A 115,343-nucleotide genomic window follows, 5' to 3' on the forward strand; every position below is an offset into this window, starting at 1 on the left:
CGAGAACCGGTACGCCTAAGGTATGATCCTCTGTAATTTGTCTTTGCAACATAGCGTGACCCGATCACCAGATCAGCTTCATCATTCAATATGGGTTTTATAAGTTCATCTATAAATCTGGCGTCGTGCTGTCCATCAGCATCGATCTGTATCGCTATATCATATCCATTTTTGTAGGCGTACTTATACCCTGTCTGCATACATCCGCCGATCCCTAAATTAAAAGGGAGATCAATGACTATGACACCATTATTTTTTGCAATCAAGGACGTCTTATCACTTGAGCCATCATTGACAACTAGTATGTCCACATCCTTATTCTTCTTTATATTGTAAATAACGCTGTCAATCGTCTTTTCTTCATTGTACGCAGGTACAATGACAATTATTTTTGGCAACTTTTTCAACTCCCATAATATATATTCACATATATTATATCATACATTTATTCATAATCTAATTTTTGTAAAATTTTTACTATAATGTAACAAAAAGCGCTGCTCAATAAACAAGCGCTACTTAAGCCCTTTTAAAGACCCAAAGCTTACTACCTAAGAAATTTACCATCATTGAAAACAATGTAGCAATTATTTTAGCAGAAAATACACCTAACTGTGGCTTTAATGGATAAAGGACAGTAAGGGATACCCCCAGTGACACTACATTTACTGCGATAAACTTCAATATCTCATCTCCATGCGGCGTCGACTTTGCACCAAACGTCCAATATTTATTCATGATAAAACTGTTTACAACACCGCAGCTATATGATATAACTTGAGATAACATATAGTGCATCCCAAAAAATGTAAGGACTGTAAAGACTGCAAAGTCAACTAAAGTATTTACAATGCCGACTAAATTAAACTTTACAAACTCCAATAAACCGTTTTTCCTATTGTCTCTTTTATCTTGTTTTTCCATCTTCATCATCAAACCCTACTTTCTTCGTAATAATGTATAACGGTCTATCCCTTACTTCGTCATATATTCTGCCGATGTACTCTCCAAATGCGCCTAAGACTACAAAGTTTATGGCACTTAATAGGATATTTACTGCTATGACTGTATTAACGATGGATATTTTTATTCCAACAATTCTAAGTATAAGCTCAACTATAAAATAGATCACGCTTGCTGCTGTCAAAAAAATCCCAATATATAGTGGAAGCTTAAGTGGTGCATAGGAAAATGATGTAATACCATCCATAGCAAGCTTAAGCATTTTCTTCAATGTATACTTAGTCTCACCAGCAAACCTTGGGTCTCTTACATATTCAACACCGATTTGCTTAAAACCTACCCAGCTTACAAGTCCTCTTATATACCTGTTTTTCTCTTTTATGGATGTCATGGAGTCCATTACATCGCATACTTTTCTATCTATCAAGCGAAAATCACCTGTATCAACAGGTATATCTACATTTGTAAGGCTTTTTAGCAATCTTGTATATGATGTAAGATGACGCAACATCAGCTAAAATCGATGGAAACTTCAAAAACACATTGTAGTAATGTGATAGATTTCCGATTGAGGCTATCTTGCCTATTAAGTAAAGAGCGTAGATGTAAAGTGGCGGATAATCACAGCTTGGAGTATTTTTATAAAAGTTTAAGATGTCCTGTGATGCAGACTGTGCCCAGCTTCTAAAAAGCCCTATATCACCTGAATAACCTTCAATGGTTGCAGCTATGTAAAGCCGCATGAAAAACCCTATCAAAAATAGTGCCACTATGATAAATTTATCGTTTTGAAAGTCCAACTTCAATTTTTTATTCTTCAAAGCGTAGTAGCTTAAAATGAATAGCAAAAAGACGATCGCCGAGTATGCCATTATATACACGCCGTACTTTGATGATGTCCCCCTAAATCCCCCAAAATCTCCTCTACTACGAGGCATCTGCCATTGGGACTGCCCACTTTGTCCATTACCTTGAGGCGGATTGCTCCTCTGCCAAACACCTTGATTTGTGTTTCCACTGCCCCAACTTCCGTTTGTGCTGCCTTGTGTGAAACTGTGTTGGAAATTTCTTCTAAACCCTTCCGTGCTTCCACTGTAGTGGTACAGTGAGTATACACTTAGAATCACTGACAAAACCAAGACAAACGCCAAGCTGTACTTTACCACGTTTTTGCCCATAGCCTTTTCTCCTTTTCTTTTAATGTGTCTATAAAAATTATAAGACTTAAATGTTGCAAAAAAATTAAAAAAATGTGTGATTTCTGTGTGAAAAAAAAAGCAATCAGCATATGCTGATTGCTTTTTTTCACACAAAAACCACACCTTACATTTAATTCTGAAAGATATCCTTCAATTGAATTTCCAATGATTTAAAAATCCTGACCTTTATATTATCTTCTTCTGAATATACTTCAGGTCTTTTGTATTTGCCATCTTCACCTAAATAGTAAGACAGTACAGTTTTTTCATCAGCAAATACGATCCAATACTCTTTTACCCCTGCTTTTTCATACAAATAGAATTTTTCCTTTAAGTCTCTCTTTAATGTTGAAGGAGAAACTACCTCTATAATCATATCTGGGCTTCCTTTACAGCCTTTATCATCCAGCTTACTTGGATCACACACTATCACTATGTCAGGCTGAACTACATTTGTCACATCATCATCACTAACGTTTTCAGCAAACAATCTTACATCAAATGGAGCGCTGTAAACTTCACAAGTTTTTCCTTTTAGATAATTATGGATAGAGGCAAACAATTCTCCTACAACTTTCTGATGTTTCCGCGTCGGTGATGGACTCATATTATACGGAACTCCATCTATAAGCTCCCATCTCTCATCATTAGCCCAGCTCAAATAATCTTTATATGTGTATTTTATATGTTCATCTTTATCTGCAACTGCCATTTTTTTCACCTCTTTTAATAACAAAACTATCCGAATACTTTATAATAATTATACCACTTATCGTAAATTATATAATAAAAAAGCATGATGATTTCTTACCTATTACACATCATGCTTTGTGAACCTACTCCATCCTATAGAGGATGAAGCTTCCTACTTCATAGACCGTTGCCTACTGTTATTCACAGCAGGTCTTACACAATCTCCATAGGCGTAATTTCGGGAGGAACCTTCCCTACAAAAATATTATTCTTAGGCTGTTATGCCTAATTGTCTTTACTTTTTACTCCTGATAATATTATAGCATATAATGTTATGGAAAACAATAGAAATTCATCTCCCACCTATAGAGGATGGGAGACTTCTTTCAAGCCTTCGTTAAAAGCATAGTAAAATATTTCTAATTCATCAATTTTTTTATCTCATCTTCTGATAATTCTGTGATCTCTGCTATCTTGTCGATAGGCATACCATTTTTTAATAATTTTTTAGCTATTGCAATTTTCTCTTCCTTTGCACCCTTTTTAATACCTTCTTCTATACCTCTTTCAATGCCTTCTTTGATACCTTTCTCTATGCCTTTTTCTATGCCTTTCTCAATTATCATTTTGTATGTTTCTGATTCTTCAATCCTAAACATCTTTACCACCTCCGAAAAAACTCTCTCAATAACTTCTTTTTTAAATATTATCCCTGACAATATCTCTGCTTTAAACGCTATGTCTTTCTTCTTGTTTATATCTATAGGAATGTCTTTAATTGCTTCAACACACTTTTCAAGATATTTTCTCCTTCTTCCTTCCTTCTATTTTGGTCCATCAATGGTAGAAGTGAATATAAATCATAATAATCTGTCTTTAAAACATCAGTAAATTTAATGTCACCAACGTTTATTATCTTGTATTTATAGTCTAATGTGTTTTGCTCTCCAAAGTTGTAGCTTAAGCCATTTTCCATTTTCATATTGTCTTTTCCTATATATATGACTACTTGATATGGTAAGAGATTATGCTTTTCCATTATCTCCAGGGAATATCTAAGCATTCTGTAAGGCATTTTTCCGTCATTTTCTGATTGAAATTCTATGTGCACAGCCACATTTCCTTTGTCAGTAGTGCATTTGAATATCATGTCGCTGTCTCTTCTCTCGACTCTTGCAAATTCTATATTTAGTTCATCAATCTTTGTGTATTGTAGCCCCAGAAAATAACTCATTATGTCATCTGCCATATCCGAAAAAATATTTTTCATCGTAATATCGTATTTTTGGCTCATATTCTTCCTTCCATTTCTTTAGTTTCTCATAATCATTATATCATATAAAACTAAAGAAGAATAGATTTGCATCAAACTCCATTTTTTATTTTAGAGGATATTTTATTATGAAGCTTACACCTTTTTCTCTATTTACTGCTGTAATCTCACCTTTATAAAAATCAACTATCTTTTTCGATATGGCAAGTCCTAACCCAAAATTTCCCGTCTTGTCCTTGTACATTCTGTCAAATATACGGCCTACATGCTTTTCATCTATATTAGGTCCATCGTTGTATATGTCCAGCACCGCATACTTATTATCTTTCTTTAAAGTTATTCGTATCAACTCATTTGCATACCTTATAGCGTTGTCAAGTATGTTTTCGATGCATACCTCAATCTTATCCCCGTCACCTTTTATTATTATATCATCTACGTCCAAATCCCACTCTATACTGCTTTTTATGACTTCAAACCTGCTTATTATTTGCGTCAAAAGATCCCTCATATTTATATAATCATTTCTGCTGTTATTTTCCAGTACATAATCAAGTGTATTCAGGTAAAGCATCTGATTTATTTTCTTCTGAAGCCGTATCGCCTCATCTTTTATTATCTCAGCCGTCTTCTCCAAAGACTCTATATACACACCATCTATTATGGCATCCGCATGGCTCATTATAACCATTACTGGCGTCTTTAGATCATGTGATATGCTTTGCAAAAACATCTTTTCTTCTTCGTCTGCCCTTTTTAGCTCTTTCTGCATCATATTCATGGAGTTGGCCAACATACCTATCTCGTCTTCCCTATCTAAGTTTATAGGCTCCTTCCAATCTTTGTGAGCTATCCTCATTGTGTACTCTTCAAGCTTCTTAAGGGGTTTTGCAATGTATCCAGCCACAATTATGGATGTAAAAAATCCTATTATAATGAATATTATTCCTACAGCAATTACAAGATAAAGAATAGTGTTATCAACGATATTTGGCACATACGATACAAGATAAGCTTTATTAGACGAGTCGTAATTTACTGTGCTTATTATAAAGAAGTACTCCATATTGTCGTAGACTTCTCTATAAAGCTTCTCATTCATGTTTCCGCCTTTTATAAAGCTGGACATCCAAAGCTTAACCCCAAGTGAATTAAACGATGGCGAATGAATATCTGGTGGTGGTTCTCTGTGATTTATGTCTATGATCAACGGTCTATTAGCTGTATCAAAATCCACAATGAAGTTGTCTCCACCCTTTAAATTTTTAAGCCTGCTGAAATTATTGAAAGGATTATCGAAATTCTCATTTTTCATAAGCATCTCATGTGAAACCTTTAAATCCTGTATCTTATTGTTTTCCTCTACCCTCCTGTAAGCAAAGATGTACAGCATCGACAAGCTGCACACTATGATAAGTATGACAGCAGTAAATGTCATCCATATTCTCATTGCCAGCGAACGAAATCTAAATATCTTTTTCATGATTTACACACCAGTTTATAACCGTAACCATATACGGTCTCTATATTTAACTTATCTACTTTCTTCCGAAGCCTTCTTATGGTGTCGTCAACAACCCTGTCAGAGCCAAAGTAGTCTTCACCCCAGACATTGTTCAAAATCTGGTCTCTCGACACGACGATATTTTTATTCTTCACAAGGTAGCAGAAAAGCTCATATTCCTTATTTGTAAGCTGTATCTCGTCTTCACCTAAATAAACAGTCCTTTGCTTCTCACTCAATGTATAATCGCCTACTTGTATAATGTCATCGCTGCCATCCTCTTCTATTCCGTGTATCCTCTCCATAAGCTTGTTTGTCCTAATGACAAGCTCACGAGGCAAAAAAGGCTTAGAAAGGTAATCGTCGCTTCCAAGCTCTAAGCCTACTACCCTGTCAAGCTCTTCATTTCTGGCAGACATGAATATGACAGGCGTCGATTTGTTATGGTCCTTTATAGCTTTTATAAGCTCATATCCATCTACATCAGGAAGCATTATATCAAGTATCCATAGATCTGGCAAATCTTTTATCCTATCCATAGCAGTACTTCCATCAAAAAATGTAGTAACACTGTAACCTTCCCTCTCAAGGTACTTCTGCAAGAGAAGGTTTAGGCTCTTCTCATCCTCTACAAGATATATATTTCTTGACAATTTTACCACCTCATGACTATAAGCCATATCTGTAAAGACACATTACATCTTATTTTAATTACTATTTTATCATAAAATTATTGAGAATTTTTAAAGAGATTATGTGAAAGATATGTGAAACATTAAAACTCTCAAAATTTAACGTTAGCTTATCACCCTTTTTAAAATATGACTTATGAAATTTAGCGCCTCTTTTAAAACATCAAACTTTGATGTATCTTTAAAATATCTAAAAGCTAAAAATGTCACCATCATTAGAAATAATAGCCCTAATAAATTATCTACAATTCTCAATTTCATTTGCTAATCCCTTTCTCAATATATAAAATTTCGATGATTATCTTATTTAATTAATCTATAAACATCATGTTGCTTACCATTATATACTAACGTAAACTTTCTGTCATTTCTTAGGTACTTATCATAAATTGAGCCTTTAGCAACTATTGCGTAATCAATTTTATTTTTATCAATGTATTCTTTAAACGATGATTCATTTTTAACATTACCTAGATAGAAAAGGTTATTTGAAAGCCCTTCACCATATAATGGATAAATATATGCGTGAAGAAAATATGCAATATTTTTGTTTCTCACGCCTTTTAAAAATGACATATCATTCCCATAAAATGGGTTTGCCATATAAGTGCTTCTATCAAGAATAGGTGTTTTTCTCAATTCATAAAATGTCTCTCTTGATGATATATTTACTGGCAAATAACCTTTTATAGAAACTACAAAGCTAAACGTAACTAGCGCAATGATTATCGGCACAACAATTCTCGTAAATTTAACATTTTGTACAATGTAAGATATAGCAACATATCCTAGTGCAACAATAAATATAACATATCTAGACCACCAGTTTTCTGATGAAACTAAAAATAGTATTCCGGTAGAAATGGCGAAAAAAATATTAACCCATTTTCTATCTATTATTGATTTTAAAATAAATATCAAAATGGCAGGCATCGCTATAATGTACCATATCGCCCCAAACCCTCCTATACGAGTATCGTAAGAATATCCCTTTAAAAAATTGAAATTTTCATACCAAGAAAAATAAATTTGTTTAAAGTACCCCATATTTTTCATCTGAGGCAAAAGATTTGGGTCAAATATGATTTGCTTAGCTGTGCCAAGACCTTTAAATATCGTTATCCCGTGAAAACTTAGTGTAAATGGATAAATAGGATTTTCGTAAAAATACCATGTCCTGTAGTACCAAAATGCACCAAGCGTTATTGAAAACAATATGTATATAGATAGACCGTATGCTAAGTCCTTAAAGCTAACATCATATCTATGTTTGATTAAGACCACAAATAATAAAGTCAATAGAATAACTGCGTAAATAGGTCCAGAACCTTTCATGCCGCTCATAAATGCAACAGTCAGTGAAAACAAGTATACATACTTTAGGCTAAATTCCTTATACAAATGTATAAGAAAATTTAATGACAAAATCACCATAACCGAAAATGCAACATCAATATAATCCGTTTTTGATTGTATAAATACAATCGGTGTCAAGAAAAATAATAACCCTGCACATAATGAGTAATATTTATTAAGTCCAATTTTTCTTCCTATCCCATAAATTCCTATAATACCAATCAGTGCAAATATTAGTTGCGTTCCATCAACAATAACATCGCTTTTAAAGAATATCATATTCCATAAGAATAATATCTCCGTATTTTTTGGATACCAATTTATCCACTGAGATATGTAATCTTGATGAATATTGAATATCATGCCGTGTTTCATCCATTCAACAGGACCTACAAGATGATACATAAGCTCATCTGTGCCATATGGCGGATAAATCAATGTAATATAAACCACCCATATCACACCGATTATTGTCATAAATGATAATATTATTAGAAGAGGTCCAAATTTGACATCCCTAAAAAAATTTATTATGGATTTTAGCTTTATATTAAAAGACCAATCCTTCAAATAGAAGCATGTAGCTATAAATAAAACTGCAACAAAAATAAATAAGTATATGGGATAAAGCATTTTAAGCAATATTCCTAGAACTATATTTATTAAAAGAATTTCTGTTATTGAAAAAAGAAAAGACGTAAGTATTTCATCAGAAGTATTACTTAATTTAATCCATTTCGTCCATTTAACGGATGTCATTATTACCAGCAACGTCGAAACAATGTATAATATAAGACCTAATGTAAAGCTCATGATATCCTCCTTTTTAGATATACAATATCAAAATAACAGTAATGCAATATAAAATCCCATTTATAAGAAAAGGTTTGTCCTCAAAAAATGCCAATTCTGGACTGCCTCCAAATGTTTTACTGTCAACAAGATACTGATATCTGAATATACCATATATCACAAAAAGTATCGTTATCATCATGTAATAACCCTTTTCAGCATAAAAAGTATAAAGGGAATACGCTATTATGGTTGATGACGTCACTATAGATAACATATTGTCAAGAAGTTTCACACTGTATTCATCAAGAACATTTCTATGGCTTTTTGCATTATTATCAAGGACGATAACCTCATTTTTCCTCTTGGTAATTGCAAGAAATAATGACAATAGAAGTGTACATAGCAGCAACCACGGTGAACTTGCAACGCCTATTGCCTCTGCACCAGCAATTACTCTCAGTACAAATCCTACAGCAATAACCATTACATCGATTATGATAATATTTTTTAGGTAAAAAGTGTATGCAAGATTTATTATGAAATAGCTTAAAACAATTATGCCAAAATTTGCATTAATCAGAAATGATAAAATCAATGATGCCAAAGCAAGTATAAAAAACAATATTGCTGCATGTCTCTTTTTAACAAGCCCTGACGGCAATGGCCTAAATCTCTTTTTAGGATGTTTTCTGTCTTTTTCAAGATCGGCTATGTCATTTATTATATAAACGCTGGATGATATTCCGCAAAACAGTATAAATGCAAATAAAGCCTCCTTAAGTGATAAAACGTCAAACATTTTTTTGCTGAAAATCAGAGCCGCTAAAACAAACACGTTTTTAATCCACTGCTTTGGCCTCATAAGCTTTATTAAACCCTTATATTTGTCTATTGTAGAATACTTTACAGTATGTTCCAATCTCATTTCACCCTTCTTTTAACTTAATAATTAATAATGCACATATTACTATATATGCAGTGAACATAAGGTTACGGCATTTAATATATAGGCAAAAAATATTTCGGTATTTTCATTATGCTATGAATTGAATCTAATTATTAGTCTTAGATCTAAATAATTTATTATAATACTTCTTGCCCTTTGTAAAAAAGTGTACATAAATGCCACTTCTTTTAAAATGCAATTTTGCATCTTTCAGACTATTTATGAATTCCTTTGAGTCTTTGAAGTCCTCCAATTCTACATAGGTATGGCCTATCTCAAATAAAGTATGTGCATCTGTCCCACATATCTTTAGTTTACCGTATTTGTCTGCAAAATCAAGTGCAAGTTTATCATCTTGTGGATATATATTCCGAGCATTAGAAACCTCAACAATGTCTATCTCATCAATTATTCTGTACAATGCATCTAAGTGTATCTTTGACTTTCTCATCCTGTCAAATGGATGCGGGACACATACAAGTCCTCCCTGATCTTTTATGCATCTTATCGTTTTATCCATAGGAAGAAGCGGTGGTATCTCTTCACTTAAAAAAAGCCCTATAATTTCACCTTCTTGCGTCTTTATTTCCTCGCATTTGATTACTCTGACATCATCGCCAAATAATTTTTCCGCTTCTACTGCACCCTTTAATGTATTATGATCACTTATTGCAACTATATTAATACCCTTCTTCATAAGGCTTTTTTTTAAATCTGGAACCTTTGAAAAACCATCATTTGAATAATTTGTGTGAACATGAAATTCCAGCTTCATAATGGACATTCAATCCTTTCATAAATTGCTGATTCATCCGCATGAATAGTATAGCACTAAGCACATCTTACCTGCCTCTTGCAATAAGTACAATTCCAAAGCTTATCAGCAATGTACCTATAATCTTTAATAGATTTACATTTTCGCCAAATAAAAGTATACTAAAAAGCATCACTAAGACAAATCCGAGGCTCGTAAATGAATAAGCATAACCTACATCCACTTTTGTAAGTACATATAGCCATATAATCATACTCCCAATATAGCTCATTATTCCCAATAATACATATACATTGATATATTGTACCAATATATGAAAAACGCTACCTGTTATGCTTATATTTTTTACGCCATATTTTAAAAGGATCTGTGCCGATGCGCTTAATATAACGCTTATTATGATCAAAATAGTTACCATGATGCCCTCCATCATATCAATGTTCAACATATATTAATATTATATCATATAATAATAAAAAAAGACTTACATGCATCAATATTGTAAAACAATGCATGTAAGTCAAAAAATTTATGTCGTACCATTTGTCACTAAAACTACAGACATAGGGATACTCACCTTCTGTCCATTTTTCGTCACTTCTATATCGTATATATTTGAAATAGGCGTCAAATTATTTATCTTTTGTGATGTACCTTTATTAGTAATTTTAATCGATATATATCCATTCACATTATCAATATTTAACAAATCTTTTAAGATTGTGATCTTCAAATCGTCTGTATTAATAACCAAATTTCTTTGAGCCATCTTTAATTCATTTATGACTGACACAGGTATGATAATCTCTTTTAGACGTGTATTCTCATTGCTATTAAAATTAATCACAACATCACTTTCCGCATTTTTTATTACATCTAATGATTTCGCCTCATCTACTCTATATAGTGCAATATTCCCATATGCACTAGCAGTGCCGCTTAGATAAATATAATTGTTTTTACTATCATTAGATTTTGTCGTGACACTTATCATATTGCTTGTATCCAATATTCCACCAGATGTATCAAATGCTTCTATTTTGTAAGTATAAGATTCTCCAGGTGCGCATGTCATATCTTTATAGCTCGTATTGTTGACCCTTGCTATCTCTTCGCCATTTCTTTCGACAATATAACCTGCTATATTCGGATTTACAGTACTACCGCTCCAATCTAGCAATACGCCATTGCCATCAAGATTTACTGCTCTTAACCTGCCATTTAACGATATGGTTGATTGATTTAGTGAACTTGTATCAATAACAAAATCAAATTTTGTATTTGTCCCAGGTTTAATATTAAGATTATCTTTTATTTTAACACTTATATTCGCTTTACCATTTCCATTAATTCTTAAGGCACCACTTGAAACTCCTACTACAGCAGTATTATCTGATGATATATCGTATTGAGACGGGTCAAGATAAACACTGTCAAGTTTATTATCGCTATATGAAGCTTTCACTTTTATAGGAACAATATTGCTCTTACTTAAATCTACTGTTGGTATTTCCACTTTTATATCATCTATTACATGATTCAACTTAAATTCCTCATCTGCTGCAAAGCTGCTGAGAATATTTTTGCATCTCTCTAAATCATTTATCAATTTAGATGCAACATTCGCATTAAGACTTTTGTCACTATTTGTCTTATTTATGGCATTATCAATACTGTTTATAACATTTTTTGCATTCCCAAGTGTCATAGAAGATTTTGCAATATCAACTATGCCACTAATCAAGTTTTTATACGAATATGCTTGATTTTGCGTCATTCCACCGAATTTGACATATATTCCATCAATATCTGCTAAAATATCATTAAGTATAGTTATAGTTGAAACAGCCGGATCTTTATCAGGAACCACTGCTGGTGTACTAAAAACACCAGATTTAAGTGCAGTGTCATACCCATTTTTAAACAATGATTCAAATTCAAAAAGTCCGACGCCACTTGCATTGTTATCCCTTATTGCCTCTATCTGTTTTAAAAGTGTTACATTATCAGTACCAATAAATGTACCAATAGCTGGAATAACATTGGAATGACCACTAGCAAAATCCAATGTATTTTTTAAGTCGTTAGCAACAAGAGAAACCGACATATTGTATGACATTGGATTCAATGTATCAATATAGTTCTTTAGCGTCCAATCCTTTGAATCCTGAAAAATGTCTGATGGAGCGGTGTCATAATTTGGCCATACGTCTGCAGCTATTTTAATCTCTGGCTTTATCATTCTTAACTCTGATACAACACTATACACAAATGTATTGACAATATTCATCCTAAAATAATTCCACAGCTGCCACATGTCACTATTGACATTAAGATATTTGGGATCTACTCCTGCATATTGTTTAAAAAGATTTCTTGTATAATCATCATATCCGAAATCGTTAGAATAATCATTTGAGTTTGGAAATCTTATATAGTCAAACTGTATTCCATCTATATCGTATTTCGACGCTATTTCTTTGTATAGTTCAGACAGAAAATCCCTCGCTTCTGGAATCGCAGGATTAAGATAGTAATATTTTATCCCATATTTATCCAATGTATAGTTATAGCCTTTGCGACTTACCATTAGCCATTCAGGCTTTTCTTTTTTTATAGGTCCACCATCAGAAACATCAGATGTCCCTATTAAGAAATTTTCTGTCCAAGCATATACAACCATACCTCTTTTATGGGCTTCTTTTATATATGCGTCAAGTACATCAAAACCGCCATATATAGGATTCTGACTTGTATATTTACTGTTTGTAGGATATATGGTATATCCAGACCAAAATGTATCAAGATATATAGTATTTATGTTTATACTCTTCAACATATCGAGATTTCTCACAACTTCATCAAGATTTTTCTCTTTTGGCCTTATCCAGACAGCTCGACTCTCTACTTTCTCTGATGCAAACGACATATACATTGCTTTATTGATGTCATCATCAAGTGATTTCAATACATCTTCTGCTTCTTTATATGATCCATTGTTTAAGTAAGTCCTGGCATTATTTAACTTTATTTTCGCATTATCTATTATTGTTTGTACATCATCATACGGAATATTTTTAAATTCCTTTTTATCATCGATTAGGTTGTTTTCAACCATATTAAGCTTATACTCGGCTTCGTCCACATATGACATAGGCATATGCTTTATTATTACCTCTTTGTTTGTTTTATCTATCGTGACAGTAGAGCCAAGTAATGCATATTTCATAAGCCATTCTGCACTTGTGCCATGACCTGATATAACAAAGCCACCATCTGGTATATCAGAATTATTTCCTCCCACAGATACAATTTCCCCATTTTTATTTACTGTAACTTCATAACCATAGTCATTAGTTCCTGTTTTTTCACCATATAAGCTATCATACACAATGAGCTGATTAGTTCCTCTCATACCAGGAGTACCATATCCAGAAGGATTATCATTATATGTCCTAGGATCTATTGCGTCATATTTTATCTTCCATACCACAGTAGTATTAAAATTATCTAAAACAACCTCAACTTTGTCTCCTTCTTTTACTGTATCAAGAAGTTTATTGAACTCAGGATTAGAAATATGTATTGATACAACTAATCCATTGTCAGGTATGCTTGAATTGTTTGGAGTAACATAATCAGGTTTTGTGACTTTTTTAACAACGTTATTTACTACTGTTATCTCCATACCCCACTGATTAGTATTTGTCGATTTTCCATACGATGGTGTATAGACTATAACTTCCCCTTCCTGTCTATCCTTATTTACACCATCTATCGGCACTACTATATCATCAACCTTAAAATATTTTTCAGGTAGATTATATACATCATTCGCTACAGTATTTGTATTTACTCCTGATGGTGTATTTGAACCAGTCATATCCGTCATAGCTCCAGCAGCAGCAAATATGTGACTAATATTAAAACTTAGAAAAAATGCTACAGAAAATATTAGTGATAAAGTTTTTCTTTGCATAGTTAAATAGTTACTATACCCCCTTTTATTAGTTTAAAATACAGTTCGCACTGCAAATTTAAATACAATTTAATCCATATAAGTAATTATATCATAAAATCATACATTTGCATTTATTTTGTCGAAAAATAAAAAAAGAAAAAACAAGATTATGAAAATTGATCATTTCCATAATCTTATGTAACATGATAAATCAATATCTTATTTTATAATTGTTACAGCCGCTTTATCATAAAGTGCATTCACATTAGTAACTGCCACTCGTTCTCCTGCTGATAGGCCCTCCAATATAGTTACATATTTTTCATTTTGCAATCCCAAAGTAACAACTCTCTTCCTCGCAATGCCTTTATTATCTATTGTAAAAACATATGTCTTACCGCTTTCATATCTTAAAGCAGAAACGGGCACCACGATACCTTCATATCCAGTAAGGCTAAGCATAGCTTTAGCAGTCATACCAGGCTTTAACTCCCCTGGATTCGTTACTGCAATCTCAATCGGAAAGATCTGGCCTGTGGTTGTCGCTACAGGACCTATCTGAGAAATCACGCCCTGAAATTGCTTATCAGGAAATGCATCTATTACAACTGGAACTTTTTGTCCTACACGCAGAAGTGGAACTATGTCTTCATTTATCGTTCCTTCAATTTTAAGAGTAGAAGTCTCAGCAATTGTCAAAAGTGGAGTTCCAGCTGTTGCTAACTCTCCTGGCTGTATATTACGATTCGTCACGATTCCATCCAATGGAGCATATATATCACTATTTGTCATTTGTACTTGAACAACATTTTTTGCTGCTTCCGCCTGTTGCAATGCAGGTCCTGTATATATTTCATACTGTTTCTGAGCATTATTCACTTGCGTCTTAGCTGATTCATACTGGTTTAAAGCCGCATTATATTGATTTTGAGCTTGCTTAAGTTGAGTATCTGCCGCATCCAATTGACTCTGCGACGCCGCACCAGCATCGTACAAAGATTTTACTCTGTCATAATTTTTCTGTGCATCGTCCAAACTCACTTTCGCAGAATTAACTTTTATCTCTGCAGCTTCCACATTCTGTTGAGCTGCTTGAATGCTTACTTTTGCAGCTTCTGCCTGCTTATTTGCCATTGCTATAGATGCATCAGCTTGTTGTAACTGAGCCTTAAGCTCCTTAGTATCAATCTGAACCAAAAGCTGTCCTGCCTTTACTTTATCACCTACATCTGCATTTACAGCAATAACTTGGCCTGCTAATTTACTGGAAACATCAGCATATTTATTAGGCGTTAATGAACCATTTACAACAATAGTGCTGTTAAGCTTCCCACTGGAAGCAGCCATGACTTTTACAGGTATCTTATCACTAGAGCTTTGCGTTTTTATGCTGCATCCTGACAAGTCAAATGCTAAGCCTGCCATCAAGACAACAGCCAAAAACCTTTTTATATAACCTTTCATTTTTTCCCCTCCTCACAAATACAGAAAATTAAACATCTACCTGACATGAAGCTTTACAGTTGCATTCATTCCAGGCATTAGTTTCACATTTTGTCCATCAGTAAGCACTATTTTTACTGGAATTACTTGTGTCACCTTTATATAATTTTCACCTGAATTTTGACTTGGCAAAAGCGAAAAAACTGAATTCGTCGCATACCCAATGCTTGCCACAGTTCCATCAAATGTCTTTCCTGGATATGCGTCAATATTTACATCGACTTTCTCACCTATTTTTACTTTGCGTATTTCAGTCTCTTTTATATTGGCTTTTATATAAGCATCATCCGTATCCGCAATTACCGCGAGAGATGAACTAGGACTTACAAGCTGACCTACAACAGCATTTGACTCTATAACCTCTCCCTTAATTGGGGATTTTATTTCAAGTTTTGATGCCATTACACCAGCAGTAGAACTTAGTGACTGTGGATTTGTTGATGAAGATGTCAACGTACTGTCTAAACTTTGCCTACCAATGACTTGACCAGAATCAACAGTATCTCCTTCTTCTACATTCCATTCTACCAAACGACCCGTTATTTCTGGTGTGATTGTGACCATATCTGCTGTCACCTGTGCATTATCAGTAGCAACATAGTTCAGCGATTCATAATAATAATAGTAAGCAATCAATCCGCCACCTAAAAGAGCTAATATTAATACTATTATAACAACGATTGAACGCTTATTCTTTAAAAAGCTCATTTTAAACCCTCCTCATCAATTTTACTCGACACTCATATGAGCCGATTTTTTATTTCCCTTCTTTAAAAACAGTGAAAGGAAAATTGCAGGTATTGTCATGATGCACATTATAATAAACATATCATCAATTGCTTTCACGTAAGAATTTTGACTGACTAAGCCTTGCAATGCTTCATATGCAAGAGTAGATGAACCGCCTAATTTATTTAGCAAATTTGACAATGCCATATTGTTTGAATTTATGTGCTCTGCTAATCTTTCTGCATACATTGTTTGTCTATTGTTAATAATAGATGTCAACACAGCAATGCCAAAAGAGCCTGAAACACGTGAGATAATATTGTTAATAGCAGATGCTTCACCAGCCATCTCAGGCGGAATATCTGCCAAGGCGGCAGTCTGGGCAGGCATCATGCCAAATGACATTCCAACACTTCTAAATATGAGCCAAAGTCTAATGAGATTAAACGGAGTATCTAAACTCAACTGATGAAACAAATACTGTGCATACAAAAATGCAGATAATCCTGCAAAAGCAATGAACTTTGGTCCTATGCGATCATACAACGCACCAATTACAGGCATCAATAGCCCCGATGCGAGAGCTGCAGCCATCTGCAGCATCCCTGCCTGCATTGCACCTAAACCTCTTATATTCTGAAGGAAAAGAGATACATAAAAAACACCAGCATTAAGGCTTATTGTAACTGCAATCAGTATAATATTTGCCATTGTAAAATTTCGGTATTTAAAAACTCGCAAATTCAAAAGTGGATGCTCACATGTAAGCTCAAGATATACAAAAAGTCCTAAAGCTACAACACTTGTGTACAAAAGCAATACTGTCTTCTCATCTCCCCATCCCCAATCACTGCTTTTACTTAAAGCTAAAAGCAAACAAAAAAGACCAATACTGGATGTAATACCACCGGCTACATCTACTTTTCCAGCATCATCATTTCCTTTGAATTCTGGTAAAATAAAAAATGCCAGCAACACTCCCAACAAACCTATAGGTATATTTACTGTAAATATCCATCTCCAATCAACATATTCTACTAGATAGCCTCCTAAGGTTGGCCCTATAGCAGGTGCCATCATAAGGGAGATGCCAAATATCCCCATGGCGCTACCAAATTTCTCTCTAGGAACAGCTTCTGATATCATGGCCATAGTAGTAGGCATTATCATACCACCGCCTAAAGCTTGGATTACTCGTGCTGCAATCAGAGAATTGATATTCCAACTTAAACTACATAATGCTGATCCTAACGTAAATATAGCTAACGAAAATATGTAGATTTTCTTAAGGCCAAAGCGATTTCCCATCCATCCGCTCCAAGGCACAACCACACCTAAAGTTAACATGTAAATGGTAACTATCCATTGAACAGTAGTTGTATTAGTACTGAATACATGCATAATAGTAGTTATCGCCACATCAACAATGGTTGAATCTAAAATAGACATAAACGCGCCTATTAGCGAAACTAGAGCGATAAGTACCCACGAGCTAGAACCATTATTATTAGCTTCAATGCCCATTTTTACACCTCCTCATCATTTAAATATTCATTTAATGCATTTAATACATTAAAAATTTGATGATACGTATCCTCCGATAATTCTTTAAATATTTCTTCCATTTTCATTTCAATTTTTCTTTCGATTTTATCAAGTAATTCAAGCCCTGAAGATGTGCTAATCACCAACATACTGCGTCGGCTTTTAGGATTTGGTATCCTCTCTATAAGCCCTTTCGATTCAAGGCGATCTAATACTTCCGTAAAGGTGCTAAAAGGCACTCCTAAATAATCTGCCATTTTAGTAATAGCACATTTATCCTTTTTAGATACAAGAAGCATCACAACCATTTCTGTCGGCGTCAGATTCTCCTCTTTAAAAAAAGGCACAATTCGCCTTCCCAATTTCCAATTTACACGCTTAAAAAGTGCTAAGAGAGCCACCCATTTCATTTGCACCACTCATTTCTAAATAGTATATTTCTATATAGCAAATTTCTAAACCGAAATATTTAATTACATTGTAGAAAAATATAGCATTTTTGTCAAGATAGTTTACTAATGGGTTAATCTCATTAATATAATTTGACTAGTTATACTTCAAAAAATTTAATAAATATTTTATTGACACTCAACTTTTTAGCAATTATACTAAATTTATGTAAAATTCTAAAATAATCTATATTTTTTATTTATAAGGGGGTTTTTGATGAAAAAAACATATCTGTCTATCTAAAACGTTATAGTAAAGGCAATTATGTTATTGAATATAATTACAAAGAGGTGTGTTTAATGTGGTTTAACAAGCTAAACACAAAAAAGATAATTTTGTTCACTTTTGTTTTTACATTATCAACGTCAATTCTTAGCGGATGTGGAAACAGTAAAAAAACAACTTCTAAGGCTCCACAAGCAGTATTAGTCAAGGCAACGAAGGCAGAGCTTAATAAAATCGAAAATTATTCTACATATACAGGTGTGATCACATCAGAAGAAGATATTAAAGTTTCCAGCAAAATTTCTGGCAAAGTAAAAGAAGTGAATTTCCAAGTTGGCAGTTATGTTAAAGAAGGCGATCCACTCATAGTCCTTGACACTAATGAATTAAATATTCAACTTGCACAAGCTAAAGCTTCTTTAGATGCTGCTGAAGCAAATTTAGCTGCAAATGAATATGGAAATCTCCCTCAAGAACTTGCACAAGCAAAAACTGCATATAGCCAGGCAGAATCCAACTATTTAAATGCCAAATCAAACTATGACAGAGTAAAATCTTTGTACGATGCTGGCGCAACATCAAAGCAATCTTTAGACAGTGCACAATTGCAGTATCAAACTGCAGAAAGCCAATATGAAAATGCAAAGGAACAATTGGATATCATACAAAAAAAACAGCCAGAAAACTTAAAGGCATTGCAATCACAAGTGGAGCAAGCACAAGCACAGGTAGAATTAGCTGAAACAAATGTCCAAAACGGAATTATTACAGCACCAATCTCTGGTATTATTACATCAAAACAAATAGATGCCGGTGAGATGTGCCAAGCTGGAACAACCCTTCTTACTATAGCAAATATGAATAACGTAAATGTAGTTATAAATGTACCTGAGGATGATATAAATAATTTAAAAGTTGGTCAAGACGCTTTAGTAAGCGTTGATGCCATAAATAACGGAAACAATTTAAAGGGAAAAATAAGTGAGATTTCTCCATCATCACAGCAAAGCGGAATTTTCCAAGTTAAAATATCATTAGACAACAAAGATAACTTGCTAAAATCAGGCATGTTTGCTAAAGTCAGCATAGTTACAGAAATCAAACAAAACGTGATTACGATTCCTAAAGATGCAATAATGATTAAAAAGTATGGCAATACCGTCTATGTTGTAAACAATGGAAAAGCAGAAGAACGCCTTATAAAACTAGGAATTTCTAATAGCGATAAAGTGGAGGTAGTAAGCGGGATTAAAGCTGGTGAAACAGTTATTGTAAGTGGTCAAAATATGATTACAGAAGGAACTCAAGTCAAGACACAGTAAGCTGAAAGGGGTGAAAACATGGGTATTATTGATGCAGCAATAAAAAGACCAGTTACCGCATTCATGGCAGTAGTTTTAGTTTTTATTTTGGGCTTTGTCTCACTTACCAAAATGAATGTTGATTTGCTTCCTGATATTAAGTATCCAGCAGTAGCTGTAGTAACAACATATACTGGAGCAAGCTCTGAAGAAATAGAATCCCTCATAACAGATCCAATTGAGAATCAACTAGCAGGCTTGCAAAATGTTCAAAATATATCGTCTTCCAGCCAAACGAATGTATCTATCGTGACAATAAACTTCAACTGGGGGACTAATCTTGATTCCGCTGTCACAGATGTAAGAGACAAAATAAACATAGTAAAAAACTCGCTACCTGATGGTGCCAGCGATCCAACCATAGTCAAATTCGACATGTCTTCAATGCCTGTCATTACATACGGTATAACAGGCAGCGAGAACCAGCTTTTGATGAAACAAGTAGCAGAAGATGTAATTCAAAAAAAATTAGAAACAGTAGCTGGAGTTGCAAGTGTAAATATATCTGGCGGTGTTGATAGACAAGTAAGAGTGCTTGTTTCACCGGAGAAAATGAACGGGTATGGCATAAGCTTTACCCAAGTTACGCAAGCACTTCAATCAAATAACGTAAATTTGCCTGCTGGAACTGTCGACTATGGCAGTAGAGAATTAATGGTGCGAACAATGGGTGAATTCCAAAGTGTAGATGACATAAAGAATATTCCTATTGCCAATAAGCAGGGTAGCATAATAAGACTACGTGACATCGCCGACGTAGAAGACGCGACAGCAGATGTTACAAGTTACTCGCGAATTAATAAAAGCCCAGGTTTGGTAATACAAGTCCAAAAAGCAAGTGATGCAAATACCGTTACTGTGGCAAACAATGTCAAAAAAGAATTGGAATCATTGCAGAAACAATTGCCAAAAGGCATGACATTATATAAGATATCAGATGAATCAGAATACATAAATGATTCAATTAATACTTTAATATCACACGGCATAATCGGAGCCTTATTAGCTGTAATAATTATCTATTTATTTCTACACAGCTTCAGTTCGACTCTTGTTGTAGCGACATCTATACCTATTTCACTAATATCCACATTTATCTTAATGTACTTTAGCGGAATGACATTAAATATTATGTCGCTAGGTGGCCTTGCCATGGCTATAGGCAGGCTAGAAGATGATGCTATCGTTGTACTTGAAAACATCCACTATCATCGACAGCAAGGAATGAATGCATTTGAGGCAGCAACAATCGGCGCAAAGGAAATGTTTCTTTCAATCACCGCATCTACTTTAACTACCGTCGTAGTTTTTTTGCCTGTAATATTTGTAAATGGGATCTCAGGAGTATTATTTAAAGAGCTAAGCCTTACAATTACATTTGCATTATTATCATCTCTTGTATGCGCTATGACAATCGTACCTCTTTTAAGCTCACGTCTTGTAAAAGTATCTACTGTGAATATTGAAAAAAGAAGCCTTTTAGGAAAAATATTCTACCCAATGGATAAAGCATATAGTACTGTAGAAAAAAAATATGGTGCTTTACTCAAGTGGAGTTTAAATCACAAGAAAACCGTAATACTTTCGATTATCGGACTTCTCATAATAAGCATCGCCGCAATACCATTGGTGGGAACAGAATTTTTCCCTACAACAGACGAAGGGCAAATTTCAATAAGCATACAATATCCTATTGGGACAAAATTAGAAAAAACTGATCAGTTAGTAAAAACAATTGAAAATAAGATAGCATCGATAAAAGAAGTTAGTATGTATTCATCACAAGTTGGAACAAGTTCATCAGGTGGCCTTTCCGGTTCCAGCTCATCATCCAGCGAAAGTGCCAGCATATCTGTAAGATTAGTGCCTCTAAGCGATAGAAAAAGATCAACTGATGAAATAGCTGAAGAACTTAGACAAAAAATCGGCCAGGTTCCAGGGGCAAAAATTGTAGTAAATAGCGTATCACAGACAGGAAGTGCGGGAGGAAGCAGTCATCCAATCCAAATTGCACTAAAAGGAGATGATTTCGATACACTTCAAAATCTAGCTGACAGAGTCAAAACGACAGTAGAAAAAGTACAGGGAACAAGAAACGTTGAAACTTCATTTGAGGAAGGTAGACCTGAACTAGAAATAATCATCGATAAGGATAAAGCCTCCAGCTATGGATTAGACGCTAATCAAATTGGGCAGCTAATAAGAACATCGATAGCTGGTGCAACTGCAACCAAATATAAAGTCGCAGGAACAGAAATCGACGTAAATGTCCAACTTGATGAACTTTCAACAAAAACTTTTGAAGACTTAGAAAATTTCTCACTGCTGACTGCATCTGGTGTAAATGTGCCTATTAAAGATATCGCAAAATTTAATATAACGGAAGGACAAAACGTGATTCAGCACGAGGATAGAACTCGTATTGCTTACGTTACCGCAGATATATTTGGAAGAAGCTTAGGAAGCGTAATGAATGATATTGAGGCATCAGTTTCCTCTATGAATCTGCCGGAAGGTTATACCGTAAGCTTTGAAGGCCAAAACAAAGACATGCAAGATTCATTTGCACAATTAGGTCAGGCTCTATTGCTATCAATCGTATTAGTTTTCGTTGTAATGGCTGCAGAGTTTGAGTCCCTCATTCATCCATTTACCATCATGTTTTCAATTCCACTATGTATAATAGGAATTGTTTTCGGTCTCTTGATAAGCGGTTGGGCACTTAGCATACCAGCTTTCTTAGGCATCATAATGGTAGTCGGTATCGCTGTCAGCAACGGCATATTACTTGTAGACTATATAAATAAATTGAGAGAAAGAGGTAAAAACGTCACAGATGCCATACTTGAAGCCGGGCCTAGAAGATTGCGTCCTATTATCATGACTGCTACAGCAACTATACTTGGTATGTTGCCAATAGCACTTGGCGTAGGCTCAGGAAGCGAAATAGAAGCTCCTCTTGCTGTCAGTGCCATAGGTGGCTTGACTACATCAACACTTCTGACACTAATACTTGTGCCAGTACTTTATTCACTGTTTGACAATATGCGCAATAAAACTAAAGATAGATTTTCCACTTTAAAGGCTAGGTTTTCCAAAAAAGCCGTTTAACCCCACCTATATAATGCCTTACACAATATCCTGTGTAAGGCATATTCTTATTTATTTAATTGGCAAGAATGCTTCTCAATGTCAAGCTCAATATGTGCTCTAATCGCTTTTCTAAGTTTTCTGGCCGTGTAGGATTATCTTTCCAAAGTATTGCTAATATATCCTTTTGAGTAAATGAAGAAATACACAGAACATGAATACTTGTCAATATCTGCCGTGAATCTAAGTCATCTCTAAAAACCCCTTTTGATTTGCCTTCATCGATGATTGCTCGCAATTGTGGAAATGCCGCATCCCAAATAGGTGGTAAAACTTTCTTTGCGTAAATGCCTCCCTCTAAGGCTTCCCAAGTCATGAGCCGTGGAAAATTGGGATTTTCTTTCAAAAAGTAAAAATAGCTCTTTATAGCTTCTACCAATTGTACTTGAGGATTGTTCCTATCCCTTGTGGCTTGACTAGTAACATCCCACATCCTCTCAAAATTGATCTTAAGAACTTCTGCATAAAGGTCATTCTTACTATGAAAATAATGATAAAGCATCCTTTTATTTATCTGAGCCTTTTCTGCAATCTCATCCACACGTGCACCGTGTAATCCCTTAGTTGCAAAAATTTCTTCTGCCGCAGCTAATATCCTTTGCTTACTATCATGTGCTAATCCATCCATCAAATGCCTCCTTATCACAATCTGTTATTTTTAAATTTTATGACTGTGCATCTGCTGTTGCCTCTCTTTTGTCGAAATACTTTTTCTTAATGACAAATACAGCAAGACTAAATAATACAATTGCAGCACCAGTCAGCACCATCAGATCAGGTAAAATAGTCTTGAATTCCACATCCATTAAAAAGATTTTTCGCACATTATCTGAGTAATAAGTTAGAGGCAAAAGCCTGGCAACAATTTTAGCTACCAAAGGCATTGCCATAAGCGGCCACGTATAACCTGAAAATAGAAAAGATGGCACTGCAACAAGCATCGATATTTGTGTCGCTTCCAATTCTGTACGGCATATACTAGAAAGCAGAATCCCTAAACTAAGAATACAAATTAGAAAAGCTGCTGTCAATAGCAATATATACATGTAATTGCCATAAAGCGGTATTTTAAAAACAAATATGGCTTCTAGTAAAAGTATATTTAGTGTCAAAAAATTTACTATAAAGTATGGTAGCATCTTACCTGCCGCTATCACAAAAGGGCTTTTACAGTTTTCCTTTAGCTCCCCTAACGTATCCTGCTCTTTTTCTCTTATAATAGATACTGCTATATATAAAAGAGCAACTTGCTGAATCACTGTCGTCATAAGGCCCAACAGTAGAAAATTATTATAGTTAAATGTAGGATTATACCAAAGACGAAGTCTATAGCTTATTGGCTGTATCAAAGCTGATGCAGCACTTTCTGAAAGGCCTGTTGCTTCCATTTTTTTAATAAGCATACCTGCTGATAACGTCTGGACTATTTCACTGGCAGATAATGTAACTGCATTTCCGATTATCATATTTGCTCCATTGGCTACAACCATCACTTGACTGCCAATACCCCTCTTTATATCTTTCTCAAAATCTGGAGGTATAACTATGGCAGCAAAAATTTTACCTTCTCTCATGGCATTTTCCATATCTTTTTGACTAGTAAGCTCAGTTGTATAATCAAACCTGTCTGAATCAGAAAATGCCTGTATCACTGTACGGCTTAAAGCCGTTTTGTCCATGTCAAGCACACCTAAACTTATATGATTTACTATATGCTCACTATAAAGTGTACCAAATAGTGTAATATACAGTATAGGTATACCTATTAAGATAAGCAACAATCGCTTATTCTTAAGCATGTACCTCCATTCTCTCTGGAAGACATATAAAAACTGTGATGCCATCTATTTTTCCTCCTTCGATCCGCTGAAATCCACCGTTACAGACATCCCAGCTTTCAACTTTTCATTGTTTAACCTTACTTTTACATTGTACGCAACAATATCTTTATCGTCCCTCTCATTTGTAGAGCGCTGTGCAGCATAATCGGGTTTTTCATTTATCGATTCTACCACACCTGTAAATACTTCCTTTGGAAAATCTGCACTTGTGACTTTTACTTTTTGACCTACCTTTATTTTTCCAACCTGTGTCTCTTTAACTTTTACATTTACCCAATTATCTTTAGGCTGTTGAATAGTGAAAATAGGCGTACCGGCACTGACTATTTCTCCTTCTTCAACATTTTTAACAGTAATAATTCCATCACAAGGTGCTTTTATTGTAGCATCTTCAATATTTGCTTTTACCTCATCTAAAGCTGCCTTTGCAGCGTTTAGGTTAGCCTCCGCCATTTTCACTGCATCACCTGCAATCGCCGTTTGAAGCTTACCTGCTTCAGCTTTCATGATAGCTGCCTTAGCTTGCTCTACAGCCGCTGCAGCAGCTTTTATGTCCTCTGGCTGTGCCCCTTCTTGTATGAGGCTTAATGCTTCTTCTGCATAATGAACGTCGTCGCTTGCTGCCTGATACTTAGCCTTTACTTCATCCAATGTTTGCTGAGAAGCCGCACCAGCTTCAAAAAGTTGGCTTGTACGCTGATATGATTTTTCCGCAACATCAAGTGCTGCTTTTGCCTCATCTAGTTTAGCTTTTGCCTGCTCTATTTCTTGAGATCTGGCACCATTTTTAACTTTATTATATTGTGCAGTTGCTTGGTCTAAAGCTGCCTGCGCCGCTTGTATATCTGCGTCATTGACCTTTTGCTGCAATTGATATGTATCTTTTGCATTATTATACTGCGCTTGAGCCGCTTCAACTGCTGCTTCTGCCTGTTTTTCCTTATCTTGTAATTCTTTTATTTCCATATAAGCTAATACCTGTCCTGCTTTTACTGTATCCCCTTCTTTAACTTTGACTGTCTCTATCCGCCCTGGAAGTTTTGAAGCTACATCCACTTCCTGATTTTCTACAACACCGTCTATCAAATAGGAATTAGAAGAACTTGTCTTTGCACCATTGCTGCATCCTGATAATACCAATGAATAAATCAAAACTAATATGAGAAAATAAATAGACGTTTTATTTTTTGCTAATGAAAAGTTAGACTTAATCATAAATTATGACCTCTCCTTTTTTAATAAAAATTTTTTGTATTTAAGACCTTCTTTATTTAATGATAAGATTTCATATTGCCTAAGTAACTAACTATTTAGTTACTTAGGCTTAAAAAAATTTGAAATATATTTAATTGCTACTTGAGCTTGTAGAACTGCTGCTTGAACTAGTGCTTGACACAGCCCACGGCTTCTCAAATGCAAGCTTTAAGTATGCATGCTGACGGACAAGCTCATCTAAAGCTTCATTCGCCTGAGCTAATGCTACCTCAGCAGCAACGACATCGGCTTTTACACCCGTACCAGCACTATAATTAGCATTAGCTACCCGCAGTTTTTCCTCAGCCATTTTTTGCGCTTCTAATGCTGCATTATATCCTTCTTCTAATTGCTTAACTTGGTAATATATATCACGAGTTGCCTGCGCCATTACTTTCTTTACAGTCTCATAATCAATTTTTGCCTCTTCTAATTCTTTCTCTCTTGCATCATAAGGCGTATAAGTCCCAGATGAGTACATCATATTGAATGCCCACTGCTTTAGATCTATAGCCTGCTGCGCTTGCCAGACATTCGGTGCTTCCTCCAGCACTTGAGATACAGCAGTGTCTAAACTTGCTACTTGCAATGGTTCAAAAGACACTTCATCTGTAAGCTGTGGTCTCGCGCTCGGATCTAAACCTACAACTTGATTAAAAGCAGTGTACGCATCATCCAACGCATGTTGTGCTAAATTATAATTATTTAAAGCTTGATTGTACTGTGCTTCTGCCAAAGTCAATGTTGACTGAGCCACAGCACCAGACGCAACCCCTGCTCTCGCATTTTGAAGATTGACAAGTGCCTGCTGTTTTAATTTATCCTGAACGTCTAATTTTTCTTGTGCAACCTGTACATCCCAGTACTTCTTGCACACATCTAACTCAACTGTATCTATCTTTGCATCGTAATTTTTTAGACTTGAGCGATACGCTAAATCTGCCCGCAAAAGACCTGTCCATGTGACCTCAATCTGTGGTCCGTAGACATTGCCAGGTGCTGGTGTAAACTGAACTGCATCTTGGGCATTATCCCTTAATGACTTTGTCCTGTCGATTTCTGCGGAAGCTTTTTTGATCGTCTCATCATGAGCTAATGCCATTTTAGTAGCATCGCTTAAAGTAAGTGATGCAACAGTATTAGTTGCATTGTCATCCGCATAAGAAATGATAGGAGTAAGAAGCATAGTAAGCCCTATAACGCAGCTTACAATAATTTTATGCACTTTTCTCATGCACAACACCTCCTAACATAGATTAAATTCCCAGGCCACTACGACCTGGGAATTTTACTTTACTATGGCCTATTATTGAGCCTTTAATGTCATTGTAACTGTCTGGTTTGTAGCATCCCATTGTACTTGAGCACCGAATGCTTGTGCTATCCAACGGAATGGTACCATTACACGGCCATTTACTATTTCTGCAGGAGCATCCATTGTTACAGGTGCACCGTTGATAGTCAATGTTGTGCTACCAGGTGTCACTTGAACAACTCTGTTACCTAAGATGAATGTTGCCTTTGTTCCATCCCAGAGTACATTATCAGATGAAACGCCAAGTGCATATGCAACATATCTTGTTGGCAAGTACGTGCGACCATTCTTAACGTATGGTGCTGAATCTAATGTATTTTGAACGCCATTTACTGTGTATGTTGTTGAGTTGATTGTGAATACTGCTGTCTGATTTGTAGCGTTTGGAGCAGGTGTAACAACTGTAGCATTAGCTACTTTTGCTACATAATTATCACCTGAGAACCAAACATCTGCATATTTCCATGTATCATAATTACTATCACTTTGATAATTATCTAGATCATTAGGCACTGTTATAAGCGCTTTGCCAGCAACTTTAACTTGAATATCACCTTCGCCTACTGTTCTGTCAACATCATATTTGATGCCACTAACCTTAATTGTGCTAGCTGTATTACTATCATCTTTGAAGTATATCTCTAATGTATTGTCGTCATTTGTCAAAGATACATGATCAACTTCGATATCACCTGATGTAACAGTTACTGTTGGTTTTGCTGCAAATTTCACACCATCAGGTAAATCTAACACAACTGGGCTTGAACCATCATTTGTATCAATAGCACCATCTTTGTATTCACTTATTGTTATATCACCTGCAGCCTGAGCTGATACACCTAACTTAACATTAGTTTTATCAGCAGTTACAGTTACAGGATTAACAACTTTTGCAAGTGTTATATCTCCTGATAATCCAGCACTGCCTGATACAGTAGCTACAAGATCACCAGTTATACCACTATCAAGAGCAACACTTATATTTTCAATCTTTAGATCAGCAGGTTTATCTTTCCCAGTAGAACCTCCTTTTATCTGGAATTTAGCTGTTCTATTATCTGTTCCCTGCAAACCAACAAAATCCAACTCAACACCATTATCATCATCTACTTTGTTATTTTTTTCTTTATCAACTACTGTATCATCGATTTTAAACCATCTTGCATTTGATGGTAATGTGATGAGTATTGTACGACCTTCTATCAAACTACCTTGAATAGCTTCTTTAATCTCTATATCGCTAACACCTTGGTCATTTTGTCCTGCATAAGCCACTGTTGATGAATCTACAGCTTTTACAGTTGCACTGTAATCACCATAAGTACCAACTGTGATCTCACTTGGTGTTGCAGTATAATCACCTTTTACCTTAGCGATTATATCGCCATATTTAGCTTTATCTGTATCTGTTACATTAATGCTTGCTACAAAATCGATAGAAACTTTATCTGTCGATTTATATTTATCATCTGCTAAATTTATCTTGAGAGTATCTCCATCTACTGTAAATACAACATTGCTTATATCTCCACTACGACCTAAAGTACCATATACTATTTTTTTATCAGTTACAGTACCCCACTTAAATCCGTCTGGCAGTTCAAGCTTTAATTGATCCTTCGCATTCAATTTGCCAGATGTGCTTTCAGCGATACGTAACTCCACTGGCCCACCTGCATCTGAGAATGTATTTGTATCAATTGCTGATACTGTAATATCACCACTGCCAATTGTTGCAACCACTACACTACCACTTGTTAATTGTCCTGAAATATTTGTTATAGTAGCTTTTATATCACCACTTGCACCTGAAGGTACATTTACACTCTTAAAAGAAACAGGTATCTTTAATTCCTTATTTGTACCACTTGAAGTTAATGATAACTTAAAGCCATTGCTACTAGTTTTAACAAGCGAAAAACTAATTGGGTTACGATCATTATCATTTAAAGTACCATTATAAACGGCATCAGAAACATTATTAGGTATCTTATCAAAATTAGTATATTCTCTACCGTTAGTACCATTACTATCTGTAGGATTTCCTATTACTAAATCATAAATTTTATAGTCTGTATTTGGCAATTCAATTAATGCCTCTGATTGTGTTGCATACGGGTCTATATCTATCATAAATGTGCCCAGTTTTGTTGTAGAATCATCCGAGATGCTCGGAACTGTCAATGAAGTGTATGATGTACCTGCTGCAAATGCATTTGTCATACCCATTGGCACAAACATACTAACAAGCATCGCAAATACAAGTACAAAGCTTAACCATTTACTTTTTACCATTGTATTCCCTCCTGTAAATTTGTTATTTTTTTAAAAAATTTGTTTCTGCTGCAACTTGCAGCACGATATCATATTATGACTTTCCCGCATCCACTAACTACTTGCCACGCCAAAAAGCGGTAACGATTTTAAATATATTAAGATTGCCATGCGGGTCTGCATCCCCCCTCTTAAAGGTTTAGACTACAGAATCAAGCTTAGTATTAAGCTTATTTATAACAACACTAGAACCTCAGTCTAGTTGTTATTATAGCAAATCAAATATTTAAGGTCAATAAGTATTACCAATTTGTAATAAAACTGTAATATTCGCTTAACATTAGTGTCATTACTACAATTCGCCATAGATCATTTTACCATATTTTTATTGAACTTTCAAAAATAAAGCTCTATACATTATTACAGCAAGATTTTCCCTTGTTATGACATCATCAGCTTTGTAAGGCATATCTTTCGTAAGACCAAGCTCATCCGCTTTTTGCATGACGCCATTAGGCCACTTCAGATCTTTATAGTTAAGTGCATTTAAGATAAACCCCAATGCTTGTATGTATGTGACATTCCCCTCTGGGTTGAATAGATTATTCCCAACACCATGTGTAAATCCAAGCTTTGCAGCTAAATTTATGTCCCCCAATGCCCAATAATTTTTGGGCACATCTTTGAAAGTCGATGAGGTTGTCTTTAATTTCTCTGCTGAGCTGCTGTATCCCGTAAGTCTATTTATGAATACAGTCATCATTGCACGTGTAACAGGCTTGCCAACACCAAAAAGTCCTCCGCCTATGCCTTGTGTTATATTGAGATCTGATAGATAATTTACAGCCTCTGCATAAGGTGCATCTTGCTTGACGTCTGAAAAAGACGCAGCATATAAGGTACCTGCAAAGCAAATATTTATTACCATAGAGGCGATAATTATTGATAAAAGAAATTTTTTAAAAAACTTCACATCTTTCATCCTCCTTAGCTACCTAGTTCAACATGAGGCATGACTTCTATCTCAAACATCCTGTCCCACGGATACGTGACACTGGCTTCAATCTTTTTTATTTTCTTTCCCAATACCACTCTGCCTTCATATGTTTTTGATAGCATTTCTAATACTGGCTCCATTTTATTTGACAATTCATTATTTGATGATTCTGCCTTTATATAGTCTTTATTTATGCCATTTGCTTCAGCCCACTTATACATCTTATTTCTAACTACTGCCTGATACCCATAGTCATCAGCCATGCGTATGAAGGAAAAAGACACAAAGCTTTTTACAGCTTCATCTTTTTTGTCATGAGATATTAGCTTTTTATCAAGTATCTCTTTAATAGGCATCTCAGATATAACTGTACCTATGGCATTGCTGGGGGTATTCCATCCCGCGTACATTATATCAATCGGATCATCTTTAAGCACAGCATCAACAACATTTGCATCCGCCATATTTGTATACGCCACATCAGCTATCCCGAAAATTTGTCCTATATTTTTATATTTTTCTACGTCGCTTTTTATTCCTAAATTTTTATTTGTATGTATGTATAGTATAGATTCGCCATTACTATCCGTTTTTCCTCCTATAAAATTAATTTTTTCTTCAACGATTTTTTTAAGATCCGCTCCTTCATACGGCAGTATGACATTTTCAGGATTTGAGACGTCATAAATTACGCGAAATCTAGGTTTTTGCTTATAATACTCATTTGCAAGCCTTGCTGTTATCTCCATGCCAATCTCATCTGCTCCATGAAGCATATATACTTTATCAGATATGCCATGACTTTCTACGTATTGGCTTAGCTTCCTTGATACCATGTTTGTCATGCTGTATTGTGATGTATCGTCATTACCTATCACCAATGTCTTTATATATCCATCTTTTGTCCAATCAATAAGTTTTTGGTTTATTACATCATTTATCTCAAAAAGATTATTGTAGTTCTTTATCAAATCTGTCGGTATACCACTCTCTATCTTCTCAAGCTTTTTTACATCGCTTTCTCTATGATAAAGGTCAACGATATCTTTTAACTCCGAAAACTCCACAATTTGCTGATTGTATTTTATATATTGGTAGTCACTGAATTGTGTTGGTTTAAGCCTAGGTATTACAGAAAAGATAATTATATTTTTATCTTTATTCTTTTTTATAAAATTGTAAAGAGTCAAAAGCCTTTTTTTATAATCATTGTAGTTTTTAATATCGCGTGATGCTATAAGTCCGCCATTTATGTACTGCTGCACCGATATAACTATGGCATAAACATTATTTTGAGATACCTCTTCATTAAGCCATTTTTGAAGCCCCTCATAATCACCGGGCTTCGTATAATCATCAAGGACATTTTTGGGCGGCAAAATCAAGTTTTTGCCCCACATCTTTGTAAGTATTGAAACATTTTGTGTATTTACAGGTCTACTGTCCAATGGAACAAATATTATATCATCCAAAGCAAAACTCTTTCTAATATAGCTACAACCAGATGACAAAAGCAAAGTGCTCAGGATGAGTAAAATTGCAATTATCTTTTTTAACACGCAAATCCCTACCTATTTTTCCCTTTATTATAATATCATGAAAGAGAAATTTCAACAACTTTTATTTAACATCCAATATCATAGCATCATTTGCCTATGACAACAGTCGCAAATTTGTGCTTTTTAAGAAACTTCGCAAAGAAATACGATATTGCATAGATCATAATAAATATAAACAATATATAAATATCGTATAGATATTGATTGCCTGTATTTAAAAAGTGGTTTAGCACATCTAAAAAGAGCGGATGGGACAGATATATACCAAACGAAAGCTTACCTGTGCTTGCCAATAAACCGCTTAAAGCATGGTAATTCAATATTTTCGTCGATAGAGCGAAAAAAAACAATGATGCTAGAAGTGTAAAAGCATAATAATAAATATTGTACAGATTAGAATCTATCTGTTTATTTGCAAATGCCTTAAGTGATATATCAACAAAAAGATAGCCAAATACAATTACGGCAAAAAACAAATTAAGCAATTTTTTATCGTAATATTTTCCCCACTCACGCATATTTTCACCAATATACATACCTGCAATTATGAATGATATATATGTTATAAAAAGAAGGCTAGAATTTTGGTAATATCTACTTATGACATATTTAAACAAAAATATATCTGCTATCTGAAATATTACAATAGACATTAAAATTGTGTATCTGTTTTTGTTTATAAGCTTGTATATATAAAGCAGTACAGGAAACAAAACGTACAGTTGTACTATTATGACTATAAAATACAGATGGTAGAACATACCTCCAAAGAAGAGATTTTCTACTGTCAATATAGATTTCAAAGGCTCATTATATATTACATACAAGTAAATGCCATATATCATTGTCCAAACAATATATGGCAATAATACGTTTTTAAACCGTTTCTTGTAAAATAATTTCCAATTATCCCCATCGCTATAATTGTACATAAGAAGCATAGATGACGCAAATATAAATGCTGGGACAGCAAACTGTGAAAACCTATTTAGCACAGCAAATACGATATAAGATAAAGATGATTTGTCGAGATCAGATACAGCAATGCCTGTCGTATGTATGATAAGTACCGCTATAATGGATATACCTTTCAATACATCAATCTCGTCTATCCGTGATTTTGTCATTAATCTCTCTCCTTGATTTTTATCTCATTCAGTCCTTTCAAATAATCGTCGTAAAAAAATTTCATTGTTATTCCATAATCGCCGTAAAACTTAAAAACATTTTCTTTAAAATCAGCTAATTTTAAATAATCTCTGCAATACAATAGATCGCCTGTATAGATTACTTTATGTTTAAACTCAAGAGATGCTTTGTTCAGGTTTATTAAATCTATATCATCTGTGCCTAATATTTCTGAAAATTTTACTTCTAATGAAAGCTCATCATTAAGGCTTGGCATACGTTCATATAAAACAGCAAAATCAATGTCACTATTGTCATTTTGATATTCCGTCCCATACGATCCAAAGATATACAAAGCTAATATATTAGGATTTTCTTTTATATAATCTACAAGTAAATCAAGCTGTTTTTTGATATTTGTCAAATTTCTCATAATTATCACCATTTATTAATTTTCATTGTCATTATATCACAAAAAAGGTGCAAATCAAAAAAGGACCCGAAAGCGGATCCTTTTATTTCATCGATAATGCTGCAGTTATAAAGTCGCGGAAAAGTGGATGTGGTCTTAGTGGCCTTGATTTAAACTCTGGGTGAAATTGTGATGCAACAAAGAATGGATGATCTTTTACCTCTATTATCTCTACAAGGCGGTCATCTGGCGATAAGCCTGACAGCACAAGTCCTTTTGATGTTAGAAGCTCACGGTATTCGTTGTTAAACTCATACCTGTGCCTGTGGCGTTCATATATAAGCTCGTCTTTGTAGGCTTCGTAAGCCTTTGTGCCTTCCTTTAACTTGCAAGGGTATACGCCAAGCCTCATTGTACCACCTTTTTCATCTATATCCTTCTGCTCAGGCATAAGGTCAATAACAGGGTAAGGTGTGGCGCCGTTGAATTCTGTAGAATGGGCATCTTTTAATCCTGCTACATTTCTTGCAAATTCTATAACTGCACACTGCATGCCTAAACAAAGGCCTAAGTACGGTATCTTGTTTTCCCTGGCGTACTGGGCAGCCCTTATTTTTCCTTCTACACCTCTATCGCCAAATCCGCCGGGCACAAGGATGCCTTTTGCACCTCTTAAAAGCTCATCAACCGTATCGTCATTTACATTTTCAGAGTTTACCCACCTTATCTTGACATTGGCGTCGTTGTATATACCGGCATGTCTCAATGATTCTACAACGCTTATATACGCGTCGTGCAGCTCAACGTATTTACCGACTAAAGCTATCTCTACTTCTCTTTTTAGATTTTTCTCTTTTTCAACAAATGCTCTCCATTCTTTAAGATCAGGCTCACCTGCTGGCAGATTAAGCCTATTTATGACGTACTCATCTACTTTCTGCCTGTCAAGCTCCAATGGGACTTCATAGATGGAGTCTACATCGATATTTTCGATGACGGCATCTGGTTTTACATTGCAAAACATGCCTATTTTTTCTTTTATATCTTCTGTCAGAGGAAATTCTGTCCTGCAGACGATCATGTCAGGCTGTATGCCAATAGATCTCAATTCTTTTACGCTGTGCTGCGTCGGCTTTGTCTTAAGCTCACCGGTCTTGCCGAGATGTGGCACAAGAGTTACGTGTATAAACATGACATTGTCTTTTCCTTCTTCAACGCTTATTTGTCTTATTGCTTCCAAAAACGGCAGGCTTTCTATGTCTCCTACAGTGCCTCCAATCTCCACAATGACGCAATCCACATTCTGTTCTTTTCCTACTCGCCTTATCCTGTCTTTTATCTCATTCGTAATGTGTGGTATTACCTGAACTGTAGCTCCCAAATAATCGCCTTTTCTCTCCTTTGATATTACTGACCAGTACACCTTTCCTGTCGTTATATTGCTGCTTTTTGTAAGGTTTATGTCGATAAATCTTTCATAATGCCCCAAATCTAAATCTGTCTCTGCGCCGTCTTCTGTGACGAATACTTCGCCGTGCTGGTATGGACTCATTGTCCCCGGATCTATGTTTATATACGGATCGCATTTTATCACCGCCACACTAATTCCGCGGCTTTTTAACAGTCTTCCTAATGACGCTGCTGTTATTCCTTTCCCTAAGGATGACACAACACCGCCCGTTACAAATATATACTTCGACATCGTCTCACCTCATCTTTTATTTTAACTTATATCGAACACAAAATGCGTTTAATTAAGTGAAAGGCATTAAAAAAATCTCTATTTCTTAAAAATAGAGACTCTTATCCCTTTAATTTTTTGATGGCTTTTTAAATTTTCTTCGATAATGACTCATTCAAAACACCCCAAAAAAATAAATACTTTTTTATTATATATGAGATTTTTTTGAATGTAAAGGGGGTTGAAAAATAAAATAATGTGGTATAATATAGATAGACAAATTTAAAACCTGTAGACACTTTGCCACCTCCTTTCTTGGAGGCTATCATTATTATATCATACGTTTTTACCTGTTATTGCAATGTTTTTACTGAAAAATGTTTGAAAAATAAAATAATGTGGTATAATATAGATAGACAAATTTAAAGCCTGTGGTCACAATGCATAGAAAAAGGTGAGGACGCTACCCTCACCTTTTTCTCGACTATGTACATATCACTTTGTGTACCACTTAATTATTATCTCTAATAATTTAAGCAGTATTTCCGTGATTCTATACCAGTCTATTTGGCGGCCTCTTTTCCGCCTTTTGCTGCCTGCGGTCACAACGCTCACCTCCCTTCTTGGAGGTTACCATTATTATATCATACGTTTTCGCCTGTTATTGCAATGTTTTTACTGAAAAATGTTTGAAAAATAAAATAATGTGGTATAATATAGATAGGCAAATTTAAAACCAGTGGTCATTGTTTATAGAAAAAGGTGAGGCTGCTACCCTCACCTTTTTCTCGACTATGTACATATCACTTTGTGTACCACTTAATTATTATCTCTAATAACTTAAGCAGTATATCTGTGACCTTGTACCAGTCTATTTGGCGGTTTCTTTTCCGCCTTTTGCCGCCAGTGGTCATTGTTTCACCTCCCTTCTTGGAGGCTATCATTATTATATCATACGTTTTCGCCTGTTATTGCAATGTTTTTACTGAAAAATGTTTGAAAAATAAAATAATGTGGTATAATATAGATAGGCAAATTTAAAACCAGTGGTCATTGTTTATAGAAAAAGGTGAGGCTGCTACCCTCACCTTTTTCTCGACTATGTACATATCACTTTGTGTACCACTTAATTATTATCTCTAACAATTTAAGCAGTATATCTGTGACCTTGTACCAGTCTATTTGGCGGTTTCTTTTCCGCCTTTTGCCGCCAGTGGTCATTGTTTCACCTCCCTTCTTGGAGGCTATCATTATTATATCATACGTTTTCGTCTATTATTGCAATGTTTTTGTTTTGATATTATAATTAGTTTATCAATGTAAAGGGGGAAAATATATGCCATCAGATTATCACGTACACATAGAAAGAGGACCTTACGCAATTGATTGGCTTAAAAAGTTCGTAGATACGGCATTAGACAAAGGCCTTACAGAGATAGGCATATCAGAGCATGGATACAGATTTGATAAAGGATATGCCGCATTTGGAAGCGACGGCTTTAGAGGAGAATGGATCAAAAAATACACTGGACAGGATATTGACGAATACATATCTCTAATAGTCGAAGCAAAGTCTATGGGGCTTCCTGTAAAATTAGGCATAGAAGCAGACTATATACCAGGCAAGGAAAAAGAGCTTATGGATTTCTTAAAGCCATATCCTTGGGATTATGTGATCGGCTCCATCCACTGGATAGGTGACTGGGGCATAGATCTTGATGAGTGCCTTGATATTTGGGAGTCATGTGATGTGGACTCTGTATATTTAGAGTATTTTAATATGATTGAAAAGATGGCTGAAACAGGTATTTTTGACTTCATAGGCCATATCGATTTAGTAAAAATATTTAAGTACAGACCAACAGCCGCGGTCTATGATAAAATAGAGAAAAACATCGAGAATATAGCAAAAATAGGCGTGGCTGTAGAAGTCTCCACTGCGGGATTTAGAAAACCTGTAGGTGAAATATATCCGTCAAAAGAGATAATGTCAATGATTAAAAAGTACAATATCCCTATTCTTGTAAACTCTGATGCACATACACCGGAAGATGTGGCAAGGGATTTTGACAAGGCATATGAATACGTGAAATCTTTTGGGATTGACACACTTAATTATTTTGACAAGAGAAAGAGAATACCGTATAAAATATAAAAATAATAAGCAGGAAGATAGAAAATCTTTCTGCTTATTTTATAATTTCTCTAATACGCTTCCTTATATTATCAGCAATCTCTAATGCTTTTTTTGCATCATTCTCATTGGGCATGCCTTCGGGAAGGACAATATAAAACTTTGCCTTTCTCTATTACTTCTTTTGTGTAGAATAAATTATTAGTCTCTATAAAACGTCTTTCTTCCTCAGGCGTATATACAAAAAAATCAATAGGTACATCGGATTTTATAACTTTAGAAACGTATAATAGTCTATCTATATATCTCAAATCTGTGTTCATTATAACCACTAAATCTATATCACTCCAGGCAGTTGGCTTTCCATTAGCCATCGATCCAAATAAAATTATTTTTTCAGGATTGCACTTTTCTACAATTGCATCAACTATAATTTTCAATTCTTCTTCAAGTGAATAATCAATTAACTCTACAGCTTGCATATAATTCACCTCAAAATCAATCTTTAATTATATTACTATAGATGAGAAAAAATGATAACAAATATTACCATCAAATAGATACACTACACCTATGCTAACTGTAGTTGTTCTAAAATTTCATCAATAGGTACTTTATTATTAGCTTGCTCATATAGCCATTGAACACGCTGCTTTTGTACTTCTTTGCGAACCTTTTTTATTCCTTGTCCAAATTTGCAATATTTGTCGTCTGAAGTCGTACAATACATGTATGTCAATGATATAAGCCATAATAATCTATCTATTGATTTTGTTGAGCGTACTTGATACGTATTTAGTCCAAGATTATTCTTTGTCTGTCTAAAGAATATTTCTATAGGCCATCTTTGACTGTAGTAATTTAGAATTGTCTCGGTATCTAATTCAGTATTAGTACAAATAAATGCATGTAGAGCATTCTCATTTTTAAAAGCTTTCTCAGGCCAGCACAATACTACTACAGCATTATCTATGCCATTTAAGGCTCCTTCATAGCGATATACCCAGTAATTAGAACCGTTCACTGTAACGAGGTGAACTTCGTTCTTTTCGATATATTGGGCAAAGTCTTTTATCTGAATTCTAATGCCTTGTGGATAGATAATTCTGTTAGTTTTTAGTGCTCCTATGAGATGGTATCCTCTTTCAAAATGTGCTTCTATTACTTTTTTGTTTATGTACCATGAATCACATAGTCCATATGCTGGTCCTTTAGGTATTGGAAGCATAGATACCATTTCACATATTCTTTCGATTTTGCTTTTGCCACCTTTTTCATAGCGCTCAATGCAGCAAGGCAATACTACTTTGCCGCAGGATAGCATCATGGTAAGAAGTTGGTGTCCCCAAACTTGTTTCCCTTTTAAATGTGATTGATGGAATCCTGTTGCCTGGATAGTATGTTTAGCCTGTAACGAAGGCTTTGTCTTCTCAGCAATAGTATCATCAAAAATCACAAATATCGGCTTGTTGCTAATTTGGGATAATTCAAATATAATACGAATAACTTCTCGCCTTATAGCTTTCCATGCATACTCTATATTCCAAACACCTTGGCTTAAAAATTTGCCAAAGGTAGTTCTATGGCAATTAGCAAAGCTTAAATTAACTATGTCAGTGACAGTACCACTATAACCCTTTTGAGTGGCAGCAATTATAAATTCTACAATATGGCGAATAACAGGCTTAGAGAAATATAATGCAAAATTTAATTTCATTAAGTACTGGATTATTGATGAATTTTCTGTTATTCTTTTATTATGAGACATTTGCTCCACTCCTATGATTAATATTGTTATAGGGTAACAATATATTAATACCATAGAAGCGAGCATTTGTCTCTATTTTTTATTAAATTTTTTCATGTAAGTTTATTATGTAAATTTGTGCCAGTGAATTTTCTCATCTATAGTATATTATAACATATATAAACACATTTTTATGCTATATACGCTAAAAGGATAAGCGCAATGCTTATCCTTTTGCCGTATTTAAACCCCTTATCCCCATTTAAAAATTAAAAAACCGCAGTATAAAGATACTACGGCCGGTTGCACCACTATCTCCGCATAACCCAGGTGCCCAAATACAGGTTATACTTCATAGAATCCTATTTTATCTATTTTTATTTTATATTCGACATAAAATATAATTTTCCTGCTTTGATGTAAAAATTTTTATCCAAATTTATAAAAAAGTACATAATGTACATAATATACATAATATGATATAATGGGAGGTGACAAGGAGGAATGAATAAGATGTTCACAGTTAATGCTACAGATGTACGCAAAGAATGGGCGGATTTCATCAATTCAGTTGTTCGGGAAAAACCTAAAATTATAAAGCGTACAAGGGATTATGTCTTTGTTTCTAATATAGATATGATTAAAGAAATGCTAAAAGCTTATACATTTACAGCAAATGTTCTAAATGAAGATGATGGTACTGTAACAATTTCTTTAAATGAAATCGACATTGTTGTCAATGGCAAAGATGAAGATGAAGCCTTAAATTTGCTTGTTGATGACATGATTGAATATGCAGAAGATTTTTATAATGACTTTCAATATTGGTATTCGGCTCCCAACCGCAGAGAACATCTACCTTATGTTTTAAATATACTGCTTCAAGATAATTCTGAAGGAGTTAAAAAGCTTATTAAATGCCAACGTGGAAAGAATTAAAGCGCTTTTTAGAAAGAGACGGTTGGGAATTGTATAAGCAAACAGATCATTACTTTTATATAAAGCGCGATAATGATGGGAGTATACGACGCACAAAGGTTTCAATGGGTAGCGGTGAAATAAAAAAACATCTATGGCAGGAAATATTAAAAAAGCAATTGCAAGTTACGGAAGAATATTTTAATAGCAAGATATGATAAATCTCCCATCTGTTTGAATGGGAGATTTTTTCTATATCAAATTTTTAACTGCCTTTGCCCTCAATATGCTGTTTAGTTTGTTCAATGATTCTACTGCCTCATTAGGGATTTCCCTATCTGTGTTTACGATCATGAGTGCCGTCCCGTCATTTTTATTAGGGCTTACATGCATAGATGCAATATTTATGCCGAAATCCCCCAATACATTTCCGATATGTCCTATTACACCAGGTATATCTTTATTTCTCACAAACAGCATGTACTCAGTCGGTTCAAAGTTGACTCTATGGCCTAAATATTCTACAATCCTTATCTCATCTCCATATGTCGTCCCTGAAAACTTAAATACATTTCCTTTTGTATCCGTTACCTTTAGCGTCACAAGGCTTGAATAGTGGTCTATCTCCTCTATTTTGCCTTCTATTACTTCTATGCCCATCTCTTTTGCCCTAAGCCTAGCATTCACTATGCTTATGCCTTCTTTCAATGCAGGCCTTAAAAGCCCTTTCAATGCATGAAGCGTCACAACTTCTGTATTGTGGTGCGATATATCGCCTCTAAAAATTACCTCGACAGATGATGCAGGATCATCGTTTATCTGGTAATAAAGTGCTCCCATGGCTTCACACAGCTTCATATAAGGCTTTAACTCTCCAAATTCGTCTGCTTTTATATCTGGTAGGTTTACTATGTTTCCGTACAGTTTGCCGTTTAAAGCCGTTATTACTTCTTTTGCTACAGATATGCCTACATTGTTTTGGGCCTCTACCGTAGATGCTCCTAAATGCGGAGTCACGACTACATTTGGAAGCTCTAAAAGCTTATTGTGGAAGTCCTGTTTTTCCCTGTCGTATGATGGCTCTACTTTAAACACGTCCAGTGCTGCTGCAGCAACAATCCCTTCTTTGACTGCATTGTAAAGAGCTTCTTCATTTATAAGACCGCCTCTTGCGCAATTTACTATTCTGACGCCTTTTTTGACCTTTTTAAATTCTTCATCGCTAATTATGTCAATGGTCTCTTCTGTCTTAGGTGTATGTATCGTGATAAAATCAGATTCACTTAAGAGTTCATCAAATGAAACTTTTTTGACGCCGAACTTTTCGAAGCGGCTGTCAGGAATGTATGGATCGTAAGCAATGACCTTCATACCAAAAGCTGCAAGCCTTGTTGCAACTAAAGACCCTATCCTTCCTAATCCGATTATGCCTACAGTCTTTCCGTTTAACTCTACACCTTTAAACTTATTTCTTCTAAAATCGCCATTTATTGCACCATTGTACGCCTGTGGTATGTTTCTGGCAATAGATAGCATAAGCCCAATCGTATGCTCCGCTGCTGATATAATATTCCCCTCAGGTGTATTTACAACTATTATGCCCTTTTCTGTGGCTGCTAAAAGATCTATATTATCGACGCCATTGCCTGCTCTTCCTATGACTTTTAAATTCTTTCCCTTTGAGATAAGTTCTTTATCAACTTTTGTTACACTTCTTACGACGATTGCATCATAGTCTCCTATGATTTCTAAAAGCTCCTGCCGCGGCAAATCTAATTTAAAATCAACTTCAGCGTGATTTTTAAGGTACTCTATACCACTTTCGGCAATTCTCTCCGTCACCAATACTTTCACAACAAATCCCCCTCAAAAAATATTTAAAACTAAGATAAATCAGATAGTGCATTTTTTAGGGCATCAAATGTCAAATCCAGCATTTCATCTGTAATATATCCCATGTGTCCTATGCGTATTATTTTACCCTTCAAGTGAGCTTGGCCTCCTGTTATAAGTATTCCACGTTCTGACATGTAGTTTATTATGTCTCCTGCTTTGTACCCTTCAGGCACTTCTACTGCAGTCAAAAGATCTGACGATATGGATTCATCAGGGAAAAGTTTAAGACCTATATCTTTGATGGTTTTTCTTACCTTCTCACCGATTAAGTGCTGATTTTTGTATACTGTGTCCATACCAATATTAAGAAGCATGTCTGTAGCCTTCTTTACGGCCATAATTGTGGAAACTGCAGGTGTATATGGGTTGTCCGGTTTTTCCTTTTGCACACCTCGCCTTGCTTTTTTAAGGTCAAAATAATATTTAGGAAGATCAGATTCCTCTGCCATCTGCCATGCCCTCTCGCTTAAAGCAACAAAGCTAAGACCCGGTGGAGACATTAAGCATTTCTGAGAACACGTCACAACCGCATCAAGCCCCCATTCGTCCATCTCTAGGGGTATACCGCCCAATGAGCTTACGGCATCCACAATGACTGGCACATCATGCCTTTTTGCAACATCAGCTATTGCTTTTATGTCGTTTGTGACGCCTGTTGATGTCTCATTTTGCGTCACAATCAATGCCTTGTATTCATTCTTTTTCAATGCATCTTCTAATTTGTTCAGATCGACTGCATTGCCCCATCCAAAATCGATAATGTCTGAATCAAGTCCGTACGCCTTTGTAATATCATAGAACCTTTCTCCAAAATGTCCGATGCTTGCAACAAGAACTTTATCTCCCTTTTTAAAGAGATTTGCAACAACAGCCTCCATGCCGCCTGTACCTGATGATGTTAGCGTTAATACATCCATATTTGTTTTAAATATCTTTTTAAGATTTGAATTAAGACATGAAAAAAGTTCATAAAACTCCGGCGTCCTATGGTGATATGGCTGCAGATGACATACATCTAATACTTCCTTTGGCACCATAGTAGGCCCCGGAGTCATAAGAATTTTGTCACTCATCATCTTCACACCTTTTTAAATATTTATTTAATATGATAAACTATTAAAGAAAAAAATGCAATAGGAAAAAACATATGTCTACTATAAGTAGACATTATAGTATGTATTAGTTTATCTTATGCAAAAAATGAGATAAACTATTTAGAGTTCCTTCCTGATATGAATATGCGAATTATATCTTCTGCCCTGTCAGACATAAGCTTTTTAGCATTTATCATCGCTTCTTGAAGCGTCATAGGTTTATCTACGATGCTGAACATTGATGTGACACCTACATCATAAAGGTCTTTATAGTTTTTACCTAGACCACCTGATAGTATCAGAACAGGCTTTCCGTATTTTTTTGCTATCCTTGCTATGCCTGCTGGTGCTTTGCCGTATGCAGTTTGAAAATCTGTATTGCCTTCACCCGTTATTACAATATCACATGACTTTATCTTTTCATCTATATTTGAAGCTTCCATCACAATGTCTATTCCAGATCTTATCTTAGCATTTAAAAATGCCATTAAGGAAAAGCCCAGTCCGCCCGCCGCACCAGCACCGGGAACGTCTGAAAAGTCTTTGCCTAATGTCTCTTTTACCACACTGGCATAGTGCCTTAAATTGTCGTCAAGAATTTCCACCATCTCTTTTGTTGCACCTTTCTGTGGTCCATATACAGCAGATGCACCGTTTTCACCACAAAGAGGATTTGTTACATCAGATGCCACTATGAAAATACTTTCATATACTCTTTTATCAATACTGCTTATGTCAACTTTTTTGAGCTTGTAAAGATTTCCTCCTCCGTAAGGTATGTCTTTGCCGTCTTCATCTAAGAGCTTAACTCCTAATGCTTGAATCATTCCGGCACCACCGTCGTTTGTGGCGCTGCCGCCTAAACCTATGATGAATTTGCGGCACCCTTTATCTAATGCTTCCTTTATAAGCTGACCGACGCCGTAAGTCGTAGTTATTAAAGGATTTCTCATGTTGTCTGGCACAAGGCTTAAGCCTGACGATGCAGCCATCTCTATCACTGCAGTGCCATCATTTAATATGCCAAAAAAGCTTTTTACCGTATCCCCAAGCGGTCCTACCACTTCTGCTTCTACAACTTTTCCTCCTGATGAGAAAATCAAGGCATCAACAGTTCCTTCTCCACCATCTGCTATAGGAACTCCTACAATCTCAGCATCTATGGCTCTTCTTATCCCTTCACTTATGGCTTCTAGGACTTCCTTTGATGACAAGCTTCCTTTGAATGAATCAGGAGCAACTAATATCTTCATTCTCTCACCACCCATATGCATATTAAGACATACAAAAACGTCTTTTTAAAAATGGAGACAATTTTGCATCGTTCGTTCATGCAAAATTGTCTTCTCTCAATTATAGCGCATCATCAATTTATGATATCATCTACTGATTTAAAAGCTCAATAGCTTTATTCAACTGGGCATCATTTTTAAGTGTCAAACCATAGAAATACGAAAGGGCATCAGTGGTGCCTCTATCAAGGACGCCTGTTGCTGGTATTCCTGCGTATTTTTGAAAGCTCACAATAGCATCATACGTGTCATTTCCAAAATACCCGTTAGGCTCCCCTTTATAATACCCTAAAAGACTTAAATACGACTGAAGCAGTTTTACGTCATTTCCTGTATCACCCTTTTTTATATCTTTTGTATACACCAATTCCGGCAAAGCTACCCTGCTGTCTTTTACCTCCACATCAGGTTTAAGGCCTGTTCCGTCAATCCATCTTCCTGATGGAAGCAGGTATTTTGCAATAGTAAGTTTTATACCACTGCCATCAGAAAATGGAAATACTTCCTGGACAGTTCCTTTGCCGTATGAATTTTCACCTACCAGTATTCCTGCTTTAGTATCCTGTATGGCACCTGCTAGTATTTCAGCTGCTGACGCAGTTCCACCGTTTATAAGCACCGCCAGCTTATATTTCTGATTTTTTAAGTTTGAATAATACGTCTGGTTGTTTCCACCGTTCATAGCCACCGTCACAACAGGACCTGCCGGTACAAAGAAGTTTGCAACATCTACAGCTTCAGACAAGTATCCGCCGGGATTATCCCTTAAATCGATGACAAGTTTCTTTATATTGTTTTGATCCATATAGTCAAGGGCTTTTGCAACATTGTCTTCAGTATTTCCATTAAACTCACTTATGTCTATATAGCCTATACCGTTTATTATTTTATACGATACCGGGTTTATCTTTATGACATCCCTCGTTATCTCGTATTCGACTGTCTTCCCATTTACCAAAAAGCCTATCTTCACTTTTGTGCCTTTTTCGCCTTTGATGAGATTTGTCACGTCGTTTACGCTCATCCCTGTCACATCTTTGCCATCGACAGATACGACAATATATCCGCTTTTTACACCAGCTTTTTGCGCCGGCGAACCGTCAACCGTAGACACGACTACTATGTCGTTGTCCCTTTGTTCAACTACCATTCCAACACCTGTAAAAGTGCCTGATGTAGATTCTGTAAATGAATCCATCTCATCTTTAGTAAAATATGTACTGTATTTATCTAGTGATGATAATATGCCTTTTATGGCGCCCTCTTCCATTTGATCATATGTTATGTCTCCTGCATAGTTGTCTTTTATAAACTGCATGAGAGAACCTAAATCATCTAAATAACTGCTTATACTGTTGCTCTCCGCCGTATTCGTTGCAGCATACGTAGCTGAAGGTACGGAAAATACCAGCGACAATACGATTACAAAAGAAAGGAAAAACGATAAATACCTTCTCATAAAATAAGCCTCCTTAAGAATAATTTACCTCAATTATATCACAAAATTTTAAACATATCGCTATAAGCTGTCCTAATGCAAAATAAAGGCCTATTAATAGACCTTTATAAGATTTTAGCACCAGTATTATCGCATTTTAATTCGTAAATACGGCATTTAATATTCCTATCTTCGTAAACTTTTTTTACTGACTCTTTCACTTTGTCTGCAATGCTGATATCCGCAAGTACCATCATAGTTGGTCCTGCGCCGCTTAAAAATGACGCATATGCTCCATTATCAAGCGCTCTTTCTATTACGTAGTACATCTCAGGTATGAATTCTTTGCGGTAGACCTGATGCAACATGTCTTGTGATGCAAACTTCAATAAATCGTACCTGCCGGAAAAAAAAGATGCTGTAAGCAGCGACGCCCTTCCTACATTAAAAACGCCATTTCTAAACTCTATCATTGATGGCAGGACGCCTCTGGCTTTTGACGTTAAAAGCTCCCTGTCCGGATAGAATGCCAAAAACCTTATATTGTCATCTACTTCTTTTTTAATGTAGTAAGTCCTCTTACCATCAAACGTAGCTACATTAAAGCCACCATTTAAGGCAGGAGCCACATTGTCCGCATGGCCTTCCATTAAAGACGCCATGTCGAGAATATCATCATGGCTTAATGGATTCCCCGTGAGGACATTTGCCGCAACGAGACCGCCTATTATGGCAGATGCACTGCTTCCAAGACCGCTTCCTGTCGGTATATTGTTAGTAGTCTTTATATAGAGACCACTTACGGTTATGTTTAATTTGTCAAAAACTTTCTTGGCTGCTTTATATATGAGGTTTTTCTCATCCCGATCTATATTTAAAATGCCTTCCCCTTCAACATCAATCACAAGTCTGCTGCCTTTAAGCTCCATGTATATATCATTGTAAAGATTGAGGGCAACACCTAGTGAGTCAAATCCAGGACCTAAATTTGCCGTTGATGCCGGAACTCTCACAAGGACAGACTTATCCATATATTGCACCTTCCAATGATTTTAGATCCGCATCAACTGTCTTTACACTGCTTCCTCCGAGTTTTATAGCCGTATCAGGATCCTTTAAGCCGTTTCCTGTAAGTATGCAGACTACCGTGTCTCCTTCTTTAAATAGACCTTCTCTGTACTTTTTTATGACGCCTGCAATGGGTGCGCATGATGCAGGCTCAGCAAATATTCCTTCGCTTTTGGCAAGAAGCGAGTAAGCTTCAAGTATCTCATCATCCGTAACCTTGTCGATAAGTCCCCCTGATTCATCTCTGGCTGCTACGGCCTTTTGCCAGCTGGCGGGATTTCCGATTCTTATGGCTGTAGCTATTGTCTCAGGATGCTCAATTACTCTGTTTTCTACAATAGGAGCTGCACCTGCTGCTTGAAACCCTATCATCTTAGGAAGTTTATTTATAACGCCAGCACTGTAATACTCTTTAAATCCCATCCAGTATGCTGTTATATTCCCTGCATTGCCTACAGGAAGTGCCAGATAATCAGGAGCTTTTTTTAATGTATCGCATATTTCAAATGATGATGACTTCTGCCCTTCAAGTCTATACGGATTTATAGAATTAACGACAGTTATAGGATGCTTTTTTGATATTTCCCTCACTAAATTAAGCGCATCATCAAAGTTGCCATTTATTGCAATAACTTCTGCTCCGTATGCAATAGCCTGTGCTAGTTTGCCTAATGCAATTTTCCCCCCTGGAATCAAGACAATACATTTAAGCCCTGCCTTTGCAGCATATGCAGCCGCTGATGCAGATGTATTGCCTGTTGATGCACACACAACAGCCCGTGACCCTTCCTGCTTTGCCATGGACACAGCAACAGTCATTCCCCTATCTTTGAATGAACCTGTAGGGTTTAGCCCTTCGTATTTTAAGTATATCTTAAGCCCAGGAAGCTTTTTTGCAAGATTTAAAGCTTCTATAAGGGGCGTATTTCCTTCTTTCAACGTGATTATATTTTCATCATCTATTTTAGGCATGTGGCTTCTGTATGATTTGATTATTCCATCCCATTCCATCATTCGTCCCCCTCTACTCTTATTACACTTGCAACTTTGTCTATCTCTCTTAAATTGCCTATCTCGTCTAAGGCCTTAAATAAATTTTTAGTCAGTGCATTATGTGTAATCAAGACTATCTCTGCATACTCTCCCATAATCTCCTTCTGAACTACAGATACAAGGCTTATACCTTCTGCACCAAGCACACCTGTTATTTTGCTCATTACACCAGGTTTATCCAGCGCTACAAGCCTTATATAGTATTTGGATACAGTATCCACGATATCTTTAATCTCGGCGTCATCATATCCATTTTGAGCAGGTATGTGATTTGCCACATCAATTACGTCAGCAACGACAGCACTGGCTGTCGGCATCATCCCTGCACCTTGTCCGTAAAACATAAGCTTACCAACTGCATTGCCTTCCACCAGTATAGCATTGTAAACTCCATTTACGCCGTTTAACGGATTTTTCTTTGATATCATGACAGGATGAACCCAAGCTTCTAGCTTTCCATCATCATCAAGCCTTCCGTATGCTATTAACTTTATAGTGAATCCCAGTTCTTCTGCGTACTTAATATCCTCCTTGGAGATGGTCCTTATACCTTTTGTGTATATATCATCAGGTACCACGTATTTATTAAATGACAGCGTACAAAGGATCGCAAGCTTTCTTGCGGCATCAAATCCGTCCACATCATCAGTTGGATCAAGCTCCGCATATCCCTTTTGCTGTGCCTCTTTTAAGACACCTTCAAAGCTCATGCCTCTCATCTTCATCTCTGTCAGGATATAATTCGTTGTACCGTTTAGTATGCCTTTTATCTCGTATATCTTATTTGCAGCGAGGCAGCTTTTTAAAGGTCTAATTATCGGTATGCCTCCTCCCACAGAAGCCTCGTAAAGGAGATTTACGTTGTTTTCATCTGCAAGCTTTATAAGCTCTTTGCCGTGCTTGGCGATTACTTCTTTATTTGCCGTAACGACGTTTTTGCCTCTTATAATGGCTTCTTTCATGTACTCCAGCGCAGGGTGTTCCTTCCCCATCACCTCCACTACTACATCTATCTCTGGATCTTCTAAGATGTCGTACGGATTTATGGTTATTTTTCCCTGTGCCTCTTTGATCCTTTTCTTCTCTGGATCTTTCACAAGTATCTTTTTAATCTCTATCTTCTGGCCAATCTTCTTCTCAATGGCATCCCCATTTTCTTCTATCAGGTGGACAACACCTGAACCAACAGTTCCAAGCCCCATTAAACCTATCTTCACAGTAGAACCCTTCCTCTCCAAAATAATGTAAATAAATTACTCGCCAAGTATCTCTACCTTTCTGACACCGTGCTCTTCTTCAATCTTTTTTATTAGTTCTTCAATGCCCTTTGCCATGTACTGGGTATCTATGGATATAGAGACACTGGCAACCCCGAGGGACGGCATGCTTTGATTTATCGTAATAACATTTCCTTTCATCATGGCTATAATATCCAGTATCGACGACAGGATACCAGGTATATGCTCTAAAAGCAATGACAAAGTTATTATCTTTCCCTTAGAAAACTTGGAGTAAGGAAAGATGTAATCTTTGTACTTGTAAAACGCACTTCTGGATATGCCAACTTTCTTCACCGCTTCGTTAATCGTTTTTGCCTCTCCTGTCTCGATGAGTTCCTTTGCCATGAGAGTTTTTTTAAGTGCATCAGATAAAATCTCTTCTCTGATGATGTAAAACTTGCTTTCTTCCTTCAAAATTCCGCCCCCTTTCTTGTGTATCTATATGGAGTACATTTATCCGTGTAATGTGTACATTTTATCACAGCTTCTTGAAAAAATCAAGTGCCAAAAAATTTGGACATAAATATGCCTTAAAAAATTTATAATTTTGTAACGAATTAGCATTTAATTTGTTATATAATATAAGTAAATGTTTTAAAGGGGAGATGAAATTGAAGAACCTTTTGCTTTTGTTTTGTGTTTTATTGACAATACTTATGGCCGCCTGTTCAAGTGGCCAGTTTAACACATATAATGAAGATACAAAGTTTTTACTGAAGTATGGCTTTAGCCCTGAAAAAGAATCATCTTACTTCGATGTAACCATACCAACGGATTGGAAAATCCAAAGCACATCCATGCCTGTTGGACTTTATTGGACTGAAGTGAATTTTTTATCAAGGGATATAGGGTATAATATTGAAAAATACAAAGGTAAAACTGTAAAAGCTGTAATATACAGATTAAACGAAAAACTGCCAGGATTAGGAGAAAGCAGCAAGTACACTTATCCAGTAAATGCAGTCATCTTAAGGGATGGGGAAAATATAATAGGAGCATGGCTTGAATTTAATGGGTCAACACCTCTTTCACTTAAGAAAAATTACATCGAGACGCTTACAGAAAGGCCATGGATAGACTGGGTTATGTCCCACGGTTTCTTAAAAGAGATGGCATCACCTGTAGTAGATAAGCTTACGCCTGAAGAGCTAATATACGCATATTTTAACGGGATAAATAAAGGAGACAAAAGCCTAATATATTTAACTCTCTCTATTGATATGCTGCACGACATGCTCTACATCAATAGACCAGAAAAAACCCTTTACAATACGGATTTTGAGCAAAACAGCCTCGAGCTAAATACAAAATCGGCAACGGTATTAAGCATAGAGGAAAACAAAGGTTACACACCTGTAAAGAATAAAAATATCTATGAAAGCAAAGAGTACAAAGTGACAGTGAATCTGACATTAAAAAGCGAAGATAATACGCCTACAAGAAATGGAAGAAACACATTCTTCTTTATAATATCAAAGTCAACAAAAGATTCACCGTGGAAGATAGAATCAATAGGAACAGGGCCATAAGGCCCTTTTATATTTCCACAATGTCGCTTTCTGCATACCTTAAAGCAATATTTATTTCGTAGTCTATGCCTTCTTCTTTCAGCACATCTGTAACAGTCTTATATGCTATTTCAGGCTTGTTGTTGTTTTGGCTTAGATGTCCTAAGTAAATTTTGCCTATTGATTTAAGTTTGATAAACTTCTTTATGGCTTCTGCCGCATCTTTATTGGAAAGATGTCCATGTGGTGAAAGTATCCTTTTTTTTAATGTCCATGGATATGAGCCATTTATAAGCATGTCTACGTCATGGTTAGACTCCAACAGTACTATGTCAGAGTCCATTATGTTTGCAGCAACGCCTCTGCTTATATACCCCAAATCTGTGGCTATGGTGGCTTTATTCTGGCCGCAGAAAAATGAAAAACCCACAGGTTCCACCGCATCATGGGATTTTTTAAAAGGCCTTATTCTGACATCTCCCAATGTAAAGTCTTCACCGGTTTTGAAAAAACGCTTGTTGTCACAGTTTATCTCACCAAGAAGGTTTTCCATGGAAGCCCACGTGGCTTCATTGGCATATATGGGAATGTTGTACCTCCTTGACAATACTCCAGCCCCTTTTATGTGATCATTGTGCTCATGTGTTATCAAAATTGCGGAGATGCTGCATGGATTTACATCTATGCTTTCAAGACTTTTTTCAATCGTGCTGCCACTTAAGCCTGCATCCACCAGTATATGTACATCTTTGTATCCAATGTATGCGGCATTTCCGCTGCTACCAGATCTCAACGAACAAAACCTCATAAGATACCCAAATGTGGGGTTACCCCCTTCCAAGTTTATAAGTCCTCTAAATATTATATAACAAGTAAAATCTATTTTCTATGGCAATTTGCAGAAAGTCCCTTTTCAAGACTTATCAACATATAAAATGTGAGCAACTTTTTTCACAGCACTTAGACAGTCGTTTTTTGTCTAAATTTAGTGCATCTTTGCCTAAACTTTTTAACACAGGACTTATCCACATATGCACATTTACATGTGGATAAGTCGTAGGATAACTACAAGCGAATGGACTTAGGAATTTTCATTTGTAAAATGTATTTATTTAAAGATAATATTCCATTTTTGTTGATAATAATTATCAATAGTGGTATAATTGAATTACAAGATATTGTAAATAAGGGGGACTAATGTATGGACTACAATGTATTAATCGGTGGTGCTGCAGGTCAGGGAATAGACACCTTGTCGCATATATTTGGAAAAACCTTGAAAAGATGCGGCTTATACGTCTTTTCCATGAAAGATTACATGTCACGTGTAAGAGGCGGTCACAACTTCATTCAAGTGAGGTTCAGCGACAAACCGCTTTATTCACACGATGAGAAGTTTGATGCGATAATCGCTCTTGATTCAGACACTATAAATTTGCACGCAAAAAGCTTGAAAGCTGGCGGAAAACTCATCTTAGATAGATCCCTTTCAGATAACGATGCATACATGTCATTTGATTTTAAGGAAATCGCAAAAGAATGCGGCAATCCACGTGTTGCAGGAACTGCTGCAGTAGGCGTTTTGCTTAAATTGTTCGATATTCCATTAGATATATCTCACACAGTGCTAAATGATGAATTTAAAGGCGATGTGCTTAATGCAAATCTAAAAGCCATAGATACTGGATACAACATGGTAAAACAAGTTTTTAACGTCCCGCTTGAAAAAAAGGATGACAACATCTACATAAGCGGCAACGAAGCCATCGCATTGGGGGCTATTGCTGCAGGAGTCAAATTTTACTGCGGATACCCTATGACACCTTCTACAAGCGTCATGACTTACATTGCTAAAAAATCCCGCGATGCAGGTATCGTAGTAGAACAGGTAGAGGATGAAATCTCTGCTATAAACATGGCATTAGGCGCATCTTACGCGGGAGTGAGGGCCATGACAGGCAGCTCTGGCGGAGGATTTGCGCTTATGGTAGAAGGGATAAGCTTGGCAGGAATCACAGAGATACCCATAGTCATAACTGAAGTTCAAAGGCCGGGACCTGCAACAGGCTTTCCAACAAGGACAGAGCAAGGGGACTTAAGGTTCATAATTCATTCAGGCCATGGAGAGTTTCCAAAGATGGTAATATCATTGAGAAGCCCAGAAGATGCATTTTATCAAACTGCAAGGGCATTTAATATAGCAGACAAGTACCAGATACCTGTCATATTAGTCAGCGACCAATATCTAGCAGATTCTGGTGTGACTGTAAAACCTTTTGATTTTACAAAGATAAGGATAGAAAGGCATATATCAGGCGATGAAGCGTTGGAAAATGGCGTGTATAAGCGCTACAAATTGACTGAAAGCGGCATATCGCCAAGGATAATACCGGGCAAAGTAGAAGGCGCTACAGTCCTCATCGATAGCGATGAACACGATGAATTGGGCCACATCACAGAGTCGCAGGATATGAGGGTAATGATGGTAAATAAGAGGATGAAAAAGTTAAAGCTACTGAAGGAAGAAATTCAAGAGCCTTTATTCATGGGAACTGAAAATCCAGATATCCTCATAACTTGCTGGGGTTCAATGTACGGACCTGTAAAAGAAGCAGTAGACATGCTTTTAAAAGATGGAATGTCAGTAGGAGCTCTCTCATTTGGTGATATATGGCCATTTCCTACAAAGCTCATTAAAAAGTACGGAAAATTTGCAAAGATGATAATTGATGTTGAGCAAAATGCCACAGCACAGCTTGATAGCCTCATGAGAGAAAACGCCCTTATAAAGGCAGATGAACACATACTTAAATATGACGGCCGCATGATGAGCTCCAAGTACATCTACGATAGAATAAGTGAAATATCGAAAGCATCAAGCATGTATTAAATCGAGAAAGGGATGATTTTATGAATACCGCATTTGAAACTTATGAAACGGCGTGGTGTCCTGGATGTGGAAACTTCGGCATACTTAATGCTTTAAAGGACGCCCTTACTGAGCTTGGTCTAAAGCCACATCAAGTTGTAATAGCATCAGGAATAGGTCAGGCTGCAAAGATGCCACACTACATAAATGTAAATGGATTTAACGGCCTTCACGGTCGAGCACTCCCTCCTGCAACTGCCATAAGCATTGCAAACAAGGATCTAAAAGTCATAATAGACTCAGGTGATGGCGATACGTACGGTGAAGGCGGAAACCATTTTATACATGCAATCAGGAGAAACGCAAACATAGCACACTTTGTCCACGATAACCAAATATACGGCTTGACAAAAGGCCAAGCATCCCCTACGACGGCAAAAGGACAAAAAACAAGTTTGCAGTTTGACGGTGTAATCTTAGACCCTGTAAAGCCAATAAAACTTGCCCTTACAATGGGAGCTGGATTTGTAGCAAGAAGCTTTTCCGGAAATTATGAGCATCTTAAGAAGATGATGAAAGAAGCCATAATGTACGACGGATACGCTCTTTTAGACATCTTCCAACCATGTGTCACATTTAACAGGGTAAATACGTTTAAATGGTACAACGACAGGGTGTATGAGCTTCCAAATGACTACGACTACACTGATTTAGACAATGCCTTTAAAGTTGCCGATGAATGGGGCGACAGGATACCGATAGGCATAATATATAAGGTAGAAAAACCTATGTACATCGACAATATAAGCTTTTTAAAAGACGGTCCACCTTTAGTAGATGCTAAATACGATCCGATGATGGCAGAAAAATACTTGGATGATTTTAGATAAAAAGTTAGGGAACTTCCTCTTGGAAAGTTCCCTTTTCTTTCAGCTTGCAACTTCTTCATCTTCAAACTGGCTATTGTAAAGCTTAGCGTAAAATCCGCCTTTTGCAAGAAGCTCTTTGTGTGTGCCTTGCTCTACAATGTCGCCGTGATCCATAACAAGTATGAGATCAGCGTCTCTTATGGTAGAAAGCCTGTGAGCGATAATAAAGCTTGTGCGGTTTTTCATCAGATTGTCCATGGCCTTCTGTATAAGGATCTCTGTACGAGTATCAACAGAGCTTGTAGCTTCGTCCAGTATCAATATCTTAGGATCTTTAAGTATAGCTCTCGCTATAGTTATAAGCTGTTTCTGCCCTTGTGAGACGTTTGAAGCCTCTTCGTTTAAAACCATATTGTACCCATCTGGCAGCGTGTGGACAAAGTGATCTACATGAGCTGCTTTTGCGGCTTTTATGACTTCTTCATCTGTAGCATTTAGATTTCCATACCTTATATTGTCCATTATCGTACCATTGTAAAGCCATGTATCCTGCAATACCATTCCAAACAATGACCTTAAGTCGCTTCTTGTAAATTCTCTAATGTCATGGCCGTCTATCAGTATCCTTCCTGAATTTACATCGTAGAACCTCATCAAAAGTTTTACTATCGTAGTCTTACCAGCACCAGTCGGCCCTACAATAGCTACCTTTTGCCCCGGTTTTATGTCTGCTGAGAAGTCATTTATGATTATCTTATCTGGATTGTACCCAAAGTGTACATGATCAAATTGCACATGTCCTTCTACATTCTCAAGTTTTATAGGATTCTCTGTCTCAGGCACTTCTTCTTCCTCATCCAAAAACTCGAAGACGCGCTCAGCACATGCTGCCGTCTGTTGAAGGATGTTTGAAATATTGGCAATCTGCGCTAGCGGCTGTGTAAATGACCTTACATATTGTATAAACGCCTGAATATCGCCTACCTCAATCGTCCCTTTTATAGCAAGGTAGCTTCCTAATACGACGACACCTACATATCCTAAATTGCTTACAGAGTTCATTATAGGCATCATAAGACCCGTTAAAAATTGGGATTTCCAAGCAACTTTGTAAAGTTCATTGTTGTACTCGTCAAATTTCTTTACGCTTCTTTCTTCGTAGTTAAATGCCTTCATGACTACATGACCGCCGTACATTTCTTCTACATGACCGTTCACATGACCAAGATAGTCCTGCTGCTCTCTAAAGTACTTCTGCGAAAAGCGAACAATAAGGGCGATGATGCCCATAGATATAGGTATCATCAAAAATGTGACACCTGTCATCTCCACACTTATGGTAAGCATCATTATTAAAGCACCGATTACCGATGTGACAGATGTGATAATCTGGGTTATGCTCTGGTTTAATGTCTGGCTTATTGTGTCAACGTCATTTGTTATACGGGATAATATCTCACCGTGATTTGTACCATCAAAGTATTTAAGTGGCATGCGGTTTATCTTCTCCATTATGTCCCGTCTAAATTTGTACGTAACTTTCATGGCTACGTTTGTCATTATCCATCCCTGTATATAGCCAAGACCCGAACTTAAAATATACAAACCTATAAGCATTAGGATTATCCTGCCGATGTAGTCAAAGTCAATATTGCCTGTACCTGCTATCTTTGCCATAACGCCTTCATAAAGTTTTGTTATAGCTTTACTGAGTATTTTAGGTCCAGCTATGGAAAGTGCTGCACTTCCTGCTGCAAATATTATCACGAATAATATTGATATCTTATATACACCAAGGTATGACATGAGCTTCTTCATCGTCCCTTTAAAGTCATTGGCCTTTTCCCCACCTATCATAGGACCATGACCACCCATAGGGCCATGTCTCCTCATGACGGGACGCCTTGGCTGTTGAGGTCTTCTTCCATCCATTATGCCAATTCCTCCTTTGAAAGCTGTGAATAAGCGATCTCTCTATATGTCTCGCAGTTCTTCATAAGCTCTTCATGTGTGCCTATTCCAGCTATTTTTCCGTCATCAAGTACTATAATCTGATCCGCATTCATTATTGTTGAGATACGCTGTGCTACTATTATGACTGTGCTGTCTCTGGTGTACTCTTTTAATGCCCTTCTTAATGCTCTATCTGTCTTAAAGTCAAGTGCTGAGAAGCTATCGTCAAATATATATATCTCAGGTTTTTTTACAAGAGCCCTTGCTATTGAAAGCCTTTGCTTCTGTCCACCTGATATATTTGTAGCATCCTGAGATATCTCACTCTGATATCCATCTGGAAGCCTCTCAATAAACTCTGATGCCTGTGCAACTTCAGCTGCCTTTTTAACCTCTTCATCTGTGGCATTTTCATTGCCAAACTTTATGTTTGACATGACAGTGCCTTTAAATAGCGAGATCTTCTGCGGTACATAGCCGATTTTCTCTCTTAAATCGTGCTGCTTTACATCCCTAACGTCCACACCGTCTACTAAAACCTGCCCTTCTGTCGCATCGTAAAACCTCGGAATCAAGTTTACAAGTGTAGACTTCCCAGATCCTGTTGAACCAATTATAGCTGTAATCTTGCCTGGCTCAGCCTTAAACGTAATATCCTTTATAGCATCTTCCTCTGCACCAGGGTACCTGTATGAAACATTTCTAAATTCAACAACACCTTTTTGACTTTCATCAAACTTCTTGCTTTCTTTGGGATCTACAACTGTCGGCTCAGTTTCTAGCACTTCAGCTATACGGGATGCTGATACAGATGCCCTAGGTATCATTATGAACATCATAGACATCATCAAGAATGCAAAGATAATCTGTATAGCGTACTGCATAAATGCCATCATGTCGCCCACCTGCATCGATGAATTGGCAATCTCATGGGCGCCTACCCACACAATCAGAAGCGTAATGCCGTTCATTATAAGCATCATGACTGGAAACATTGTTATCATGACGCGGTTTATAAATAGCATCGTATTTGTGATGTCGCTGTTTGCCTTATCAAACCGGTTCTCTTCAAACTCTTGTGTATTAAATGCCCTTATAACCATCATTCCTGCTAAATTTTCACGTGCAACAAGATTTAGCCTGTCAACTAACTTCTGAACAGATTTAAATTTCGGCAGTGCGATAGAAAAAATAATTGACACCAGACCTAAAAGTATTATAACTGCCAGAGCTATAATCCACGACATAGATGCACTCTTTCCTACAGCCCTAATAACACCACCAATTCCTATCATTGGTGCGTAGAATATCATCCTAATCATAAAGACTATTAGCATCTGTATCTGCGTAATGTCGTTTGTAGTCCTGGTTATTAAAGATGCTGTAGAGAATTTATCAAACTCCGTATTTGAAAAGCTCTCAACTCTCGTAAATAAGTTCTTTCTTATATCTCTTGAAAATCCCGCAGCAACCCTTGATCCTAAGAAGCCTACAAGTATTGCACAAGCTGCGCTTAAAATCGTTATTAAAAGCATAATTAGACCAGTAGTCAGGATGTAATTCATCTGAATTTTATCAGTATTAACACCCAGCGCCTTATATTCTGATTTTACTTCTGCCGCCGCAGCCTGTGTAACCATATTGTCTCCTAAGGCCGTAAACTTCTTGTCCATGTCGTTTGTTATTTTCTGCCTCTCTGATTCAGGAAGCTTTGCAAAAAGTGCAAATAAATCCATATTTGCAGGGATCTTTGTATTATTAAATGTAATAAATCCGCCTTTTGCACTGGACTTCATCTTGTCAACAGCAGAAACAGCTAGAAAAGCCTTGCCCATTACAGGATTTATCTTATCTACCTCGGATTTATCGATATTTTTAAGTACGTAAATAGGCTCTTTTTTCAAAGTAGGATATTGTTTTACGTATTTATCGTAGTCTGAGCTATTTTTATCTATCAATGTGTAATCACTCAAAACTTCTTTTTTATCATCGTCATTCATAAACAGCGTGAGTTTATCCATCATGCTTTGCCTTACTGCCGACGGCACAGCATTTACTATTCCGCCTTGCTGTATGCCTTGGTTTACTATGTTGGACATGTAGTCAGGAAGCGCCAAATCGCTCATAGCCTGAATAAATATGAACAATATTGCAACAATAGTTATAAAGATGTAAGGCTTAAAATATTTCCTCAATTTAAGCATTAACTTTACCACCTTTCCTTAATATATAGTTATTAAGATTTATCGTCCATTGATTCAATCAATTTTTTTAATGTGTTCAATCCTTTTACTATTGCTTCGTGCTCTTCATCCGTCGCTTTATTCATCATTGCTTCAAACTTTTTATCTATATCACTGAAGACTTCTTTTGCGTTCCTTTTAAAGTCATCAGCGATCTTTACATAGACAACCCTCCTATCGTCGCTGCTTCTCACTCTTTTAACCATTCCTTGCTTCTCAAGCCTGTCTATTATGCCTGATACAGTACTGTTTGTAAGTCCCATCTTTTGGCTTAAGTCACTTATCTTCATTTCGCCATGATGCATAAGAATGCCTATTATCATCCCTTGAGGACCTGTAATATTCAATTTCCTAAATTGATCTTCTATATTCTTATGAATCAAATTCATTATGGACTTTAGCGTGCTTAATATATCTAATCTTTCGTTGATTTCCATTAAATTTCATTCACCTTCTTCCCAAATATTTCGTAATTGTATATTTTGTATACAAATATTTCGGATACTAAATAATTATATTCGCACAAAATAAAAAAGTCAACAGGCTTTTTGAAAATACCTATTGCTTTTTTCATATCTCAGTCATCTTTCTTATGTTGTTTTTTATATCCACCACATTATTCTCATCGCCAATCAGGACTATATAATCTCCAGACAAGATTTTTGTATTTCCTTTAGGAATAATCTCTTTCCCACCTCTTTTTATTCCAACTACGAGACAGTTATGGGGCCATTCTATGTCTTTCAATTTCTTGCCATCTACAAAAGATCCAACGGCAACAGGCATCTCAAACAAGATTTTCCCAGTATCATCATTATCATCTACCTTTGTACTATTAGTATTTTTTATTATCCTATCAAGCAGTGATTCATATATAGGCATATTTCTGTAAAGACCAGATACAATATAAGCTGTTATTGATACAGTGCTTAATGCAAGCAAATGGCTAAATGAGCCTGTCATCTCTGTAACTAAAAGACTACCTGTGATAGGAGCCCTGACAATGGCAGCAAAATACCCGGCCATAGCTAATACAATAAAATCTTTTAAGTACAATTGATCAATATTAAAAATATGTATAATTATTATGCCATATAAATTTCCAATCAATGCCCCAATTGCAAGAAGAGGCATGAATATGCCACCTGGCACTCCAGATCCATAGCTTACCATCGTAAACAAAAATTTTGATATAAGCAGCAAAATGACAAAAGCAAAACCTAAATTTACACTGCTTATCTTATCTACGAGGCTCTCGCCACCGCCCAGAACCATAGGTATAGAAAGCCCTACAATAACTGATACTAAAAGAGGAATAAAGATCTTTAATTGTGGGATCTTTACATATTTATTATATAAGTCTTGTGATTTTAGAAGTGATTTGTTGAATAAAATACCTCCAAGCCCTATTACAACTCCAAGAACTAAAAGATAAATATATTTAGAAAACGGAACAATCGGCAAATTAGTAATATCAAATACCGTCTTTAAACCCAAAAAAGTATCTGTAATGTATGTGGCAGTAAGGGACGACACCATAGAAGATACAAGAACGATTGGAGAAAAATTTTTGTGAAGCTCTTCCAGTGAAAATATAACACCTGCCAATGGAGCATTGAATGCTGCGGCTAAACCCGCACCAGCTCCACATGTTATAAGATACTTCTCCTCAAAGCGCATTCTCTTTAATGACCTGCTGACACCCTGACCTAAAGATGCACCAAGCTGGACACATGGGCCTTCTCGTCCTAAAGACAGTCCAGCACCTATCATCAATATTGTACCTACAAACTTCAATACAAATATTTTTAGCCAATTTAATTTAAAATAGCCTATAATCGTCCCCTCCACCTGCGGTATGCCGCTGCCACTGATCATAGGCTCCAATTTAAGTATATAGTTTGTAAATATACCTAATGCAACTAAAAACACAAGCCATATAGGTAAAAGATAAATCTTCGTTTCTAAAGCTTTATATAGAATCAAAAGATACATCCCAGCTTTTTCTAATATAAGCCTTAAGATTGATACTACAACTCCTATAAAAATTCCAACAACTATTCCTTCTATTATCAGTCTATCTTTGAAGTTTTCCCTGTTTTTAAATATTTCATATATGTGACTGTTGCCGCTCATATGACTACCTCCCATAAGCTTCATAAAAAAATTATACAACAAATTCAGTGGAAAAGCCAAAGTATCGCCAAATATCCCTTGATATAGCTCGAAAAATAATAAATGGTGATATAAAAGAAGGTCCTATCTTAGAACCTTCTTAATTTATCATATCATAAAGCTTTATTGCCTCAGCAAAAAGCTTCTCAAAGTCTCTTTGATTTTCTAAGTAGTTTTGAGTCCCTATAGCAGGATCACCATGCACAGCACTATTCCTACTGTGCTCCAAATCAGCAAATGTCTTTAAAGCTTCCTCATCGTTTAACTTCTCTCTTATTTTTGATTTTATCAATGATGAAGAGTAATTGCTACCTTCTTTAATATTTAATTTATACACCCTATTCGCTTTGTCTAATATTGCCTCAAAGATCAGTGTCAAAGCGATAAGGTACTGCTTTTTATCATAAAAAAACTTTGCCTTATTAAGCATCCTTTCATCAAGTGTCGTCTTTTGATTATTCATAGATGAAAACTCCGAAATAATCTCATCTGCTACACTCTTTATGTAAATTTTGTCCTTATTGTCATCTTTAACTTTTTGTAATTTCCCTATAAGGTCATTTATCTCTTTTCGCGGGCTTCGATTCATCTCAAGCTTGAAGTAAGTTTTTTCACTTCCTTTTATGCCTAGGTTATTAAGAAGCTGTGGAAAATACCCCGAATTTTTATAAAGCTCGTAAGATGTTGTAAGTGAAAAAAGCTCATTTATAAAGTCTATTCTGTAAACGGGTGTTATGCCGTCCTTCGTTAAATCAAATGCTCCATAGTAGACGTCAATATTGTCTATCTTTTTAAAACATCTTACGTACATCAGCGAAAATGCCATTATTACCGGCATGTGGCGAAGCGCATGTGTCAAATCAAACACGATATGTACATCTTCATCAGGAATCATTTCCATAAGCTTATCCACGTACTTTTCCCTCTCTGTCGTCTCTACAGCTATCAATGATACCTCACTTATATAGTGTCTTAAGCTATTTTCAAGATTTTTAAGGCACTCTTGAGTAAGACCATTATGTTCCTCATAGTATATCATCTTAAGATACAAGTCTTCAACTTCTTTTTGTTTGTCGTAATCAATAGTATCTATTATTTCAGACCAAGATGACTGTAACGTACCAAATATAAGCCATTTATCGACAGTATTACCTTTCTCTTTCAAATAATTGTACAGTGCTGACCCGAAGAAAGCTGTTTCATACGTATAGCCATCTAAAAAACCATAACAGGTTTTTGCATATCCACTTTCGCCTTGTGACTTTTTACCTTTACCTATAAAAGAAATCAAAACAGTCTTCAAAGTAGATCCTCCTTATCACATCTCATATAAACAAACTTTCCCCACCTTTTTCAAGGCCTAATATTTCCCTATCTGAATACTTTGTAGTTCTCAAAATATACACAATGACTGAATCTTCATCTTTATTGATTATCCTTGAGATCTCACTCTTTAACTTTCTGAAATTTGCATCCGATATGTCACCTTCCAACACTGAATTTTGGACCCAATTAAGATATTTCCTGCATGTCTTTAAAACTTTATTTACTCGCTTCTCATTGACATCATATACTAGTATGACAAACATAATATCACCTTTTTACCATTGAGCAACAAACGGGGTGTACTCTTGCTCTTCCATAAGATGTTTTTCCAGTTTATAAAGCTCAAGCCGTATAAGCCTGCGGTATGAAACATTATTGCCTAGAGTCCTGTGCTTTATTGTCGTCTTGAGCTTATCTTCGTATTCCTCTATAAATGCCATCTTTGCCTTATCTTTAAGCAGCAGCCCTTCTGCATCACCATCAAAATCGTCTTTTTTAATGATATTTTTACCCACAACTGTAAATATCACCCTGTCTACCACGATTGGCTTAAATATTTCTGAAACATCTAGGTTTAATGAAAATCTCCTAAAATTTGTTGAATGAAGATACCCTATTCTAGGGTCCAAATGTGTCTTATAAACCTCGCTTAATACTGTTGTATACATGAGAGAATTTCCAAAACTTATAAGAACATTTAGGGAATTTTTCGGCGGTCTTTTGCTTCTTACATCAAACTCAAAATCACTATTTCCTAATATCTCATCAAATGATTTGTAATAATACTCCCTTATGTTTCCCTCAATAGCCATAAGCTCATTTATATCGGACGTTCCATCTATTAAATTCCCCAATCTTTCTATAGCGTAAATAGTATCATCTAGATTTTTGCCTCGGTTTTGATAATACTTTAAAACCTGACGAATGTTTCTATATGCACCTTCTACAAATTTTTGTGCAATATATAACCGTTTCTTCTCGTCAATATAATTTTCCGCTTGCTTTAATATCATGTAACCAGAATTCAAATGCTCTCTCGGATAAAAAGATCCAATGTAATAGCCGTAATGGTTGAAGAAGTGAAGTATTATCTCCGATTGTGAGATAAACTCAATGAATCTTTTGTTGAGACTGACTTCACCAAAAATCATTATTTCTGAAGTATTTTCAACCGGGATAAATTTCCTTCCATTTTCACCCTCAAAATATAATGTGTTGTCTTTTCTTTTAAGCTCACCGTCTGAAAAAATATAAACAGGCTTTTTCATGATAAGCAAAACTCCTTATATCCACAATTTTTGCAGTAAGGTATTTTTTTAAAACTAGGTGCTTTGTCTCTATGTATAATATCGATTATATCTTTTATAGCATTAGTAACTTCTGCTTCTGATTCACTAGTAAGATATACATCCACCTTTTTCCTTTCTTCAGGAAAGAAAAGCTGCCCTTTTGCTACTATACCGTTTTGTTTCAGCTTATATAAATAAAAAAGAAGCTGCATCTTTGCGCTCTTTTCAGCCTTGGAGCTCTTCTTGACTTCCCCAACTAACAAGTTGCCATTGTCATTTCTCACAAGATCTATAACAACATTTTCAAAGTTTAGCTTCTTTCTATCCCTGTCATAAGATATATCATCGATCAAGCGTCCCATCTCAATGTATGGGTGCTCTTGATTAGGAATTATCTGGTGGGCCATAAGCCACACCTGCCTTTTGCATATATTATAACTTTGCATCAATGAACCTGTTACCTCAAAATCCATAATATCACCTTTGCTTTCATATAACAGGAGAGTCGAATTAGTCTTTTATTTATTCACATATAAATATATCATAATTTCACTTAATAACCAATTGATATAAAAAAGGACATCTCCTTAAGCTAACTAAACTTGTGACATAACTCTTTGCTACTTCCTTATCACCTCTACGAGTGTCTACTATTTTCCTTGTATCCATTTGATTTTATCCCTACGTAATATTATAGACTCCCATACCGCTTCTCTTATTTTTTTCTGAGATTTAATGATAATTGCCACAAAAATACCTCCCCGACTTATCATTTATCAAATCCTTGCTTTTTTTCCATAATTCTTGTTGCTATAAAAAGAGGGGCATCCGAATTAATATACTAAAGGGCGATACAAGTTTTCTACCGGGTGATTATCTGGTAGTTCTTACAGATGAAAATAAATATGCAAAAATTAAGAGAATTTTATTGAATATGACACATTACTAAGTGAGCCTTAAGCAGACAAGAGAACCGTCCCCGTGTCTACTGATAATAAAAAAGCAGGGAACCCTTCCTATCATATGGGTTCCTATACTTTTTTAGAATAATTATTTCATAAAACAAATTTTAGAACACTTTCTAAATCACAGCATATTTTGATTTAATTGTTCTGCCACTTTACCTGAACGGGTGTAGAACTATCTACTGCTGTTCCATTGCCTAATTCACCATAATAATTACATCCCCAAGCCCAGACTGTACCATCGTTCTTTAATGCTACTGTATGGCACGCTCCTGCTGCTATTGCTTTTACATCGCTTATTCCTTTTACCTGTACGGGTGTAGAGCTATCCACTGTTGTTCCATTGCCTAATTCACCATAATGATTATATCCCCAAGTCCAGACTGTACCGTCGTTCTTTAATACTACTGTATGGTACGCCCCTGCTGCTATCGCTTTTACATTACTTATTCCATTTACCTGCACGGGTGTAAAGCTATTATTTGTTGTTCCATCGCCTAATTTTCCATATTCATTCACTCCCCAAGCCCAGACTGTACCGTCGTTCTTTAATACTACTGTATAGGACGCTCCTGCTGCTATTGCTTTTACATCGCTTATTCCTTTTACCTGCACGGGTGTAGAGTGGTATTCCTCCTTTGTTGTTTCATTGCCTAATTGATCATGTTCATTATCTCCCCAAGCCCAGACTGTACCGTCGTTCTTTAATGCTACTGTATGATACATTCCTGCTGCTATCGCCACTACATCACTTATTCCTTTTACTTGTACAGGTATAGTTCTATTAGTTGTAGTTCCATCGCCTAATTGACCGCAATCATTCCATCCCCAAGCCCAGACTGTACCGTCGTTCTTCAATGCTACTGTATGGTACGCCCCTGCTGCTATTGCTTTTACTGTTGGTTGATTATTTTCATTGTTAATCCCTGTATTTGTATTAGTATTTGTACTGTTTATTTTTACGCGGTTTAGTACAACTACTGTTTCTGCCCTTGTTATGAAATTTTCCGGTTTAAATGTATTGTCAGGGTAACCTCCCATATATCCTTGTTTGACAACGGAACTTATGGCACCTTTTGCCCAATCGGATATTTTTCCTGCATCCTTAAAATTGCTTATACCACTACTGTCTGTATTTTTTAAGTTTAATAATCTGCTAATGATTGATGCTGCTTCTTGTCTTGTTATAGATTTATTGGGTCGCATTGTGTTGTCTTCATAACCTGATATGAAACCCGCAGCTTTTGCCTTTTGTATATCGCTATAATACCAATCGGATGGTTTCACATCAGAAAAATTTATTTGTGCTGTATTTTTAATGTTAAAGCTTCTGTTTACCAGTGCTATGAATTCTGCTCTTGTTATAGGGTTGTCTGGTTTAAAGGTACTATCTTCGTACCCTGCAATTAAACCTTTTGATGTCCAATCATTTATTTCTTTTTCAGCCCAATGTCCTGATATATCTTTAAATGATGTGTTTGTTGCTGCAAATGATGTAGATATTGTGCTTGTCATTAGCAACAAGACTGACAGAAATAACACAATGAATCTTTTCGTAAATTTGTTTTGTATATTCATCTTTTACTCTCCTTCTACAATTTTACTTAATTATTTAATAATTTTGTAAAATTCAATCCATCCTTCTTTGAAAAGATAAATTCACTGCGCCTCCTTTCATAGTATTATAAATATATGTAATTCTTAGAAGCCTGTTTATCCCATATTACTTGGGATATTTATCTGATATGGAGTTTTCCTTTTTATTTTAAAGCAGAAAAACTCCATCTATCAGCTTAAAAAATAAAATAATTGAAATATTTTAATCATTTCATAAACAGCTGAAATCTCAACACAGCATTTCTATTTTATTTTAATTATGTTTTAAGACTTTTATATGTAGGCTAAAAATAATTTTCCATTTTCAATTTTCAATTTTTCGTTTCAATTCCTGATAGGTAGGCTAAAAACTTTCACTCTATAATAACTAAAAGAGGTGAATTCAATGCGTAAAAATAGCTACCTTCTTGAACTAAAGTTAACATGTGTGGTTTTAATATTAAAAATAATTCTAGTGTTTGTACAACATTTCTTAAAATAGTTATTAAATAAATCAAGTTTTAATCAATTATTTATAGTGTTCTTTCATTCGCTATATTACTTTTTCTATCTGAGGCAGGGAAACTTCCACAATTTAACCCTTGTTTCCCTGTAACTAGACAAAACATTCAGAAGAATCTTCTCCCACATAGACGACAATCCCCACTCTACCATCTTTCAGCAAAACCACATCATTTTCATCAATAATCAATTAATATCGCACCACTTTTGCCAGTTGTAAATAAATACAATTAACTCCTCTAAAAATAGACTAAAAACTTAGCGTTTAATGATTACTTGTTCGGATTCAAGCTTTTTAACTTCTTTAACCCATGCAGAAAACATCTTTTTTACATTATCAGGCGCACCTTCTTTTAATTTATATCCACCTTCTACAATAATTAAATACGATGCAAGTTCTTCCGGAATAAAAGGCATCATTTTTACCATCCTTCTTTAATATCTCAATATAATCAATAAAAGAAAAAACATAAAACAACATACACATCATAAGAAAATTGTTAAATAGTCAATTAATCTGTGGTTTTAACTTATTATCTGCTATTTCATCAAGATACCACCACCAATAAGACTTAGGCTTATTGTTTCGCTCTGCTTCTAAAAAACCTTTTAATGCCTTATAAAACAGTGGAGCTCTCTTAATAAAAATCCCGTCCAGCTTTTTAATTTCCTCTTTTTCTGCTTCATTGAAATCATTAAATGTTCCTGAATAACATCTCTGCATTCTAACTCATATAAATGTTCAAATGGACTAAGATCCCATTCACCATTGACAAAAATATCATAGCCTTTAATCAAATGTTTTTTGTCCATTAGGCTTCAACTCCTCGTAATCGACACGGCAATAAAATATCTGTTTCAATTCCTGATAGGTAGGCTAAAAACTTGTAAATTCATCTGCCAAATCAAAGTTAAAATTTTAAGATTAAACGAATAATAGCAGTTACAAAAAGAAAAAGATTTAATAAAATCACCCAAATGAGATTATTTTTATTATATGGGGGATGATATAATACATAAATTCCAACAATAATATCTAATAAACTTACTATAAGTACAAGCCATATTGACCAATATTTCATTTAATTATCACCCTTTCATTTTAAAATCTCTGTTTGTTTCAATTCCTGATAGGTAGGCTAAAAACCTTTATAAAAATCATGTGCATCTGAACCTATTAATTTGTTTCAATTCCTGATAGGTAGGCTAAAAACAGGTTAAGAAGAGGTATCCAAAGGTAACATTTTATCGGTTTCAATTCCTGATAGGTAGGCTAAAAACTTACTTTGCCTACAAATGTAAACATTCTGTATGGAGTTTCAATTCCTGATAGGTAGGCTAAAAACCTTATACTATACCAAAACTGAGTACAAGTAAAAACAGGTTTCAATTCCTGATAGGTAGGCTAAAAACATTATTGATAGTGATATTGTAGGTGACGAAATATGTTTGTTTCAATTCCTGATAGGTAGGCTAAAAACCAGACAAAGTTTGTACATTAGTATCAACCAAACTAGGTTTCAATTCCTGATAGGTAGGCTAAAAACCAAGGACGTAGTTATCTGATCACACAATAAAGGAAGGTTTCAATTCCTGATAGGTAGGCTAAAAACTGAGTGTATATAACAAAATAGGGAAAAATTCAAGTTAGTTTCAATTCCTGATAGGTAGGCTAAAAACTTCATACTACCAAAAGAAACAATGCAGGGAAATTGGGTTTCAATTCCTGATAGGTAGGCTAAAAACTTTTAGCATATCTACTCTTAACTTCATCATATCCCAGTTTCAATTCCTGATAGGTAGGCTAAAAACTTTTGCTCCCTGATTTTTTCCAGCCCTTCAATGTTTGTTTCAATTCCTGATAGGTAGGCTAAAAACCAAGGTCTAACACAGCAACAATTATCACAATTAGGAGGTTTCAATTCCTGATAGGTAGGCTAAAAACAACGGATCGTCAATACTGTCTACAGGCTCAAAGTCTGGGTTTCAATTCCTGATAGGTAGGCTAAAAACGGGAATCAGTAGAAGTATAAGAAACAAGATTACCTGTTTCAATTCCTGATAGGTAGGCTAAAAACATATTTGCTACAAGAAAACTTCTTGGGGGTGCAGAAGTTTCAATTCCTGATAGGTAGGCTAAAAACGGTTATGCATAAGTCTCTTAAAAAATATTTTTGGCTGTTTCAATTCCTGATAGGTAGGCTAAAAACTAAAAGAGTAGTGAGAATTTATTAGGAGGTAATTTTAGTTTCAATTCCTGATAGGTAGGCTAAAAACAACCTACTAACGAGCCATCATTTTTTGGTGCAGTATGTTTCAATTCCTGATAGGTAGGCTAAAAACTAGAAGAAAACATAAAAGAAAAATTTAATAAATTCTAGTTTCAATTCCTGATAGGTAGGCTAAAAACAGGAAATTTATCACCAATATTAATATTGTTATGAAGTTTCAATTCCTGATAGGTAGGCTAAAAACGGGATTTGAATATGAATTTACGTGCACCTTTTTGCTGTTTCAATTCCTGATAGGTAGGCTAAAAACAAAGAAAGGTTTTAATTATACAAGGAGGAATAAGTAGTTTCAATTCCTGATAGGTAGGCTAAAAACTTCAAAAAGTTTTAAAATACACTTGGACGAATAAAATGTTTCAATTCCTGATAGGTAGGCTAAAAACCTTTTTCACGAAATGGTACATTCAACAGGACATGAAAGTTTCAATTCCTGATAGGTAGGCTAAAAACTTTGATTTTATTTTTAATTATAAAGCAAAAAAGTACGTGTTTCAATTCCTGATAGGTAGGCTAAAAACCTCTCTATTGTATTACAAAGAATATTATACAAATCATGTTTCAATTCCTGATAGGTAGGCTAAAAACATTGGTCTAAAGTGTTTGGATCTGGTACAAGATTAGGGGTTTCAATTCCTGATAGGTAGGCTAAAAACTAAAAAAAGAAGGTGTACCGGTTAAGCTTGTAAGAGGTTTCAATTCCTGATAGGTAGGCTAAAAACTTGTGCAAGAGCAAACATTCTTTTTGCTTGTTTTTGTGGTTTCAATTCCTGATAGGTAGGCTAAAAACGGGGGATATAGAGGGGAAGCCAGCCAGCTTCACGCCAAGTTTCAATTCCTGATAGGTAGGCTAAAAACTAGACATTGAACTTGTGAAAAAGTATGAGGGAATGGAAGTTTCAATTCCTGATAGGTAGGCTAAAAACTTTGGATCCAGATAGAACGATACTTGGCACATATGGGTTTCAATTCCTGATAGGTAGGCTAAAAACACCAAACCCAAAAACCTGGCTGAACGAGGGAAGATGGGAGTTTCAATTCCTGATAGGTAGGCTAAAAACTCTTGTATGTTTCGACAATTCCCTCTTCGACGTATGTGTTTCAATTCCTGATAGGTAGGCTAAAAACTTAATTGTCTGGGCTTTCTCTTTTTAGGAGGGATAGAAGTTTCAATTCCTGATAGGTAGGCTAAAAACAGTTAATCCCACCAATTCTTTATATATTTTTTTAAAGTTTCAATTCCTGATAGGTAGGCTAAAAACTCCTTGCAGTTTTGACAGCATCCTGCCCAGATACAACGTTTCAATTCCTGATAGGTAGGCTAAAAACATAATCAGATTTTAAGTTATAAAAATATAACAGATAAGTTTCAATTCCTGATAGGTAGGCTAAAAACTATCGCAAAAATATAATATTCCTTTAATCACTGGAACGTTTCAATTCCTGATAGGTAGGCTAAAAACAGGTTTTTGGGTCGGATTAAGATTACAACCTTTAATGTTTCAATTCCTGATAGGTAGGCTAAAAACGAGCGACACAAGATGTTGTTGTGGAATTGATACAATAAAGTTTCAATTCCTGATAGGTAGGCTAAAAACAAGAAAAAGCCGAAGAAATTGTAAAACCATTTATACAGGGTTTCAATTCCTGATAGGTAGGCTAAAAACATGTCTGGACTGGAGTTCCGGATGCAGACGATATCGGTTTCAATTCCTGATAGGTAGGCTAAAAACGTAAAAGGCAAAGAGTGGGAAGAGCAAAGCATCGGTGGTTTCAATTCCTGATAGGTAGGCTAAAAACAAAATTATATGTTATTGGATTATCAGATGGTATAATGTTTCAATTCCTGATAGGTAGGCTAAAAACAAAACATTGAATTAAGGATACAAGGCGACATAATAAGGTTTCAATTCCTGATAGGTAGGCTAAAAACGCCTTTCTTTAATTCCTAATTCCTTTGCTGTATCTCGTTTCAATTCCTGATAGGTAGGCTAAAAACACTGACAGCTGCCCTGATTTCATGGCGTTAATGTTAGTTTCAATTCCTGATAGGTAGGCTAAAAACCTATGGCGGGTAACACAAAACCAAAAATAAATATTAAGTTTCAATTCCTGATAGGTAGGCTAAAAACTATCAGGGACAAGCACAGCACCTGCATACCAAGCAAAGTTTCAATTCCTGATAGGTAGGCTAAAAACGTTTCGCTGCGTGTGTTGGTTACATCACATGTAAAAGTTTCAATTCCTGATAGGTAGGCTAAAAACCCACAGGCGGGATATTTACAAAGCCACATATAGCAAGTTTCAATTCCTGATAGGTAGGCTAAAAACGCGCAAGACCAGGCACAGGCAAGACGGCATTCGCATGTTTCAATTCCTGATAGGTAGGCTAAAAACGCAGGATATTATATAAAATTTAACGCTGATGTAATTTGTTTCAATTCCTGATAGGTAGGCTAAAAACTTAAGTTTTCAGAGTGCATTTTTTCTGTAAAATGAATGTTTCAATTCCTGATAGGTAGGCTAAAAACTTCCTCCAGTTTCTAAATACCACTGTGCCAAAATGGTTTCAATTCCTGATAGGTAGGCTAAAAACACGTATGCGCCTGCTGGAAGTGACATTCCATACTGTGTTTCAATTCCTGATAGGTAGGCTAAAAACAAATTTGCTAATAATGCTAAAATATAATTAAATAAAGTTTCAATTCCTGATAGGTAGGCTAAAAACTCATTAAAATACTTAAAATCCAATAAATTCTTAAAATATAAAATACCATTTATGTAAAGTTTATAACTTTATTATATCATAAAACGCAGATAATTCAACGTGTCTAAAAAATAAAGATGTCGTCGATCTCCAGTACTTTTTGCACTATTGGACATCGACGACATCTTATTACCAGATACTTAAAACACCTTTTGTTATAAATCCCGTCTCCTTATCATAATATTCATTTATTGAATCACTGTTTACATATTTAAAACCTTCTACATCCGCCGGCATATTTTCAGTTTTTTCTGGAATTGAAATTACATATTTATAAAAATCAGCTTTAAACTCATTAAATATGTTTCTTCTTTTAAAAAGATTTTTTACATTTTTAAGTTCTAAATATCTTTGCCATAGTTCAATTGCCTCATCATTATACTCTATATATGCATCAACTTTGTAATATCCGTCATCTATAAGCTTAAATTTGCTTATGCTGGGTGTGCCGTCATCACTATCATATTTTAATTTGTATACCGCATTTAAAATATTAATTGCTGCATCTGATGAAAGATTCTCTGATATAGCAGTATAATAGCGATCTATTATATTTAAAAAATCTTTCTCACCTATTTCATCATATTGGGACAGTATTTTTTCAGTGATGTTAATCATCACTTTATCATAGATTCTAGAAGAATATTTTTTATCATTTTCATCAATTAATGATACTACATATACTTCCCCTGATTTTTGCCAATTCCTATTGCATCTTCCTGCTGATTGGTTTATTGAATCAAGCGGAGCTATATCCCTCACCACCACATCAAAATCAATATCAACACCTGCTTCTACCAGCTGTGTTGTAACTGCGTATTTCACCTTTTTACTCTTTATCAATTCTATTCTTTCAAGCCTTTCAAATGGAACGATGTGTGTAGACATGTATACTATTTCTTCATCTGGCAATTTTTGTTTTAATAATTCATAGAATTGTTTTGCAGATGCAATTGTATTCAATATGAATAAATAACTTCTCCCGTCCTTTAAATCAAACATATCCACAAGTTCACTTAGATGAATATTCCTATCTAAAACTGGTTTTATTACGACTCTGTCCATTTGGTTAAAATATTTTCTTTTGTCAGTAAGCTGCCTTATCTCGTCATTTCCAAATATCATTGGCTGTGTAGCTGTTACAAATATCACGTATGAATTCAATTTAAATGCAACAGCCTGCAATATCTCTTTTACAAGTTTCCAGTAGTAAAATGGTATTGACTGTATTTCATCAAGTATGATTATAGAATTGGCAATTCTATGAAACTTCCTCAATGATTTGTTTTTATTAGATAAAAGTGTATGAAAAAGCTGAATAAATGTAGTCACTATGATTTCCGAGTTCCAGCCCTCAATCATAATCTTTGAGCTGTCTGTGTCAAATTCGGTATCATCGTCTGTATACTTCATCTCAGAAAGATGGTGATGTTTAAGCAGTACATTCGTGCTGGTATTTATGTTATTTCCCTTTAATATCTTTTCAAATTCTTGAAAGTTCTGTTCTATTATGCTTAAAAATGGTAGTGAATATATTATCCTGTAATTTTTGTTAAAAGTCTTATAAAGTTTTTCTCTCAATCTTAAAGCAAATGATATCGACGCCAATGTCTTTCCAAGTCCAGTCGGCAAATTTATTGATAAAATTCTATCGTCAAAATTTATTTCACTGCTATTTACTTCTCTATACGCATCTTCCCTTAAAGAATTAATTTTGTTTTCTTTGTACGACATTTGCGATTTATACTTATCAACTAAATCTGATGGTAATTCTACATAAGACCGCGAAAAGTTTCTACCAATTACGACTTCGCTTTTATCCGAATCGATAAGTAGTGAAAATATGTAATTTATAAGTATGTAATAAGATAAATCGCTTTTTTCATTGATTCTCCTAATATATCTTTTAACGTTTCTCAATTCGTTTTTTATATTTTCTATGTAGTGATTAATAGTGTTTTTATCTAGTTTGACATCAAGGCCTGCTTTTACCAAATTATCACTTAAAATGCTGAACTTTTCTTCATCTATGCTTTGAAGCTGGGACTTCATCGTATCAATGTCGCTATCGTCTAAAGACGCTTCAGTTACAACATCATTGAGATTTCCATGATGTTTTTTAATAACTATATATGCAATAAATGGCAACAATGTTTTAACGTCATTATAGGCGGCATGTTTATTTATTTCTTCTTTTATGACGAAAAAAGCTATCACCGCTGATATCAGCGAATGGTGAGTTTCTTTCATTGATTTCATGTTCTTTTTTTCACTGTCATCAGCAGACAAATAATCTTGAAAATAGCGTGTCGACTTACCAAGGTCATGGCATAAAGCTATGACTTTGGTAAGTCTTGATATTAATTTATCATCTAAGAGATTAGTACTGCTCTCATCCGAAAACTTCTCTATCAAATGTGCACTGCCCGATAGATGGTCTTCTAAATACTTATTAGGATGAGAATAAAGGCTAGAAAAACATGACGTATTCATCATCTATCACCCAACTTTTTGATACGTATGACCTAATGCTTTTGCCATTTGCCTCATAGACCACATCTGAATAGTCTAGCACGACTCTATCTTCATCCATATCAAAAGGTATCTTTTCTTTAAAATATTTCTTTCCGTCTTCAAAAACTATTTTATTATCTAAAATGTACTTATATGGCAACACTGATGATATCTCAGTCTCAACATCTCCCGTCTCAAAAGCATCTTTGACGTCAACAAATCTGTAATCTGCTATCATTTCGCTTAAGCCTAAAGATAATGTGTAAACATTGTGATGGTTTCTCACTTTTTCAACAATGTCATTAAAAAGTTCGTCATCTTCATGAGAAAAGTATATCCTGTACATAGGATCTTTTAAAAGCTCCATCTTTACCTGTGTGCGTGCCTCGTGATTCTTCTTTTTAAACGGAATCCAAAAATTGTCCTTTGTATTTATAAGGTTAAGACCCATCCTTATCTTTTTTACTGGTCTTAGAATTCTAACAGCGATTTTGCACTTATCAGATCTAAAAGTCTTTAAATATTCTGTTTTGCTTATGCCACCTATTGCCCCTAGCATCCCTTTGATTGTAGGAGGTGGCGGAAATGAAAATGTAAGCGGTGACGATGTGGTATAGTACTTCTTAAAATGTCCAAAATCGCCATATATATCGAATATCAATGATTTCATCTTAAAAACATTCCTTTCTCAAGAACTCTGTCCATATAATATGTCCTGAGACTTCCTGCCTATTACCAATGTTATTTAAAAGCTTAATTTCTCGACGGAGAATCCTTTTAGCACATCGTCGATATCACAAACATCACCATTTAAAGAGAAAACCACCCTTTCATCGGCCACATACCTTACTGCGCTTATCTTGTCTTTGTTTGCATTTAGGCTTTCGACTAATTCTTTTATCTCAATCTTGCCATCTTTAATGTCCCTCAATTCCTCATCTTCTACATCATGAACAAATTTTATCCTTTTATTTAACTCACCTATCTGGTAGTTTTTTTCTTTCATAACTACTTGAAGCAAAAATCTCGGCATATGGCCCATCTTTGAATTTGACATGAGGTTTTTGGTGCCATTCCACATTGCTTCCAACATCAAGTCTATGTCTTCATCTGTAAGTGGTATATTTTGATTTTTTGCTGCATTTTCATTTACAATTCCATAAAATGATATAAGTGAATATGGAAGTATATATTTCTCTGTAAATGTGCCCTGATTGTTACCGCTTTGTGATGGCATTACAGTTGTACCTTTTATATACGTCATATTAACCTTGTGAAGTGACCTTCCGTATCCAAATTGAACAGGCCCTGTCAAAGTCATGGTTTTATCTTTTACCGCTGTTGTAGCACCAAACAGTCTTACATCTATGCACTTTTCTATGATGTCTTCATTGGACCCAAAATCGCTTATTCTGTCATCTTTTGTCCGCAGTTTCCCATCTTTATCTCTCGTCTCTAAGATAAAGACATCTTTTCCTTTGTATTCTGCCAGGTAATCTCTTATAGTCCTTTTAAGTCTTACATCTGTCACAATGTTTATGCCTGTCTCTTCGTCGATCCTAGGCTTGTTTTCATCTACAGGATCTCCATTTGGATTTGCAAAGCTTACATCATAAAGAAAAAGTATCTCTGAACGATTTTTTATTGTGCTATTCATTGTAATTCCTCCTCTTTATTATAAATTATAGCTGCTATCTCATCTGTGAGATTTATGCCGCAGGCAAAATAGAAGTTTATTTCATCTACTGGCATGTGCCAATTGTCTCCAGCTAGAAGGAGATAATTTGATACTTCTTTAGCCAGTAGCCTTTTACCTTTGTCAAATGAGTCGTACTCTTCAAGTTTATTTTGTACTTTTGGCAGAAGTCCTTTTATGTCCTTTTCATCCATCTTAAGGCTTTTTAAATTTTTCATGAAAGGCTTAGCCCCTCTATCCTTATACTGCTTTCTCAAAAGCAACTCTGTAAGGGCGCCTAATAGTACAAGCCCTCTTTTTATAGGTGTCTCAAAGTTTTTGTCGTACTTCTTGAAGAAATCTGATAATTGTCTTTCTTCCATTTCATAAACCTCCATCTCTATTAAACCTAATTTTTCCAAAAATGTTACTGCCATAATTCCGTCCTTTGTAGCATTTGCATAATAACGATCCTCAATAAATTCATCTCTCACCCGCTTCATGATAAATTTTAAAAGTAGATTTAAATCAACTTTTCTTCCTCTAAAGATTCTGTCTGTTATGTCCAGGAAGTATCCGTCTAGGTCGCTGTCTCTCTTATTTATATCTGACTTTGATAAAAAGTTTCGTATATTCCTGAATGTAAAGTTATCTCCAAACATTTTTTCAACGGAGTCTTTAGCGCTGAATATCTCTCTTAAATGGGATGGAAATACATCTTCTATCAAAAGTAATATCCTCTCAGCTGAATTTTGTTTTTGTATAAAAAGATAATTTAAAGACAAGGAATCGTCAGCATCTTTTAAAAAGTACGTTATATCATCTTCATCGCCAATGACTCTCTTCTCTGTGCTGTCTTTTAATGTTACAAGCTTAGTCGTATCCTTAAATATATTGATGATATCTTCTCTTATGAAATCTTCACCTATCAAAAATTTTGGTATTAATTGATATCTAAGTCCATAAAATCTAAACGTCAAATTGTTTTCTATATACTTTTTCCCTTCCTCAAGTTTAAGCCTGCAGTCAGGACATACCGGATAATTACGCCATGACTTTTTCTCGTCAAAGCCGCCTACTATATATCCAATTTTATCAATGGTGTAAAATGCATATGTATCAACCTTTCCAAAGACTAAGTCCTTTTTCTCCCCACATATGGAACACACTTTATCCGTGGCAGACAACTTATTGTACTTATCATTGTCAGAATCGATAAGGAGTTTCCTAAATACAGGAATATCGCCAATGTACTTATTCACATTGTTCTCTATGAATTTAATCATCAGCACAAGGCCTTCTTTTTTAGGGAATTCCCCTCTAAACTTTATAATGTCATCTAGTATCCTATCTTTATTTTCCTGAAGCGACTTGTTGAGATTTTCTAAAAATTTCTTCTCATCGTTGTCAATTTTTAAGCCTTTTTTGCTTAAGATCTTAAACCAGCTTAATATCTTCCCATTAAATGTCTTTTCAGGTTCTGTTATCTTTGCAACCGGCATGTACCCAGGTCCATTTCCGCCAGAGCTGGAATAAAGATACCTCGCTACCTTTGAGCTGTCTGTCTGTTCAATTGTAACATCTCTAAATGTTACATCATTTCCATCAATCATAAAGTTTATTGCTATGATGTTTTTGTATGCTCCATTTTGATTAGGATCTTCTATTAAAACATCTAAAAGACTTTTGTTCTCGGCCTTTATAGCCATCTCTCCTATTTCTTTTACAGCATCCAGCATTATTTGCACCTCCTTCTACAATATTTCAAAGCAGCCAAACCCTTGCGAGTTTTTAGCTCCAAGGCCTGAGTAGTATGCAACCTTCAAAAGATCAGGGTTGCATTCAACATCATAAATCCCCATCCAGCCCTTTATGACTGTGTTTTTGTACTTCATAACTTTTTGATACTTCATATTTTCCCTGCCTATGGGATAAAGTTTAAAATATGGATCTCTTACACCCTCCCCATATATGACTTCATACTTCTTAATAAGGTTATTAAGCAAGAGATCAGAAAAGTTGTCATTCCAAGGGGAATAGTAATAAGTATACTTAATCCCTTTATCCTCAATAGTAGAATACATTACTACAGGCGACAAAAACTTTATCCTTGCCCTATCTCTAAATACAGGAGGATTTTCTATATTTATAGAGCTTAACTGAAATGTTTGATTGTTAAAAGTGCAGAAATCCTTCTTAAACATATTTTGAGAAATATCAAATATGAATTCGTCAATTGGAGATGATATTGTAAGCTTGAAAGGCGGCTTTAATACAATCTTTTCTTCTTTTTTTAGAAGCCTAAATTCTCCTTCTAACCTAGAATACGTAAATAATTTAAACTTCCTTTTGCCATGCTTAAATCCCTCATCGTGCATAAATGCACTAAAGTCTCCATCTGTCATGTTGTTGTATATGAATCCCTGCACTATGTGGTTGTACTGTATCGGAAGATGTAAGTCTTTGTCACCTATGAACTCCAACATTACCCTCATTTTCATGCCTCCATAACACTATATTAACACATAACATTTCCATAATATGTCCACTAAAAAAAAAATCTTTTTAAATCTTTTTAAGTAATATATTCTTCAAAGCCCTACATTTTCCTTCTAAACTTTTATAAATAATTTTAAAAACTTTTAGAAAAAACTTTAGTATTTATAAACTAAAATAACAAAATAATAAGCGGCAAAGCCGCTTTTCTATTGATTATTAAGTTAAATTACACTTTATATATCTATTTGCCAATCCTAATACGTAAAGCATCTCATCTGGTGTAAGACTTGCAAACTCTCTATTGTGGCATTCTGCATTTTTAAACCTAAATACTATGGATAAATAACCTTCTACAAACTTTTTAAACGCTATTTTATATGAGTTTCCACCAGCCAACATAAAAGGATTTTTGTTGGCAAGATAAAGCATATTAAAAAATTTCATTTTTGCTTCTTTTTCATGGTTGCTTACTTCCTTCGCACTTTCGCAAAAATTTATAACTGTATCTAATACATTGGTCATTCTGTTTTTTACAAAGTATTTTCCTATTTTAACTGCCATATCATAGAGACCATCTTTCACATTATCACCGCCTTCAATATCCTCTTTGATTGTTTACAGTACGCCATACACTCTTTGTATGCCTCTTGTCCCATGAAAGCAACTCTTTCAACCTTTTTACATTTTTAGCTACGTCATTATCCTTCATTCCATACCTGCTGGCTCTTTTTGATGCATCAATCTTATCGTCTATTGATTTCATTTTTACAGAACCATAATAAGCAGGCTTTCCATAACCTAACTTAAGATAGATGTCTCCACCTAATCCCAAAGAAAAACAGAGGAGATCTAATTGGTTATCGTCTAAATCTTCGTAAAACACGTTTCCCTCAAAAATGCTTCCGGGCATCACAAATTCACACGGCATTGTACCTTTTTCTATTATATTTTCATCTCCATGGCTGTAAAATTTTATGCCCTTAAATTTTCCATCGGCAGCATAATAGTTCTTGTTCTCTGGCCTTGGTCCGTAAAATGTTGGAATATTTATTATATCTACACCGTTATTTTTCACAAGCTCCAAATCAGCAAACCTTAACCTGCTTTTCTTGCCTAATGAGCCAAACATGTCGCAAATTATGCAGTCATTTCTGTCCCTTACGTTCTTGCCAATCTTATACAAGTTCTGGTTGGTGCTTATACAGCTCCTTGAAACACTTTCAGCTATCGTCCTTACACATCCTTTCAAAGATGAGCCAGGTATGATGTATTTGCCATTGTATTTTGCAAATTCTTTATATACCATATTCCCATTTTCGTTGTAATACCCTGAAAATATATGAACTGGTGTTACTACCTCAATGCTTATTCTAAGCTTACCACTCTTTACATCTGGCGATTTTATATATGTTTTAGCACCTAATATAGGTACGAAGTTATAAGGTTTCATCAAACTCCACCTTCCCAAAACACTCATCATCCAATGCCAACCTGGACAACTTTTCTCTTAATGTTTCTCTATCAAACTTTCTCTCTATGTAAAATCCATAATCTTCATAACCTGATATGTTTTTTCTATCGTAGTATCTCATTGTAAACTGAACATTTTGTACAGCCATACGGCCGAAACCCCTGGATGTTATACCTCCAAAGACCACATACCCATCGTCGATTTCATCTAATATTTCCGTAAGCACTTTAATCTGCCAATTAAACACATTCTCCATTTTTATTTCGCATTCAAATGTACCATCTTCTACAACTTCAGGCTCAAATAACGCATTTCTTTTCGATGCCCCTGTTATTCTATCGATGGCTACATTCTTTCTCTTGCCCATCTTAATTTCCCCTATTGGATAAGCATCTTTAAATAGAATTCGGCTCTTTAAAGCAGTATTGCCAAACATTTTACATGCAGGACAGCTTTCTTTGTACCGCTCTTTTCCATCCATACTGCTACTAAGCTTCTTTCCGCAATATTCAGATCCAAATATATCACAGCCTTTTAACTTTTTCTCTGCCCTACTTCTAAATACACCTTTTATACTGCTGCCAGGCATTACTACCGTTAACTTACCATCTTTATAAGACCTTAAAAATTTGTTATCAGGCACCGTTGGATCAAAATCATTGTTGTCAGCCGCTTTTATTGAAAGAGGGCTCATGGTCTTTAAATAAAATTTGAGATATCCTTCATTGTGTAGTTCTTTAAACATCATTCCACCTCATTTCTTCACTTAAACCATTAGATACGTACTCTTTTAGATTGGATTTATCGACTTTGTAGATCTTCTCGTCAATAAGCTTAATAGTTCCTAAACCTCTGCTTGTCATTCCTCCTACTGATATCTGCCCATTTTTAAGCACATTTAAGCAAAGTTTTAAAAGTTCTAAATCGTCGTCATCCAAATTATCCCCTGTCATATAAAGCTCAAACTTCGTACCTGATGGAGTGATCTCGTAATTGTACTTCTTTCCATCTTTTGCAGTGCCTGTATCTCTGTCTATCCCAACACCATCCCTCATGTCAAAAAAAGTCTTTTCATCTATCGAGTTTAAATCTTTTATAGTAAGTTTTGCTGCTAAATTGTTTGAGCCAAACAGTCTGCAAACATTGCACGACCTTTCATATATTTCTTCAGCAATTTTTTTATAATCTTTGTCGTACTTATCTTTTAACTTTTTAACATAATCACCATTTACACAAGGTTCATCATTAACTATTAGACATGACCTGTAACCTTCAAAAGCGCCGCTTGAAAGGACTCTTTCAACAAAGCTTCTAAGGACTCCTTTTAAACTTGAGCCAGGTATTAAAGGTCGCCCATTTTCATCTTTTATTACTGGTGAATCAACTTCAGTCGGATCCATGCTTTCTTGGCCTTTACCTATGTGAATAGGCTTTAAAGCTACAATTGTACCTTTCACAATGTATCTATTTTCAAATTTATCAAACATACAAATCACCTCTCATTGCCGTTATAGTTATTTATTCCCATTTTTCGAATTCTTGTTTTGTTTGCCAAATCCATTGTTCTTTTGACTTGCATCAGATCTTATTAGCTTTACTCTGTAGGATGATTGCCAGTACAAATACCCGAAAAATAGGCTTAAAGCCTTTGGCAAAATATCTTCAGTTGCATCATTTTTTATTTTCCTCATGTATTCTATTATCTTGTCTCCATACTTCATGCCATCAAAGATGTTATCCCAGCCATTGCGCCTTGATTCCTTGTACTTTATGTAAAGTTCAAATTCATCATAAGAGTCGATATTTGAGGCAATCTCAGCTAATGTCCTGTATTGGGATATGCCAATCTTGTCTTTTTCTCTTCCTTTTTCATCATTTGTGTGAATTGATACAAAATCACTTTTTGACGCTATTTCTTCTGAATATTTAATGAGCTTTTGTTTTAACTCTTTACTTATATTCATGGTCTAATTACCTCCATTCAAATGTATTTCATCACAAATCTTCACATTCCCATATCCATTTGCAGTATTTTGGCCAATACCTGACTTCTCCACAGAATACAGCTTATCTTTAATATCATCAATGTTCTCATCTGTACCGATTAAAACAACAGAGCCTTTTTCTATATAAACTGATGGGCTTTCCCTCATGTCTTCCACTGGCTTTGATGTATCGTATCCTCTGTATAGATTGCTTTCTGAGTAAACTTTTATCACGTCATAATCAAACCCAAGATTTAATATTTTCTTCCACAATTCTTTGTAATCATCTGTCGTCTTTAAAGGAATATTATAGTCTATATCAGGTATCATGTCTGAATAAAAATCAAGTGTTATAAGCGACTTATATGTCTTACCACCGTACTGCCTTTTGCCAACAATTTTATTTAATTTCTCGATTCTTTCTATCAAATCGACTTCATTCCTTGCACCTTCACTGCATATTTCGATCTCGCATTTGCCGAATCCACTTGAAGTATCTGCACCAATCCTAAGCATTTTAAATTCTTCAAGTTCATTTGTTCCATCTACATACCCTTCAAATGTAAGGCCTTCCTCTATTGCTAATATGCTGTACAGTCCTCCATCTCTTGCTGTCTTTGTATACGGATCGATTGCTGTTCTTGTAAAAAGCCTTTTAGGGACATCTACCATTTTCCCATCTTTATAAAAACCTGTGGCAAACTCTATTCTCTCTTTGCATCTTGGACATTCACTCTTTCTATCAAAAAGCACATCTACAAGACCATGGTCATTGTGATACTTGCATTTCATTGCAGAAAGTGGAAATGGCCTTGCACCATCATAATAGAAGTTGTAAAATCTTATATTGCTAAAATTCCTACACCAATCTTTATACTTACATCTGCTGCATTTTTCATCATCTCTTATATATATCCAATTGTACCTGCCATCTTTATCTGGTTTATCTACATCGTACAGTGGACAATTCCTCAAAATCTCTCTTGCAATAGCTGCCCTTATAACGTCACCAGGAATATAATCCTTAGTGCTTAGAAAATTGCCGATTAAGTTTCTGCCACCTGCTATAAGAGGTGAAATCAGGTTTAGCTTTACCTTTATCATTCATCCCCCTCCTTAACATCAACATGAACCCATCCATATCCTCTGCTTTTACCTGCCCCAATGCTTTCTATAATTTTTAAAGATATCAAAATGAGTTCTTCATATTTCTCTGTACTTTCATCCAAGTATAAGTCCATTGTCCCTTTGAATGTACCGCCTTCGTAGACTTCCATTGAGGTTAACGAATTGTCTTTTGCCACTTTTCTATACCTATCAACAGACGTTGAATGCCTTACAGTTCTACTGCCAATGTTAGCCACATCATCATCTAATAATAAGTCATCTATATATAATTTAGATGGGTTATATCCAGGTGAACCAAAAACCTTGCATACAGGACACATGCACTTCATATCGTCATGATGCTCTTCATCGACTAAAGACATGAAGTTTTGCCTCATGATTCCTTTTATTGTGGATGCAGGTATATAAGGTTTTCCACTTCTATCTTTTACAAAGTATTTATCTACAAGACTACCAATGCTACTGCCTGTAGCAATGCACATTGGAGATTTTAATTTTACGACTATACCAAATCTCTTTTTCAAAATATCACCTCAATCCTATACATAATCCCAAATCTCAGTAATGTCATACCACGGTGAGTGGTATTCCATGCCGTTTTCACCTGAAAGCCTAAAAAGACCCTCTTCAAAACAGCCATTGGCAATCTCCACAAGTCCTTTTTCAATATCTTCTATATTTGACCTTGACCTGTCGTACATGTAAAAAAGCTTAAACTCCAATGGCAACATCATGCTTGCAGCATCCCTAAGTTTGTATATGTGGTTTTTCATCATCTTTTTGCTTTCTTTCATTTTCAGTACCAAGTTTATAAGCTTAGTCATGTCAATCCACGTGTAATTTAAAATGCCTTGATGTATAAAGTCATAATTGCTGCCTTTATCCCTATCCAATTCCAAATACATATTGCTTTCTAAAACTGCAAATGAAACAGTCCCAATTTTGTTGTCCATCTTTTTTGAATATGATTTAGCTTTTTTCAAAAGCTTATTGGCCAATTCAAACATGTTTCTTATAGGTGTGGAATATTTGCTTATTGCAACACCAATAGACATTGTCACATTTGTACTTTTGTTAATATCCGACTTGTTTTGAAATTCTTTATCAAATGTTTCAATAAGCTTTGATGCCATTATCAAACTGGATTTTGCAGGGGTTATTATAAATATATCATCGCCTCCAAGCTCAATAACTTCAAATGGGATCTCCTCTCCCTCTGCCTCATACCCTTTACGTATAGCCTCCAATGTTGCTTTAAAAGCAGAACTTTCCGCTTTTCTGCTAAAATACATCATCTCGTATACATTTTTTATATTCTTTATTATGTTTCCAAAATTATTGCCATCTCCGTATATTAAAGCCATGTATCCATTGTTTTTAAAGGCCCCAATCTCGTCTAAGCCTTGAACTTTTTTGCCACCGTATTGTCCTTGTCCAAATTTTTTTAAATGCATTCTTTGAAAATCTTCATGAAATCCACTTTTAGCATGAGTTCCTGCTTCAATTTTGTGAAGGCAGCTTAAGCATACACCTTTCTCCCCTTCACTTGTCTGAATTGTATAGTGTGCATCTCTCAAATTACAGAATTTACATATCAATTTGGCTCCGCTTTCTATCGGTTTGTGCATTATCTCATTTATCACCATGTCTTTGTCTTCTATTCCTTTATTTATATCACCACAATTAGGATCAACATTTAAGTACAACTTTAACTTTTTCCTATCTTCCAGCATTTCTTCACAATCTCTTATGACTTCTTTATAATCATTCAGTAGATCTTTTAAAGTTGTTTTGTACGATATAAAGGCGCTCTGAGCTGTTATCGTCACATCTTCATAAAGTCTTTCTAAATCATAATCTATATCAATATCATTATCAGGCACCACGGCAAAGACATTTCCTCCACCGCAGTATATAATGCTTTCTGGTATAAACCTCCTTTTGAAGTAATCAGGTATCCTTACTCTGTTTATGTTATCTAAAAGATAGCTAGAACCTCTCAAGCACTTTATATCATTGTTCTCAACGATATACTTTTTTGTCTTATATACACCGCCTTTTATTATCTTTATATCTGCATTTCTGATGGAATCTTCAAATTTTCCCCCAAGGGCAAGCATGTCTACCATTTTTAATGCGGTATTTATGCTTTCACTTTGAGATTTTTCTATCTCAAAAAAGTGATGATACATCTCGAGCCTTACATCATTTGAATTGTCCATGGCATATGCAAAGCAAACGGCCAACGTAGCAGCATCTTTTAAAGAAGGTGCCTTAACATCTTTTTTGTCTTTGTATGGCCTAATGTACGGTATTTCATCTACATCGTTTTTCAAGTACTCGTATATTTCATCGCTGCCCATTATGGAAATGTCATCTACTATCTTCTTAAACTTCTTCTCGTAATCATCCATCTTCATACAGTAATTTGTGCCAGTAACAATGTCTACCCAACTTATATATCCACCGGGAAGTTTCTCATATCTAACTTTTTCATCTGCGAAATCTATATACACGTTATCACCTCACTCTATAATTTTTTCTACATCATCTATAAAGGTATTAAGTTTTTTTACAAAAGTTTTATACGGTTTGCTGTTATCTCTCCATCCAGCATGATTTATATCGTTTCTAAAATCTTTTATGTTGTAAATCAATTTAGCAAATTTATCGCTATTTTCGCTTTCTAACACTTTATTTACAATATCTTCATAAAGTTTTGCCTCATTTTTCCACTTTTCTTTGGGAGGATTATTCATTTTTATGTAAAAAGCTTGACTTATAGCATCTCTGATTTTTTGATTGCACTTGTCAACTCCAAGTTTGTTACAGAAATAAGTTATTATGCCTTCCTCCAGTATCGTAAGCCCTTGCTGTATCATGTTGTGGTCTCTGCACCATTTCACAACCTGTATCATGTTTTTGTCTTCATCATCAGTAAAATTATCAAAGTAATTCTTTATGTTCTCTATAAGCGGTGTCATAGGTTTTATGTAGCTTTTTTCTGATATGTTAAAAGCAAAGTCTATCTTTTCCTTAAGCTCTATTCCATCGCTTGATACCAATTTACCTCTACAAACTGCCACATTGTTTGTGTAATTCTGTATCGATTTACCAACCTTCTCTAATATATTCTTGTCATCTTTCATACCCTTTTTTAAAAGCTCGCCTTTCCCATACTCTATAAGCTTATTTATATACCTCGAGTCGCCGTCTTCTATGAAACGATCGATTCCAACTGTCCAATCAAGAAGGTTGACAAAAGGCGTGAGATTAAATATAGGCGCATTTCTATCTTCCAATTTTAATTTTTTTTCAATTTCATTTGCTGGCACTCCAAGAGCCTCTACTGCTCCGTAGTACATGCCTTTTATCTCGCATTTCTTCACGAATTTGGCGTAATTCAATATTATAAGTGCTAAGACAGGCAGTGATCTAAATGAATGCGTTATGTCAAAGATTATCTCATCTTTGTAGTTTATCTTTCCTAATACTTTGTCAAATATATCCCAAAGTTCTTCTTCTATTTCCCCAGATGGGATATCTACGGCTTCAATAGTATTTACTATGCCTTCGTATTTTTTAAGCACACCAAAAAGCCCACTTTCATTGGGATATTTTGCATTTGAAATCCAATTAGCTGTAGTCGCTTCTTTTGTCTTGAAAATGTAAATACCATCTATTTTAATACCTTTCTTTAAGAAAATATCTATAAGCGCTTCCTGAACATAGCAAATGGCGTCGATTTTTATGCCATTCAGCGCATAATTGCATTTGACATATTTGCCTGTCCCTAAAAATGAAAAAAACTTTGTTGCCATCACTTCCACCTCTCATATTTTCTAAATCTGACGTGTTTAAATGTCCTCTGCACTTTTACAGTGCCATCAGCAAATGTTTTTTCGTCTGCATCTCTTGCAGTCGTAGAATATACGGGTATCAAACCATTTTCAAAGCAAAAATCTACTATTAATAATGTGGCTCCAAAGTCACCCTGCACAAGAACATAATCACCTTGACTGGAATTTTGCTTTATCCACTCAGCAATCTTGTCCACGCAAAGGCGTATAGATTTTGCCTCCGGTGGTATAGATGCCCATATTTTTTTAAGTTCATCTGGAAGAGTTACAAATTCATCAATGCCAAAATTAGAAACAGCATCTTCCCTTTGACTTTGAGTCAATGAATGAGAGAAAATCAAAAACATCTTTTTCATTTGTGTACTGAACCTCTTTCTGTTGCATTATGGAAATTAGACTAAAAGAAATGGCAATCCTCATAGGTAAACTAAATGTGACATTTATATTCATACTTCTACATAAATTAAAAATTTCCTGCAAAAAAATTAAAATTTTAACAATAAAAAAACGCCTTAACAAATTGTTAAAGCGCAATACATTCTATATAATCTTCTCTAGCGTCTTCCACGCCAGTAGCGCACACTTCACTCTGGCTGGAAAGTCAGATACACCTTGCAAGATTTGTGCATCTCCTAGTTCGTCAAGGTCCACATCTTTTTTGTGAATCATATCGATAAACTTCTCAACCAATTTTAAGGCTTCTTTTTTATTTTTCCCTTTAATTAGATCGCACATCATAGATGTAGAAGCTTGGCTTATGGCGCAGCCATGTCCCACAAATGAAGCGTCTTCTATCACATCGCCATTCATCTTTAGCTCCAGCGTTATGTCATCACCACAGAGGGGATTGTGGCCTCTCTCTTTTATCGTAGGGTTTTCCAGCTCTCTTCTATTTGGTGAGTTTTCATAGTGTTCCATTATTATCTCTGAGTAAAGCTGATTTAAATCGCTCATCTAAACCACTTCCTAACATCTTTTAATCCATCCACAAATGCATCGACTTCGCTTTTGTCGTTGTAGATGTAAAAGCTTGCCCTCACTGTAGCTGGAACACCTAAATACCTCATGAGAGGCTGACAACAGTGATGACCGCTTCTTACTGCTATGCCATCCTGGTCAAGTATCGTGGCAACGTCATGTGGATGGACATTTAAAACGTTAAAAGATATTATGCCCGTCCTATTTTCAGCATTTTTCGGTCCGTACAGTTTCACATAGTCTATCTCAACTAATTTGCTTAGTGCATATTCTGTAAGCTCTTGCTCATGCTTTAAAATATTGTCAAGCCCTATACCCTCAATATACTCAATCGCCTTTATAAGGCCATATGCGCCTTCTACGTTTGGGGTCCCTGCCTCAAATTTAAGAGGTGATGGTGCAAATGTAGAATGGTCCTCAAAAACCTCATCTATCATTTCTCCTCCACTTAAAAATGGAGGAACGTCATCCAGCAGATCTTCTTTTATATACAGCACACCTATTCCCATAGGTCCTAACATTTTATGACCGGAAAATGCGTAAAAATCGCATCCAAGCTTCTCTACATCTATCTTCATATTCGGTATGCTTTGTGCACCATCTATTAAGACTTTTGCACCGTTTCTATGAGACAAATCTATGATTTCATCCACAGGATTTATTATGCCTAATACATTCGATGCATGCTGTACTGCAACTAATTTCACATGCCCTTCTGAGATAGTCCTTTTAAACTCGTCTAAATCAAGCCTAGAATCTTCATCAAGGTGGACATACTTAAGCTTTGCACCTTTTTTCTCCGCAACCATCTGCCATGGAAGGATGTTGCTGTGATGCTCAGCTATCGTTAATACTATCACATCTCCTTCGCCAATATGTTTAAGCCCCCATGTGTAGGCAATGAAGTTTATGGACTCTGTAGCATTGCGAGTAAAAACTATTGACTCAGATGTTTTCGCATTTATAAACCTTTTTACGGATTCTCTGGCTTCTTCATAGCTTTCTGTCGACAAAGTGCTTAAATAGTGAGGGCTTCTGTACACATTGGCATTGTACTTTTTATAGTAGTCAGCAACAGCCTCTACAACCTGCGTTGGCTTTTGAGTCGTTGCCGCATTATCAAAATAGATGAGCTTTTTCCCATGTGGAGATGACTTTAAAATAGGAAAATCGTCTTTTATCTTTAAAATATCAAGCATCAGCCCGAAATCCTCCTTCCAATGTAGTCTCTAATAGATTCCCTCATAGTATCACTTGGCAGTGTGTCAATAACAGGATTAAAACTTGCCTCAACCATTAAAAGTTTTGCTTCGTCAATGCTTAAACCTCTTGACATCATGTAGTAAAGCTTATTTTCGTCGATTTGTCCTGCGCTGGCAGAATGGTTTGCTTGGACATCGTCCTCAGAACACCAAAGAGCAGGTATAGCATCAGATCTAACTGTCTTATCAAGCAAAAGAACTACTTCGCTTTCATTTCCCTTTGCCTTTTTAGCGCCTCGCTTCATATCTAAGTTTCCTCTAAATACAGCCTTCGACGTATCCTTCAAGGCACCTTTTACATCAACATTGCTTTCTGTTCTGGGCGCTATGTGATTTACCTTGTATGACATGTCATGACTTTGATTCTTTGTGCCTAAAAATATTGAGTTTAAGTAAGCGCTACTACCAGTCCCTTCAAGTTCGGCCGTTATATCGTATGCGTCTACTCTTGAACCAAGATCAACCTGCGTCCATCTAACTGATGCATCATTTCCTGTTATTATTATATTGTTGTCAAAATTCGAAGAATCATCACTGAGCCTTTGGATTTTTACGATGTTTACATTAGAACCATCTTTGGCTATGACGACGGTTAATCCATTGTGAAACCCTCTTTTTTCAGAGCTGTAGTCAAACATTACTGTCATGTTTGATGCTCTCTCCGCTATTATGAGATTTAAGTCTATTATCGTATCATCGTCACCATTTACAGCGTAATTAACCGCGATAGGCAATTTTATATTTGAATTAGGCAATGCCCTTATACTGAATCCAGTATTGTAAAATGCCAATACCATATTTTTAAATTTATCATCTACGCCGAAATTCCGTTTTAAGGCCGTGTTTAATGAGTTCAAGTCATCATCCATCAAAGCCTTTGTTATAAGATCTGTAACAAGGCCATCTTGCTCTTCATTCTTTATTATTGCACTTTTGTATTCTTTGTAGTAAGGAATATGGACATCATCAAGCTTCACTCTCTTCCACATAGGCATAGGCACTTTTGAAAAAACTTCGTATCCCTTTACTCTAAGTTCTTTCTCTTCGCTTCCACTGCTTTTTATAAGCTCTTGTATTGTATTGTAATCTAACGATTTAATCATAGAAACATCTCCTTTATCCGATTGTGCCTTCAAGCTCAAGCTTTATAAGACGATTAAGCTCAACTGCGTATTCAAGTGGAAGTGACTTCGCCACAGGCTCTACAAATCCTCTAACTATCATTGACCTTGCTTCATCCTCACTTAAACCTCTCGTCATAAGGTAAAATATCTGTTCATCGCTGATTCTTCCTACTTTTGCCTCATGTCCTATATCAACATTGTCATTTAATACTTCTATAATAGGCATAGTATCTGATCTCGATATCTCATCAATCATAAGTCCTTCGCATTGTACAGACGCCTTTGCACCTTCAGCATTTGGACCTATTTTTAAAAGCCCTCTGTAGTTTGTAATTCCTCCATCTTTTGAAATACTCTTTGCCAACACCTTTGATGATGTGTACGGTGCTAAATGTATCATCTTTGAACCCGTATCTAAATGCTGACCTTTTGCTGCAAATGTTACACCCGTGTATTCAGACTTAGCACCTTTTCCTCTTAGGACAGAACAAGGATAAAGCATCGTCTTGTGGCTGCCAAATGAGCCTGATATCCACTCTATTACGCCATCTTTATCAACCAGTGCTCTCTTTGTATTTAAGTTGTACGTGTTCTTGCTCCAGTTCTCAATCGTTGAATATATAAGCCTTGCGCCTTCTTTTACAAAAAGCTCAACACATCCTGCATGTAAATTGGATACTGCATACTGTGGTGCTGAACACCCTTCTATGAATCTTACTTCGCTTCCTCTATCAGCTATTATAAGGGTGTGCTCAAATTGACCTGTACCAGGTGCATTCATCCTAAAGTACGCTTGCAGCGGCACCTCTACTTTTACATTCTCAGGGACGTACACGAATGTTCCACCGCTCCATATGGCACCGTGAAGGGCTGCAAACTTGTGGTCATTTGGTGTAACATTCTTAGTCATGAAATACTCTTTTATTATGTCAGGGTACTTCTTTAAAGCCGTATCCATATCTTCAAATATTACGCCTTGTTTAGCAAGATTATCTTTTATGCTGTGGTACACGACTTCCGAATCGTACTGTGCTCCAACGCCGGACAGCGCTTTTTTCTCTGCCTCAGGAATGCCAAGCTTCTCAAACGTATTTCGTATGTCTTCAGGCACTTCATCCCATGAGTTTTTCATCTTCGTATCAGGGCTTAAATATGCCACAATTGAATTTATGTCAAGCTGGCTTAAATCAACGCCCCAGGTAGGCATAGGTTTACTTTCATATATTTCAAGAGATTTTAAGCGAAAATCCCTCATCCATTTTGGCTCGTTTTTCCTCTCAGATATTTCTTCGACAATTTTTTTAGAAATACCCTTCTCTGTCTTGTACGAGTATCTAACTTCGTTTTTGATATTGTACCTGGAAAAATCTATGTCATTTACAATGGTTTTTTTCATTTGATTCACCCCTTTACGACAGGACTTCGTCTAAGATGCTTTCATATCCTGTCTTCTCAAGCTCCTTTGCAAGATTTTTATCTCCTTCTTTTACGATTCTACCATTTGCAAGGACAGAGATAACATCCGGCTCCAGATAATCCAGTATTCTATTGTAGTGAGTTATTATAAGTATTGACATATCGTCTGTCTTCAACTTCCTGACTGTCTCAGCTACAACCCTTAAGGCATCTATGTCAAGGCCAGAATCTATCTCATCTAGCATAACCAGCTTAGGATTCAACATGGCCATCTGTAAAATCTCGCTTTTCTTCTTTTCACCGCCAGAAAAACCCACATTTAAGTATCTTGTCCTGTATTCCGGTTTCATATCCAGCATATCCATTTTTTCCTTCATGCTTTTTGCAAATTGAAGCATAGGCATGTTTTTATTTGTAACTGCACTTAATGAAGTCCTTATGAAATTATCTACTGTAATCCCCGGTATCTCTTCCGGTGACTGAAAAGACAAGAATATTCCTTTCTTTGCCCTTTCGTTTACCTTGAGGTTTACGATATTTTCCCCCTCAAAAAGTATCTCGCCGTCTGTCACTGTGTAATGTGGATTTCCCATTATTACATTGCAGAGGGTACTTTTCCCACTGCCGTTAGGCCCCATGATAGCATGTATTTCACCTTTTTTAATAGTTAAATTTAACCCCTTCAATATCTCTTTGCCGTCCACTTCTGCTTTAACATTTTTTATTTCTAACAACGTATCCTTCATATTTACACTCCCTTTTTAATTCCTACTATTTTAATGGGATTACTTCCATGTTTTAATTATACCCTAATATGAAAAAAAATCAATAAATATATTCTCAAAGTTTGTCTTTTATATACTTCCATGTTATGTAAAATAATGTAATTGGCATAATGGCAATAAAAAAACCGAGAATAAGTCTCGGCTATATCTCATCAACATCAACATATTTAGCTATTATATCATCTACTGGCACTATCAAATACTCAACATCTCCGTGCTTTATTTTTGTGCCAGAAAATTCCTTGTATATGACCCTATCTCCTATGCTTATCTCATCAGTGGAACCGGCGGCAAGTCCTTCCACAATACCTTCATGAAGCTTTTCTTGGGCATTCCTTGGTATTATTATGCCACCTACTTTTTTATCACCTTCTGTGTCTTCTAATCTTATCAGCGCATTGCCGTTAACTGGCTGTATCTTTTCCATAAGACATCATCCTTTCTATAATAATGTTAATAAATTTATTATCCTTGAATACCTAAAAGCGCATTTAATCTTGACTTATCAAAGCCTACCACAATAGTTCCATCAATGTCTGTCTGCGGTACGCCTCTCTGTCCACTTCTCCTTACAAGCTCTTCAGCAGCACCAGGATTTTTCGTCACATCAACTTCTCTAAATGGTATATTATTCTGCCTTAAATACGACTTTGTAGCACTGCACCATGGACATGATGGAGATGTATATACTACAACTCTGTGGTACTTCTTAGAGCCATCACTTGGTTTTACAGATGATGTAGTAAGCAATCTGTCGTAATAATCTTCCGTCTGAATACCGTAGACTACCTGCTGCACTTTCCCACCGCTAAAAGTAATTAGTGCTGGAACAGCAGTAACTCCAAATTCTGGATGAATATCTCTAACATCTGATGCATTTAATGCATAGACTTTTACATCTTTGTTTTTATCACTGAATTTCTTCAAGTTATCTAATGCTTCCAAACTTTTTTGTGACTTATTTGAATAGAACATCAACATGAAGAAATCTTCCGTTTTTCTTATGTCTTCAAATTCACTCCTATCTTTTATAAAACTCAGCATATACAACACCCTCTTATTAAATTTATCAATTACACTAATATGAGATGACCCGATGTATACCCCCCATCGGTAGTAGGAGGTAAATCTATTATTATTATATTAACATAATATTAAAAAGTCAACATTTTGACTGTTTAAAAACAACCTATAAATCTATCAAATTAAAGTATAAGTTTAATCACACAAATATATACTATTCACGAAAGGAGTGGGTTTGATGAAATTTGAAAGAGCTGAGGAAATATATAATTCTCCATCGAATTATGAAGTTATTTATGATGGCAATCCTGTATGGATAAATTCTCTAAATCCAAATAAAAAATCTGCCAATATCAAATTTTTAAATGATAACGCAGTAATGGATGTGCCTGTTGGTTTTTTAATAGAAGGAAAAAAGTTAAGCTCATAATATAAGGGCAGCCAATTCTTTTATAGAATATAGCTGCCCTTAACTTACGACATAAGTCGCTTCTCACCTTCTAAAGCTTTAATTGGTGCTATGTCTTGCGTAACTTCCAGTGTCCCTGAATAATCTCCATTTTCATCTCTTACAGCAAAATATCTTATATATACGTATTTGTCCCCCATCATTATCCAGAAGTCCTCATGGCTCTTTTCCCCCGATTTAAAGTCCCTCAACAGCTCTTCCACCACATGGACACTGGCAGGTGGATGACAATACTTAACTTTCCTTCCTATTACAGCCTTCGTCCTTGCAAATATCCTGTCATTGCTATTTGAGAAATATCTCACTACATCATCTTTATCAACGAAATTATTACTGTAATATAAATCACTATTTTACAAATACTCTTTCTTTGTCAATGTATTTTACTAATTCGTTGTAGACAAAGTCTTTCATGTATTCGTCATTTTTATACGTGCAAATGCCATTTTTTATTTCTGTCTCATAACAAAAGATAGGAGATGTTTCCCTGAGCTTTTCTATTTTTTTAGCCTGCTCTTTTACCATCCGAAATGTACCAATATTGACATCATGTATGTTTTGATGTGGAACTTTATTAAACAACATATCTATGAAATCCTTGTATATCTCTTCAAAATTTTCTATGTACATTATGGGTTCTATAGAAATCCTGGCCTTTAATCCTTTCTCAACTGCTTTTTTTATTGTCATTAACCTCATATCAAGAGATGGTGTAAGTTGCTCATACATTGAAATAATCGGCTGTGGCAAAAGCGACCATGAAAATATAACATTATCAGGAATCTCTATGTTTTCAAATATGTTAACATTAGCGCTTTTAGTCCTTACCTCCATCGTCAAATTCTTATTTTTCTTTGCATAGTCTATCCACATTGACAAAAACCCCGTAAATGGCTCAAATGCCATCAAATCCGTCTCATACGATATGCTTAAATATATTTTTCTATCCTGTGTCAGTTTGTCCACTTCATTAAAAAAATCCTCTATATTTACAAATACTACAATGTTGGCAGATGGATACATCCCCTGAAGATAACAATAATCGCAGGAATAGATGCAATTTAATATGTTTGAAGTGTGGTAGAAATCCTTGTTGCCAAAATCTTCGCACATATAAGAGCCTTCGTATATTATATCGTACCTTTTCTTGGCAAGTATGATATTTAGAGATTTTTTTTGCATCAGGTAGTTCTGCTTCGGCCTATTGAAGAAATCCCCATACCTTTCTATTTCAATTACAACGCTTCTCTTTAAAGTATTTAAAATCTTCTTAGTAACTGGATGATCAATAACATCCTTTTCAACGTAAACATGCGAAAATCTCATACCACCTTTCGTCCTTTCACAGTACATCATGATAAACAAAAAAGCGCTATCGCGCACTATTAGACATCATTTAACTTGTGTATATCTAAAAGCAGTTTTACATCTGCCTCTCTTTCTAGGATATGATCATTTAAAACGTCAAATTTTTTATCAATCCTCTTAAAATTCAGTTCAAATTTGGCAAGTAGGCTTGTATGTTTTGTAACCTCTTCAAATGTCTGTTTTAAAATATAGTCAACATCACTTTGCTGTCTTTCAAGATTGCCAAGCCTCTTATCAACACTATCAAACCTCTTGTCTACATCATCAAACCTCTTATCAACGCTGTCAAACCTCTTGTCTACGCTGTCAAGCCTCTTCTCTACATCATCAAATCTCTTATCTACACTGTCAAGCCTCTTCTCTACATCATCAAGCCTATTTTCTACATTGTCTAGTCTCTTCTCTACATTGTCTAATCTTTTATCTACGTTGTCCAATCGGTTCTCAACATTTTCCAATCTTGCATCCAAATTGTCCAGTCTTTTATCTACGTTATATAGTCTTTCATCAATAGCATCAAACCTTTGAAGCACAAGGGTCATGAATTCTTCATTTGTCAAAATTCTTTCCCTCCCTTTTACCTTTTTGTACATTATACCATACTGCAAATTCACAAGCAACAATTCAGAAATACTATATGTAAAGCGTGTGTAAAGAATTTCAATTCAATTTGAGAGATTTCATATCAAAAAAAATATTTTTTAGTTAATCGTTTATAAAAAATATTCTATATTGACAAAATAATATTGATAATATATCATATAAGTGTAGGGTGATTGTTAAATGTATAACAAAATATATTTACATTCTTCATGTGTTAATCCACAAATTATGCAACTTATGAGCTATATTTGTGTTTAAACACTACAACAATCGCCTATTGCTTCAAAAAATTTTGTTAATTAATTAACACGGAGGTGTTTTTCATGGCAACGGCAAAAATGGAAACGGACGTTCAAAAGCAAATAGATTTACTTGTATCAAAAGCTCAAGAAGCCCAGAAGAAATTCATGTCCTATACACAGGAGCAAATAGACGCAATAGTAAAGGCAATGGCCTTAGCAGGCGTAGATAAACACGTGGAACTGGCAAAGCTAGCATATGAAGAGACAAAAATGGGCGTATATGAAGATAAGATTACAAAAAATCTCTTTGCAACAGAGTACGTATATCACGATATAAAAAATGAAAAAACTGTAGGCATAATTAATGAAAACATAGAAGAAAATTACATGGAAGTAGCAGAGCCAATAGGAGTCATTGCAGGTGTCACACCTGTTACAAACCCAACATCCACAACAATGTTTAAATGCTTAATATCCATAAAGACAAGAAATCCTATAATATTCAGCTTTCATCCAAAGGCTATAAAATGCAGCATAGCGGCTGCTAAAGTAATGTATGAAGCTGCATTAAAGGCAGGTGCACCTGAAGGTTGTATAGGCTGGATAGAAACACCGTCAATTGAAGCGACACAGCTTCTCATGACACATCCAGGTGTCTCATTAATCCTTGCCACAGGCGGCGCAGGAATGGTTAAATCAGCATACAGCTCAGGCAAACCAGCATTAGGCGTAGGTCCTGGCAATGTTCCGTGCTACATTGAGAAATCAGCAAACATAAAGAGAGCTGTATCAGACCTCATCTTAAGTAAGACATTTGATAACGGAGTAATATGCGCATCAGAGCAAGCTGTAATAATAGACGAAGAAATAGCAGATGAAGTAAAGAAGCTTATGAAGGAGTACGGCTGCTACTTCTTAAATAAAGACGAGATAAAGAAACTTGAAAAATTTGCAATTGATGAGCAGAGCTGCGCAATGAGCCCTGCAGTCGTAGGTCAACCGGCAACAAAGATTGCTGAAATGGCAGATTTTAAAGTCCCTGACGGCACAAAGATATTAGTTGCAGAATACGAAGGTATAGGTCCAAAGTATCCGCTGTCAAGAGAGAAATTAAGCCCTATACTTGCTTGCTACACTGTTAAAGACTACAACGAAGGAATCAAAAAGTGCGAGGAAATGACTGAATTTGGAGGTTTAGGACACTCCGCTGTAATACACTCTGAAAATCAAGACGTAATAAACGAATTTGCAAGAAGAGTCCGCACAGGAAGACTTATCGTAAATTCACCATCATCGCAGGGAGCAATAGGAGATATATACAATACAAACACGCCATCACTTACATTGGGCTGCGGTTCTATGGGAAGAAACTCAACAACAGACAACGTAAGTGTCAATAACCTTTTAAATATTAAGCGTGTTGTGATAAGGAAGGATAGAATGAAATGGTTCAAGATTCCACCAAAGATTTACTTTGAAAGCGGGTCACTGCAGTATCTGTGCAAAGTAAAGAAGAAAAAAGCCTTTATCGTCACAGATCCATTCATGGTAAAGCTTGGCTTTGTAGACAAAGTGACATATCAGTTAGATAAGGCAAATATCGACTACGAAATATTCTCAGAAGTTGAGCCAGACCCATCTGTTGATACAGTTATGAACGGCGTAAAAATCATGAATTCATACAATCCTGATCTGATAATAGCTGTAGGCGGCGGATCTGCAATAGACGCAGCTAAAGGAATGTGGCTTTTCTACGAATATCCTGATACTGAGTTTGAAACGCTGAGGCTTAAATTTGCAGACATCAGAAAGAGAGCATTTAAGTTCCCAGAGCTTGGCAAAAAAGCATTATTCATAGCAATACCTACAACAAGCGGCACAGGCTCAGAAGTCACCGCATTCGCTGTAATAACGGACAAAAAGAGAAATATCAAATATCCACTGGCAGACTATGAATTAACACCTGATATAGCGATAATAGATCCTGACCTTACAAAGACAGTTCCACCGTCTGTAACAGCAGATACAGGTATGGACGTCCTGACACACGCTATAGAAGCATATGTGTCTGTTATGGCTTCAGATTATACAGATGCACTGGCAGAAAAAGCGATAAAGCTCGTATTTGAATACCTGCCAAAAGCATACAAAAACGGCAATGATGAAGTAGCCCGTGAAAAGATGCATAATGCTTCCTGCATGGCTGGTATGGCATTTACAAATGCATTCTTAGGAATAAACCACAGTATGGCACACATACTAGGCGGTAAGTTCCACATACCACACGGAAGAGCCAATGCTATACTTCTCCCATACGTCATCAAATACAATGCAGAAAAGCCTACAAAGTTTGTAGCATATCCGCAATACGAATATCCAAAGGCAGCAGAAAGATATGCTGAAATCGCCAGATTCTTAGGACTGCCTGCATCAACCGTTGAAGAAGGCGTAGAAAGCTTAATTGAAGCTATAAAGAATCTCATGAAAGAGCTTAATATTCCACTGACTCTTAAGGACGCCGGCATCAATAAAGAACAATTCGAGAAGGAAATTGACGAGATGTCAGACATCGCATTTAATGACCAGTGCACAGGCTCAAATCCGAGAATGCCTCTTACAAAAGAAATCGCAGAGATCTACAGAAAAGCATACGGTGCATAATTTAAGAAAAAAGAACGGCTTACAAGTTAATTAAAACTTATAAGCCGTCTTTTTTTCTATATTTAATTCCCCATAAACATCCTTATATCGTCTTCTACGTTTGTAATGCCACCAATGCCGAAGTTTTCAACTAAAACTTTTGCAACGTTTGGGGACAAGAATGCTGGAAGTGTCGGTCCTAAGTGAATATTCTTTACCCCCAGGTACAGAAGTGCTAGTAATACTATTACAGCTTTTTGCTCATACCATGCAATGTTAAATGATATTGGAAGCTCATTTATATCTTCAAGTCCAAACACTTCTTTTAGTTTAAGCGCAATCACTGCTAATGAATACGAGTCATTGCACTGTCCTGCATCAAGTACTCTTGGTATGCCATTTATGTCGCCAAGATTTAATTTATTGTATCTGTACTTTGCACATCCTGCCGTCAATATAACTGTATCTTTTGGAAGTTCTTTTGCAAATTCTGTGTAGTATTCTCTTGACTTCATCCTTCCGTCGCAGCCTGCCATTACAAAGAACCTCTTTATAGCACCAGTCTTTACTGCATCAACTACTTTATCTGCCAGCGCCAGAACTTGGTTGTGGGCAAATCCCCCTACTATCTCTCCACTCTCAATTTCAACTGGCGGTTTGCATCTCTTTGCATGCTCTATTATCTCTGTAAAGTCTTTTTTTCCATCTGGGCCAGCATCAATATGCTTTACACCTTCAAATCCTACAACACCAGTTGTGTAAAGTCTATCTTTATAAGAATCCTTTGGCGGTGTTAAGCAGTTTGTGGTCATGAGTATTGGACCGTTAAAGCTTTCAAATTCTTTATCCTGCTGCCACCATGCATTCCCGTAGTTTCCTGCAAAGTGTGAATACTTCTTAAATGCCGGATAGTAGTGTGCTGGAAGCATTTCACCGTGTGTATATACGTCAACACCTGTTCCTTCTGTTTGTTCAAGCAGTTCTTCCAAGTCTTTTAAGTCGTGTCCGCTTATTAAGATACCAGGATTGTTTCTGACGCCGATATTTACCTTTGTGATCTCAGGATTGCCGTATGTGGACGTATTTGCTTTGTCCAGAAGCGCCATCACATCGACGCCGTATTTACCAGCCTCTAATGCAAGTGACACATAATCATTTGCGCTCAAGCTGTCATCTAATGTAGCAACTAATGCTTTTTCTATAAACTCTGATATATTAGGATCTTTAAAGCCGAGGTTTGCAGCATGAAATGCGTACGCTGCCATACCCTTGATGCCGTAAGTTATAAGCTCCCTTAGAGACCTTATATCTTCATTTTTAGTAGCAAGCACACCTACTGATAAAGCCTTCTCATCAAATTCACTTTCATCTGCACTCCATGTAGCTGCATCATGCAAATTGTTTAATTCAACTCCATTATCTTTCAATTGGTTTTTTATTGACTCTCTAAGGTTTAAGCCTTCTTTAATTTTGCCAACGAAGTAATTTTTGTCAAAGTTGACGTTTGTTATAGTCGAAAATAGTCCATCGATTACGAAAGAATCTGTATTTTCACTGTTTAAGCCATGTTTTCTAGCTTCTTGGTTTACTATAGCTATCCCTTTTAATGTGTATATGAGCAAATCCTGAAGTCTTGCTGTATCATCAGTCTTACCGCATACGCCTCTTAATGTACAGCCAACGCCTTTTGATGCCTCTTGGCATTGATAGCAAAACATTCCCATGTTTTTTCCTCCTTCTTATTTTAAATTTCTAAATAGCAAATTTTTCACTATATTCAATACGCTTATTATTATATGGCACTCTATCCATTATTTCTGTGACAAATATCACAAAGCATAAAAAATAGAGGGCAAACTGTAATCCCTCTATGCTCTAACGCATAATCTATTTAGATAATATCTCATCTATTTCTTTCAATTCATCATCGCTAAATTCAAGATTATCTAGCGCTCTTACATTTTCTTCTATCTGACTTACTCTGCTGGCGCCTATTATTACAGATGTGACTTTTCTCAAGTCCCAAGCCAAAGCCATCTGAGCAATGCTCTGGCCTCTTCTATCTGCGATTTTTTTCAATTCTCTAACTTTATTTATGTTCTCTTCAGTGAGATTTCCTTTTAAGGATGTATTTTTCTTTGCAGCTCTAGAATCATCAGGGATTCCATTTAGGTACTTATCAGTCAATAATCCTTGTGCCAATGGGCTAAACGCTATGCTGCCAATACCTTCTTCTTCAAGGACATCTGTAAGTCCATCTTCTATCCATCTATTAAACATAGAATAACTTGGCTGGTTTATTAAAAGAGGAGTTCCAAGCTTTCTCAGTATTTCTGCAGCTTTTTTAGTGTCTTCAGCATTGTAGTTTGAAATACCGACGTATAAGGCTTTCCCCTGCCGTACAGCCTGATCTAGTGCCATCATGGTCTCTTCTAATGGTGTATTTGGATCTCTTCTGTGGGAATAAAATATGTCAACATAGTCAATACCCATTCTTTTTAAGCTCTGGTCTAAACTAGAAAGTAAGTATTTCCTTGAACCCCAGTCTCCATAAGGGCCGGGCCACATAGTATAGCCAGCTTTTGTTGAAATTAATAATTCATCTCTATAACCTCTAAAATCCGTCTTTAAAATCCTGCCGAAATTTTCTTCTGCAGAACCTGGTGGCGGACCATAATTATTTGCAAGGTCAAAATGTGTTATACCAAGGTCAAATGCTCTCCTTGCCATTGTCCTCATGTTTTCAAACACATCATATCCGCCAAAGTTGTGCCAGAGGCCAAGTGATATTGCAGGAAGCATAAGGCCACTTCTTCCGCATCTTCTATATATCATATTGTTGTATCTATTTTCATCAGGTATGTAGCTCATTTTTCTCCCTCCCAAATCGGTTTCTATTTTAATTATATAATAATAATTATTAAAAACAAAATATTAAAAAGTTAATTTAATTTTTGTCAATTTAAAAATATGGTATATTAAATAAGTAAACTATTTGAAAGGGGAACATCAAATGAATTCTATAATGCTTTATGTAGGCGCCATTATTGTTGGACTTGCTTTAGGGCTACAATCGCCGATGAATTCGACTCTTGGCAAGATAGCTTTACCAAAAAACTCTGCAGTCTTAAATAATTTAGTTGGACTTATTATTTTAGTTGTAATAAGCTTCGCAGATGGCAGCATAAGGCAATTTGCGAATTTATTTAAAGCACCAACATACCTTTTATTTGGCGGCATATTGGGTTCTATAATCGTTTTAGGATCAATCATACTGATTCCGAAGCTTGGTGCAGCTACTTTTGCATCCATAATAGTATCAGCACAGATGATCGCTGCTCTACTTATCGACAATTTTGGGCTATTTGGGGTTGAAAAAACTCCAATTGATTGGTTCAAAATAATGGGTGTTGTGCTTCTCATAATAGGCGTAAGGCTAATAAAAGCATAAAAAAACCTTATAGATTTTTTCTATAAGGTTTTTCTCAGGTTATCTTCTATAGCCTCTGTTGTTATTGTACTGCTGCTTTCTTGCTTTTCTGCATTCAGGACATCTTTGAGGCTCATTCTCGAAACCTTTTTCTTTGTAGAAAGCTTGCTCGCCTTCTGTAAAGATGAATTCCTTACCGCAGTCTTTGCATACTAATGTCTTATCTGCCACAACACTTTCCTCCTTTTTAAGATTATAAGATTTAAACAGACCACATTTCATCCTAAAAAGGGGAAATGTTGTTAAATCTCTTATTTAAATTACGAATTATAGTATACCACGTTTCATTATAATATGCAACATTTTTATTTATAAAAATCAATTTTTTCCTACTCTTCACTTGTAAAGTAGTCCATAAATGCTTTATCAGCAGCACTTACTTCCATTCCAGTGAAAACTATAGTTTTTTTATCACCATCTTTAGATATTAAGGTCAATTTCGAATCAAATGTTGCTGGTATGCTTTTACTAGGCTTAAAATAGTACGGTTTATAGCCATCTTTAATAAGTTTCACTGCATAAGAAATCTTATCCATTCATAAAAACCTCCCGTACTATTTATGATGCCCATAATTATAAAATCTATATTTTCTCAGTAGCAGCGATTTGCTCAAGTGCCTCGTTGTTTTTTTCTAATTTTTTAAAAGCTACAGACAGCATAAGCTTAATCCTGTTTAGTTGGTTTACCTCGCTGGCACCAGGATCATAATCTACAGAGACAATATTTGCATCTTTGTACATTTCCCTGATTGCTTTAATCACACCTTTTCCGGTTATGTGATTTGGAAGGCATGCAAAAGGTTGTATGCACACGATATTAGAAATGCCTTCCTTCAAAAGCTCCATCATCTCGGCTGTCAGATACCAACCTTCACCTGTTATATTTCCAAGCGATACTATAGGTGATGCCAACTCCTTTAGCTCATTGAGAGTTTTTGGAGAGATAAATCTTTTGCTTTTCTCTAAAGCCTTTCTCATTTCCTTTCTGTAAAATTCCATACCCGCAATACCGATATTCTGCAAAATCTGCTTTATTTTGCTACCAGATAAATATTTATATTTTTCATTTGCATGATCAAGTATAAACATCAAAAAGTCTATAAGATTCGGCAGTATCACTTCTGCCCCTTCTTTTTCAAGCACATCCACGATGCTGTTATTTGCAGTTGGATGATACTTCACTAGTATCTCGCCTACAACGCCTACCTTTGGTTTAATGACATTATTTATTTCAAGACTTTCAAAATCATTGACAATTTGATGCACATTCTCTTTAAAGGTCTTTAGATTTCCACTTCTTACCGATTCTATGCATTTAGGCACCCACTTTTCATAAAGTTTATTTGCAGATCCAGGTGTCTTCTCATAGGGCCTTACTCTAAGCAATACATTTTGCAAAAGATCACCATACACAAGGCCAATAAATGCCTTATTTAAAAGCCCCGCCGTTATTTTAAATCCAGGATTCTTCTCCATGCCCACAAAATTCAATGATATAACAGGTATATTTTCAAAACCAGCATCTTTTAAAGCCTTTCTTAAAAATCCTATATAGTTTGTAGCTCTGCAGCCACCACCTGTCTGCGTGATTATAACAGATGTATTGTTGAGATCGTATTTTCCAGATTTCAATGCTTCAATCAATTGTCCTACAACTATTATTGAAGGAAAACATGCATCATTGTTAACGTATTTTAAGCCTTCTTCAACCGCCGGCTTGTCTACAGCAGGAAGAACTTCTAAATTATAACCTGATACATTAAATGCTTCCTGCAAAAACTGAAAATGTATTGGCGACATCTGTGGTGCCAGTATAGTGTGCCTTTTTCGCATTTCATCCGTAAACAATATTCTTTCCATCGTGTACGGCACTTTATCTCTTTTATTGCCTTTTCTCTCATTAATCGCTGCTATTAATGAGCGTATACGTATCTTTATGGAGCCTACATTTGTACCTTCATCTATCTTTATAAGCGTAAATATTTTTTCGCGAGAGCTTAAGATCTCCTGCACCTGATCAGATGTAACGGCATCGATGCCACAGCCAAATGATGTAAGCTGTACAAGCTCTAAGTTGTCGTTGTCAGCCACAAAGCTTGCCGCCGCATAAAGCCTTGTATGATACATCCACTGATCTACAACTCTCAATTTCCTATCTAGCTTCCCTAGGTGTGATACAGAATCCTCCGTAAGAACAGCAATTCCTAATGATGTTATTATTTCAGGTATACCGTGGTTTATCTCCGGGTCTACATGATACGGTCTACCTGCCAGTACAATCCCTCTTTTGCCTGTTTCATCTAAGTATTTTAATACCTCTTCACCTTTTTTCTTTACATCGTCTTTTACTCTCTCGTCTTCCTCAAATGCTGCCTTTAATGCTTTATCTACTTCTCCTTTTGTTATGTCGAAAATCTTTAATTCTTCATAAAGTCTCTTAGCAAGTTTTGCCTTATCATCCAAAGCTAAAAAGGGATTTAGGAACAAAATGTCTTTTTCCTTCAATACATCCATATTATTTTTAATGACTTCCGCATACGATGCTACAACAGGACAGTTGTAGTGATTGTCCGCATCTTCAAATATGTTCTGCTCTACAGGAATGCATGGATAGAATATCGTCTTAATCCCTTTACTTATTAAATTCATTATGTGACCGTGCACAATTTTTGCCGGATAGCATGCAGACTCTGACGGTATTGTATCCATGCCTGATTCATATAATTTCTTCGATGACCTATCAGACAATATGACCCTAAATCCAAGCTTTGTAAAAAATGTAAACCAAAGCGGGTAATTTTCGTACATATTTAAAACTCTCGGAATTCCTATCGTTCCCCTGTAGGCTTTTTCTTTGCTAAGAGGCTTATATCCAAAAATCCTCTTGTACTTGTAGTCGTAAAGATTTGGTATGTCATTATGGCATATCTCTTTTCCAGCGCCTCTTTCACAGCGATTGCCTGAGATAAACTCTCTGCCATCACTGAACTTATTAATAGTTAAAAGACAATTATTTGTGCATTTCCCACACCTTCTATTCGAAACCTCCGTAGTGAAATTTTTAAGCCTGTCTCTTGTAATGATACTGCTTTTGCCATCTACATACCTCTCTTTTGCAATAAGTGCTGCACCGTATGCCCCCATCAGACCAGCAATTTGAGGTCTTACGGCATTTCTTCCTGTAATAAGTTCGAAACTCCTTAGTATAGCATCATTCAGAAAAGTGCCACCTTGAACGATTATCTTTTCTCCTAACTCTTTCGGATCTCTTATCTTTATGACTTTATACAAAGCATTTTTTATGACAGAGTATGAAAGGCCTGCAGAAATATCACCTAGTGATGCCCCTTCTTTTTGCGCCTGTTTCACCCTTGAATTCATAAAGACAGTACAGCGGGAACCTAAATCAACTGGGTTTCGAGCTGTCAATGCAGCTTTCGTAAACTCGTCTATAGACATATTAAGGGATGATGCAAAAGTCTCCAAAAATGAGCCACAACCTGATGAACAAGCTTCATTTAGCATTATGCTGTCTATGACTCCGTCCCTAATCCTTATGCACTTCATATCTTGTCCACCTATGTCAAGTATGAAGTCAACACCGGGCAAAAAATACTGAGAAGCCTTATAATGGGCAATGGTCTCAATTTCACCTATATCTACCATTAAAGCTGCTTTTATAAGATTTTCACCATAACCTGTAACAGTGGAATTCGCTATAAATGCACCATCAGGCATCTTGTCGTAAATGTCTAAAAGCACTTTTATGACAGAATTTAGAGGATTTCCTTCGTTACTGCCGTAGTAAGAATAAACAATTGCACCATCTTCATCTATCATTACAAGCTTTGTTGTAGTAGAACCAGCATCTATTCCCAAAAAAAGGCCGCTTTTAGCATCTTTTATATCTTTTTCTTTAATTTTTATTCCCTTGTGCCTTTCCTTGAACTCTTTATACTCTTCTTCGTTCAAAAATAAAGGTCTTAGCCTCTCTACATCATTTTTTACGTTGTATGGCATCGTATGCGCTTTATTGCTTAGCTCTTTTAAGGAAATGCTTTTTTCTTTTTTTGATGAGAGAGCAGCACCTATGGCAACGGCCAATTGCGAATTCTCCGGAACAATTACTTCCTCATCCTTCAAGTTCAATGTTTCTATAAATCTCTTCCTTAATTCTGGAAGGAAATACAAAGGGCCTCCTAAAAACGCCACGTTTCCTTTTATAGGCCGTCCACAAGCCAGTCCACTTATTGTCTGGTTTACAACCGCCTGAAATATGGAGGCTGCTATGTCTTCTCTTGCAGTGCCTTCATTTAAAAGAGGTTGAATGTCTGTCTTTGCAAAAACACCACATCTTGCAGCTATTGGATATATGACTTTGTAATTCTTAGCAAGCTCATTTAAGCCTTGTGCATCCGTCTTTAAAAGCGACGCCATCTGGTCTATAAATGCACCGGTACCCCCGGCACAGCTTCCATTCATGCGCTGCTCAATAGTGCTGTCAAAGTATGTAATCTTTGCATCCTCGCCGCCTAACTCAATGACGACATCTGCCTCCGGGAAAAACCTTTCAACAGTCTTTGTACCTGCAATTACTTCCTGCACAAACGGCATATTAAGCCACTCAGATACCGCCATACCTCCAGAACCAGTAACCGCAGCAGATACCACAAGGTCACCAAATTTAGAATACGCATCATCTATCAAATTTACAATAGTATCTTTTATGTTAGAAAGGTGTCTTTCATATCTACTATAGATAATCTCATCATTTTCATTTAAAATGACTATTTTGGCCGTAGTAGAACCTACGTCGATCCCTAAATAGTGCAAATTTCTATTCACTTCAATTTCTCCTTTAGATATACGTATTGTAATTATTATATAATAGATAGATTTAATTATAAATAATTCCTTAAATTTATGTTAGCACTATTTAGTTTAAAAACAAAATCACAATATTTATCAATTTGTATATTAGTGCATACTTAATCCAAAACCAAAAACAAATAATGGATTTAAGGTTATCGACAAGTGATTTTTTAATGAATTGCCCGTTTCCTGTGCTTGCCGCCCATTACGTCAGAAACATCATTGATAGTGACAAATGCGTTTTCATCTTTATCATATATGATTGATTTGAGCTTCGCCACTTCTAAACGGGTGACGACAGAGTAAATGATGGTCTTCTGGTTTTTTGAAAATCCTCCTTTGCCCTCAATAAATGTCACTCCCCTGCCTAACCGCGCAGTTATGGCGTCTGCGATCTCCTCACCATATTCTGAAATGATAATGACCGCCTTGGCTTCGTCCAGTCCTTCTATCGTTATATCTATCACTTTAAAAGCAATAAAATAAGCAATCAGAGAATACATTGCCCTGTCCCATCCAAAAACTAATCCTGCACTGCTTAGAATGAATATGTTGAAAAACATCACCATTTCTCCCACTGAAAAGGCCGTACGCTTATTTATTATGATTGCAACCATTTCAGTCCCGTCAAGGGATCCGCCGTATCGAATAATCATTCCTACACCAACTCCCAAGATTACTCCGCCGAATACGGACGCAAGCAAAACATCATTTGTAAGACCGGGTATAGGGTGTAAAATTGAAACCCACAACGACAGAGATAATAAGGAAAACAAGGATGACAATACAAATGTCCGACCTATCTGATTGTACCCCATAAATAGAAATGGAAGATTATAAATGATTATGAATAGGCTAAGCGGCAATTTGGTCAAATAGCTTGAGATTATTGATATTCCCGTGATTCCGCCATCAATAATGTTATTGGGTATGAGAAATATTTCTAACCCTACTGCTGCCAACAGCGAGCCTAAAAAAAGGAAAAAATACCTAATCATCTCTCGTGCAATTTGATGTTTCTTCGTCATATAACCCTTCCTTAAAATTTATTTTGTGCATCATAAATATTAAATTTGTCCTGTTGCAATAATGTGATAATTGTTTAAGTCCATTTGAGCATCTTATAACGTAAACTCCATGATAAGAAAACATTATAACTATTAGTATAGCTTGAGATAGTATAATCTGATATCATTTACTTGGCACATCTTGTATATTTGCTTCATTTTAATGATATAAACACATTTTAATAAATAAGATTTCACATAAAGTGCCTCATGCTGAAAACTCCTCATATTTTATTATACTATAAGTACTAGCCCAAGTGAAACCCATAATACATTAACTGCCGCAATTCATTTGCCCATCAGAACCTGCTCCCTGCAGTAAATTAAATTGTAACGGTTTTGCAAATTTTTGTATACATTTTCCGTCTGCATTATTTTTTCATTATTTTTATTCAAAATTTATCATCGTTGTGGCATAAATTCATTAAGTTTATCGAAATTATGTCCATGCCATAATAAAAAGACAGATTTTCTCTGCCTTAAAAGTAATACTTCAAAAAAATATTTACCTTTTCTTAAGAAAATAAAATTCTCTGTTTGCACTTTCCTATCCTTTAACTGCACCAGCAGTTAGGCCGGATATTATTCTCTTTTGGAATATTAAGACCATTATTATGAGTGGCACTGTTACTACTACTGAAGCTGCTGCAATATCTCCCCATGGAAGGTCATGTTCTCCGGGAAACATGGCAATTCCCACCGGCACTGTTCTCATTAAATCTTGTGTATTAAATACAAGAGCGAAGAGAAATTCATTCCAAGCAGCAATAAAAGTGAGGATTGCAGCCGTAAACATTCCCGGTGTAGCAAGAGGCATTATAATTCTTAAAAATGCCTGCATCGGGGTAGCGCCATCCACCTTTGCCGATTCCTCAAGTTCATATGGAATCTCTTTAAAAAATGAAGTTAAAATCCACAGCGATAGAGGAATTGCAAAAGTCGTATACGTTAGTATGAGCCCAAAATAGCTGTTCAATAGATTTATATTCTTAAGAAAAAGAAACAGCGGACTTACAATTGCAATTCCGGGAAACATAGACACTGACAAAACCAGAGACAATATTATCCCTTTTCCTTTAAATTTCAGCCTTGCTAAAGCATATGCCGCAAAAGAGGAAACAAAGAGGCTGAAAATGGTTGTCACAGAAGCTACTATGAAACTATTTTTTAGATAAGTCAGGAAAGGCCTTTTTATAAAAACATTTATGTAATATCCTGTATAAATTTTACTGGGAATCCACTTTGGGGGAATACTGAAAAGCTCTTGCGGAGTTTTAAATGATGTAATAAACTGCCAGATGAATGGAAAAATAATAAATCCGAGAAATACAACTAAAAATATATAAAACAATATCTGATTTATAATATTTTTAAACTTCATCTTTTCACCTCATTCTAAAATGCTTTTATCCAAAAGCCTTATATAGATCATGGCAAAAACAAATACAAAGATAAATATTACAACTGCTATTGCAGAGCCAATTCCAAAATCGAGGTTTCTGAAAAGGGTTTTATATGCATATATAGTTAGAGTCTCCGTAGAGTTTCCCGGACCTCCTCCTGTCATTACAAAAATTAGATCAAACACTCTGAAGGCGTCTAATGTTCTAAATATAAGAGCTACTAAAATCGTTGGCTTCAGCAAAGGTAAAGTAATGCTAAAAAATCTTCTTATACTTCCTGCACCATCTACTTTTGCTGCCTCATAAAATTCATAAGATATGTTTTGAAGACCTGCCAGCAACAATAGCGCCATAAATGGAGCAGTTTTCCATACATCAGCAAATATGGCCGATCCCATCGCCAAAGACGGGGAACCTAGCCATGCCTTATAACTATTTATAATCCCCATTCTTAGCAATATATCGTTCAATAAGCCAAATTGGTCATTGTAGATGAATTTCCACATGAGGGCAGATACTATAGTAGGTATAGCCCACGGAATCAATATGGCTGCCCTTACTAATCCTGTTCCCTTAAATTTTTTGTTCATCAGAAGTGCCATTATCATTCCAATCACTAATTCCAATGACACAGATACGATAGTAAAAATCACCGTATTTATGCTAGCAGAGCGAAACCTGGGATCATTAAATAATGAAATATAGTTTTGAAATCCAATAAAGTGAGTCATGCCTATGAGTTGAAGCTTCATATAATAAAGGCTTAATTTAAAAGTATTTAATACAGGATATAACGCTATTGCTATTATACACAACAGCGCCGGAGCAACAAGCAAATATCCCAATATTGCATCGTTTAAATAAAATTTTGACTGTTTAGGTTGAACAACTGATTTTTTCTCTATCATCTTATCACCTCTTTATATCAAGTGGCAGCCAAAGCTGCCACTTGGGATTTATATGGACCTTAACAATTTTATTTTTTGCCTTCATTTTTAATTATATCGTTTAAGTCTTTTTCTATATTTTGTATAGCTTGCTGCGGTGTTATCTCGCCTGTCAAAGCTTTGTGGAAATTAATCTGCATTGAGTCGGACATTTGCGGATAAAATGGAGTTACAGGTCTTGGCTTAGCTGTAATAAATGCGTCGTACAAGTCTGACCAATATGGATTCTTCGCCAGAACATCTTTGTCTTGATATAATGATTTTATTGTTGGAAGATTTCCGCCTTCTAAAGCTGTTATCTTTTGGCCTTCCTCACTTGTAACAAATTCTACAAATTTCCATGCTTCTTCAGGATGCTTTGAGTATTTATTTATGCCAAGGTTCCATCCTCCTAAAGCAGGTGTTCCTGCCTGGCCGTCTTTGCCTTTCGGAATTGGAGCTATACCTACTTTATCTTTTATAGGTGAATCATCTCCGTTTACTAAAGACCATGCATAAGGCCAATTTCTCATAAATATTGCTTCGCCCTGCTGGAACACATTTCTCGCGTCTTCCTCTTGATACGTTGTTACGCCTGGGGGAGCAATTTTTGCAAGGTCTAATAAGTACTGAAGTCCGCCAACGGCCTGCGGTGTGTTAATAGTAACTTTATCTCCTTCAAGGACATTTCCGCCGTTGCTTCCGATTACCTCTAAAGCGTCGCAGACTAAACCTTCATATTGATTTCCTTGAAATACAATCCCGTATTTAGTGCCGCCTTTGCCAACATTGTCTTTTGCCATTTGAATTAATTCTTCCCAAGTCTTCGGCGGAGTGCTGATAATATCTTTTCTATAATAGAGAACACCCGCGTCTGTAGATCTTGGTACTGCCCATATGTGGCCATTATATGTCACTGCTTCCACAGGTCCCGGTAAAAATTTATCTCTCATTTCTTGCGTAAATTTATCATCTAATGGAAGTAACCAATTGGCAGCAGCAAATTCAGGTGTCCAAATAATGTCCATAGCTAAAACATCGATGCTTGAGTCTCCTGCAGACAAAGCTGTAACGTACGAATTGTGTTGATCATCTGATGAATTAGGTAATTCCTGAACTTTGACTTTGATGTTTGGATATTTCTTTTCAAAAGCTTCAATTAATTTTTGTGTTGCTGGTGTAGAGTCTTTACCTGAGGAATAAGTAATTGTGACAGGCTCATTTTTTGAAGTGCTGTTTGCAGCAGTTGAATTGCCGTTAGAGCTGCAGCCGGCAATTAAAACTAATACAAGCATCAGTGAAACTAATGAAGTCATGATTTTACTTTTTTTACCCATCAAAATACCTCCCTAAATAAAATATTTTTTCTACATAAAAATTATACAAGAATCGGTTTCATAAAATGATATGATATTTTTAATATTTTGTGTAGTTTTTTATAAACTTTTATTTAAATATTGTAATAGATTTATTTTGATGATATATATAATATATAGGTGAATTTATATGCTATACAAAAAGATTCTGCTTTCATATATTTTAATAATAGTCATACCTCTCATTATGGTAGCGACAATAACAGGAAATATAACATCAAGATATATAAATGAGAAGGCTAAAGAAACTTCATATCAGACATTAAATCAGGCCAATAAAAATATCTCAAAAATGCTGGAAAACATGAAAAATGCTCTGCTGTACGTTTCAATGAATAAGGAGCTGCAATATTTTCTATCTCGCAGTGGTGCAGAAACTCCTTTTAATGTAAGCAGAGAAATTATAGCAATCAGGAATAGCATACTGCTTCCAAAAATATTTAATGAAAATTATTCATCTATAGAGATTTTCGCTCTGCACAAAGATCAATATCTGACGAGATTAGAGCAAAATGACGTTATGTCCTCAAAAGTGGTCGAAAATAAGGAATGGTACAAAAAAACATTAGAGATTAACGGCAAGCTGTTCTGGTACGTAAACAATGATTTTGGGAAGCAAATGATTTCTGTATCAAGGCTTGTTTTTGATGTGAAAAATTTTACTAAACCCATAGCAGTTATTTCTGTAGATATGGATATGTCCAAAATCGCATCAATTATATCTGATATAAACCTTGGCAAATCATCCAAAATATATATTATCGACGATAAAGGTAAACTTATATATTCTGAAGATAATAGCTATTTGTATAAATATGGCCTTAAAATGTACGGGAATAACTCCGGAAACAGCTTAATTACTGTAAACGGAAACAAAATGATGGTCATATACAATACTTTGCAAAACGGCTGGAAGCTCATTGGCATGGTTTCTCTTGATGAACTTAATGAGAAAGCTAGAGTTATAAGGAATTTAATATATATCACTGCGCTTTTGAGTCTTGCAACTGCGTCTTTAATTTCTCTTTATTTTTCCCACAGCATTTCTTACCCGATAATAGAACTGGCTAGTGAGATGAAAAAAGCAGAAAACGGGGATTTTAACATGCACATCGGAGAAAAGTGGAGTGGAGAGATAGGAGTGCTGTATTCAAGTTTTAACTACATGATAAAAAAGATAAATGAGCTTATATATGAGGTATATTTATCAAAAATAAAAGAGAAAGACGCAGAGCTGAAAGCATTGCAGGCACAGATAAATCCGCACTTTTTGTACAATACGCTTGATTCTATTAATTGGATTGCTATAGAGCACAAAATACCTGAGATAAGCAAAATCGTAAATTCTTTGGCATCAATTTTAAGATACAGCATAAATAAAGGAAACGATATATCTACTGTAGAAAAAGAAATCAATCATGTCGAAAGCTATATTATTATTCAGAAAATCAGGTTTAAAGATAAATTTGAAGCAGATTTCAATATAGATAAAAGAATCCTGCCTTATAAAACAATAAAATTAATTTTGCAGCCTCTTGTTGAAAATGCAGTAATTCATGGTATAGAGTCATATGAAGGAAAAGGAGAAATCTTAATTAATGGTTATTTATCAGAGGAAGGCAATATTATATTTGAAGTCATAAATAACGGTAATCTCATAGATTTAGATTTGGTAAACGATATATTAAACACGCCAGCAGATGACAGGGAAAATTACGGGATAAAAAATGTAAATGAGAGAATTAAGCTGTATTATGGCAAACAGTATGGTCTCAATTACCAAATAATTAATGGCAGAACTATAGCAAGTATTACTATTCCTGCGGTATTGTGAGGTTGATTTTATGAAAATTCTAATTGTAGATGATGAATCAATAGTTAGAGAAGGGCTTAAAAACAATATTAATTGGCAAGAACTGAATTTAACGGTGGTAGGCTGCGAATCCAACGGAAAAAATGCTTTTGAAGTGTTTAACAGAGAAAACCCCGATATTATTTTAACAGATATACGGATGCCATTTATGGATGGTTTGCTGCTTACAAAAGAAGTTAAAAAAATTGATCACAGTGTCATAGTGATTTTGTTAAGCGCTTATGATGATTTTAAATACGCTCAGCAGGCTATAAGATTGGGAGCTTTCGATTATATCTTAAAACCTATTGACATTGACGTATTAAAACAAACTATAAGGCAAGGAGTTTTAAAGAGAAAAGAACTGTTGGACAAAGAAAAAAAGCCAGTGCCACCATTAAAAGAAGAAGATCTGAAATTTTTAAAGGCAGAATATTATAAGTATCCTCTACAGTTGGAAGATGAACTATCAAAATCCATAAAAAGAGGAAATAAAGATTTATCCCTTAACATTTTTAATGATATCTGGAGTGAATTTGATAACAAAGGTTTTACAGAAGATTTTATAAAAAGGTGGGGTCTGGAGCTTATCGCTTTGATTACACGTTCTATTATAGAAATTGGAGAAAATGCGGATATTTTATTTAAAGAAACAGACCCATGGAGGCAGATTTCGGATTTACCTACTAAAGAAAAGCTCCGGGATTGGATGGAGAATATAATAAATACGGTATGCGAATATATTTCTTTGGCCAAAAGCTCTAAAAACAGAAAATTGGTTGATATGGCCGTTAAATTAATACAAAACAATTACAGCGATTTAGATATTTCTTTAAACAGCATTGCTGAAAGACTATACATAACACCAAGCTATCTGAGTGCCTTATTTAAAAACGAAATGGGTATTACGTTTTCAGATTATTTAACAGAATACAGGATTGAAAAGGCAAAAGAACTTTTAAAAGATGTAAAGATAAAAATATACGAAGTGGCTGAAGCAGTAGGATATACGGATCAGCACTATTTCAGCAAAGTCTTTAAAAATATAACAAGTTTTACTCCCAAAGAATATAGAGAAAAAATCTTATAACTTAGATATTGAATCTTCACCAATTGTTGTGTTAGTATAAAATCTGTGGCAAATCATCACCACAGCTTAGAAAAGATTTTTTCATTTGTTTTTCTGCTATTCATTGCGCCTACTAATAATTTTTAGTACAGGCTGTAACGATATCCTAAATCTACTGTTTTTCTTAAATAATATGTGCCGCCTTGCTTGGATAATACACCTCTGGCTGTACTGTCTAATAAGTCAACTGTAAATATAGTGGCATTCATCTTAATAGTTGCAGTACCGCTTGCCTCCATCTCTGTTGTAGGGAGATTTCCTGTTGTTGAAATAGCAGCAGCATGCTGATTTTCCAGCTTCCAATCGCCATCGCTT

98 protein-coding genes, 1 pseudogene, 1 CRISPR repeat array and 1 riboswitch (2 of these 101 only partly in view) are annotated in these 115,343 nt (G+C 35.6%); of the genes and pseudogenes, 13 read left to right on the forward strand and 86 right to left on the reverse strand.

Annotated elements, in window-relative coordinates; translation table 11 throughout:
• The 18 genes and pseudogenes from TTHE_RS12700 to TTHE_RS13795 form a co-directional block, all read right to left on the reverse strand.
• Positions 1-398 carry the 5' portion of a glycosyltransferase family 2 protein gene (locus tag TTHE_RS12700; RefSeq protein ID WP_013298970.1) on the reverse strand. It extends 310 nt beyond the left edge of the window, so the window shows 398 of its 708 coding nt (coding positions 1-398); the start codon lies at positions 396-398; its stop codon lies beyond the left edge, outside the window.
• A gap of 121 nt (positions 399-519) precedes the next feature.
• A complete protein-coding gene (locus TTHE_RS12705) occupies positions 520-930 on the reverse strand; it encodes a GtrA family protein (protein WP_231292668.1) in 411 nt (136 codons plus the stop codon).
• Entirely contained in the window at positions 908-1,474 is a 567-nt protein-coding gene (locus tag TTHE_RS12710; RefSeq protein ID WP_231292669.1) for a hypothetical protein, read from the reverse strand. The genes TTHE_RS12705 and TTHE_RS12710 overlap by 23 nt, the downstream gene beginning before the upstream one ends.
• On the reverse strand, positions 1,407-2,141 hold the full coding sequence (locus tag TTHE_RS12715) for a hypothetical protein (protein ID WP_223814667.1): 735 nt from the start codon (positions 2,139-2,141) through the stop codon (positions 1,407-1,409). Before TTHE_RS12715 ends, TTHE_RS12710 begins: the two co-directional genes overlap by 68 nt.
• A 151-nt stretch (positions 2,142-2,292) precedes the next feature.
• Positions 2,293-2,874 carry a Uma2 family endonuclease gene (locus TTHE_RS12720; RefSeq protein WP_013298972.1) on the reverse strand — a complete coding sequence of 194 codons (582 nt, stop codon included), beginning with the start codon at positions 2,872-2,874 and terminating at the stop codon, positions 2,293-2,295.
• Between the two features lie 400 nt (positions 2,875-3,274).
• Positions 3,275-4,149, reverse strand: a pseudogene (locus TTHE_RS12725) (Rpn family recombination-promoting nuclease/putative transposase).
• Positions 4,150-4,234: 85 nt separating this feature from the next.
• Complete coding sequence (locus TTHE_RS12730) at positions 4,235-5,611, reverse strand: sensor histidine kinase (RefSeq protein WP_013298973.1); 1,377 nt, start codon at positions 5,609-5,611, stop codon at positions 4,235-4,237.
• The gene (locus TTHE_RS12735; RefSeq protein ID WP_013298974.1) at positions 5,608-6,285 is read right to left on the reverse strand and encodes a response regulator transcription factor; all 678 of its coding nucleotides are present in this window, start codon (positions 6,283-6,285) and stop codon (positions 5,608-5,610) included. Before TTHE_RS12735 ends, TTHE_RS12730 begins: the two co-directional genes overlap by 4 nt.
• 144 nt (positions 6,286-6,429) lie before the next feature.
• A complete protein-coding gene (locus tag TTHE_RS14265; RefSeq protein WP_013298975.1) occupies positions 6,430-6,585 on the reverse strand; it encodes a hypothetical protein in 156 nt (51 codons plus the stop codon).
• 42 nt (positions 6,586-6,627) lie between these two features.
• Positions 6,628-8,493, reverse strand: coding sequence for a hypothetical protein (locus tag TTHE_RS12740; protein ID WP_013298976.1), 1,866 nt, complete (start codon positions 8,491-8,493; stop codon positions 6,628-6,630).
• A 13-nt stretch (positions 8,494-8,506) separates the two neighbouring features.
• Positions 8,507-9,400 (reverse strand): decaprenyl-phosphate phosphoribosyltransferase, encoded by an 894-nt coding sequence (locus TTHE_RS12745; protein ID WP_013298977.1) that lies wholly within the window; start codon positions 9,398-9,400, stop codon positions 8,507-8,509.
• A gap of 127 nt (positions 9,401-9,527) precedes the next feature.
• The gene (locus tag TTHE_RS12750; RefSeq protein WP_049774937.1) at positions 9,528-10,196 is read right to left on the reverse strand and encodes a PHP domain-containing protein; all 669 of its coding nucleotides are present in this window, start codon (positions 10,194-10,196) and stop codon (positions 9,528-9,530) included.
• A 67-nt stretch (positions 10,197-10,263) separates the two neighbouring features.
• Positions 10,264-10,614 carry an SMR family transporter gene (locus TTHE_RS12755; protein ID WP_013298979.1) on the reverse strand — a complete coding sequence of 117 codons (351 nt, stop codon included), beginning with the start codon at positions 10,612-10,614 and terminating at the stop codon, positions 10,264-10,266.
• A gap of 111 nt (positions 10,615-10,725) precedes the next feature.
• Positions 10,726-14,175, reverse strand: a complete 3,450-nt coding sequence (locus TTHE_RS12760) for a glycoside hydrolase family 10-like protein (RefSeq protein ID WP_013298980.1) — start codon at positions 14,173-14,175, stop codon at positions 10,726-10,728.
• 201 nt (positions 14,176-14,376) lie between these two features.
• The gene (locus TTHE_RS12765) at positions 14,377-15,621 is read right to left on the reverse strand and encodes an efflux RND transporter periplasmic adaptor subunit (RefSeq protein WP_013298981.1); all 1,245 of its coding nucleotides are present in this window, start codon (positions 15,619-15,621) and stop codon (positions 14,377-14,379) included.
• A 36-nt stretch (positions 15,622-15,657) separates the two neighbouring features.
• The gene (locus TTHE_RS12770; protein WP_013298982.1) at positions 15,658-16,368 is read right to left on the reverse strand and encodes an HlyD family secretion protein; all 711 of its coding nucleotides are present in this window, start codon (positions 16,366-16,368) and stop codon (positions 15,658-15,660) included.
• A 21-nt stretch (positions 16,369-16,389) separates the two neighbouring features.
• Positions 16,390-17,913 carry a DHA2 family efflux MFS transporter permease subunit gene (locus TTHE_RS12775; protein WP_013298983.1) on the reverse strand — a complete coding sequence of 508 codons (1,524 nt, stop codon included), beginning with the start codon at positions 17,911-17,913 and terminating at the stop codon, positions 16,390-16,392.
• 2 nt (positions 17,914-17,915) lie between these two features.
• Complete coding sequence (locus TTHE_RS13795; RefSeq protein WP_013298984.1) at positions 17,916-18,344, reverse strand: MarR family winged helix-turn-helix transcriptional regulator; 429 nt, start codon at positions 18,342-18,344, stop codon at positions 17,916-17,918.
• A gap of 339 nt (positions 18,345-18,683) precedes the next feature.
• Between TTHE_RS13795 and TTHE_RS12785 the strand changes: the two genes are divergently transcribed.
• A complete protein-coding gene (locus TTHE_RS12785; protein ID WP_013298985.1) occupies positions 18,684-19,931 on the forward strand; it encodes an efflux RND transporter periplasmic adaptor subunit in 1,248 nt (415 codons plus the stop codon).
• An 18-nt stretch (positions 19,932-19,949) separates the two neighbouring features.
• Positions 19,950-23,081: an efflux RND transporter permease subunit gene (locus tag TTHE_RS12790; protein WP_013298986.1), complete on the forward strand. Its 3,132-nt coding sequence runs from the start codon at positions 19,950-19,952 to the stop codon at positions 23,079-23,081.
• Between the two features lie 55 nt (positions 23,082-23,136).
• On the opposite strand, the gene TTHE_RS12795 is transcribed toward TTHE_RS12790, so the two are convergent.
• The 10 genes from TTHE_RS12795 to TTHE_RS12840 all read right to left on the reverse strand — a co-directional run bounded on the left by TTHE_RS12795 (position 23,137) and on the right by TTHE_RS12840 (position 35,602).
• The gene (locus tag TTHE_RS12795; protein WP_013298987.1) at positions 23,137-23,748 is read right to left on the reverse strand and encodes a TetR/AcrR family transcriptional regulator; all 612 of its coding nucleotides are present in this window, start codon (positions 23,746-23,748) and stop codon (positions 23,137-23,139) included.
• A gap of 37 nt (positions 23,749-23,785) precedes the next feature.
• A complete protein-coding gene (locus TTHE_RS12800) occupies positions 23,786-24,964 on the reverse strand; it encodes an ABC transporter permease (protein WP_013298988.1) in 1,179 nt (392 codons plus the stop codon).
• Positions 24,965-26,176: an HlyD family secretion protein gene (locus TTHE_RS12805; RefSeq protein WP_013298989.1), complete on the reverse strand. Its 1,212-nt coding sequence runs from the start codon at positions 26,174-26,176 to the stop codon at positions 24,965-24,967.
• 130 nt (positions 26,177-26,306) lie between these two features.
• Positions 26,307-27,449 carry a TolC family protein gene (locus TTHE_RS12810; protein ID WP_013298990.1) on the reverse strand — a complete coding sequence of 381 codons (1,143 nt, stop codon included), beginning with the start codon at positions 27,447-27,449 and terminating at the stop codon, positions 26,307-26,309.
• Positions 27,450-27,521: 72 nt separating this feature from the next.
• Positions 27,522-29,825 (reverse strand): copper amine oxidase N-terminal domain-containing protein, encoded by a 2,304-nt coding sequence (locus TTHE_RS12815; protein WP_013298991.1) that lies wholly within the window; start codon positions 29,823-29,825, stop codon positions 27,522-27,524.
• A gap of 364 nt (positions 29,826-30,189) precedes the next feature.
• Positions 30,190-30,777: an S-layer homology domain-containing protein gene (locus TTHE_RS12820; RefSeq protein ID WP_013298992.1), complete on the reverse strand. Its 588-nt coding sequence runs from the start codon at positions 30,775-30,777 to the stop codon at positions 30,190-30,192.
• A gap of 14 nt (positions 30,778-30,791) precedes the next feature.
• A complete protein-coding gene (locus tag TTHE_RS12825) occupies positions 30,792-32,273 on the reverse strand; it encodes a DUF4127 family protein (protein WP_231292670.1) in 1,482 nt (493 codons plus the stop codon).
• A 173-nt stretch (positions 32,274-32,446) separates the two neighbouring features.
• Positions 32,447-33,487: an acyltransferase gene (locus TTHE_RS12830; RefSeq protein ID WP_013298994.1), complete on the reverse strand. Its 1,041-nt coding sequence runs from the start codon at positions 33,485-33,487 to the stop codon at positions 32,447-32,449.
• Positions 33,487-33,921 carry a type VII toxin-antitoxin system MntA family adenylyltransferase antitoxin gene (gene mntA / locus TTHE_RS12835; RefSeq protein ID WP_013298995.1) on the reverse strand — a complete coding sequence of 145 codons (435 nt, stop codon included), beginning with the start codon at positions 33,919-33,921 and terminating at the stop codon, positions 33,487-33,489. Before mntA ends, TTHE_RS12830 begins: the two co-directional genes overlap by 1 nt.
• A gap of 82 nt (positions 33,922-34,003) precedes the next feature.
• A complete protein-coding gene (locus TTHE_RS12840) occupies positions 34,004-35,602 on the reverse strand; it encodes a CTP synthase (RefSeq protein ID WP_013298996.1) in 1,599 nt (532 codons plus the stop codon).
• 1,315 nt (positions 35,603-36,917) lie between these two features.
• Between TTHE_RS12840 and TTHE_RS12845 the strand changes: the two genes are divergently transcribed.
• On the forward strand, positions 36,918-37,736 hold the full coding sequence (locus TTHE_RS12845; protein ID WP_013298997.1) for a histidinol-phosphatase: 819 nt from the start codon (positions 36,918-36,920) through the stop codon (positions 37,734-37,736).
• A gap of 104 nt (positions 37,737-37,840) precedes the next feature.
• On the opposite strand, the gene TTHE_RS12850 is transcribed toward TTHE_RS12845, so the two are convergent.
• Positions 37,841-38,197 carry a nucleotidyltransferase domain-containing protein gene (locus TTHE_RS12850; protein ID WP_013298998.1) on the reverse strand — a complete coding sequence of 119 codons (357 nt, stop codon included), beginning with the start codon at positions 38,195-38,197 and terminating at the stop codon, positions 37,841-37,843.
• Positions 38,198-38,286: 89 nt separating this feature from the next.
• Positions 38,287-39,483 carry an IS701 family transposase gene (locus TTHE_RS12855; protein WP_013297420.1) on the reverse strand — a complete coding sequence of 399 codons (1,197 nt, stop codon included), beginning with the start codon at positions 39,481-39,483 and terminating at the stop codon, positions 38,287-38,289.
• 268 nt (positions 39,484-39,751) lie between these two features.
• A riboswitch (cyclic di-GMP riboswitch) is annotated at positions 39,752-39,834 on the reverse strand.
• Positions 39,835-39,975: 141 nt separating this feature from the next.
• On the opposite strand from TTHE_RS12855, the gene TTHE_RS12860 reads away from it, so the two are divergent.
• Together TTHE_RS12860 and TTHE_RS12865 are read left to right on the forward strand one after the other, a co-directional pair.
• Positions 39,976-40,401: a hypothetical protein gene (locus tag TTHE_RS12860; RefSeq protein ID WP_013298999.1), complete on the forward strand. Its 426-nt coding sequence runs from the start codon at positions 39,976-39,978 to the stop codon at positions 40,399-40,401.
• Positions 40,380-40,598, forward strand: coding sequence for a type II toxin-antitoxin system HicA family toxin (locus TTHE_RS12865; protein WP_013299000.1), 219 nt, complete (start codon positions 40,380-40,382; stop codon positions 40,596-40,598). Before TTHE_RS12860 ends, TTHE_RS12865 begins: the two co-directional genes overlap by 22 nt.
• A gap of 34 nt (positions 40,599-40,632) precedes the next feature.
• On the opposite strand, the gene serA is transcribed toward TTHE_RS12865, so the two are convergent.
• The 8 genes from serA to TTHE_RS12905 all read right to left on the reverse strand — a co-directional run bounded on the left by serA (position 40,633) and on the right by TTHE_RS12905 (position 49,915).
• Positions 40,633-42,234: a phosphoglycerate dehydrogenase gene (gene serA, locus TTHE_RS12870; protein ID WP_013299001.1), complete on the reverse strand. Its 1,602-nt coding sequence runs from the start codon at positions 42,232-42,234 to the stop codon at positions 40,633-40,635.
• A 29-nt stretch (positions 42,235-42,263) separates the two neighbouring features.
• Positions 42,264-43,349: a pyridoxal-phosphate-dependent aminotransferase family protein gene (locus TTHE_RS12875; protein ID WP_013299002.1), complete on the reverse strand. Its 1,086-nt coding sequence runs from the start codon at positions 43,347-43,349 to the stop codon at positions 42,264-42,266.
• Between the two features lie 137 nt (positions 43,350-43,486).
• Positions 43,487-44,623, reverse strand: a complete 1,137-nt coding sequence (locus tag TTHE_RS12880; protein WP_013299003.1) for a glycerate kinase — start codon at positions 44,621-44,623, stop codon at positions 43,487-43,489.
• 130 nt (positions 44,624-44,753) lie between these two features.
• Positions 44,754-46,121: a S41 family peptidase gene (locus TTHE_RS12885; protein ID WP_013299004.1), complete on the reverse strand. Its 1,368-nt coding sequence runs from the start codon at positions 46,119-46,121 to the stop codon at positions 44,754-44,756.
• A gap of 104 nt (positions 46,122-46,225) precedes the next feature.
• Positions 46,226-47,131, reverse strand: a complete 906-nt coding sequence (gene thrB / locus TTHE_RS12890) for a homoserine kinase (RefSeq protein WP_013299005.1) — start codon at positions 47,129-47,131, stop codon at positions 46,226-46,228.
• Complete coding sequence (gene thrC / locus TTHE_RS12895; RefSeq protein WP_013299006.1) at positions 47,124-48,179, reverse strand: threonine synthase; 1,056 nt, start codon at positions 48,177-48,179, stop codon at positions 47,124-47,126. Before thrC ends, thrB begins: the two co-directional genes overlap by 8 nt.
• Entirely contained in the window at positions 48,179-49,438 is a 1,260-nt protein-coding gene (locus tag TTHE_RS12900; RefSeq protein ID WP_013299007.1) for a homoserine dehydrogenase, read from the reverse strand. The genes thrC and TTHE_RS12900 overlap by 1 nt, the downstream gene beginning before the upstream one ends.
• Positions 49,439-49,474: 36 nt before the next feature.
• Positions 49,475-49,915, reverse strand: a complete 441-nt coding sequence (locus TTHE_RS12905) for an ACT domain-containing protein (protein ID WP_013299008.1) — start codon at positions 49,913-49,915, stop codon at positions 49,475-49,477.
• Between the two features lie 191 nt (positions 49,916-50,106).
• Here TTHE_RS12905 and TTHE_RS12910 point away from each other — a divergent pair, with 191 nt between their 5' ends.
• Complete coding sequence (locus TTHE_RS12910) at positions 50,107-51,030, forward strand: DUF4830 domain-containing protein (RefSeq protein ID WP_231292672.1); 924 nt, start codon at positions 50,107-50,109, stop codon at positions 51,028-51,030.
• Between the two features lie 7 nt (positions 51,031-51,037).
• On the opposite strand, the gene TTHE_RS12915 is transcribed toward TTHE_RS12910, so the two are convergent.
• Positions 51,038-51,817, reverse strand: coding sequence for an MBL fold metallo-hydrolase (locus TTHE_RS12915; RefSeq protein ID WP_013299010.1), 780 nt, complete (start codon positions 51,815-51,817; stop codon positions 51,038-51,040).
• Between the two features lie 393 nt (positions 51,818-52,210).
• Between TTHE_RS12915 and TTHE_RS12920 the strand changes: the two genes are divergently transcribed.
• A complete protein-coding gene (locus tag TTHE_RS12920) occupies positions 52,211-53,899 on the forward strand; it encodes a 2-oxoacid:acceptor oxidoreductase subunit alpha (protein ID WP_013299011.1) in 1,689 nt (562 codons plus the stop codon).
• 20 nt (positions 53,900-53,919) lie between these two features.
• The gene (locus TTHE_RS12925; protein WP_013299012.1) at positions 53,920-54,768 is read left to right on the forward strand and encodes a 2-oxoacid:ferredoxin oxidoreductase subunit beta; all 849 of its coding nucleotides are present in this window, start codon (positions 53,920-53,922) and stop codon (positions 54,766-54,768) included.
• A 39-nt stretch (positions 54,769-54,807) separates the two neighbouring features.
• Here the strand turns inward: TTHE_RS12925 and TTHE_RS12930 are convergent, their stop codons facing one another.
• The 34 genes from TTHE_RS12930 to TTHE_RS13085 form a co-directional block, all read right to left on the reverse strand.
• A complete protein-coding gene (locus TTHE_RS12930) occupies positions 54,808-56,679 on the reverse strand; it encodes an ABC transporter ATP-binding protein (protein ID WP_013299013.1) in 1,872 nt (623 codons plus the stop codon).
• Positions 56,679-58,904 (reverse strand): ABC transporter ATP-binding protein, encoded by a 2,226-nt coding sequence (locus TTHE_RS12935; RefSeq protein ID WP_013299014.1) that lies wholly within the window; start codon positions 58,902-58,904, stop codon positions 56,679-56,681. The genes TTHE_RS12930 and TTHE_RS12935 overlap by 1 nt, the downstream gene beginning before the upstream one ends.
• A 32-nt stretch (positions 58,905-58,936) precedes the next feature.
• Positions 58,937-59,380 (reverse strand): MarR family winged helix-turn-helix transcriptional regulator, encoded by a 444-nt coding sequence (locus tag TTHE_RS12940; protein WP_013299015.1) that lies wholly within the window; start codon positions 59,378-59,380, stop codon positions 58,937-58,939.
• Positions 59,380-59,517: a hypothetical protein gene (locus TTHE_RS14455; RefSeq protein WP_013299016.1), complete on the reverse strand. Its 138-nt coding sequence runs from the start codon at positions 59,515-59,517 to the stop codon at positions 59,380-59,382. Before TTHE_RS14455 ends, TTHE_RS12940 begins: the two co-directional genes overlap by 1 nt.
• Positions 59,514-61,079: a ClC family H(+)/Cl(-) exchange transporter gene (locus TTHE_RS12945; protein ID WP_013299017.1), complete on the reverse strand. Its 1,566-nt coding sequence runs from the start codon at positions 61,077-61,079 to the stop codon at positions 59,514-59,516. The genes TTHE_RS14455 and TTHE_RS12945 overlap by 4 nt, the downstream gene beginning before the upstream one ends.
• Before the next feature lie 139 nt (positions 61,080-61,218).
• On the reverse strand, positions 61,219-62,421 hold the full coding sequence (csx2, locus tag TTHE_RS12950; protein ID WP_013299018.1) for a TIGR02221 family CRISPR-associated protein: 1,203 nt from the start codon (positions 62,419-62,421) through the stop codon (positions 61,219-61,221).
• Positions 62,422-62,443: 22 nt separating this feature from the next.
• The gene (gene cas2 / locus TTHE_RS12955) at positions 62,444-62,707 is read right to left on the reverse strand and encodes a CRISPR-associated endonuclease Cas2 (protein ID WP_013299019.1); all 264 of its coding nucleotides are present in this window, start codon (positions 62,705-62,707) and stop codon (positions 62,444-62,446) included.
• A gap of 12 nt (positions 62,708-62,719) precedes the next feature.
• Entirely contained in the window at positions 62,720-63,712 is a 993-nt protein-coding gene (gene cas1b / locus TTHE_RS12960) for a type I-B CRISPR-associated endonuclease Cas1b (protein ID WP_013299020.1), read from the reverse strand.
• On the reverse strand, positions 63,709-64,206 hold the full coding sequence (gene cas4, locus TTHE_RS12965; RefSeq protein ID WP_013299021.1) for a CRISPR-associated protein Cas4: 498 nt from the start codon (positions 64,204-64,206) through the stop codon (positions 63,709-63,711). The genes cas1b and cas4 overlap by 4 nt, the downstream gene beginning before the upstream one ends.
• Before the next feature lie 630 nt (positions 64,207-64,836).
• Entirely contained in the window at positions 64,837-66,276 is a 1,440-nt protein-coding gene (locus tag TTHE_RS13800; RefSeq protein ID WP_013299024.1) for an RCC1 domain-containing protein, read from the reverse strand.
• Between the two features lie 798 nt (positions 66,277-67,074).
• On the reverse strand, positions 67,075-67,236 hold the full coding sequence (locus TTHE_RS14460) for a hypothetical protein (RefSeq protein ID WP_013299025.1): 162 nt from the start codon (positions 67,234-67,236) through the stop codon (positions 67,075-67,077).
• Between the two features lie 88 nt (positions 67,237-67,324).
• Positions 67,325-67,540 carry a hypothetical protein gene (locus TTHE_RS12975; protein WP_013299026.1) on the reverse strand — a complete coding sequence of 72 codons (216 nt, stop codon included), beginning with the start codon at positions 67,538-67,540 and terminating at the stop codon, positions 67,325-67,327.
• Between the two features lie 393 nt (positions 67,541-67,933).
• Positions 67,934-71,832: direct repeats of the CRISPR family, unit length 30 nt; unit sequence GTTTCAATTCCTGATAGGTAGGCTAAAAAC.
• Positions 71,833-72,000: 168 nt separating this feature from the next.
• Positions 72,001-74,364: a CRISPR-associated helicase/endonuclease Cas3 gene (locus TTHE_RS12980; protein WP_041587489.1), complete on the reverse strand. Its 2,364-nt coding sequence runs from the start codon at positions 74,362-74,364 to the stop codon at positions 72,001-72,003.
• Positions 74,342-75,055, reverse strand: a complete 714-nt coding sequence (gene cas5b, locus TTHE_RS12985; RefSeq protein WP_013299028.1) for a type I-B CRISPR-associated protein Cas5b — start codon at positions 75,053-75,055, stop codon at positions 74,342-74,344. The genes TTHE_RS12980 and cas5b overlap by 23 nt, the downstream gene beginning before the upstream one ends.
• A gap of 75 nt (positions 75,056-75,130) precedes the next feature.
• The gene (gene cas7b, locus TTHE_RS12990; RefSeq protein WP_013299029.1) at positions 75,131-76,042 is read right to left on the reverse strand and encodes a type I-B CRISPR-associated protein Cas7/Csh2; all 912 of its coding nucleotides are present in this window, start codon (positions 76,040-76,042) and stop codon (positions 75,131-75,133) included.
• On the reverse strand, positions 76,039-77,799 hold the full coding sequence (locus TTHE_RS12995; protein ID WP_013299030.1) for a TIGR02556 family CRISPR-associated protein: 1,761 nt from the start codon (positions 77,797-77,799) through the stop codon (positions 76,039-76,041). Before TTHE_RS12995 ends, cas7b begins: the two co-directional genes overlap by 4 nt.
• Positions 77,800-77,814: 15 nt before the next feature.
• Positions 77,815-78,555, reverse strand: a complete 741-nt coding sequence (cas6, locus tag TTHE_RS13000) for a CRISPR-associated endoribonuclease Cas6 (RefSeq protein WP_013299031.1) — start codon at positions 78,553-78,555, stop codon at positions 77,815-77,817.
• A gap of 220 nt (positions 78,556-78,775) precedes the next feature.
• On the reverse strand, positions 78,776-79,141 hold the full coding sequence (locus TTHE_RS13005) for a hypothetical protein (protein ID WP_013299032.1): 366 nt from the start codon (positions 79,139-79,141) through the stop codon (positions 78,776-78,778).
• Between the two features lie 13 nt (positions 79,142-79,154).
• Positions 79,155-80,009 carry an RAMP superfamily CRISPR-associated protein gene (locus TTHE_RS13010; protein WP_013299033.1) on the reverse strand — a complete coding sequence of 285 codons (855 nt, stop codon included), beginning with the start codon at positions 80,007-80,009 and terminating at the stop codon, positions 79,155-79,157.
• A complete protein-coding gene (locus TTHE_RS13015) occupies positions 79,996-80,775 on the reverse strand; it encodes an RAMP superfamily CRISPR-associated protein (RefSeq protein WP_013299034.1) in 780 nt (259 codons plus the stop codon). Before TTHE_RS13015 ends, TTHE_RS13010 begins: the two co-directional genes overlap by 14 nt.
• Complete coding sequence (csx7, locus tag TTHE_RS13020) at positions 80,768-81,517, reverse strand: type III CRISPR-associated RAMP protein Csx7 (protein ID WP_013299035.1); 750 nt, start codon at positions 81,515-81,517, stop codon at positions 80,768-80,770. The genes TTHE_RS13015 and csx7 overlap by 8 nt, the downstream gene beginning before the upstream one ends.
• Before the next feature lie 27 nt (positions 81,518-81,544).
• Positions 81,545-81,994, reverse strand: a complete 450-nt coding sequence (locus TTHE_RS13025) for a hypothetical protein (RefSeq protein WP_013299036.1) — start codon at positions 81,992-81,994, stop codon at positions 81,545-81,547.
• Positions 81,995-81,997: 3 nt separating this feature from the next.
• Positions 81,998-83,119: an RAMP superfamily CRISPR-associated protein gene (locus tag TTHE_RS13030; protein WP_013299037.1), complete on the reverse strand. Its 1,122-nt coding sequence runs from the start codon at positions 83,117-83,119 to the stop codon at positions 81,998-82,000.
• Positions 83,116-83,667, reverse strand: coding sequence for an RAMP superfamily CRISPR-associated protein (locus TTHE_RS13035; RefSeq protein ID WP_013299038.1), 552 nt, complete (start codon positions 83,665-83,667; stop codon positions 83,116-83,118). The genes TTHE_RS13030 and TTHE_RS13035 overlap by 4 nt, the downstream gene beginning before the upstream one ends.
• A 15-nt stretch (positions 83,668-83,682) precedes the next feature.
• Complete coding sequence (locus TTHE_RS13040; RefSeq protein WP_013299039.1) at positions 83,683-85,659, reverse strand: Cas10/Cmr2 second palm domain-containing protein; 1,977 nt, start codon at positions 85,657-85,659, stop codon at positions 83,683-83,685.
• A 9-nt stretch (positions 85,660-85,668) separates the two neighbouring features.
• Positions 85,669-86,964, reverse strand: a complete 1,296-nt coding sequence (gene csx2 / locus TTHE_RS13045; protein ID WP_013299040.1) for a TIGR02221 family CRISPR-associated protein — start codon at positions 86,962-86,964, stop codon at positions 85,669-85,671.
• Positions 86,964-87,359 carry a CRISPR-associated protein Csx20 gene (gene csx20, locus TTHE_RS13050; RefSeq protein ID WP_013299041.1) on the reverse strand — a complete coding sequence of 132 codons (396 nt, stop codon included), beginning with the start codon at positions 87,357-87,359 and terminating at the stop codon, positions 86,964-86,966. The genes csx2 (TTHE_RS13045) and csx20 overlap by 1 nt, the downstream gene beginning before the upstream one ends.
• A gap of 184 nt (positions 87,360-87,543) precedes the next feature.
• Positions 87,544-87,957 (reverse strand): Fe-S cluster assembly sulfur transfer protein SufU, encoded by a 414-nt coding sequence (gene sufU / locus TTHE_RS13055; RefSeq protein WP_013299042.1) that lies wholly within the window; start codon positions 87,955-87,957, stop codon positions 87,544-87,546.
• Positions 87,954-89,180, reverse strand: coding sequence for a cysteine desulfurase (locus TTHE_RS13060; protein WP_013299043.1), 1,227 nt, complete (start codon positions 89,178-89,180; stop codon positions 87,954-87,956). Before TTHE_RS13060 ends, sufU begins: the two co-directional genes overlap by 4 nt.
• A complete protein-coding gene (gene sufD / locus TTHE_RS13065; RefSeq protein ID WP_013299044.1) occupies positions 89,180-90,346 on the reverse strand; it encodes a Fe-S cluster assembly protein SufD in 1,167 nt (388 codons plus the stop codon). The genes TTHE_RS13060 and sufD overlap by 1 nt, the downstream gene beginning before the upstream one ends.
• A gap of 13 nt (positions 90,347-90,359) precedes the next feature.
• Complete coding sequence (sufB, locus tag TTHE_RS13070; RefSeq protein ID WP_013299045.1) at positions 90,360-91,763, reverse strand: Fe-S cluster assembly protein SufB; 1,404 nt, start codon at positions 91,761-91,763, stop codon at positions 90,360-90,362.
• A gap of 13 nt (positions 91,764-91,776) precedes the next feature.
• Positions 91,777-92,529 (reverse strand): Fe-S cluster assembly ATPase SufC, encoded by a 753-nt coding sequence (gene sufC / locus TTHE_RS13075; RefSeq protein ID WP_013299046.1) that lies wholly within the window; start codon positions 92,527-92,529, stop codon positions 91,777-91,779.
• Positions 92,530-92,710: 181 nt separating this feature from the next.
• Positions 92,711-92,995: a co-chaperone GroES gene (locus tag TTHE_RS13080; RefSeq protein WP_013299047.1), complete on the reverse strand. Its 285-nt coding sequence runs from the start codon at positions 92,993-92,995 to the stop codon at positions 92,711-92,713.
• Between the two features lie 38 nt (positions 92,996-93,033).
• On the reverse strand, positions 93,034-93,612 hold the full coding sequence (locus TTHE_RS13085) for a glutaredoxin domain-containing protein (protein ID WP_013299048.1): 579 nt from the start codon (positions 93,610-93,612) through the stop codon (positions 93,034-93,036).
• 217 nt (positions 93,613-93,829) lie between these two features.
• Between TTHE_RS13085 and TTHE_RS13090 the strand changes: the two genes are divergently transcribed.
• Positions 93,830-94,021 carry an H-type small acid-soluble spore protein gene (locus tag TTHE_RS13090; RefSeq protein WP_013299049.1) on the forward strand — a complete coding sequence of 64 codons (192 nt, stop codon included), beginning with the start codon at positions 93,830-93,832 and terminating at the stop codon, positions 94,019-94,021.
• 44 nt (positions 94,022-94,065) lie between these two features.
• On the opposite strand, the gene TTHE_RS13095 is transcribed toward TTHE_RS13090, so the two are convergent.
• Genes TTHE_RS13095 through TTHE_RS13105 form a run of 3 tightly spaced genes read right to left on the reverse strand, consistent with a single transcriptional unit; the run spans position 94,066 to position 95,988 of the window.
• Entirely contained in the window at positions 94,066-94,365 is a 300-nt protein-coding gene (locus TTHE_RS13095; protein WP_041587490.1) for a PAS domain-containing protein, read from the reverse strand.
• Positions 94,366-94,408: 43 nt separating this feature from the next.
• Entirely contained in the window at positions 94,409-95,386 is a 978-nt protein-coding gene (locus tag TTHE_RS13100) for an SPL family radical SAM protein (protein ID WP_013299050.1), read from the reverse strand.
• A 59-nt stretch (positions 95,387-95,445) separates the two neighbouring features.
• Positions 95,446-95,988: an LA_3659 family protein gene (locus tag TTHE_RS13105; protein ID WP_013299051.1), complete on the reverse strand. Its 543-nt coding sequence runs from the start codon at positions 95,986-95,988 to the stop codon at positions 95,446-95,448.
• Positions 95,989-96,354: 366 nt separating this feature from the next.
• Here TTHE_RS13105 and adhE point away from each other — a divergent pair, with 366 nt between their 5' ends.
• Positions 96,355-98,934, forward strand: a complete 2,580-nt coding sequence (gene adhE, locus TTHE_RS13110) for a bifunctional acetaldehyde-CoA/alcohol dehydrogenase (RefSeq protein ID WP_013299052.1) — start codon at positions 96,355-96,357, stop codon at positions 98,932-98,934.
• Positions 98,935-98,996: 62 nt separating this feature from the next.
• Here adhE and hcp read toward each other — a convergent pair whose 3' ends face one another.
• Both hcp and mgrA read right to left on the reverse strand, forming a co-directional pair.
• The gene (gene hcp, locus TTHE_RS13115; RefSeq protein WP_013299053.1) at positions 98,997-100,637 is read right to left on the reverse strand and encodes a hydroxylamine reductase; all 1,641 of its coding nucleotides are present in this window, start codon (positions 100,635-100,637) and stop codon (positions 98,997-98,999) included.
• 163 nt (positions 100,638-100,800) lie between these two features.
• On the reverse strand, positions 100,801-101,784 hold the full coding sequence (mgrA, locus tag TTHE_RS13120; protein ID WP_013299054.1) for an L-glyceraldehyde 3-phosphate reductase: 984 nt from the start codon (positions 101,782-101,784) through the stop codon (positions 100,801-100,803).
• A gap of 142 nt (positions 101,785-101,926) precedes the next feature.
• Here mgrA and TTHE_RS13125 point away from each other — a divergent pair, with 142 nt between their 5' ends.
• Positions 101,927-102,364 carry a DMT family transporter gene (locus tag TTHE_RS13125; protein WP_013299055.1) on the forward strand — a complete coding sequence of 146 codons (438 nt, stop codon included), beginning with the start codon at positions 101,927-101,929 and terminating at the stop codon, positions 102,362-102,364.
• 39 nt (positions 102,365-102,403) lie between these two features.
• On the opposite strand, the gene TTHE_RS13130 is transcribed toward TTHE_RS13125, so the two are convergent.
• The 7 genes from TTHE_RS13130 to TTHE_RS13160 all read right to left on the reverse strand — a co-directional run bounded on the left by TTHE_RS13130 (position 102,404) and on the right by TTHE_RS13160 (position 112,008).
• Positions 102,404-102,574 carry a zinc-ribbon domain-containing protein gene (locus tag TTHE_RS13130; RefSeq protein WP_013299056.1) on the reverse strand — a complete coding sequence of 57 codons (171 nt, stop codon included), beginning with the start codon at positions 102,572-102,574 and terminating at the stop codon, positions 102,404-102,406.
• A gap of 158 nt (positions 102,575-102,732) precedes the next feature.
• Positions 102,733-102,939 carry a hypothetical protein gene (locus TTHE_RS13135; protein WP_013299057.1) on the reverse strand — a complete coding sequence of 69 codons (207 nt, stop codon included), beginning with the start codon at positions 102,937-102,939 and terminating at the stop codon, positions 102,733-102,735.
• Positions 102,940-102,985: 46 nt separating this feature from the next.
• Positions 102,986-107,248, reverse strand: a complete 4,263-nt coding sequence (locus tag TTHE_RS13140; RefSeq protein ID WP_013299058.1) for a 2-hydroxyacyl-CoA dehydratase — start codon at positions 107,246-107,248, stop codon at positions 102,986-102,988.
• A gap of 197 nt (positions 107,249-107,445) precedes the next feature.
• Positions 107,446-108,303, reverse strand: a complete 858-nt coding sequence (locus TTHE_RS13145) for a YitT family protein (RefSeq protein ID WP_013299059.1) — start codon at positions 108,301-108,303, stop codon at positions 107,446-107,448.
• Positions 108,304-108,889: 586 nt separating this feature from the next.
• Positions 108,890-109,723 (reverse strand): carbohydrate ABC transporter permease, encoded by an 834-nt coding sequence (locus tag TTHE_RS13150; RefSeq protein ID WP_013299060.1) that lies wholly within the window; start codon positions 109,721-109,723, stop codon positions 108,890-108,892.
• A gap of 9 nt (positions 109,724-109,732) precedes the next feature.
• Complete coding sequence (locus TTHE_RS13155; protein ID WP_013299061.1) at positions 109,733-110,653, reverse strand: carbohydrate ABC transporter permease; 921 nt, start codon at positions 110,651-110,653, stop codon at positions 109,733-109,735.
• 68 nt (positions 110,654-110,721) lie between these two features.
• Positions 110,722-112,008: an ABC transporter substrate-binding protein gene (locus TTHE_RS13160; RefSeq protein WP_013299062.1), complete on the reverse strand. Its 1,287-nt coding sequence runs from the start codon at positions 112,006-112,008 to the stop codon at positions 110,722-110,724.
• A 169-nt stretch (positions 112,009-112,177) separates the two neighbouring features.
• Here TTHE_RS13160 and TTHE_RS13165 point away from each other — a divergent pair, with 169 nt between their 5' ends.
• Both TTHE_RS13165 and TTHE_RS13170 read left to right on the forward strand, forming a co-directional pair.
• On the forward strand, positions 112,178-113,881 hold the full coding sequence (locus TTHE_RS13165; protein ID WP_013299063.1) for a sensor histidine kinase: 1,704 nt from the start codon (positions 112,178-112,180) through the stop codon (positions 113,879-113,881).
• Between the two features lie 10 nt (positions 113,882-113,891).
• Complete coding sequence (locus TTHE_RS13170; protein ID WP_013299064.1) at positions 113,892-114,989, forward strand: response regulator; 1,098 nt, start codon at positions 113,892-113,894, stop codon at positions 114,987-114,989.
• Positions 114,990-115,111: 122 nt separating this feature from the next.
• Here the strand turns inward: TTHE_RS13170 and TTHE_RS13175 are convergent, their stop codons facing one another.
• Positions 115,112-115,343: the end of a hypothetical protein gene (locus TTHE_RS13175; RefSeq protein WP_013299065.1), read on the reverse strand. 479 nt of this gene lie beyond the right edge of the window; only the last 232 of its 711 coding nucleotides appear in the window; its start codon lies beyond the right edge, outside the window — the gene reads right to left on this strand; it ends in the stop codon at positions 115,112-115,114.

The sequence above is a fragment of the Thermoanaerobacterium thermosaccharolyticum DSM 571 genome, assembly GCF_000145615.1.
Taxonomy (GTDB): domain Bacteria; phylum Bacillota; class Thermoanaerobacteria; order Thermoanaerobacterales; family Thermoanaerobacteraceae; genus Thermoanaerobacterium; species Thermoanaerobacterium thermosaccharolyticum.

Excerpts from the sequence above, each read along its gene's own strand:
- TTHE_RS12705 (WP_231292668.1), bottom strand. The coding sequence starts at position 930 with ATGAAGATGGAAAAACAAGATAAAAGAGACAATAGGAAAAACGGTTTA.
- TTHE_RS12710 (WP_231292669.1), bottom strand. The coding sequence starts at position 1,474 with ATGTTGCGTCATCTTACATCATATACAAGATTGCTAAAAAGCCTTACA.
- TTHE_RS12715 (WP_223814667.1), bottom strand. The coding sequence starts at position 2,141 with ATGGGCAAAAACGTGGTAAAGTACAGCTTGGCGTTTGTCTTGGTTTTG.
- TTHE_RS12720 (WP_013298972.1), bottom strand. The coding sequence starts at position 2,874 with ATGGCAGTTGCAGATAAAGATGAACATATAAAATACACATATAAAGAT.
- TTHE_RS12730 (WP_013298973.1), bottom strand. The coding sequence starts at position 5,611 with ATGAAAAAGATATTTAGATTTCGTTCGCTGGCAATGAGAATATGGATG.
- TTHE_RS14265 (WP_013298975.1), bottom strand. The coding sequence starts at position 6,585 with ATGAAATTGAGAATTGTAGATAATTTATTAGGGCTATTATTTCTAATG.
- TTHE_RS12740 (WP_013298976.1), bottom strand. The coding sequence starts at position 8,493 with ATGAGCTTTACATTAGGTCTTATATTATACATTGTTTCGACGTTGCTG.
- TTHE_RS12745 (WP_013298977.1), bottom strand. The coding sequence starts at position 9,400 with ATGAGATTGGAACATACTGTAAAGTATTCTACAATAGACAAATATAAG.
- TTHE_RS12750 (WP_049774937.1), bottom strand. The coding sequence starts at position 10,196 with ATGAAGCTGGAATTTCATGTTCACACAAATTATTCAAATGATGGTTTT.
- TTHE_RS12755 (WP_013298979.1), bottom strand. The coding sequence starts at position 10,614 with ATGGTAACTATTTTGATCATAATAAGCGTTATATTAAGCGCATCGGCA.
- TTHE_RS12760 (WP_013298980.1), bottom strand. The coding sequence starts at position 14,175 with ATGCAAAGAAAAACTTTATCACTAATATTTTCTGTAGCATTTTTTCTA.
- TTHE_RS12765 (WP_013298981.1), bottom strand. The coding sequence starts at position 15,621 with ATGAAAGGTTATATAAAAAGGTTTTTGGCTGTTGTCTTGATGGCAGGC.
- TTHE_RS12770 (WP_013298982.1), bottom strand. The coding sequence starts at position 16,368 with ATGAGCTTTTTAAAGAATAAGCGTTCAATCGTTGTTATAATAGTATTA.
- TTHE_RS12775 (WP_013298983.1), bottom strand. The coding sequence starts at position 17,913 with ATGGGCATTGAAGCTAATAATAATGGTTCTAGCTCGTGGGTACTTATC.
- TTHE_RS13795 (WP_013298984.1), bottom strand. The coding sequence starts at position 18,344 with ATGAAATGGGTGGCTCTCTTAGCACTTTTTAAGCGTGTAAATTGGAAA.
- TTHE_RS12785 (WP_013298985.1), top strand. The coding sequence starts at position 18,684 with ATGTGGTTTAACAAGCTAAACACAAAAAAGATAATTTTGTTCACTTTT.
- TTHE_RS12790 (WP_013298986.1), top strand. The coding sequence starts at position 19,950 with ATGGGTATTATTGATGCAGCAATAAAAAGACCAGTTACCGCATTCATG.
- TTHE_RS12795 (WP_013298987.1), bottom strand. The coding sequence starts at position 23,748 with ATGGATGGATTAGCACATGATAGTAAGCAAAGGATATTAGCTGCGGCA.
- TTHE_RS12800 (WP_013298988.1), bottom strand. The coding sequence starts at position 24,964 with ATGGCATCACAGTTTTTATATGTCTTCCAGAGAGAATGGAGGTACATG.
- TTHE_RS12805 (WP_013298989.1), bottom strand. The coding sequence starts at position 26,176 with ATGATTAAGTCTAACTTTTCATTAGCAAAAAATAAAACGTCTATTTAT.
- TTHE_RS12810 (WP_013298990.1), bottom strand. The coding sequence starts at position 27,449 with ATGAGAAAAGTGCATAAAATTATTGTAAGCTGCGTTATAGGGCTTACT.
- TTHE_RS12815 (WP_013298991.1), bottom strand. The coding sequence starts at position 29,825 with ATGGTAAAAAGTAAATGGTTAAGCTTTGTACTTGTATTTGCGATGCTT.
- TTHE_RS12830 (WP_013298994.1), bottom strand. The coding sequence starts at position 33,487 with ATGACAAAATCACGGATAGACGAGATTGATGTATTGAAAGGTATATCC.
- mntA (WP_013298995.1), bottom strand. The coding sequence starts at position 33,921 with ATGAGAAATTTGACAAATATCAAAAAACAGCTTGATTTACTTGTAGAT.
- TTHE_RS12840 (WP_013298996.1), bottom strand. The coding sequence starts at position 35,602 with ATGTCGAAGTATATATTTGTAACGGGCGGTGTTGTGTCATCCTTAGGG.
- TTHE_RS12845 (WP_013298997.1), top strand. The coding sequence starts at position 36,918 with ATGCCATCAGATTATCACGTACACATAGAAAGAGGACCTTACGCAATT.
- TTHE_RS12850 (WP_013298998.1), bottom strand. The coding sequence starts at position 38,197 with ATGCAAGCTGTAGAGTTAATTGATTATTCACTTGAAGAAGAATTGAAA.
- TTHE_RS12855 (WP_013297420.1), bottom strand. The coding sequence starts at position 39,483 with ATGTCTCATAATAAAAGAATAACAGAAAATTCATCAATAATCCAGTAC.
- TTHE_RS12860 (WP_013298999.1), top strand. The coding sequence starts at position 39,976 with ATGTTCACAGTTAATGCTACAGATGTACGCAAAGAATGGGCGGATTTC.
- TTHE_RS12865 (WP_013299000.1), top strand. The coding sequence starts at position 40,380 with ATGCCAACGTGGAAAGAATTAAAGCGCTTTTTAGAAAGAGACGGTTGG.
- TTHE_RS12875 (WP_013299002.1), bottom strand. The coding sequence starts at position 43,349 with ATGAGTGACAAAATTCTTATGACTCCGGGGCCTACTATGGTGCCAAAG.
- TTHE_RS12880 (WP_013299003.1), bottom strand. The coding sequence starts at position 44,623 with ATGAAGATATTAGTTGCTCCTGATTCATTCAAAGGAAGCTTGTCATCA.
- TTHE_RS12885 (WP_013299004.1), bottom strand. The coding sequence starts at position 46,121 with ATGAGAAGGTATTTATCGTTTTTCCTTTCTTTTGTAATCGTATTGTCG.
- thrB (WP_013299005.1), bottom strand. The coding sequence starts at position 47,131 with ATGGATAAGTCTGTCCTTGTGAGAGTTCCGGCATCAACGGCAAATTTA.
- thrC (WP_013299006.1), bottom strand. The coding sequence starts at position 48,179 with ATGGAATGGGATGGAATAATCAAATCATACAGAAGCCACATGCCTAAA.
- TTHE_RS12910 (WP_231292672.1), top strand. The coding sequence starts at position 50,107 with ATGAAATTGAAGAACCTTTTGCTTTTGTTTTGTGTTTTATTGACAATA.
- TTHE_RS12915 (WP_013299010.1), bottom strand. The coding sequence starts at position 51,817 with ATGAGGTTTTGTTCGTTGAGATCTGGTAGCAGCGGAAATGCCGCATAC.
- TTHE_RS12920 (WP_013299011.1), top strand. The coding sequence starts at position 52,211 with ATGGACTACAATGTATTAATCGGTGGTGCTGCAGGTCAGGGAATAGAC.
- TTHE_RS12925 (WP_013299012.1), top strand. The coding sequence starts at position 53,920 with ATGAATACCGCATTTGAAACTTATGAAACGGCGTGGTGTCCTGGATGT.
- TTHE_RS12930 (WP_013299013.1), bottom strand. The coding sequence starts at position 56,679 with ATGGATGGAAGAAGACCTCAACAGCCAAGGCGTCCCGTCATGAGGAGA.
- TTHE_RS12935 (WP_013299014.1), bottom strand. The coding sequence starts at position 58,904 with ATGCTTAAATTGAGGAAATATTTTAAGCCTTACATCTTTATAACTATT.
- TTHE_RS12940 (WP_013299015.1), bottom strand. The coding sequence starts at position 59,380 with ATGGAAATCAACGAAAGATTAGATATATTAAGCACGCTAAAGTCCATA.
- TTHE_RS14455 (WP_013299016.1), bottom strand. The coding sequence starts at position 59,517 with ATGAAAAAAGCAATAGGTATTTTCAAAAAGCCTGTTGACTTTTTTATT.
- TTHE_RS12945 (WP_013299017.1), bottom strand. The coding sequence starts at position 61,079 with ATGAGCGGCAACAGTCACATATATGAAATATTTAAAAACAGGGAAAAC.
- cas2 (WP_013299019.1), bottom strand. The coding sequence starts at position 62,707 with ATGTTTGTCATACTAGTATATGATGTCAATGAGAAGCGAGTAAATAAA.
- cas1b (WP_013299020.1), bottom strand. The coding sequence starts at position 63,712 with ATGAAAAAGCCTGTTTATATTTTTTCAGACGGTGAGCTTAAAAGAAAA.
- cas4 (WP_013299021.1), bottom strand. The coding sequence starts at position 64,206 with ATGGATTTTGAGGTAACAGGTTCATTGATGCAAAGTTATAATATATGC.
- TTHE_RS13800 (WP_013299024.1), bottom strand. The coding sequence starts at position 66,276 with ATGAATATACAAAACAAATTTACGAAAAGATTCATTGTGTTATTTCTG.
- TTHE_RS14460 (WP_013299025.1), bottom strand. The coding sequence starts at position 67,236 with ATGATGCCTTTTATTCCGGAAGAACTTGCATCGTATTTAATTATTGTA.
- TTHE_RS12975 (WP_013299026.1), bottom strand. The coding sequence starts at position 67,540 with ATGCAGAGATGTTATTCAGGAACATTTAATGATTTCAATGAAGCAGAA.
- TTHE_RS12980 (WP_041587489.1), bottom strand. The coding sequence starts at position 74,364 with ATGAATACGTCATGTTTTTCTAGCCTTTATTCTCATCCTAATAAGTAT.
- cas5b (WP_013299028.1), bottom strand. The coding sequence starts at position 75,055 with ATGAAATCATTGATATTCGATATATATGGCGATTTTGGACATTTTAAG.
- cas7b (WP_013299029.1), bottom strand. The coding sequence starts at position 76,042 with ATGAATAGCACAATAAAAAATCGTTCAGAGATACTTTTTCTTTATGAT.
- TTHE_RS12995 (WP_013299030.1), bottom strand. The coding sequence starts at position 77,799 with ATGCTGGATGCTGTAAAAGAAATAGGAGAGATGGCTATAAAGGCCGAG.
- cas6 (WP_013299031.1), bottom strand. The coding sequence starts at position 78,555 with ATGAGGGTAATGTTGGAGTTCATAGGTGACAAAGACTTACATCTTCCG.
- TTHE_RS13010 (WP_013299033.1), bottom strand. The coding sequence starts at position 80,009 with ATGAAACCTTATAACTTCGTACCTATATTAGGTGCTAAAACATATATA.
- TTHE_RS13015 (WP_013299034.1), bottom strand. The coding sequence starts at position 80,775 with ATGTTTAAAGAACTACACAATGAAGGATATCTCAAATTTTATTTAAAG.
- csx7 (WP_013299035.1), bottom strand. The coding sequence starts at position 81,517 with ATGTTTGATAAATTTGAAAATAGATACATTGTGAAAGGTACAATTGTA.
- TTHE_RS13025 (WP_013299036.1), bottom strand. The coding sequence starts at position 81,994 with ATGAATATAAGTAAAGAGTTAAAACAAAAGCTCATTAAATATTCAGAA.
- TTHE_RS13030 (WP_013299037.1), bottom strand. The coding sequence starts at position 83,119 with ATGATAAAGGTAAAGCTAAACCTGATTTCACCTCTTATAGCAGGTGGC.
- csx2 (WP_013299040.1), bottom strand. The coding sequence starts at position 86,964 with ATGGCAACAAAGTTTTTTTCATTTTTAGGGACAGGCAAATATGTCAAA.
- csx20 (WP_013299041.1), bottom strand. The coding sequence starts at position 87,359 with ATGAAAAAGATGTTTTTGATTTTCTCTCATTCATTGACTCAAAGTCAA.
- sufU (WP_013299042.1), bottom strand. The coding sequence starts at position 87,957 with ATGAGCGATTTAAATCAGCTTTACTCAGAGATAATAATGGAACACTAT.
- TTHE_RS13060 (WP_013299043.1), bottom strand. The coding sequence starts at position 89,180 with ATGCTTGATATTTTAAAGATAAAAGACGATTTTCCTATTTTAAAGTCA.
- sufD (WP_013299044.1), bottom strand. The coding sequence starts at position 90,346 with ATGATTAAATCGTTAGATTACAATACAATACAAGAGCTTATAAAAAGC.
- sufB (WP_013299045.1), bottom strand. The coding sequence starts at position 91,763 with ATGAAAAAAACCATTGTAAATGACATAGATTTTTCCAGGTACAATATC.
- sufC (WP_013299046.1), bottom strand. The coding sequence starts at position 92,529 with ATGAAGGATACGTTGTTAGAAATAAAAAATGTTAAAGCAGAAGTGGAC.
- TTHE_RS13080 (WP_013299047.1), bottom strand. The coding sequence starts at position 92,995 with ATGGAAAAGATACAGCCAGTTAACGGCAATGCGCTGATAAGATTAGAA.
- TTHE_RS13085 (WP_013299048.1), bottom strand. The coding sequence starts at position 93,612 with ATGCTGAGTTTTATAAAAGATAGGAGTGAATTTGAAGACATAAGAAAA.
- TTHE_RS13090 (WP_013299049.1), top strand. The coding sequence starts at position 93,830 with ATGAAATTTGAAAGAGCTGAGGAAATATATAATTCTCCATCGAATTAT.
- TTHE_RS13100 (WP_013299050.1), bottom strand. The coding sequence starts at position 95,386 with ATGAGATTTTCGCATGTTTACGTTGAAAAGGATGTTATTGATCATCCA.
- adhE (WP_013299052.1), top strand. The coding sequence starts at position 96,355 with ATGGCAACGGCAAAAATGGAAACGGACGTTCAAAAGCAAATAGATTTA.
- hcp (WP_013299053.1), bottom strand. The coding sequence starts at position 100,637 with ATGGGAATGTTTTGCTATCAATGCCAAGAGGCATCAAAAGGCGTTGGC.
- mgrA (WP_013299054.1), bottom strand. The coding sequence starts at position 101,784 with ATGAGCTACATACCTGATGAAAATAGATACAACAATATGATATATAGA.
- TTHE_RS13125 (WP_013299055.1), top strand. The coding sequence starts at position 101,927 with ATGAATTCTATAATGCTTTATGTAGGCGCCATTATTGTTGGACTTGCT.
- TTHE_RS13135 (WP_013299057.1), bottom strand. The coding sequence starts at position 102,939 with ATGGATAAGATTTCTTATGCAGTGAAACTTATTAAAGATGGCTATAAA.
- TTHE_RS13145 (WP_013299059.1), bottom strand. The coding sequence starts at position 108,303 with ATGACGAAGAAACATCAAATTGCACGAGAGATGATTAGGTATTTTTTC.
- TTHE_RS13150 (WP_013299060.1), bottom strand. The coding sequence starts at position 109,723 with ATGAAGTTTAAAAATATTATAAATCAGATATTGTTTTATATATTTTTA.
- TTHE_RS13155 (WP_013299061.1), bottom strand. The coding sequence starts at position 110,653 with ATGATAGAGAAAAAATCAGTTGTTCAACCTAAACAGTCAAAATTTTAT.
- TTHE_RS13160 (WP_013299062.1), bottom strand. The coding sequence starts at position 112,008 with ATGGGTAAAAAAAGTAAAATCATGACTTCATTAGTTTCACTGATGCTT.
- TTHE_RS13165 (WP_013299063.1), top strand. The coding sequence starts at position 112,178 with ATGCTATACAAAAAGATTCTGCTTTCATATATTTTAATAATAGTCATA.
- TTHE_RS13170 (WP_013299064.1), top strand. The coding sequence starts at position 113,892 with ATGAAAATTCTAATTGTAGATGATGAATCAATAGTTAGAGAAGGGCTT.